This window comes from Vibrio nereis NBRC 15637, assembly GCF_001591105.1.
Classification (GTDB): Bacteria; Pseudomonadota; Gammaproteobacteria; order Enterobacterales; family Vibrionaceae; genus Vibrio; species Vibrio nereis.
Window position 1 is genome coordinate 230,687 of sequence record NZ_BCUD01000001.1, and the last position, 115,343, is coordinate 346,029.

General features: G+C 44.9%; 92 protein-coding genes and 3 pseudogenes (1 of these 95 cut by a window edge). 50 read left to right on the forward strand and 45 right to left on the reverse strand.

Annotated features, from left to right (window positions below; all coding sequences use genetic code 11):
* The 4 genes from VNE01S_RS01065 to dgcA all read left to right on the forward strand — a co-directional run.
* Nucleotides 1-257: the 3' end of an ABC transporter permease gene (locus tag VNE01S_RS01065; protein WP_053395695.1), read on the forward strand. It extends 460 nt beyond the left edge of the window; only the last 257 of its 717 coding nucleotides appear in the window; its start codon lies beyond the left edge, outside the window; the stop codon is at nt 255-257.
* Between the two features lie 11 nt (nt 258-268).
* A complete protein-coding gene (locus VNE01S_RS01070; protein ID WP_053395694.1) occupies nt 269-988 on the forward strand; it encodes an ABC transporter permease in 720 nt (239 codons plus the stop codon).
* Nucleotides 989-1,070: 82 nt separating this feature from the next.
* The gene (gene dgcN, locus VNE01S_RS01075; RefSeq protein ID WP_053395693.1) at nt 1,071-2,093 is read left to right on the forward strand and encodes an N-acetyltransferase DgcN; all 1,023 of its coding nucleotides are present in this window, start codon (nt 1,071-1,073) and stop codon (nt 2,091-2,093) included.
* Nucleotides 2,086-3,072 (forward strand): N-acetyl-D-Glu racemase DgcA, encoded by a 987-nt coding sequence (gene dgcA / locus VNE01S_RS01080; RefSeq protein WP_053395692.1) that lies wholly within the window; start codon nt 2,086-2,088, stop codon nt 3,070-3,072. The genes dgcN and dgcA overlap by 8 nt, the downstream gene beginning before the upstream one ends.
* 64 nt (nt 3,073-3,136) lie before the next feature.
* Here dgcA and VNE01S_RS01085 read toward each other — a convergent pair whose 3' ends face one another.
* A complete protein-coding gene (locus VNE01S_RS01085; protein ID WP_053395691.1) occupies nt 3,137-4,030 on the reverse strand; it encodes a LysR family transcriptional regulator in 894 nt (297 codons plus the stop codon).
* Between the two features lie 154 nt (nt 4,031-4,184).
* On the opposite strand from VNE01S_RS01085, the gene accD reads away from it, so the two are divergent.
* The 11 genes from accD (at nt 4,185) to VNE01S_RS01140 (ending at nt 16,052) form a co-directional block, all read left to right on the forward strand.
* Complete coding sequence (gene accD / locus VNE01S_RS01090; protein WP_053395690.1) at nt 4,185-5,066, forward strand: acetyl-CoA carboxylase, carboxyltransferase subunit beta; 882 nt, start codon at nt 4,185-4,187, stop codon at nt 5,064-5,066.
* Nucleotides 5,067-5,165: 99 nt separating this feature from the next.
* Nucleotides 5,166-5,582, forward strand: a complete 417-nt coding sequence (locus VNE01S_RS01095; RefSeq protein ID WP_053395689.1) for a hypothetical protein — start codon at nt 5,166-5,168, stop codon at nt 5,580-5,582.
* A 318-nt stretch (nt 5,583-5,900) separates the two neighbouring features.
* A complete protein-coding gene (locus VNE01S_RS01100) occupies nt 5,901-6,836 on the forward strand; it encodes a CorA family divalent cation transporter (RefSeq protein WP_053395688.1) in 936 nt (311 codons plus the stop codon).
* Between the two features lie 72 nt (nt 6,837-6,908).
* Nucleotides 6,909-7,304 carry a DUF2391 family protein gene (locus VNE01S_RS01105; protein ID WP_053395687.1) on the forward strand — a complete coding sequence of 132 codons (396 nt, stop codon included), beginning with the start codon at nt 6,909-6,911 and terminating at the stop codon, nt 7,302-7,304.
* Between the two features lie 576 nt (nt 7,305-7,880).
* Complete coding sequence (locus tag VNE01S_RS01110) at nt 7,881-9,557, forward strand: ABC transporter substrate-binding protein (RefSeq protein ID WP_053395799.1); 1,677 nt, start codon at nt 7,881-7,883, stop codon at nt 9,555-9,557.
* A 132-nt stretch (nt 9,558-9,689) separates the two neighbouring features.
* Nucleotides 9,690-10,610, forward strand: a complete 921-nt coding sequence (oppB, locus tag VNE01S_RS01115) for an oligopeptide ABC transporter permease OppB (protein ID WP_053395686.1) — start codon at nt 9,690-9,692, stop codon at nt 10,608-10,610.
* Between the two features lie 15 nt (nt 10,611-10,625).
* The gene (gene oppC / locus VNE01S_RS01120) at nt 10,626-11,528 is read left to right on the forward strand and encodes an oligopeptide ABC transporter permease OppC (RefSeq protein ID WP_053395685.1); all 903 of its coding nucleotides are present in this window, start codon (nt 10,626-10,628) and stop codon (nt 11,526-11,528) included.
* Between the two features lie 26 nt (nt 11,529-11,554).
* Nucleotides 11,555-12,526, forward strand: a complete 972-nt coding sequence (locus VNE01S_RS01125) for an ABC transporter ATP-binding protein (protein ID WP_053395684.1) — start codon at nt 11,555-11,557, stop codon at nt 12,524-12,526.
* The gene (oppF, locus tag VNE01S_RS01130) at nt 12,523-13,518 is read left to right on the forward strand and encodes a murein tripeptide/oligopeptide ABC transporter ATP binding protein OppF (RefSeq protein ID WP_053395683.1); all 996 of its coding nucleotides are present in this window, start codon (nt 12,523-12,525) and stop codon (nt 13,516-13,518) included. The genes VNE01S_RS01125 and oppF overlap by 4 nt, the downstream gene beginning before the upstream one ends.
* 158 nt (nt 13,519-13,676) lie before the next feature.
* Complete coding sequence (locus tag VNE01S_RS01135; protein ID WP_053395682.1) at nt 13,677-14,621, forward strand: glutathione S-transferase family protein; 945 nt, start codon at nt 13,677-13,679, stop codon at nt 14,619-14,621.
* A 156-nt stretch (nt 14,622-14,777) separates the two neighbouring features.
* The gene (locus VNE01S_RS01140) at nt 14,778-16,052 is read left to right on the forward strand and encodes an MgtC/SapB family protein (RefSeq protein ID WP_053395681.1); all 1,275 of its coding nucleotides are present in this window, start codon (nt 14,778-14,780) and stop codon (nt 16,050-16,052) included.
* A 61-nt stretch (nt 16,053-16,113) separates the two neighbouring features.
* Here the strand turns inward: VNE01S_RS01140 and pta are convergent, their stop codons facing one another.
* Both pta and VNE01S_RS01150 read right to left on the reverse strand, forming a co-directional pair.
* The gene (gene pta, locus VNE01S_RS01145) at nt 16,114-18,258 is read right to left on the reverse strand and encodes a phosphate acetyltransferase (protein ID WP_053395680.1); all 2,145 of its coding nucleotides are present in this window, start codon (nt 18,256-18,258) and stop codon (nt 16,114-16,116) included.
* A gap of 125 nt (nt 18,259-18,383) precedes the next feature.
* Entirely contained in the window at nt 18,384-19,580 is a 1,197-nt protein-coding gene (locus VNE01S_RS01150) for an acetate kinase (RefSeq protein WP_053395679.1), read from the reverse strand.
* Between the two features lie 363 nt (nt 19,581-19,943).
* Between VNE01S_RS01150 and yfbV the strand changes: the two genes are divergently transcribed.
* Nucleotides 19,944-20,396 (forward strand): terminus macrodomain insulation protein YfbV, encoded by a 453-nt coding sequence (gene yfbV / locus VNE01S_RS01155; protein ID WP_053395678.1) that lies wholly within the window; start codon nt 19,944-19,946, stop codon nt 20,394-20,396.
* A 73-nt stretch (nt 20,397-20,469) separates the two neighbouring features.
* Here yfbV and ald read toward each other — a convergent pair whose 3' ends face one another.
* Nucleotides 20,470-21,594, reverse strand: coding sequence for an alanine dehydrogenase (ald, locus tag VNE01S_RS01160; protein ID WP_053395677.1), 1,125 nt, complete (start codon nt 21,592-21,594; stop codon nt 20,470-20,472).
* Nucleotides 21,595-21,769: 175 nt separating this feature from the next.
* Between ald and lrp the strand changes: the two genes are divergently transcribed.
* Entirely contained in the window at nt 21,770-22,264 is a 495-nt protein-coding gene (lrp, locus tag VNE01S_RS01165; RefSeq protein WP_004414493.1) for a leucine-responsive transcriptional regulator Lrp, read from the forward strand.
* Nucleotides 22,265-22,402: 138 nt separating this feature from the next.
* A complete protein-coding gene (locus VNE01S_RS01170) occupies nt 22,403-25,339 on the forward strand; it encodes a DNA translocase FtsK (RefSeq protein WP_053395676.1) in 2,937 nt (978 codons plus the stop codon).
* Nucleotides 25,340-25,413: 74 nt separating this feature from the next.
* On the opposite strand, the gene dsbB is transcribed toward VNE01S_RS01170, so the two are convergent.
* Nucleotides 25,414-25,932: a disulfide bond formation protein DsbB gene (dsbB, locus tag VNE01S_RS01175; protein ID WP_053395675.1), complete on the reverse strand. Its 519-nt coding sequence runs from the start codon at nt 25,930-25,932 to the stop codon at nt 25,414-25,416.
* A gap of 93 nt (nt 25,933-26,025) precedes the next feature.
* On the reverse strand, nt 26,026-27,615 hold the full coding sequence (gene nhaB / locus VNE01S_RS01180; RefSeq protein WP_053395674.1) for a Na(+)/H(+) antiporter NhaB: 1,590 nt from the start codon (nt 27,613-27,615) through the stop codon (nt 26,026-26,028).
* 685 nt (nt 27,616-28,300) lie between these two features.
* Here nhaB and fadR point away from each other — a divergent pair.
* The gene (fadR, locus tag VNE01S_RS01185; RefSeq protein ID WP_053395673.1) at nt 28,301-29,140 is read left to right on the forward strand and encodes a fatty acid metabolism transcriptional regulator FadR; all 840 of its coding nucleotides are present in this window, start codon (nt 28,301-28,303) and stop codon (nt 29,138-29,140) included.
* A gap of 80 nt (nt 29,141-29,220) precedes the next feature.
* On the opposite strand, the gene VNE01S_RS01190 is transcribed toward fadR, so the two are convergent.
* The gene (locus VNE01S_RS01190; RefSeq protein WP_053395672.1) at nt 29,221-30,393 is read right to left on the reverse strand and encodes a DUF1887 family protein; all 1,173 of its coding nucleotides are present in this window, start codon (nt 30,391-30,393) and stop codon (nt 29,221-29,223) included.
* 135 nt (nt 30,394-30,528) lie between these two features.
* A pseudogene (locus VNE01S_RS01195) lies at nt 30,529-32,524 on the reverse strand (methyl-accepting chemotaxis protein).
* Nucleotides 32,525-32,748: 224 nt separating this feature from the next.
* Between VNE01S_RS01195 and hinT the strand changes: the two are divergent.
* From hinT to VNE01S_RS01230, 7 genes are all read left to right on the forward strand, one after another.
* Nucleotides 32,749-33,099 carry a purine nucleoside phosphoramidase gene (hinT, locus tag VNE01S_RS01200; RefSeq protein WP_053395670.1) on the forward strand — a complete coding sequence of 117 codons (351 nt, stop codon included), beginning with the start codon at nt 32,749-32,751 and terminating at the stop codon, nt 33,097-33,099.
* A 98-nt stretch (nt 33,100-33,197) separates the two neighbouring features.
* Nucleotides 33,198-34,592, forward strand: coding sequence for a COG3014 family protein (locus VNE01S_RS01205; protein WP_082331688.1), 1,395 nt, complete (start codon nt 33,198-33,200; stop codon nt 34,590-34,592).
* Nucleotides 34,589-34,978 (forward strand): YcfL family putative periplasmic lipoprotein, encoded by a 390-nt coding sequence (locus tag VNE01S_RS01210; RefSeq protein WP_053395669.1) that lies wholly within the window; start codon nt 34,589-34,591, stop codon nt 34,976-34,978. The genes VNE01S_RS01205 and VNE01S_RS01210 overlap by 4 nt, the downstream gene beginning before the upstream one ends.
* A gap of 68 nt (nt 34,979-35,046) precedes the next feature.
* Complete coding sequence (lpoB, locus tag VNE01S_RS01215) at nt 35,047-35,637, forward strand: penicillin-binding protein activator LpoB (protein ID WP_053395668.1); 591 nt, start codon at nt 35,047-35,049, stop codon at nt 35,635-35,637.
* Between the two features lie 17 nt (nt 35,638-35,654).
* Complete coding sequence (locus VNE01S_RS01220; protein ID WP_053395667.1) at nt 35,655-36,509, forward strand: phosphotransferase; 855 nt, start codon at nt 35,655-35,657, stop codon at nt 36,507-36,509.
* Nucleotides 36,510-36,609: 100 nt separating this feature from the next.
* Nucleotides 36,610-37,152, forward strand: a complete 543-nt coding sequence (gene ycfP, locus VNE01S_RS01225; RefSeq protein WP_053395666.1) for an alpha/beta hydrolase YcfP — start codon at nt 36,610-36,612, stop codon at nt 37,150-37,152.
* A 416-nt stretch (nt 37,153-37,568) separates the two neighbouring features.
* The gene (locus VNE01S_RS01230) at nt 37,569-38,858 is read left to right on the forward strand and encodes an NAD(P)/FAD-dependent oxidoreductase (RefSeq protein ID WP_053395797.1); all 1,290 of its coding nucleotides are present in this window, start codon (nt 37,569-37,571) and stop codon (nt 38,856-38,858) included.
* A 78-nt stretch (nt 38,859-38,936) separates the two neighbouring features.
* Here the strand turns inward: VNE01S_RS01230 and VNE01S_RS01235 are convergent, their stop codons facing one another.
* The 4 genes from VNE01S_RS01235 to VNE01S_RS01250 form a co-directional block, all read right to left on the reverse strand.
* The gene (locus VNE01S_RS01235; RefSeq protein WP_053395665.1) at nt 38,937-39,476 is read right to left on the reverse strand and encodes a GNAT family N-acetyltransferase; all 540 of its coding nucleotides are present in this window, start codon (nt 39,474-39,476) and stop codon (nt 38,937-38,939) included.
* Nucleotides 39,477-39,556: 80 nt separating this feature from the next.
* A complete protein-coding gene (locus VNE01S_RS01240; protein WP_053395664.1) occupies nt 39,557-40,315 on the reverse strand; it encodes a peptidoglycan binding protein CsiV in 759 nt (252 codons plus the stop codon).
* Between the two features lie 54 nt (nt 40,316-40,369).
* Nucleotides 40,370-43,831, reverse strand: a complete 3,462-nt coding sequence (gene mfd / locus VNE01S_RS01245) for a transcription-repair coupling factor (RefSeq protein WP_053395796.1) — start codon at nt 43,829-43,831, stop codon at nt 40,370-40,372.
* A gap of 11 nt (nt 43,832-43,842) precedes the next feature.
* Nucleotides 43,843-44,409, reverse strand: a complete 567-nt coding sequence (locus VNE01S_RS01250) for a hypothetical protein (RefSeq protein WP_053395663.1) — start codon at nt 44,407-44,409, stop codon at nt 43,843-43,845.
* 164 nt (nt 44,410-44,573) lie between these two features.
* Here VNE01S_RS01250 and lolC point away from each other — a divergent pair, with 164 nt between their 5' ends.
* From lolC to lolE, 3 genes are read left to right on the forward strand one after another with little or no spacing between them, the layout of a single operon-like run.
* Entirely contained in the window at nt 44,574-45,782 is a 1,209-nt protein-coding gene (gene lolC / locus VNE01S_RS01255; RefSeq protein ID WP_053395662.1) for a lipoprotein-releasing ABC transporter permease subunit LolC, read from the forward strand.
* On the forward strand, nt 45,775-46,461 hold the full coding sequence (gene lolD / locus VNE01S_RS01260; protein ID WP_053395661.1) for a lipoprotein-releasing ABC transporter ATP-binding protein LolD: 687 nt from the start codon (nt 45,775-45,777) through the stop codon (nt 46,459-46,461). The genes lolC and lolD overlap by 8 nt, the downstream gene beginning before the upstream one ends.
* Before the next feature lies 1 nt (nt 46,462).
* The gene (gene lolE, locus VNE01S_RS01265; protein ID WP_053395660.1) at nt 46,463-47,707 is read left to right on the forward strand and encodes a lipoprotein-releasing ABC transporter permease subunit LolE; all 1,245 of its coding nucleotides are present in this window, start codon (nt 46,463-46,465) and stop codon (nt 47,705-47,707) included.
* 110 nt (nt 47,708-47,817) lie between these two features.
* On the opposite strand, the gene VNE01S_RS01270 is transcribed toward lolE, so the two are convergent.
* The gene (locus VNE01S_RS01270; protein WP_053395659.1) at nt 47,818-48,348 is read right to left on the reverse strand and encodes a DUF2062 domain-containing protein; all 531 of its coding nucleotides are present in this window, start codon (nt 48,346-48,348) and stop codon (nt 47,818-47,820) included.
* 83 nt (nt 48,349-48,431) lie between these two features.
* Between VNE01S_RS01270 and VNE01S_RS01275 the strand changes: the two genes are divergently transcribed.
* From VNE01S_RS01275 to kdsB, 5 genes are read left to right on the forward strand one after another with little or no spacing between them, the layout of a single operon-like run.
* A complete protein-coding gene (locus VNE01S_RS01275) occupies nt 48,432-50,597 on the forward strand; it encodes a DNA internalization-related competence protein ComEC/Rec2 (protein WP_373278522.1) in 2,166 nt (721 codons plus the stop codon).
* 31 nt (nt 50,598-50,628) lie between these two features.
* Nucleotides 50,629-52,377, forward strand: a complete 1,749-nt coding sequence (msbA, locus tag VNE01S_RS01280) for a lipid A ABC transporter ATP-binding protein/permease MsbA (RefSeq protein WP_053395658.1) — start codon at nt 50,629-50,631, stop codon at nt 52,375-52,377.
* A gap of 3 nt (nt 52,378-52,380) precedes the next feature.
* Nucleotides 52,381-53,388, forward strand: a complete 1,008-nt coding sequence (gene lpxK / locus VNE01S_RS01285; protein ID WP_053395657.1) for a tetraacyldisaccharide 4'-kinase — start codon at nt 52,381-52,383, stop codon at nt 53,386-53,388.
* Nucleotides 53,369-53,548: a Trm112 family protein gene (locus VNE01S_RS01290; RefSeq protein WP_053395656.1), complete on the forward strand. Its 180-nt coding sequence runs from the start codon at nt 53,369-53,371 to the stop codon at nt 53,546-53,548. Before lpxK ends, VNE01S_RS01290 begins: the two co-directional genes overlap by 20 nt.
* A complete protein-coding gene (gene kdsB, locus VNE01S_RS01295) occupies nt 53,548-54,300 on the forward strand; it encodes a 3-deoxy-manno-octulosonate cytidylyltransferase (RefSeq protein WP_053395655.1) in 753 nt (250 codons plus the stop codon). Before VNE01S_RS01290 ends, kdsB begins: the two co-directional genes overlap by 1 nt.
* A gap of 90 nt (nt 54,301-54,390) precedes the next feature.
* Here the strand turns inward: kdsB and VNE01S_RS01300 are convergent, their stop codons facing one another.
* The 9 genes and pseudogenes from VNE01S_RS01300 to VNE01S_RS01340 all read right to left on the reverse strand — a co-directional run bounded on the left by VNE01S_RS01300 (nt 54,391) and on the right by VNE01S_RS01340 (nt 67,114).
* Entirely contained in the window at nt 54,391-55,929 is a 1,539-nt protein-coding gene (locus tag VNE01S_RS01300; RefSeq protein WP_053395654.1) for a SpoVR family protein, read from the reverse strand.
* A gap of 10 nt (nt 55,930-55,939) precedes the next feature.
* Nucleotides 55,940-57,215: pseudogene (locus VNE01S_RS01305) on the reverse strand (YeaH/YhbH family protein).
* A gap of 151 nt (nt 57,216-57,366) precedes the next feature.
* Nucleotides 57,367-59,301 (reverse strand): PrkA family serine protein kinase, encoded by a 1,935-nt coding sequence (locus VNE01S_RS01310; RefSeq protein WP_053395652.1) that lies wholly within the window; start codon nt 59,299-59,301, stop codon nt 57,367-57,369.
* A gap of 345 nt (nt 59,302-59,646) precedes the next feature.
* Nucleotides 59,647-60,147 (reverse strand): YfbU family protein, encoded by a 501-nt coding sequence (locus tag VNE01S_RS01315; protein ID WP_053395651.1) that lies wholly within the window; start codon nt 60,145-60,147, stop codon nt 59,647-59,649.
* 124 nt (nt 60,148-60,271) lie between these two features.
* The gene (locus tag VNE01S_RS01320; protein ID WP_053395650.1) at nt 60,272-60,937 is read right to left on the reverse strand and encodes an energy-coupling factor ABC transporter permease; all 666 of its coding nucleotides are present in this window, start codon (nt 60,935-60,937) and stop codon (nt 60,272-60,274) included.
* A gap of 68 nt (nt 60,938-61,005) precedes the next feature.
* Nucleotides 61,006-61,746 carry a pyruvate formate lyase 1-activating protein gene (gene pflA, locus VNE01S_RS01325; RefSeq protein WP_053395649.1) on the reverse strand — a complete coding sequence of 247 codons (741 nt, stop codon included), beginning with the start codon at nt 61,744-61,746 and terminating at the stop codon, nt 61,006-61,008.
* A gap of 92 nt (nt 61,747-61,838) precedes the next feature.
* Nucleotides 61,839-62,840, reverse strand: a complete 1,002-nt coding sequence (locus VNE01S_RS01330; protein ID WP_053395648.1) for a lipid A deacylase LpxR family protein — start codon at nt 62,838-62,840, stop codon at nt 61,839-61,841.
* A gap of 152 nt (nt 62,841-62,992) precedes the next feature.
* Nucleotides 62,993-65,269 carry a formate C-acetyltransferase gene (pflB, locus tag VNE01S_RS01335; RefSeq protein ID WP_053395647.1) on the reverse strand — a complete coding sequence of 759 codons (2,277 nt, stop codon included), beginning with the start codon at nt 65,267-65,269 and terminating at the stop codon, nt 62,993-62,995.
* Between the two features lie 297 nt (nt 65,270-65,566).
* Nucleotides 65,567-67,114 (reverse strand): DUF3360 family protein, encoded by a 1,548-nt coding sequence (locus VNE01S_RS01340; protein ID WP_053395646.1) that lies wholly within the window; start codon nt 67,112-67,114, stop codon nt 65,567-65,569.
* Nucleotides 67,115-67,785: 671 nt separating this feature from the next.
* Between VNE01S_RS01340 and VNE01S_RS01345 the strand changes: the two genes are divergently transcribed.
* From VNE01S_RS01345 to VNE01S_RS01365, 5 genes are all read left to right on the forward strand, one after another.
* Entirely contained in the window at nt 67,786-68,556 is a 771-nt protein-coding gene (locus VNE01S_RS01345; RefSeq protein WP_053395645.1) for an ABC transporter ATP-binding protein, read from the forward strand.
* Between the two features lie 72 nt (nt 68,557-68,628).
* Nucleotides 68,629-69,399 (forward strand): L-arginine-binding protein AotJ, encoded by a 771-nt coding sequence (aotJ, locus tag VNE01S_RS01350; protein ID WP_053395644.1) that lies wholly within the window; start codon nt 68,629-68,631, stop codon nt 69,397-69,399.
* Between the two features lie 81 nt (nt 69,400-69,480).
* Entirely contained in the window at nt 69,481-70,221 is a 741-nt protein-coding gene (locus VNE01S_RS01355) for an ABC transporter permease (RefSeq protein WP_053395643.1), read from the forward strand.
* Nucleotides 70,222-70,224: 3 nt separating this feature from the next.
* Nucleotides 70,225-70,902 carry an ABC transporter permease gene (locus tag VNE01S_RS01360; RefSeq protein WP_053395642.1) on the forward strand — a complete coding sequence of 226 codons (678 nt, stop codon included), beginning with the start codon at nt 70,225-70,227 and terminating at the stop codon, nt 70,900-70,902.
* Between the two features lie 140 nt (nt 70,903-71,042).
* Complete coding sequence (locus tag VNE01S_RS01365; protein ID WP_053395641.1) at nt 71,043-73,760, forward strand: ImpA family metalloprotease; 2,718 nt, start codon at nt 71,043-71,045, stop codon at nt 73,758-73,760.
* 58 nt (nt 73,761-73,818) lie between these two features.
* Here VNE01S_RS01365 and VNE01S_RS01370 read toward each other — a convergent pair whose 3' ends face one another.
* The 7 genes from VNE01S_RS01370 to VNE01S_RS01400 all read right to left on the reverse strand — a co-directional run bounded on the left by VNE01S_RS01370 (nt 73,819) and on the right by VNE01S_RS01400 (nt 81,604).
* Nucleotides 73,819-75,501, reverse strand: coding sequence for an aspartate:alanine antiporter (locus VNE01S_RS01370; RefSeq protein ID WP_053395640.1), 1,683 nt, complete (start codon nt 75,499-75,501; stop codon nt 73,819-73,821).
* 229 nt (nt 75,502-75,730) lie between these two features.
* Nucleotides 75,731-75,997, reverse strand: coding sequence for a GrxA family glutaredoxin (locus VNE01S_RS01375; protein ID WP_053395639.1), 267 nt, complete (start codon nt 75,995-75,997; stop codon nt 75,731-75,733).
* A gap of 210 nt (nt 75,998-76,207) precedes the next feature.
* Nucleotides 76,208-77,062, reverse strand: coding sequence for a MurR/RpiR family transcriptional regulator (locus VNE01S_RS01380; protein WP_053395638.1), 855 nt, complete (start codon nt 77,060-77,062; stop codon nt 76,208-76,210).
* 284 nt (nt 77,063-77,346) lie between these two features.
* On the reverse strand, nt 77,347-78,993 hold the full coding sequence (gene panP / locus VNE01S_RS01385; RefSeq protein WP_053395637.1) for a pyridoxal-dependent aspartate 1-decarboxylase PanP: 1,647 nt from the start codon (nt 78,991-78,993) through the stop codon (nt 77,347-77,349).
* Between the two features lie 143 nt (nt 78,994-79,136).
* On the reverse strand, nt 79,137-79,649 hold the full coding sequence (locus VNE01S_RS01390; protein ID WP_053395636.1) for a hypothetical protein: 513 nt from the start codon (nt 79,647-79,649) through the stop codon (nt 79,137-79,139).
* A gap of 113 nt (nt 79,650-79,762) precedes the next feature.
* Nucleotides 79,763-80,668, reverse strand: a complete 906-nt coding sequence (locus VNE01S_RS01395; RefSeq protein ID WP_053395635.1) for a LysO family transporter — start codon at nt 80,666-80,668, stop codon at nt 79,763-79,765.
* A gap of 15 nt (nt 80,669-80,683) precedes the next feature.
* The gene (locus VNE01S_RS01400) at nt 80,684-81,604 is read right to left on the reverse strand and encodes an HDOD domain-containing protein (RefSeq protein WP_053395634.1); all 921 of its coding nucleotides are present in this window, start codon (nt 81,602-81,604) and stop codon (nt 80,684-80,686) included.
* A gap of 361 nt (nt 81,605-81,965) precedes the next feature.
* Here VNE01S_RS01400 and VNE01S_RS01405 point away from each other — a divergent pair, with 361 nt between their 5' ends.
* Complete coding sequence (locus VNE01S_RS01405; protein ID WP_174522321.1) at nt 81,966-82,547, forward strand: TfoX/Sxy family DNA transformation protein; 582 nt, start codon at nt 81,966-81,968, stop codon at nt 82,545-82,547.
* Nucleotides 82,548-82,693: 146 nt separating this feature from the next.
* On the opposite strand, the gene VNE01S_RS01410 is transcribed toward VNE01S_RS01405, so the two are convergent.
* The 3 genes from VNE01S_RS01410 to VNE01S_RS01420 form a co-directional block, all read right to left on the reverse strand.
* A complete protein-coding gene (locus VNE01S_RS01410; protein WP_053395632.1) occupies nt 82,694-83,245 on the reverse strand; it encodes a hypothetical protein in 552 nt (183 codons plus the stop codon).
* A 162-nt stretch (nt 83,246-83,407) separates the two neighbouring features.
* Nucleotides 83,408-83,905: a response regulator gene (locus VNE01S_RS01415; protein WP_053395631.1), complete on the reverse strand. Its 498-nt coding sequence runs from the start codon at nt 83,903-83,905 to the stop codon at nt 83,408-83,410.
* A gap of 16 nt (nt 83,906-83,921) precedes the next feature.
* Complete coding sequence (locus tag VNE01S_RS01420; RefSeq protein WP_053395630.1) at nt 83,922-85,850, reverse strand: ATP-binding protein; 1,929 nt, start codon at nt 85,848-85,850, stop codon at nt 83,922-83,924.
* Between the two features lie 172 nt (nt 85,851-86,022).
* On the opposite strand from VNE01S_RS01420, the gene VNE01S_RS01425 reads away from it, so the two are divergent.
* On the forward strand, nt 86,023-87,279 hold the full coding sequence (locus tag VNE01S_RS01425) for a DUF945 family protein (protein ID WP_053395629.1): 1,257 nt from the start codon (nt 86,023-86,025) through the stop codon (nt 87,277-87,279).
* A gap of 126 nt (nt 87,280-87,405) precedes the next feature.
* Nucleotides 87,406-88,488 (forward strand): 3-phosphoserine/phosphohydroxythreonine transaminase, encoded by a 1,083-nt coding sequence (serC, locus tag VNE01S_RS01430; protein ID WP_053395628.1) that lies wholly within the window; start codon nt 87,406-87,408, stop codon nt 88,486-88,488.
* A gap of 104 nt (nt 88,489-88,592) precedes the next feature.
* Here serC and VNE01S_RS01435 read toward each other — a convergent pair whose 3' ends face one another.
* Entirely contained in the window at nt 88,593-90,899 is a 2,307-nt protein-coding gene (locus VNE01S_RS01435) for a YgiQ family radical SAM protein (RefSeq protein WP_053395627.1), read from the reverse strand.
* Nucleotides 90,900-91,140: 241 nt separating this feature from the next.
* On the opposite strand from VNE01S_RS01435, the gene VNE01S_RS01440 reads away from it, so the two are divergent.
* The 3 genes from VNE01S_RS01440 to VNE01S_RS01450 all read left to right on the forward strand — a co-directional run bounded on the left by VNE01S_RS01440 (nt 91,141) and on the right by VNE01S_RS01450 (nt 94,749).
* Nucleotides 91,141-93,606: an EAL domain-containing protein gene (locus VNE01S_RS01440; protein ID WP_053395626.1), complete on the forward strand. Its 2,466-nt coding sequence runs from the start codon at nt 91,141-91,143 to the stop codon at nt 93,604-93,606.
* 190 nt (nt 93,607-93,796) lie between these two features.
* Complete coding sequence (locus VNE01S_RS01445) at nt 93,797-94,477, forward strand: HI_1241 family integral membrane domain (protein ID WP_053395625.1); 681 nt, start codon at nt 93,797-93,799, stop codon at nt 94,475-94,477.
* A 71-nt stretch (nt 94,478-94,548) separates the two neighbouring features.
* On the forward strand, nt 94,549-94,749 hold the full coding sequence (locus VNE01S_RS01450) for a DUF4250 domain-containing protein (protein WP_053395624.1): 201 nt from the start codon (nt 94,549-94,551) through the stop codon (nt 94,747-94,749).
* Nucleotides 94,750-94,774: 25 nt separating this feature from the next.
* Here the strand turns inward: VNE01S_RS01450 and metR are convergent, their stop codons facing one another.
* On the reverse strand, nt 94,775-95,686 hold the full coding sequence (gene metR / locus VNE01S_RS01455) for an HTH-type transcriptional regulator MetR (protein ID WP_053395623.1): 912 nt from the start codon (nt 95,684-95,686) through the stop codon (nt 94,775-94,777).
* Between the two features lie 288 nt (nt 95,687-95,974).
* Between metR and metE the strand changes: the two genes are divergently transcribed.
* A complete protein-coding gene (gene metE, locus VNE01S_RS01460) occupies nt 95,975-98,269 on the forward strand; it encodes a 5-methyltetrahydropteroyltriglutamate--homocysteine S-methyltransferase (RefSeq protein WP_053395622.1) in 2,295 nt (764 codons plus the stop codon).
* 78 nt (nt 98,270-98,347) lie between these two features.
* On the opposite strand, the gene VNE01S_RS01465 is transcribed toward metE, so the two are convergent.
* Nucleotides 98,348-99,043, reverse strand: coding sequence for a DNA-3-methyladenine glycosylase I (locus VNE01S_RS01465; RefSeq protein WP_053395794.1), 696 nt, complete (start codon nt 99,041-99,043; stop codon nt 98,348-98,350).
* Nucleotides 99,044-99,157: 114 nt separating this feature from the next.
* Between VNE01S_RS01465 and VNE01S_RS01470 the strand changes: the two genes are divergently transcribed.
* Nucleotides 99,158-99,349, forward strand: a complete 192-nt coding sequence (locus VNE01S_RS01470; protein WP_174522325.1) for a hypothetical protein — start codon at nt 99,158-99,160, stop codon at nt 99,347-99,349.
* A gap of 58 nt (nt 99,350-99,407) precedes the next feature.
* On the opposite strand, the gene VNE01S_RS19405 is transcribed toward VNE01S_RS01470, so the two are convergent.
* From VNE01S_RS19405 to VNE01S_RS01490, 6 genes and pseudogenes are all read right to left on the reverse strand, one after another.
* Nucleotides 99,408-99,551, reverse strand: coding sequence for a hypothetical protein (locus tag VNE01S_RS19405; RefSeq protein WP_169773945.1), 144 nt, complete (start codon nt 99,549-99,551; stop codon nt 99,408-99,410).
* Nucleotides 99,552-99,880: 329 nt separating this feature from the next.
* Nucleotides 99,881-100,309: a methyl-accepting chemotaxis protein gene (locus VNE01S_RS19755; RefSeq protein WP_373278523.1), complete on the reverse strand. Its 429-nt coding sequence runs from the start codon at nt 100,307-100,309 to the stop codon at nt 99,881-99,883.
* Nucleotides 100,310-100,417: 108 nt separating this feature from the next.
* A pseudogene (locus tag VNE01S_RS19760) lies at nt 100,418-101,206 on the reverse strand (PAS domain-containing protein); the annotation flags it as partial.
* Between the two features lie 258 nt (nt 101,207-101,464).
* Nucleotides 101,465-104,272, reverse strand: a complete 2,808-nt coding sequence (locus VNE01S_RS01480) for an Hsp70 family protein (RefSeq protein WP_053395619.1) — start codon at nt 104,270-104,272, stop codon at nt 101,465-101,467.
* A gap of 51 nt (nt 104,273-104,323) precedes the next feature.
* Nucleotides 104,324-106,246, reverse strand: coding sequence for an Hsp70 family protein (locus VNE01S_RS01485; protein WP_053395618.1), 1,923 nt, complete (start codon nt 106,244-106,246; stop codon nt 104,324-104,326).
* Entirely contained in the window at nt 106,246-106,878 is a 633-nt protein-coding gene (locus VNE01S_RS01490; RefSeq protein ID WP_053395617.1) for a DUF2760 domain-containing protein, read from the reverse strand. Before VNE01S_RS01490 ends, VNE01S_RS01485 begins: the two co-directional genes overlap by 1 nt.
* A 317-nt stretch (nt 106,879-107,195) precedes the next feature.
* On the opposite strand from VNE01S_RS01490, the gene VNE01S_RS01495 reads away from it, so the two are divergent.
* The 3 genes from VNE01S_RS01495 (at nt 107,196) to VNE01S_RS19680 (ending at nt 109,546) form a co-directional block, all read left to right on the forward strand.
* Nucleotides 107,196-108,725: a sensor domain-containing diguanylate cyclase gene (locus VNE01S_RS01495; protein WP_053395616.1), complete on the forward strand. Its 1,530-nt coding sequence runs from the start codon at nt 107,196-107,198 to the stop codon at nt 108,723-108,725.
* An 87-nt stretch (nt 108,726-108,812) separates the two neighbouring features.
* Entirely contained in the window at nt 108,813-109,343 is a 531-nt protein-coding gene (locus VNE01S_RS01500) for a 3'-5' exonuclease (RefSeq protein ID WP_053395615.1), read from the forward strand.
* A gap of 80 nt (nt 109,344-109,423) precedes the next feature.
* Nucleotides 109,424-109,546, forward strand: a complete 123-nt coding sequence (locus VNE01S_RS19680) for a hypothetical protein (protein WP_281178076.1) — start codon at nt 109,424-109,426, stop codon at nt 109,544-109,546.
* On the opposite strand, the gene VNE01S_RS01505 is transcribed toward VNE01S_RS19680, so the two are convergent.
* The 4 genes from VNE01S_RS01505 to VNE01S_RS01520 all read right to left on the reverse strand — a co-directional run bounded on the left by VNE01S_RS01505 (nt 109,529) and on the right by VNE01S_RS01520 (nt 115,323).
* Nucleotides 109,529-111,391 (reverse strand): MFS transporter, encoded by a 1,863-nt coding sequence (locus tag VNE01S_RS01505; protein WP_053395614.1) that lies wholly within the window; start codon nt 111,389-111,391, stop codon nt 109,529-109,531. The genes VNE01S_RS19680 and VNE01S_RS01505 overlap by 18 nt on opposite strands.
* A gap of 242 nt (nt 111,392-111,633) precedes the next feature.
* Nucleotides 111,634-113,775, reverse strand: coding sequence for a VIT and vWA domain-containing protein (locus VNE01S_RS01510; protein WP_082331685.1), 2,142 nt, complete (start codon nt 113,773-113,775; stop codon nt 111,634-111,636).
* Between the two features lie 123 nt (nt 113,776-113,898).
* Nucleotides 113,899-114,648, reverse strand: coding sequence for a helix-turn-helix domain-containing protein (locus VNE01S_RS01515; protein WP_053395613.1), 750 nt, complete (start codon nt 114,646-114,648; stop codon nt 113,899-113,901).
* 219 nt (nt 114,649-114,867) lie between these two features.
* Nucleotides 114,868-115,323 (reverse strand): tellurite resistance TerB family protein, encoded by a 456-nt coding sequence (locus VNE01S_RS01520; protein ID WP_053395612.1) that lies wholly within the window; start codon nt 115,321-115,323, stop codon nt 114,868-114,870.
* Between the last annotated feature and the right edge of the window lie 20 nt (nt 115,324-115,343).

Below are 115,343 nucleotides of genomic sequence, written 5' to 3' on the forward strand. Positions count from 1 at the left end.
GTCCACAATTACTGCGCTTGGCATTGCCAGGCTTGGGTAACCTTTGGATCAACTTACTTAAGGATACGGCGTTGGTGTCAGTCATTGCACTTGATGATCTGATGCGTGCGGCCAATATTGCGGTTGGCGCGACTAAAAAGCCGTTTTTATTTTACCTTACGGTTTGTCTTGCCTATTGGGCTGTGTGCGTATGCTGCGAAAGGTTGTTAGCTGTAATGGAAGAGCATTCTAAACGCGGCGTTCGCGTGAGTCGATAAGGGGGAAGGTTATGATGGATTTTATTGCTAAAGTGGCTCCGATGTTACTGGATGGAGCGTGGATAACACTCAAAATTACCTTCATATCGGTGTCTTTGGCGGCACTACTGGCGTTGCCTATGTCGATATTGCGTATCCAGTCCTCGCGCGTTTATCGCTGGCCTGTGAAGCTATTTATCTCTTTCTTTCGTGGCACGCCGCTCATCGCTCAATTGTTTTTGTTGTATTACGGCTCAGGACAGTTCCGTCCTTGGTTGATGGATATGGGGCTATGGACATTCTTCAGAGATCCCGTTAACTGCGCGATGCTGGTGTTTACCCTCAATTCACTAGCCTATCAGACTGAGATTTTGCGCGGTGCTATTCAATCTGTAGACGCTGGCGAGATTGAAGCGGCTAAATCTATGGGTATGCATAACAGCCTGCTTTATAAACATATTGTCTTACCACTGGCTTATCGAATTGCTTTTCCAGCTTTGGGTAACGAGTGCATTTTAATGCTCAAAGGCGGAGCCGTTGCGAGTGTGATCACCGTGATGGATCTGATGGGACAGACCCGACGCGCATTTTCTCAGACGTTTGATATTTCGACTTACTTTCTGGCGGCAGCAATGTACTTAATTATTGCAACTCTGTTTGTAATGGCATGGCGTCAGGCAGAACGTTACTTATACCGTCATCAAATTCAGCGAACGCCGGGCGCGAAATCTGTGACCGCCGCCGCGACCTAATTTTTAAACCTTACTACAACCAGTTGGCAACGGGAGTTAAGGCTCTTGTGGGCTCGTTTTGACTATAAAAAGGATCGACACAATGAACAAGATTGAATTGAAAACGCCGTACTTGGTATTTTTGGGCGATGCAAATGATCTTCTAATGGCGAAAGTCGCGAAAGGCGTAGCACACTGGCGCCCAGAGAAATGTTTGGCGCAGTATCGATTGCCGGGCGCCAAGGCTGATCTTGGCATCGCGGAAATGTCTCCGCGAGAAGCAGCGGCATGCGGTGCTAAAACGTTTATTCTTGGTTTAGCTCCTGTGGGCGGTACTTTGCCAGAAGAGTGGGTTGATATCCTGATCGAGGCGATGGAAGCGGGAATGGACGTCGCGAGCGGACTGCACATGCACTTAAATGACGTACCAGAACTGGTTGCTGCGGCAGAGCGTACCGGGCAAAAACTACTGGACGTACGTGTGCCTCAAGGCCCAATGGTATGTGGTACCGGATTGCCTCGTAGCGGTAAGCGTCTACTCAGTGTTGGTACAGATTGTTGTGTTGGCAAAATGTTCACCACGTTGGCGATTCATCGAGAAATGGAAAAACGCGGCATTCCAGCTACCTTCCGATCGACTGGCCAAACTGGCATTTTAATCGAAGGCAGCGGCGTGCCAGTGGACGCTGTCGTGTCTGACTTTATCTCCGGTATGGTTGAAAGCCTATCACCAGATAACGCGCCCGATCATTGGGATATTATCGAAGGTCAAGGATCGCTGCTGCACCCTGCTTATGCTGGTGTGAGCTTGGGTCTACTGCACGGCGCTCAGGCGGATGTGATCATTGTGTGTCACGAAGCTGGTCGTACTCAGATGGATGAAATGGAAGGTTTCAGCGTACCTGATCTGCAAACCACCATCGACATTAACCTCACTATGGGCCGTGTGACGAACCCGAATATTCGCTTAGGTGGTATCGCTCTGAATACGGCGAGCATGACAGAGGAAGCGGCACTGGACGAAATCGCACGAATTGAGAAGCAGTTTGGGGTCCCTGTTGTTGATCCGGTGCGAACAGGCGTGGCGAAAATCATCGATAGTATTGAAGAGGTGTGCTATGCGTAAGATGAATGTACGTGTGGAAAAATGGCCACTGCACGAGCCGTTTATTATCTCTCGTATGGATCCCATGTTGCACGGTGAAGTTGTTGTGGTTGAAATTGAGCAAGATGGCTGTGTTGGGCGCGGAGAGTGTGAGCGCATGAACATCTTTGAGCCGGATTATCCATACGATGTGTTGGCAGATGTGCAATCCGTGATCGAAGCCGTAGAGGCGGGTATCAGCCGTGAAGAACTGCGTGAGCGATTACCGTCTGCTGCGCCGCGTAATGCCATAGATTGCGCGTTATTCGAGCTGGAAGCTAAGCTTAAGCAACAACCCGCTTGGCAAATGGCGGGATTTGCCGAGGCTCCTCAGCCAGTGACAACGGTATTTACTTTATCGCTCAATAGTGCTGAACATATGGCCAAAGCTGCTGCTGCGCAAAAGCATCGTCCGATCCTTAAGCTCAAGCTTGGACGTGAAGGAGACTTGGAGCGTGTTCGCGCGGTACGAGAAGCCGCACCAAATACGCGTTTAGTGATTGATGCGAATACGGGGTGGAGTTTTGCTCAGCTGTGTGACTACTTACCAGAGTTGGCAAAGTTAGGCGTTGAAATGGTTGAGCAGCCATTGTCTTCTGAGGAAGAGCACTTGCTGGAAACGATTACACCAGCGTTGCCTATCACTGCTGATGAGTCCTGTATTGACCGCACCTCGCTCGAATCATTGAAAGGGCGCTACCAAGCCGTCAATATCAAGTTAGATAAAACTGGCGGTATGACAGAAGCCCTGGCATTACTTAAAGAAGCACAGGATATGGGCTTTGAAGTGATGGTTGGTTGCATGATTGGTACGTCACTCGCGATGGCGCCTGCTTTATTGCTCGCACAGCAAGCTCGCTGGGTGGATATCGATGGACCACTACTGCTATCGGAAGATAGATCGCCATCTCTTAACTACCGAGAGAGTGTCGTGGAGCCGACGGACGGTGTATGGGGTTAGCGACTGTTGAGTCAGAATGAAAAGCCATGGTTTGCCACCATGGCTTTTTTATTATGTGTGCCTACTAGGGTTTCGACTGGTGTTGTAAGTGCTCAATAAGCGTTAATATTTTTTTTGCCGTGTGTTTTCTAGAGGCATAGAAAGCGTACAGAACCAAGTCAGCGGGTTGGTACTCTAGTTGAACCACTTCAAGTGCGCCCGAATTTACTTCATCAGTGCAAGAGTCGATAGGCAGAATTGCCAAACCAAGCCCTGCGATGGCCCCTGACTTAGCAAGATAACCGCTATTGACCTTAAATGTGGATTGCACTTTTTGAGTGACAGTGTGTCCATCTGGCGTTTTAAAAATCCAAGGTGCGCCGTTCATGGCAGTTAACGTACTAATACAAGGTACGTAGCTTAAGTCGGTAAGCTTGTAGGGAGTCGAGTGATTTTGCAGAAGCTCAGGCGCAGCAAATACTGAACTCGGCCAGCGTTTAATTTCTCTGGCGATCCAACTGCTATCTGGGAGTTGTCCGCGATGGAAGCTAAGAACAACATCAAACCCATCAAGCAGATCTTCTTTGGGGCTTAAACTGGTCTCACAGCTTAGGGAAATGGATGGATGTTTCTGGCAGAACGCCACCATAGCTTGAGCAAGTGCAGGGGAATCCGGCATTAGAACCTTCAATTGCCCCATGACTTGATGAGAGTGTTGGGTCACTTCTTCCAGTGCACTGTTTAGCTTTTCTAGCAGTGGTTGTGTTGACAGGTACAGCTGCTCTCCAGCCTCTGTGGCCATTATGCGCCGCGTTGTTCTTTCAAATAGTCTTATACTCAGTCTTTCTTCCAACAAGGCTATATGTCGACTGACATTTGAGGTCGGTAAATTCAGAAATTCTGCAGCTCTCTTAAAACTCTGGTTTTCATAAACGCAGTGAAAACTTTTAAGCCACTTTTGCTCGATCTGTTCGATCATATTGTCCCAATATGTTGGATTATAAAGCCCATTTTCAACACTTTATTATTAGGTGTTGCTTTATACAATGTTGTTTTTATTAATTTTGAAATTAGTTGATTATCCCATTAATTGACAAGTGGGAGTGGCTAATAACTACATTAAAAGGCTTCCGATGAGTTGGTTAGAAAAGCTGTTAGAGAAAAAGAACATAATAGGGGTTAGCAAATCTTCTATCCCTGAAGGTGTCTGGAGTAAATGCCCGGCATGCGAGCAAGTTTTATATAGCAGAGTTGTGGAAGAGAATTTAAATGTATGTCCTAAGTGTGATCACCATATGGCGATGGCCGCGAGGCGCAGATTAACCGCGTTTTTAGACCAAGAGAGTGGTGTTGAGCTGGCCAGTGAATCGGAACCGAAAGATATTTTGACCTTCAGAGACTTAAAGCGTTACAAGGATCGTTTGGTTACGGCACAGAAAGACACGAACGAAAAAGACGCGTTGATCGTCATGAAAGGTGAGTTAGGCGGCATCCCTGTTGTGGCTTGTGCGTTTGAATTTGGTTTTATGGCTGGGTCAATGGGCTCGGTGGTTGGCGCTCGATTTGTTCAAGCAGTTGAGGCAGCAATAGAGTCAAACTGTGGTTTAGTGTGTTTTACTGCAAGTGGTGGCGCCCGCATGCAGGAGTCGTTAATGTCACTGATGCAAATGTCTAAAACCAGCGCGGCGTTAAATCGTTTATCGGATCTGGGTTTGCCTTATATCTCGGTGTTTACTAATCCAACATTGGGTGGGGTGTCGGCTAGTTTGGGCATGCTGGGGGACATCAATATTGGTGAGCCCAATGCCATTATTGGCTTTGCGGGGCGGCGAGTTATAGAGCAAACAGTCCGCGAAAATTTACCTGAAGGCTTTCAACGCAGTGAGTTCCTTTTGGAGCATGGGGCGCTAGATATGATTGTTGATAGGCGAGAGATACGCAGTCGTATAGCAAGTCTAATCGGTAAATTAACCAATACGGTGCCATGTGATCTTCGCTGTATTTCGTTGGGATAGCTTGAGCGAATCAGGAAATTTGCACTGATTGGCCTTTATTCAGGTGTTCCTTGTACTACTCTATAACGCAACAAATTGCCAAGGGGCTTAAGAGAGAGCATGAGAGCGTTATTATTATTGGTAGCGGTTTGTTTACAAGGATGCGCAGGGTTTGGTATTTTTGCCACGCAAACCGCCAAAGATACCGAGCACCCAATCGGTCAGTCCAAGTCCGCAGTATTGGAAAAAGGTCACCAGTATTGGGGAGACAATGGGTACGAAAAGATTCCTCCAACTTTTGAAACAATAAAAGGCCTAGAAACCGTAAAGTACACTCGGCCGAAAGAGTGGTGTGGTGCATTAGTCGTCGTTGTTCCGCTTATGCTGCCAGTTTGTACGGAAGAAGATGTTTACTACTTTAAAGACGAAAAGTTAGTCAGTCACACCCAGCAAAGAGTGACCTTCAATGGTGTTCTTTGTAGCATTTTCCCTGCGTGTTCAGGAGGAAGTGACTGTACGCTTTGCATTGTCGAATAAATGGGAAACACAACCCATTAGGACTGTTTACATTTGGTTTTCTCTTGGTGTTTAAATGCCAATCAGCCTTGAGCCTATATCTCTAATTCGTCACAAATTATCTTTATCCTCACCATTATAATATTTTTCTTTCTAAAGCCTTTAAGCTCATCGATTATCACGATGGGCTTGGAGTGCTATTAGCAATGATCGACTTCTAGGCACTGAGCTAATCGATTTGACGTAAGCCACTGATAAATTAAGCTAATAGAAACGTATGCATAAAGAGGATGATATAAAGCAAATTCGCTTTATGCGTAGAAAGGTATAAGGCCGCGTATGAAAGAGTTTTTGATTACAAGTTGGTTGTTCAAAGAGGGGCAAGCTGAAAGCCATGATCCAAGTACGGATTCTATTGAGCCTTCGGTATGGTATCACTGCCAACGTGATGCTGAGGGTTTGAAAGAGTGGTTGGCTGGGAATCGCGTATCGAATGCTGTGATTGATTCGCTACTTGCGGATGATACACGCCCTCGATTTGAGCAGTACTCAGAAGATTGCTTTTTGATCATTCTTAGAGGGATTAACTTCAACCAAGGAGCAGAGCCTGATGATATGCTCAGCCTAAGGATTCTTTGGTACAAAGGGGCAATAATTTCAACAAGAAAGGTCCCATCACGAGCTGTTACGTCTCTTATTTCTCAACTAGAGGCTGGCCAAGGGCCACAAACGCTTCAAGAACTTTTGCTCGGGATGATTAACCGAATCAATGGCAATATTTCAGATTTTCTCGTGCCTGTTGAAGAGGTGCTTGATGAGTTGAGTTTGGATTCTGAGATAGAACTTAAAAGCTTAAACTCAGTGCACACGCGTCTATTAAGGCTACGACGTTATCTGAAACCTCAAAAATATGTGTTGCAAGATTTGCTTGAAAGTCACCCTAGTTGTTTGTCTAAACAGCAAAATGACTTAAAAAACTGCTTAGATATGTTGATGAGAATCAACGAGTCGGTAGAGTTCTATATAGAGCAGATAGCGGTCTACCTTATGAACCTCAATCAGCAACAAGCAGAAAAGATGAATAGAAATACCTATCTCTTTTCGGTGATTGCTGGCGTTTTCTTACCCGCTGGTTTTTTTACGGGTTTATTGGGGGTCAATATTGCTGGTATGCCAGGCACCGACAACCCCATTGCATTCACGTTGTTTTGTGTTGCACTGGCGGCCATTGTCGCTGTGGAAATAGTGGTACTTAAGAAGTTGAGATTTATCTAGCGTAATATGCTACTAAGGTAGGCAAAATTGGCTTCTTAGATTTATAGCAAAAAGACAATATTAGGTGCAATCATGAAGTTAAGTTTTAATATAGAAGATGCCAGCCAAATATTTGTGGGAGCCTTCGCGCTGGCCGTGCCTATCTCTTTTTCAGAAGAAGCATGGAAACTGGGTGAAACGCTACCTAGTCAAAATTTAGCTTTGCTGTTTACGCTATCAATGATCTTTTTGGGGTTGTACACGTATGAGAGCGTATTCCAAAAGAACATTCGCTCTCGTCATTTTGTGTTCATATTCAGAATTGCTGTTGCCTATCTTATGACAGCGCTGGTGGTGTCGTTAGTCTTATTTTGCCTTGATAAGCTGCCCGTGTTGTCTGAGCCTTTAGTTGCGTTTAAACGTGTTGTGGTGATATCGATGCCGGCCTCGATGGGGGCTATCGTTGTCGACAGTTTTGACAAAGAATGATGGGCCGTTAAGTTGAAGTGACTCGCAATTTTTTCATTTGTGAGGGATGGGCCGAAAAAGCCAAAAAACCTACATTCTTAGGGGTTAAATTAGGTTCAAAATGTAACATTCATCTCAAATTTCGTTCGAATTTAGTGATATGAACTCGTGGTGATAATGCTCACAGTTTGTGAGGTCTAATCAGATCGATGTGGCTAAATGTTAGCTTGTTTACATATTTAATGTTAATTTTTTTGCACAATATCTAGATCTAGCATAAGATGCTAAATTGTCGTGTCTTTATAGATTAAGTGGCATTTCGCACTGCTTGGCTGTAGGTTATTATTCAATCATTCTGATTAAATATAGGCTAAGTAGTATTATCCCCTAAAATATTGACCTAATCGGGGAATTATACGATTTTTCACTACATTTTTATGGCAAATTACTTTGATGATTGGTAATATGTGCCGCAATCTTTGTATGTCTTTAGATTTTTTTGCTGACTTATTGCTCTAAAAATATCTAAATTACTGGCCGTTCTAGTGGGCGTACAAAGAAGTCATGGATGCAAATGAAAAACTTGGAGTTTTACGCATGTACAAGAACAAAATCACACGCGCTCTTTTTGTAGGCGCGGGCCTTTCTCTTGCTCTAACTGGTTGTGGTGACAAACCAGAAGAAAAACAAGCGACTCAACCAGCACCTGCCCCTGAAGCTAAATCTGAATCCCAATCTCAAGAGCCAACCCTTGCAGAAGTTCAAGAACTGGTTCGTGGTAACGGTACAGAAGTAGCAACTATCGACCCGCACAAATCTCAGGGCGTGCCAGAATCACACGTAATTCGCGATCTTCTTGAAGGTCTAGTGAACCAAGACGAAAACGGCAAAACAATTCCAGGTGTTGCTGAATCTTGGGAAACGACAGACAACAAAACATTTACTTTCCACCTACGCAAAGATGCTAAGTGGTCAAACGGCGATCCTGTAACTGCTGGCGACTTCGTTTACAGCTTCCAGCGCGCTGTGGATCCTGCAACTGCTTCTCCATACGCTTGGTACATGGAATACACCAAGATGAAGAATGCAAAAGGCATCGTTGCTGGCGAAAAAGACAAGAGCGAGCTAGGTGTTAAAGCAGTTGACGATCATACTCTAGTTGTTGAGCTTGACGCTGCGGTACCTTATTTCGTGATGATGATGGGCCACACAACGGTTAAGCCAGTACACCAAGCGACTGTTGAGAAGTTCGGTGATCAGTGGACTAAGCCAGAAAACTTCGTTGGTAACGGTGCTTACGTTGTTGATCAATGGGTTGTAAACGAGCGTTTGACTCTTAAACGTAACGAGCAATACTGGGACAACGAAAATACAACGCTAAACAAGGTGACTTTCCTACCTATTGAAAACCAGGTAGCAGAGATGAACCGTTTCCTAGCGGGTGAGATCGACTTCACTAACGAACTGCCAATAGAACACTTCAAGCGTCTTAAGAAAGAGCATCCAGAATCTGTTTCTGTAACAGGTAGCTTGTGTACTTACTACTACTCGTTTAATACGAAGAAGAAGCCATTTGATGATGTGCGTGTTCGTAAAGCAATCTCTTACGCGATTGATCGTAATATCGTAACAGATGCGATCTTAGCGCAAGGCCAAAAACCTGCTTACTTCCTAACGCCTGAAATCACAGCAGATTTCAACCCAGAGATGCCTGCTTATGGTCAAATGACGCAGGAAGAGCGTAACAAAGAAGCGGCTAGACTACTGGCTGAAGCGGGTTACGGCAAAGATAATCCACTTAAATTTAACCTTCTTTACAACACTTCTGAAAACCACAAGAAGATTGCTGTAGCATTAGGTTCAATGTGGAAGAAAACTCTAGGTCTAGACGTAACGCTAGAAAACCAAGAATGGAAGACTTACCTGTCGTCTAAAGACGCGGGTGATTTCGAAGTAGCGCGCGCAGGTTGGTGTGGTGACTACAACGAAGCATCTGCTTTCCTATCTCTAATGAAGAGTAACAACACGACTGGTGGTATTCACTACGGCAGCAAAGCTTACGATGAAATCATCGATAAAGCGCTTAACTCAACGTCTGAAGAAGAGCGTGCAGCGCTTTACGCAGAAGCTGAGAAGCTGCTAGCGAAAGACATGCCAATCGCGCCTATCTACCAGTACGTGATATCACGTCTACTGTCTCCGAAAGTTGGTGGTTTCCCACACAACAACGCGGAAGAGAAAATCTACTCGAAAGATCTCTACATCAACGAGTAATTTTACCCCGATAGAACTATAAAAATTTAGGCTCTACATGTGAGAAATTGCATGTAGCGCCTATGTACAATCTAAAATTGAATTTGGATTGATTCCTTTAATTACTTTGTCACAGACTGAAAGAGTGAGTTTATGCTTAAATTCATAGCGAAAAGGATATTTGAGGCGATCCCAACAATGTTGGTTTTGATCACTGTATCTTTCTTTCTTATGCGCTTCGCGCCAGGTAACCCATTTTCTACCGAGCGCCCATTACCGCCAGAAGTAATGGCAAATATCGAAGCAAAATACGGTTTAGATAAGCCTGTTTTTGAACAGTACACCACTTATCTGACTAACGTTATTCAAGGTGATTTTGGTCCTTCATTTAAGTACCTAGATTACTCAGTAAATGAACTGATTTCTGTTGCACTGCCAGTGTCAGCAAAAGTCGGTTTAATTGCGTTCATCTTTACCGTCATAATGGGTGTTACGGTCGGGACGATCGCCGCCTTGAAGCAAAATACCTGGGTCGACTACACCATCATGTCGACGGCAATGCTGGGTGTGGTAATGCCATCCTTCGTGCTTGCACCAGCACTTATCTACCTTTTCTCGTTGCATTGGCACATATTCCCGGCGGGTGGTTGGCAAGACGGCAGTGCGAAATTCTTAGTCCTACCAGTCATCGGTATGTCTCTGCTGTACGTTGCAACATTCGCGCGTATTACACGTGGCTCAATGATTGAAACACTGAACAGTAACTTTATCCGTACTGCTCGTGCTAAAGGTCTAAGCTACCGCTACATCATCGTAAAGCATGCACTTAAGCCTGCGCTTCTTCCTGTTGTTTCATACATGGGGCCAGCGTTCGTAGGTATCATCACGGGTTCGGTTGTTATCGAAACTATCTTTGGTTTGCCAGGTATCGGTAAGCTGTTCGTTAACGCTGCATTTAACCGTGACTACTCGCTAGTAATGGGTGTAACCATCTTGATTGGTTTCCTATTTATCCTATTCAATGCGATCGTAGATATTCTACTTGCACTGATTGACCCGAAAATTCGCTACTAACAGGGAAGTTTGGTTATGTTGACGAAAAAAGAAAACCTTGAAGCGATTGAAAAGTTCTCAGAAAACCTAGAGATCGAAGGTCGCAGTTTATGGCAAGACGCTCGTATCCGTTTTATGCGTAACAAAGCGGCAATGGTGAGCTTATTCATTCTTGTTTTAATGACATTGGCGGTTATTGTTCTGCCAATGATCGCACCATACGCATATGATGATACAGATTGGTATGCGATGCATGTGGCACCGAGTGCGGAGCATTGGTTTGGTACCGACAGCCTTGGACGTGACTTGTATGTACGTACCTTAATTGGTGGCCGAATCTCGTTGATGGTTGGTGTCATGGGCGCATTTGTCGCGGTACTTATCGGTACGCTTTATGGTGCGGCATCGGGCTTCATCGGCGGTAAAGTTGACCGTGTTATGATGCGTATTCTAGAAATTCTATACGCGGTACCGTTTATGTTCCTAGTAATCGTACTAGTAACCTTCTTCGGTCGTAACATTATGCTTATCTTCGTTGCGATTGGTGCAATCGCATGGCTCGATATGGCGCGTATTGTACGTGGTCAAACGCTTAGCTTACGCAGTAAAGAATTTATCGAAGCGGCACACGTTTGTGGTGTGAGTAACTGGAAGATCATTACTCGTCATATCGTGCCGAACGTGCTGGGTATCGTAGCGGTTTACTCTACGCTACTTATCCCGAGCATGATTCTGACCGAATCATTCCTATCATTCCTTGGTCTTGGTGTTCAAGAGCCGATGACAAGTTGGGGCGCGCTTCTACAAGAAGGTGCACAGACAATGGAAGTGGCAATCTGGCAGCTGGCATTCCCGGCGGTATTCATGGTTGTGACTCTGTTCTGCTTCAACTACGTTGGTGACGGTCTGCGCGATGCGCTGGATCCAAAAGACAGATAATTAAAAATAAGATTAAGGAAGCAATGATGAGCTTATTAGATGTCAAAGATCTGCGCGTCGAATTTACCACGCAAGATGGTATCGTAACCGCAGTAAACGATTTAAATTTCTCTCTGAAGCAAGGCGAAACCCTAGGTATCGTAGGTGAGTCGGGCTCAGGTAAATCTCAGACAGTATTCGCAATCATGGGTCTACTGGCTAAGAACGGTATTATTTCTGGTAGCGCAAAGTTTGAAGGCAAAGAAATCTTAAACTTGCCTGAAAAAGAGCTAAACAAAGTTCGCGCTGAACAGATCGCGATGATCTTCCAAGATCCAATGACGTCACTAAACCCTTACATGAAAGTTAGTGACCAGTTGATGGAAGTGCTAATGCTTCACAAAGGCATGGGTAAAGCGGAAGCATTTGAAGAGTCTGTCCGCATGCTTGAAGCGGTTAAAATCCCAGAAGCGCGTAAGCGTATTACCATGTATCCGCACGAGTTCTCTGGCGGTATGCGTCAGCGTGTAATGATCGCAATGGCGCTCTTGTGTCGTCCTAAACTTCTGATCGCGGATGAACCGACAACGGCATTAGACGTAACGGTTCAAGCGCAGATTATGGACCTGCTTAACGAGCTTAAAGATGAGTTCAACACCGCTATCATCATGATCACGCACGACTTAGGTGTTGTTGCGGGCTCGTGTGACAAAGTGTTAGTGATGTACGCTGGTCGTACCATGGAATACGGCACAGTTGATGAAATCTTCTACAACCCAAGTCACCCGTATGCGGAAGGTTTGCTGAAAGCTATTCCGCGTCTTGATACTGAAGGTGAGATCCTGCCAACTATTCCTGGCAACCCACCAAACTTACTTCGTCTGCCACCTGGCTGTCCTTATCAGGAGCGCTGCCACCGTGTGATGGACCGTTGTAAACGAGAAGCGCCAATTCTGACACCATTTAGTGATGGTCGTCAGCGCGCATGTTTTTCTGAATGGGAGGCTTGGAAGAAATGAGTGCAGATAAATCATTACTATTAGATGTTAAAGATCTTAAAGTTCACTTTAGCATTGCATCAAAATCGGCGTGGCCTTGGTCTAAGCCTTCAAACCTAAAAGCGGTAGACGGTGTGAATGTTCGCCTTTACGAAGGTGAAACACTTGGCGTAGTAGGTGAGTCGGGCTGTGGTAAGTCGACGTTTGCCCGCGCCATTATCGGTCTGGTTGAAGCAACCGATGGTGAGGTAGTTTGGTTAGGTCAAGACCTGACGAAAATGCAAAGCGTACAACGTCGTGAAACGCGCAAAGAAATCCAGATGATTTTCCAGGATCCATTGGCATCGCTTAACCCGCGTATGACGGTCGGTGACATCATCGCTGAACCGTTAGAAACCTTTTACCCAGAGCTTTCTAAGCAAGAAGTAAAAGATCGTGTGAAAGAGATGATGGCGAAAGTTGGCCTATTACCAAACGTGATCAACCGTTACCCACACGAATTCTCTGGTGGTCAGTGTCAGCGTATCGGTATCGCACGTGCGCTGATTCTAAAGCCTAAGATGATCATCTGTGACGAACCTGTATCGGCACTCGATGTATCGATTCAGGCACAGGTCGTCAACCTGCTTAAAGAAATCCAAAAAGAACTGGGTCTTTCTCTAGTCTTTATCGCGCATGACCTGTCAGTGGTAAAACACATTTCTGATCGTGTACTGGTTATGTACCTTGGTAATGCCGTAGAGCTAGGTGAGGCGGACGCGTTGTTTGCTGACCCTAAACACCCTTACACTCGCGCGTTGATGTCAGCGGTTCCGATTCCGGATCCAGCCATTGAGCGTAGTAAGAAGATCCAAATGCTGGAAGGCGATCTACCTTCGCCAATCAGCCCGCCGTCGGGTTGTGTATTCCGTACTCGTTGCCCACAAGCAACAGAGGAGTGTGCGAAAACTAAGCCGAATATTAAGGGTAATGACGTACACGCAGTATCTTGCTTGCACGTTGAAATTCAATAGATTCAGCCTGTGACGGGCTTAAGCGCGGCATCTTTCGGGAGCCGCGCTTTTTTTATGCATCTTCAAATTATTCGAACAACTAAGCCAAATGACTTGGGTTATAGGAGAGCTTGCTTTTTTTATACTAGAGCAATAACACAACATATTTGGAGAATAAGATGGGTAAGCTAGTCGAAGGGGTTTGGCATGATGTGTGGTACGACACGAAATCCAACGGCGGGAAATTTATCCGTGAAGATGCGGGTTTTCGTGATTGGATAAGCTCAGATCCAAACGCAAAGTTTCAACCTGAATCGGGTCGCTATCACCTATACGTATCACTCGCTTGCCCTTGGGCGCATAGAACGCTAATTTTCCGTACGCTTAAGAACCTAGAAGCGCATATTGATGTGACGGTGGTTTGCCCAGATATGTTAAGTGAAGGATGGCAAATGGGCCTGCCAGATCCGCTGTTTGGCTACAAGCGATTGCACCAAATCTATACTCACGCGAAACCAGACTACACGGGCAGAGTAACGGTCCCTGTTTTATGGGATAAGAAGTACAACACTATCGTGAGTAATGAATCGTCCGAAATTATTCGTATGTTTAATTCGGAGTTTAACCATATCACAGGCAATACAGACGATTATTACCCTCAAGAGTTGCATGGTCTGATTGAAGAATGGAACCATTTTGTCTACCCAAATATTAATAATGGGGTATACCGATGTGGTTTCGCCACGTCTCAAGAGGCGTACGAAGAAGCGTTTGAAGACCTATTTTCTGCGCTTGATAAACTCGATAACCATTTATCGACCAATCGTTACCTGGCAGGAAACAGACTCACAGAAGCGGACTGGCGATTGTTCACAACCTTGATCCGATTTGATGCCGTTTACGTTGGTCACTTCAAGTGTAATAAAAAGCGTATTGCAGATTACCCAAACTTGCAGGGCTACCTGAAAGAGTTGTACCAAGTCGAAGGGATCAAACAAACCACCGACTTTTATCACATAAAAAGGCACTACTATTTCAGTCACGTAGGCATCAATCCAACGCAAATTGTACCTGCGGGGCCAGATCTTGACCTGGATTCAGCGCACGGTAGAGAGCGCCTTTAATCCCAACCCCTTATGCTTGCATGCTCGAAGTAACACTTTACTTCGGGCTTCCCCTCAATTTTTTTGATTCGAACGATTGTTCAATCTCACTCACAGATTAATAACAGAAAGCGCCTAAACTTATGATTAGAAGCTGTTTATCGTCTAAGGAGTGGGATGGATATCAACGGATTTATAGTTGGCGACAACCATATTTGGAACCTTTTTATTTCTCTGTTGCTTGGAGCAATAATCGGTACTCAGCGTGGGTGGGTATTGCGCCATAACCTCGAAGGTAGCCGGATGGCAGGGATCAGGACTTTTTCTCTTGTTGGCTTGTTGGGAGGATTAACGGCGATCCTTGCCAACCTTTACACCCCTTTGCTTATTGGCTTTGCACTTATCGCATTAATCATGCTAGCAGGTATTGCCTACATCATTCAGCAAAGAAGAAGCAGCAGTGTCAGTATCACTGGTGTGGTTAGCTTGCTGATTACCTTTGTTATTGGTTGCTTAGCATTGTCTGGCCAAGCAGTGTTGGCGGCTTCAGCCGCGGTGATAACGGCTTTGGTTTTAGACAACAAGCGAGAGCTGCATAATGCGCTGCAGAAGCTTCAAGAGTACGAGTTAGACGCGGCCTTGAGCTTACTATTGATCTCTATCGTGCTACTGCCATTGTTACCGAATAAATCTTATGGCCCATGGAATGCGTTGAACCCTTATGAGATTTGGTGGATGGTCGTTCTTATCGCCAGTATTTCTTTTGTCGGTTATTTTGCGATTAAGATTGGTGGGGCAAAGCGCGGAATACTATTCACATCCGTCTTTGCTGGCCTCAGCTCCTCGACGGCTCTTACGCTTCAGTTTTCTCAGCTATCGCGAGAACAGCCCAATATAAGCTCGTTACTCGCTAGTGGTATTTTGCTCAGTTGCGGGACGATGTTTCCGCGGTTAGTGATTATTTTAGCTGTATTAAACCCACCTTTAGTCAAACTGCTTTGGCCTGTTGTGATGTCTATGATGCTGACGATGTATCTGTTCGCATGGTGGATTTGGCGCAAAAGTGATGCTGAAAAAATAGAGCAGTCAAATAACCAAAAGAACCCACTTGCTTTGCGTGCAGCGGTGTTTTTTGGCGTTGTTCTAGCTGTAATTATGCTGCTTTCGCACGCGTTATCGGATTGGTTTGGCAGTGCAGGTACGCTGATGCTGGCAGCGGTTTCAGGGATCACGGATGTCGATGCAATTTCTTTGGCACTGGGCCGGCAAAGCACTTTAACGCTTTCGATTTCGACTGCTGTGCTCGGGATTTTAATAGCGGCTTCGGTGAATACGTTAGTAAAAATGGGGATGGTTATCGTGATAGGGGATAAGGCTTTAGCTCGCCAAGTGTCTCCCGCGATGTTAATGACTGTTCTGACTGGCGCTGCCGTTTTTGTATTGATGCGATGAAGCATAAAAAAGCCCTCGAAGAATCGAGGGCTTTGAATATTCAATCAAGCAGAGAAAAGAATTAATTTTGCTCTTGCGTTGCTTGGATTGCTGTTAGAGCGATTGTGTATACGATATCGTCTACTAGAGCACCACGAGACAGGTCGTTTACTGGCTTGCGCATACCTTGCAGCATTGGACCGATAGATACTAGGTCTGCTGAACGCTGTACCGCTTTGTAAGTCGTGTTACCCGTGTTTAGATCTGGGAATACGAATACTGTCGCTTTACCTGCTACTGGAGAGTTTGGCGCTTTAGAAGCTGCAACGTTTTCCATGATAGCTGCGTCGTACTGTAGAGGACCGTCGATGATCAGGTCAGGACGTTTCTCTTGAGCAAGTTTTGTTGCTTCACGTACTTTATCAACGTCTGCACCCTTACCAGATTCACCAGTAGAGTAAGAGATCATTGCTACGCGTGGGTCGATACCGAATGCCGCTGCAGAATCAGCAGATTGGATTGCGATTTCAGCAAGCTGCTCAGCCGTTGGATCTGGGTTGATAGCACAGTCACCGTAAACCAGCACTTGATCAGGCAGAAGCATGAAGAAGACTGAAGATACGATAGACGCGTTAGGTGCCGTCTTGATGATCTGGAACGGAGGTACGATCGTGTTTGCCGTCGTATGAACCGCACCAGAAACTAGACCGTCAACTTCATCATTCTCAAGCATCATTGTGCCAAGGAATACTGAATCTTGTAGCTTCTCGCGAGCGACCACTTCAGTCATACCTTTCGCACCACGTAGTTCAACTAGACGAGCTACGTAGTTTTCACGGATTGCATCAGAGTCAATGATTTGAACGCCAGCGCCCAGCTCAACACCTTGTTGCGATGCGACACGTTTGATCTCTTCTGGGTTACCTAGAAGTACACATTCTGCGATGCCGCGCTCAGCACAGATAGCGGCTGCTTTTACTGTACGTGGCTCATCACCTTCAGGCAGTACGATACGTTTACCCGCTTTACGAGCGAACTCAGTCAACTGGTAACGGAATGCTGGTGGGCTTAGACGACGAGACTTTTGAGTGCCTTCTGTCATTGACTCAATCCAGTTACCGTCGATGTGGCTAGCTACGTGTTCATTAATGAACTCGATACGTTGCTTATCATCCGCAGGAACTTCTAAGCTGAAGCTCTGTAGGTTTAGAGATGTTTGCCAAGTATTACCGTTAGCTTTGAAGATAGGTAGACCTGTCTCAAAAGCTGGCTTACATAGGTCAACGATCTCTTCTGGCATGTCGTAACCGCCAGTAAGAAGGACAGCACCGATATCAACACCGTTCATTGCAGCAAGAGAAGCCGCAACAATAACGTCTGGGCGGTCTGCTGAAGTAACTAGCAGTGAACCTGGACGGAAGTGCTCAATCATGTGCGGCAGTGAACGCGCACAGAACGTGATGCTCTTAATGCGACGAGTGTTAATATCGCCTTCGTTGATTACTTCAGCTTGTAGGTGCTTCGCCATATCGACTGCACGAGTCGCAATTAGGTCGATGCTCCATGGTACGCAACCAAGAACACGGATTGGAGAAGTGTTGAAGATCTCCATCACTTTCATTTCGTTTTGCTTGGCGCTATCTGCGTCGTCAAAGATCTCAGATAGGTCAGGGCGGGTACGGCCTGCTTCATCTACTGGAGCGTTAAGTTTGTTGATGATAACGCCAGAGATGTTTTTGTTTTTAGTGCCACCAAAGTTAGAACATGCTACTTCGATGCGCTCTTTTAGCTGTGCAGGGTTGTCTGTACCAGGCGTTGCAACAAGAACGATTTCCGCACCTAGAGTCGCTGCAATTTCAGCGTTTACTTGGTTTGCGAATGGGTGTTTACGAGTAGGTACAAGACCTTCGATTAGCGTTACTTCCGCATCTTTGTTGATTTGGTTGTAGCGCTCTACTACTGTTTCCAGTAGCTCGTCCATGTTGTCGTTACCGATCAATGAGTCAGCAACAGACATTGGCATAGGTTCGCCAATCTTAATATCGCTGTTAACACCAACGATGGTAGAAGTCAGATCTGGTTGATCGTTGCCAGTGCGTGGCTGAGAGATAGGCTTGTAGAAAGAAACCTTAACGCCTTTGCGCTCCATTGCGCGAAGAACACCCATGCTTACGCTTGTAAGACCAACACCAGCGCTTGCAGGGATAAGCATAATAGTACGAGACATTCGTAGAGTACCTTTAGCTATTGGGATAAAAGCTCAACTGCGTATTCCTTGGAGTGGAATAGGAGTTGAGCCCCTGTAAAAAAACTGGCTGGCGCTTATCGCTAAGGCCAACCAGTTTAAGTCAATTAAAGACCTGCTAGGCGTGCAGTGTCTTCAGCGATGACTAGCTCTTCGTTAGTAGAGATAACCATTGCAGGGATACGGCTGTCAGCAGTAGTGATTGTACCTTCGCCGCCGAAACGAGCTTTAAGGTTAGCTTCACCATCCACTTCGATACCGAAGATACCTAGACGGTTTAGAACCATTTCACGGATAGGGCCAGAGTTTTCACCGATACCGCCAGTGAATACGATAGCGTCTAGACGACCTTCTAGAGTCGCAGTGTAACCCGCAACGTACTTAGCTAGGCGGTGACAGAACACGTCCATCGCGCGAGTTGCTTCTTCTTTTTCACCGTAGTTGTCTTCAACAAAACGACAGTCAGAAGTCACTTCTGTTAGACCTTGTAGGCCAGACTCTTTAGTTAGCATCGTGTTGATTTGCTCAACAGAGTAACCAAGTGTGTCGTGTAGGTGGAAAATGATCGCAGGATCAATATCACCACAACGAGTACCCATTACTAGGCCTTCTAGTGGAGTAAGACCCATAGAAGTATCTACAGACTTACCGTCTTTGATTGCACATACAGATGCACCGTTACCTAGGTGACAGTTGATGATGTTTAGTTCGTCAGCTGGTTTACCTAGACGCTCAGCTGCTTCGCGAGCGATAAATAGGTGAGAAGTACCGTGCATACCGTAACGACGGATACCGTGCTCTTTGTATAGGTTGTATGGAAGAGCGTATAGGTACGCTTCTTCAGGCATTGTTTGGTGGAAAGCAGTATCAAACACAGCAACGTTTTTAAGTGCTGGGAAAGATTTTTGTGCTGCTTTGATACCGATGATGTGTGCTGGGTTGTGAAGAGGTGCAAGAGTTGCACAGTCTTCGATACCTTTAAGAACTTCATCAGTGATTAGTGCAGATTGAGTAAACTGCTCACCGCCGTGTACTACACGGTGACCGATAGCAGCTAGGTTCTCAGAAAGCTCTGGCTTAGAAGCAAGAATAGTTTCTACCATGAACGCTAGCGCTTCTTCGTGTGCTGCACCGTTACCTAGTTGAGCTTCGTGTTTACCGTCAAGTTTCCACTTGATACGTGCTTCAGGAAGATGAAGACATTCAGCAAGACCTGATAGATGCTCGTCGCCGTTCTCGGCATCAACAACAGCAAATTTAAGAGAAGAACTACCGCAGTTTAAAACTAAAACTAGCTTAGACATGAGTGACTACCTGTTATTCGTCTGATTTAAATAAATCAGTGAGGATGAAAATTAATCACAAGAATAGACGATGCTGAAAATGCCGCGTACTAATCTTGGTCAAAAAAACTTCTAATTCCATATAATAATGACAGTGGTGACTCCAGATCACCACGTTTGCATCCTTGCAGATAGGTCTCAGGAGTTGCGTATCTGCTAAATAACAGCAACAATGAGATAGTGGGTCTGCAAAGGATAACGATAAGCGCCAATGATAACAAAAAAAATTTGAAAGAATATTAACTTTTATCATTTTTTTGCGCTTTCAGTTTAATCTTTCAATTAATTTTTAGTTTATGCCCCAAGCTAAAGTGAGAGAGTCGTATGAGTAACAAAGTCGGATTAGTTCATAGCCTAAGAAATGGGCAGAAGTACATGGATATTTGGCCGATGCGAAAGGAACTTAATTTGTTGTTTCCTGAGCAACGTATCATTAAAGCGACTCGTTTCGGCATCAAAGTTATGCCTGCTATTGCGGCAATCAGTGTCTTAACGCAAATGGTATTCAACAATTATCAATCCATGCCACAGGCTGTCATTATTGCTCTATTCGCGATCAGTATGCCTATTCAGGGAATTTGGTGGTTGGGAAACCGAGCCAATACTCAATTGCCGCCATCACTCGCTAGTTGGTATCGAGAAATTCATCACAAGATAGTTGAAAGTGGTTTCGCGTTGGAGCCGGTAAAATCACGCCCTAGATATAAAGAGTTGGCGCAGGTGTTAAACCGAGCGTTTCGACAGTTAGACAAAACGTCATTAGAACGTTGGTTCTAAGAGGCGCGGTAGTAAATTAAGAACAACGAATTATTGCTTGAAGCGCTCCTGCCAAGAGCGCTTCTTATTATTGTTAGCCAGCCATACTGATTGCTTGAGCAGGCTCAACGTATTCCAACCCAAAACTCTCGGCGACTTCTTTGCACGTCACTTTGCCGTCAATAACATTTAAACCGCTCAGAAAACCGTTGTCAGAAAGGAGTGCTTCTTTATAGCCTTTATTGGCCAGTTTCACGATATAAGGTAGTGTCGCGTTGTTTAACGCAAAAGTGGAAGTTCGTGCAACTGCTCCTGGCATATTGGCAACACAATAGTGGACAACGTCGTCAACGATATAAGTTGGATCTGCGTGTGTTGTCGCGTGAGAGGTTTCGAAACAACCACCTTGGTCGATGGCTACATCAACCACCGCGGAACCGGACTTCATCTTGGCAATATGGTCTTTTGTTACCAGTTTAGGCGCGGCTGCGCCGGGAATAAGAACGGCACCAATAACCAAATCTGCTTCGAGAACGTGTTTTTCGATCGCATCTTCAGTTGAATAAACTACTTTTGCGCGCCCCTGGAATTCTTCATCTAAACGACGTAATGTGTCTACGTTGCGGTCGAGGATGGTGACATCAGCACGAAGGCCCACAGCCATGCGAGCTGCGTTGGCACCAACAACACCTCCGCCAATGACAACGATTCGAGCTGGTTCGACGCCTGGAACGCCTCCAAGTAGAAGACCGCGGCCACCGTGAGACTTCTCTAAAGTTTGTGCACCAGCTTGAATAGACATGCGACCCGCAACCTCAGACATTGGTGCTAACAGTGGTAAGCGACCCATATTATCTGTTACAGTTTCATATGCTATACAGATAGCTTTGCTCTTGATTAGCTCATCAGTTTGTGGAAAATCTGGTGCTAGGTGCAAATAGGTAAACAAAATTTGCCCCTCACGGAGCATGGCTCGCTCAACAGACTGAGGTTCTTTAACCTTAACTATCATTTCTGCTGTGGTGAATACCTCAGCGGCAGTAGGCAGAATGGATGCACCTACAGCGATGTAATCATCGTCTGAAAAACCGATACCCGCACCGGCATTGGTTTCTATAAAAATTTGGTGGCCTTGAGATACAAGCTCGCGAACGCTTGCAGGGATCAAGCCTACGCGGTACTCATGGTTTTTGATTTCCTTTGGTACGCCAATGATCATCCTGACTCCTTATTTTATGTTAGTTTAAAAATCAGTTCATAGTTGTAAAAGCTACTGTGTAGGGTATTTGTTGGATGTATATCTAGTGTAGGTGTGATGTAATAAAATTTGATACTAAATATTAAAAAGTTGTAGTATATTTTTTTGCAAGGAAGTAATAAGGTGGAATAAAAAAATGGCAGACAACAATAAGAAGCCGTCCAAGGATTTAGACCGTATCGATCGCAACATTCTTAATGAATTACAGAAAGATGGTCGTATTTCAAATGTAGAGCTATCTAAGCGAGTAGGGCTTTCTCCTACACCGTGTTTAGAGCGTGTGCGTCGTCTAGAGCGTCAAGGGTACATTACGGGGTATACCGCGTTATTAAATCCTCAATATCTTGATGCCTCTCTACTTGTTTTCGTAGAAATTACCTTAAATCGTGGTGCGCCAGACGTGTTTGAGCAATTTAACACTGCGGTTCAAAAACTCGATGATATTCAAGAGTGTCACCTAGTTTCTGGTGATTTTGATTACTTGCTGAAAACACGCGTATCAGACATGAGTGCTTACCGTAAATTGTTAGGTGATACCTTGCTGCGTCTTCCTGGGGTTAATGACACCCGTACTTACGTTGTAATGGAAGAAGTCAAGCAAACCAACCAATTGGTAATCAAGACACGTTAATTAAACTCAGTTGCGAATACCTTTCGATATTCTGACTTTATGTAATTGGGTTTTAAGTTCTGATATGGTTAAATCGATAGTCCGAGCGGCAATGCTGCTCGGACTATTTTTTTCATATATATCTAAGATAAGTTGGTCATGTTCAAAGAGAACAGAAGTAAAGTTGAAACAATAATTAAAACTGGAGAAGAGCCTCAGTCTTCCCGTTTGTCTGGCCCACAGCGAATCAAAGAGTGCATGCTGATTGTCGTTGTGTTGCTCTCTATTTTGTTATCCGTCGCTCTGATGACATTTAGCCCTGCCGATCCTTCGTGGTCTCAAACTGCGTGGGGGGCAGATGTAGAAAATGCTGGTGGATTGCTAGGAGCTTGGCTGGCTGACACGCTTTTCTTTACATTCGGTTCTCTCGCTTACCCGATCCCTTTTATTATCACCGCAGCGGCGTGGGTTGTCCTTCGTAAGAGAGATGAAGATGACCCCCTTGATTTAATGTTGTGGGGTACGCGATTACTGGGTTTAACCGTTTTAATCCTGACGAGCTGCGGTTTAGCGGATATTAATTTTGATGACATCTGGTACTTTTCATCAGGTGGTGTCATTGGGGATGTTTTGACCACGCTTGCGCTTCCGACGTTAAATGTACTCGGTACGACCCTTGTTTTACTCTTCCTTTGGGGAGCGGGGTTTACGCTATTAACGGGCATATCTTGGTTGACGATAGTTGATTGGCTGGGCAGTACGGCAATTTCACTCTTCACTGGTTTGGTCAATAAGATCCGTGGTGAACATGAAGAAGTCCTAGAGCCACAGCTAGCAACCATTGCGGAAAATAGCGGAGAGCAGCTTGCGTTTGCAGAGCCTAAGCATGCCCGTGATGAAGAACTCGAGTACGCGAATGAGCCGCAACGTCGTTTTAATATACACATGCCGGATACCCGTAAAGAGCCAGTCTTTAGTCAAGAACCGATTGCGGAAGATAGAACACCTGTAACACCAGCTCAAGACGTTGCGCCAGTTAAGCAGGAGCCCGTGTACGTTGAGCCTCAACCAGAGCCACAACCTGACCCGGTTCCTTCTTATGACGTGCAGGAGAGCGTTGAGCGTTCAGCCTTATTAGGTGCAACGATCGAAGAGCTTGAAGCCGCTGCACAGTATGAAGATTCGATGGCCCAGCAAGCAGAAGGACCGTCAAATCCAAGCCCGAATGTTTACCAAGATACAGAAATAGATGAGGCGGAAACAGCCACTCATCATGACACAGAACAACCGTTACCTTGGTCTAGCGCTCAGCCGGATGTAGAAGAGGATCTGACTCAGCCTGTGATCGAAAAGCAAGGTTTAGAGGATATCGCGTCCCATATTGAACCTGATCCTATTCATCAAGAGCCGGTCATTTCGACTTTTGATGTTGCTGAGGAAGAGTCCGTCCAACCTGCAGTGGCAGAAGTAGAAGAAGTTTCGCAACAAGATGAAGACGTGGCAGCATTCCAAAATATTGTCTCTGATGCTCAGGCGAAAGTTGCTGCGCAACAAAACCCGTTTTTAGTTCAGCAAGAGCCGAACTTGCCTAAACCAACAGAGCCAATGCCAACACTTGAGCTACTCTACCATCCAGAAAAACGTGAAAACTTCATCGATCGCGATGCATTGGAAGAGATCGCTCGTCTCGTTGAAGCTAAGCTTGCAGACTACAAGATTAAAGCGGAAGTGGTGGATATTTTCCCTGGCCCCGTGATTACGCGCTTTGAGCTGGATCTGGCTCCGGGTGTGAAAGTGAGTCGAATTTCTGGTTTATCGATGGACTTAGCGCGTTCGCTGTCAGCAATGGCTGTCCGCGTGGTGGAGGTTATTCCTGGTAAGCCCTATGTTGGCCTAGAGTTGCCAAATATGAGTCGTCAGACGGTTTATTTTTCTGATGTAGTTGGTAGCCAGCAGTTTATCGAAGCAAAATCACCGACAACGGTAGTGCTTGGTCAAGATATTGCGGGTGAAGCGGTTGTCGCTGATTTATCTAAAATGCCTCATGTGCTGGTCGCTGGTACCACAGGTTCGGGTAAATCTGTTGGCGTTAACGTGATGATTTTGAGCATGCTCTATAAATCGACACCAGAAGACGTTCGCTTCATCATGATTGACCCGAAAATGCTGGAGCTATCCATCTACGAGGGCATTCCACACCTATTATCGGAAGTGGTTACCGATATGAAAGATGCGTCAAACGCATTGCGTTGGTGTGTTGGGGAGATGGAACGCCGCTATAAGCTGATGTCAGCACTGGGCGTGCGTAATATCAAAGGTTTCAACGATAAACTCAAAATGGCGGCAGAAGCGGGGCATCCAATCCATGATCCTTTATGGCAGCCAGGAGACAGTATGGACGAGCATCCACCACTGTTAGAGAAACTGCCATATATCGTGGTGGTGGTTGACGAGTTCGCTGATCTGATGATGGTCGTGGGTAAGAAAGTTGAAGAGCTTATTGCGCGCCTTGCACAAAAAGCACGAGCTGCTGGTATTCACCTCATATTGGCGACTCAACGTCCTTCAGTCGATGTGATCACAGGTCTGATTAAAGCAAACATTCCAACGCGCGTTGCCTTTACAGTATCAACCAAGACGGACTCTCGAACCATTCTAGACCAAGGCGGTGCCGAATCACTGCTTGGTATGGGTGATATGTTGTACCTTCCACCTGGCTCGAGCCATACCATTCGTGTCCATGGCGCATTTGCATCCGATGACGATGTTCATGCGGTGGTTAATAACTGGAAAGCTCGTGGTAAGCCAAATTACATCGAAGAGATTACTAATGGCGATCAGGGGCCAGAAGCTCTTCTACCAGGTGAAAAACCGGAAGGTGATGAAGATGTGGATCCGTTGTTCGACCAAGTTGTTGAACACGTAGTCCAGTCCCGTCGAGGCTCCGTGTCGGGTGTTCAACGTCGCTTTAAGATTGGTTATAACCGTGCGGCACGTATCGTTGAGCAACTGGAAGCTCAAGGTATTGTCAGTGCACCGGGCCACAATGGTAATCGCGAGGTGTTAGCGCCAGCACCTGGAAGGGATATGAACTGATACCAGCAATAATAGGTAAATAAAAAACGCAGGTAAGAACCTGCGTTTTTTTATATTTAGATAAAGAGCTAGTGTCATTTGCTCTTAGCAAATTGAGAAAGAACAATGATGGCAAGTGCCGCAAGGTTCGCCGCAAAAATCACTACTAGCCATTGTGGCATTGATAGAGTCAGGAATTGCCAAACAATCTCGCTGCAGTCTCCGTATGCTTCAAACATCCATGGTGCCCACTGGTTTATCGGTGCCCAGTCTGGGAAGGTCACAAACAGGTCACATGTTGCAAAAGGCGATGGATTAAACTGGTAATCGACGTGCTGCATCGATAGCTCCAATCCTTTGTAGGCACTTGCGCCCCAAGCGGCTAAACCTAACCAGCGGAATACAGGGTTATTTGGTGCAATCAGCCCAATGATTGCGGCTCCCCCAATTCCTAGCATTGCCACTCTTTCATAGATACACATGACGCAAGGAGATAGCATCATTACATGCTGGAAGAACAGAGCACATGCTTCAAAAAATAGGACGAAGATAAGTAATAAAAGCCAAGATAGTCGGCCTTGAGAAAATGCTTTGATTGCAGAAAAAATATTCACAGAGGTACCTTGATTATAAAAAAAGCTCTGACATATCAGAGCTTTTTATCTCGTAAAAGTTTCAGTATCAACAAAAACTTTTCAAATTATGGATTAGTGACCACTTGATACTGCTTGAATCACTTCGCCGGTGTGGTGTGAAATCCAACCTGCATCGTAAAACCACTGAGTCATTGGCTCAACAAAGAACATGATACCTGCAAGACCAACGATAGCTAATACGATGGTGTATGGCAGGGCCATGATAACCATTCGACCGTATGACAGGCGAATTAGCGGAGCAAGTGTCGAGGTCAACAAGAATAGGAACGCTGCTTGGCCGTTTGGAGTCGCAACAGAAGGTAGGTTAGTACCTGTATTGATGGCAACAGCAAGTAAGTCGAACTGATCGCGGTTGATAACGCCTTCAACAAGTGCCGTTTTCACTTCATTAATGTAAACCGTACCAACGAACACGTTATCGGAAACCATCGAAAGCAAACCGTTCGCAATGTAGAACATCGCGAGCTGGGTGCCTTTATCTTCAACGTGCAATACCGCATCGATGACGGGTTTGAATAGCTGCTGGTCGATGATCACGGCAACAATAGAGAAGAAAACAGCCAATAACGCGGTAAATGGCAGTGCTTCTTCAAACGCTTTACCAAGAGAGTGCTCTTCGATAACGCCCGTGAATGCCGTCGCAAGGATAATAACAGACAGACCAATCAGACCCACTGCCGCCAAGTGAAGGGCGAGGCCAACGATCAGCCAAACAGCGATGATACCTTGTACCCACAGTTTGGCGACGTCTTGATTGGTACGGGTTTGACGTTCTTCGGTGTCGAAATCTACCAGGATCTTACGAACATTGTCTGGAAGGCGGGCGCCGTAACCAAACACTTTAAACTTCTCTACCAAGACACAGGTCGCAAGACCACAAACAAATACTGGCGCAGTTACTGGTAGCATACGGATGATGAATTCACCAAACTGCCAACTTGCTTGATCTGCGATGATTAAGTTTTGCGGTTCACCTACCATTGTCATTACGCCGCCAAGCGCTGTACCTACACCCGCGTGCATAAGCAATGAGCGTAAAAATGCGCGGTAGTTTTCAAGGTCATCACGCGTCAGTTCTGACAGATGGTCATCGCGTGTATGGTCATGCACAGCACTAGAACCTTTGCCTGATGCAACCTTGTGGTAAATCGCGTAGAAGCCAACAGCCACGCTGATTACAACAGCGATAACGGTCAGTGCATCAAGGAAGGCTGAAAGAAACGCCGCTGCAAAGCAGAAGGCGACAGACAGCATCGACTTAGAGCGAATACCTAGGAGAATTTTGGTAAAAATGAACAGCAGAAGCTGTTTCATAAAGTAGATACCCGCAACCATGAAGATCAAAAGTAGTAACACTTCAATGTTAGCGACAAGCTCATGTTTAACTTGTTCTGCGCTGGTCATGCCAATCGCGATCGCTTCGATTGCGAGCAAGCCACCTGGTTGAAGAGGGTAGCATTTTAGCGCCATCGCGAGAGTGAAAATAAACTCTGCAACTAGCAACCAACCTGCAACAAAAGGATCAACTAGGAAGAAGACAATAGGGTTAACAATTAGAAATGAGATGATGGCAACTTTGTACCAATCTGGGGCTTTACCAAGAAAGTTCTTAATAAACGCATTTCCGAGTGAAATCGGCATGATCGTAATACTCTTGTATGTTGTTATGAATCGACACTACAGATGCTTGCGTTCATAAATCGGAGCAATAACAACTTAAACCACGCCTGAAGAGTACGTGGAGATGGCTGATACTTAGGGTAGGCACCCGATCCAACAGCGACTTAGAAAAACAACATGGGTATTTACAATGTGGCCTTGCCAAGTCACTCCCTGAGAAGACAAGCACTCCTTACTTCGGTCGTCACTCTACTCTTCAGTATGATTTAGTCAATAATTAAGTCGAACTAAGCAATTGGATTCAGAGTTTTTTGTCAAAAAACGCGATCTGAGTGGCGTAAACTTCCCAGGAGAGTTGTTAAAACCTTCTACTACTGGCAAGACTGGCTTGAAGCTTGAAAATAACAGTGAAATCACGCGTATTTTTGCTGGAATGATACGGGTAATTTTGCAAATTTGGAATCTAAGTATTAACCAATAAATCTAGCATTTACAGTTAGTTGTATGTGTTAATTTTTTATTAAACTTGGAAATAAATGCCTTATTCATTGATGTGAATATGCAAAATACTCGTTGCACAATTAGAGTTAATGCTCAAAGCGTGTTTGACACCAAGTTTACTTGGGAGTGGTTTCCGATATCTAATAACTAGTGGTATGATGAGTTCTATTAGACCCATATAAATAAAATATTGGATACAACATAGATGGTCATAAAGGCAAAGAGCCCAGCTGGATTTGCAGAAAAATACATTATTGAAAGTATTTGGAAAGGACGCTTCCCTCCTGGCTCTATTTTACCTGCAGAACGAGAGCTCTCCGAACTTATTGGTGTAACCCGAACAACTTTACGTGAAGTACTTCAGCGTTTGGCTCGTGATGGTTGGTTAACTATTCAGCATGGTAAACCCACTCGAGTTAACCAGTTTATGGAAACATCGGGTTTGCATATCTTAGATACGCTAATGACATTAGACGCAGGGAATGCAACGTCTATTGTTGAAGATTTGCTTGCAGCACGTACGAACATCAGCCCGATTTTCATGCGCTACGCTTTCAAAGCGAACAAAGAAAGCTCAGAGAAAACCATCTCAAACGTTATTGAGTCATGTGAAGCACTTATGGCAGCTGACTCATGGGATGCGTTTATGGAGTCTTCCGCTTACGCTGACAAGATTTTGCAACACGTAAAAGACGATGGCGAGAAAGATGAAGCAAAACGCCAGTCGATTCTTGTAGCTAAAACGTTTAACTTTTACGATTACATGCTATTTCAACGTTTGGCATTCCATTCAGGCAACCAGATTTATGGTTTGATCTTCAATGGGTTGAAAAAACTGTATGACCGCGTTGGTAGCTACTATTTCTCAAACCCAGATGCTCGTAATCTAGCTTTGAACTTTTATCGTGACTTGCTAGATGTTTGTGAATCAGGTGATCGTGATAGGATCCTGATAGTTGTACGTAACTATGGAATGGAAAGTGCGCAAATCTGGAATAAGATGAAGATGACACTTCCGACTAATTTTACGGAAGATGACAGCTAACTAAAGCATGTTCAACGAATAATAAAAAAACCGCCTCGGCGGTTTTTTTATTAACTGAGTGGCGTGCGGCTACATTACTATTAGCAGTCTGCACACTCTTCATCGCTACCGCCAGCCTCTTGAAACCAACGAGTTAGATGCGCTCTTAAATCTTTGAGTTCGTCCGGGCCAATTAGAGCGAGCCCTAGATCTTCAGCGCGCGTAATATCGTTATGGCGTAGGGGGCGGAAACTCACTAACATTGCGCGGGCTTGTAAGCCTCCGAGCAAGTCTCTCAATGATTCTAGCTTGTATAGCGTATCATCGCCGTCGTCTCGCATGCCTTTTGTCTTACACTCGATTATATGCAGCTTGTTATTTACCACTGTCGCGACATCGAGTTCGTTTCGTACTTCTCTTTCACCAAGCTGGCGATAAACTTGAACGTTCAGCGAACGATCTTGGATAGTTGGCATGTCTTTTTGAATCTGACGCACGGTACTGTGAACAAGAGTTTCAAGCCATTCACCATTAGAAAAACGACGTGCGTCTTCGTTGGCAAATGTCAGAATACCATTCTCATAAGTTGCGATTTCCGCTTCGACTAGGTCGTTTAGCAACATATTGAGTTCGCGATATCCTTGCTGCTTTTCTGACAGCTCCACGTCAAGTTTTTGTTCTTTGCGACAGGTTGTTGCCAAGTAATTGAGAGTCGCAAGGCCCGGACCGAGCTCTAGGGCATTACTTGCCCAACGTTCGCCTAATTCGTAGAGTTTTTGATCAAGCTGTGGTGGTAATTCGTTCTGATTAAATTCCCCTCGCGCACCAAAAATCGTTAAGTAATCGTCAATCGTAATGCGGTCTTGGACTTGAGTGTCTTCCTTACCGTCAGGGTATAACCAGCATAGTCGGTCGGTACTTGGCTCAACGACAAAAATAGGCCAGTGGTATGAGCGTGATATCTCATATACCGATAACAGGCGATGACGAAGGCCACAGCTTGCGTTCAGCTTGATGTCTTTAGAGCGTTGCTGTAAATCTTTGGCAAGAACGGCAAGAGCCTGTTTAATTTTAGAAGGATTGGCAACGTTTGGAATTTCGAAGAATTCAGACGTGATTTGACGTTTTGTTAGTACTTTATGAAGGCGAGTAAATATCTCTTCTTGGGCTTTTACGCCGATAAAAACGATATGGTTACTGATAGTACGATTGTCTAGCAACGGGGTTACCAAGCGAATTGGATCTTGGTCGATGATGCCAACATGAATTGCCATAACTGTTCCTCAAGTATGGCTTGCAAAAAAGTGTGACAGAAAACTGGCAAGCCTATTACCCATATAGTGTCATAGGTTATAAAAAACAAGGGCAACGAGAAAAATTAGTTGCCCTTGTTTTTCTATTAAGTGTTGTTATAGCTTGAATTTATGGACCAACTCTCCCTGTTGATTGGCCATTGTTGTTAGGTTTGTGCTTGTGCGGGCAATCTGGGCCATGGCTTGATAGTTTTGTTCAGCGATTAGGTTTATCTCCTCAATATTGCGAGCTATATCACTTGATGTTGTACTTTGCTCTGCCGCTGCTTGAGATATCTGTGAGCTCATCCGGCTGAACTCAGTAACCAAGGATTGAATTTCTTGCATAGTGTGATTCGCACTTGAGGCCTGTTCGACAGATTCCGTCATGTCAGTCATACAGCTTTGTATCTCTCTACTCGCAGAGGTAGAACTCGATTGGAGGCTGGTAATCATTGTTTCTATCTCGGAGGTCGAATCTGTGGTTCTTTGTGCCAAAACGCGGACCTCGTCGGCAACAACCGCAAAACCACGCCCTTGCTCACCCGCACGCGCTGCTTCTATGGCTGCATTGAGTGCCAATAAGTTGGTTTGTTCCGCTATATTTCGAATCACATCTAAGATAGTGCCTATCTGGCTACTTAAAGCTTGCAGTTCGCTGACGGTGCTGGCCGATTGAGTTAACCGAGACTCAAGCTGTGTTATTGTGTTGATATTGCTAAGCATGACCTTTCGGCCTGATTCAGAGGCACTTTCAACGCTTTCGATCATCCTTTGCGAATCTTGCGCATTTTGTGCGACTTCTTGCACTGATTGAGACATCTCGGTCATCGCTGTGGCGACATTAGCGGTTTGTTGGCGTTGCTGATTAAGCTGTATTTGTGCTTGAGATGAAGTGGTTTGGTTGGTATTCGCCGTTGTCGTGAGATCATCCGAAGCGTCGCTAATCTTCACTAAGATATCGTGCAGACTGTCTGTGAGAGTATTAATGTGCTCGCTTACGCGGCTAAATTCATTGTTATAGCGAATATCAATACGCTGAGTCATATCGCCGTTCGTCAAATGCTCTAATGTGGCCAGAATACGGCTTAGAGGCTTGCGAACGCTTTGCGCGATATGGTAACTGATCCCTAGAGCCAGAATGATTGCAATAGATCCAACTGTGATAGAGCCAATAACGCCTTGATCATAAACCTTGGCAGCATCGAATAACGAGTCATGTAGCTCGGATTGGGCTGCATCGCTAAAGGTGTTTAACGTTGCCATGATTTGGTCAACTTCTGACGTCAAACTTTCAACATTGCTGTAAAGCGCACTTTTAGCGACCAGGTATGAGTTATGTTGGTCAAGTACGCCACCTTTTTTACCTATATCTGTACTGAATTGTTCAACTGATGCGTCAAATGCATTCTTTATTTCAGGGAGTTGAGCAGCCAGCCCTCGGTACGCGTAATTTAAGTGAGTGACGGCTTTCTTGCTTTTTGGCCACTGCTTTAGCAACCAACTCGGTATCGCTGCTTGCCAGTGCATCAGAGGTGATCACTTCTGCGTCTTTGAGTTTAATGAAGTAGCTTTTCGCCATGATTTTCAGAGAAATGCTACTTTGCTCGTCAATGTACTCCTTCATTCCTGCGCTTAGCTCAGAATGAAGTCTCTGGAACCTACGGCTTGATTTCTGCACCTGCGCTTGAGCTTCAAACATAGCTCGATAGTTAGACATGGCTTCTTTTGCTTGGGCAAAGTAGCGTTCTTTCTGCGTGTTTAGCAGCGCCATGCTGCTTTCTAATCCGCTTTGATTAAGGCTAGCCGCTTGGTCAAGTTCTGCTAGGGCATTTTCATATTGCTCTTGGGCGAGGTCGAACTGATGTGAAATCTCATCCATACGCTCAAAGCTTTGAGTCGTCAGATAATCTTTGAAAAGTTTATCCGTCGATAATAGAGTCACACTAGTGAGGTTGGCCTGCGATACCAGTGGTAATGCCGCATTGGCGACGTTGTCAAAATCGGTATGTATTTTTTGCATTCCCCTCATTGTTAGCAGTGTTGTGGCAGCAAACATAAAGATGATCAATGCGAAACCAGCGTACATGCGCCGAATCACCGAGCCTTTCATGGACTTCTCCTAACTCTTATTTTGTCTTAGAAAATTAACAAATATTCCTCTGTTTCATTGATAGCGAGATGTGTATTTTAGGAGTGAGGCGACAAAATTCATTTGCAGGCTGTTTGTTCGTCATGTTTATTGACGGTAATCGTTGTTTTTCATTGGTTATTTTGCCTAGCTTGACGCATACTCGACAACTGCAGACAGAGACAAGATTAAATACGGAGCACTTCATGGCTGAAGAAACCATTTTTAGTAAGATTATTCGTAAAGAAATCCCAGCAGATGTTGTTTATCAAGACGACCTGGTGACCGCTTTTCGTGATATTAATCCTCGTGCACCAAGCCATATTCTGATCATTCCAAATAAGCTTATTCCGACTGTGAATGATGTGACGGATGAAGATGAAGCGTTAATGGGGCGTATGTTTGTTGTTGCACGTAAACTTGCCAAAGAAGAGGGGATTGATGAAGACGGGTACCGTTTAATCGTCAACTGTAACTCTCACGGTGGGCAGGAAGTTTACCATATTCACATGCATCTTCTGGGCGGCAGACCACTTGGCCCAATGCTAATGAGTTAATCAGCACATCCTTTATTGAGTGTCGGTGAAACTTTTTGCCGACACTGCCATCATATATTCTTATCTATAATCATTATTTAAGTTCATTGGAGTACGAGGTGCGTAATTACGTTCAACTCGCATTCATTATTGCCTGTTCTACTCTTCTTTCTGCGTGCGCGAGCTTTTCGGCAGGTAATTTGTTTAGTCATTACAGTGCGCAAAATGAGTTGATGCATCAGGCAGTTAAGTCGGGAAATTACCAGGAAGCGGAAGCCTTGTTACCTGATTATATTGCCGGTGATGTATTGGATAACTTGGAAAAAGGGCGCGTGTATTTGCTGAATGAGCACTTCGAAGAGAGTAAAACCTCGTTTGAACGAAGTGACTTTTCGGTCAGAGAGCTTCAGGAACAGGCCACGATTTCCGTATCCGAGTCTGCTGCTAGTTTAAGCTCGTTGGCTGTCAACGATAACCTTACAACATACTACCCCGCAGATTACGAATTAGGTTTCCTTCACCTGTACTTAGCCCTTAATTATCTTCAAGAAAATGACTTAGAAGGGGCTTTGGTAGAGGTGCGTCGAGCGAATACTGTGCAAGAACGTGCCAAGAGAGAAAGAGAGCAAGAACTAGAATCGGCACAAAATCAGCTGAAAAATCAGGGGTTATCGCCGAATTTAGGCAGCATTCTTTCTCAGTACCCTGATGCAGGAGATACCTTAAAAGCCGTTCAGAACAGCTATTTGCTCCTGCTTTCTGCGCTACTGTATGAAGCGGATGGAGATTTAAATAGTGCCTATGTTGACTATCGACGAGCATTGGCTGTAGAGCCAAACAACCCACAAATTGTTGAAGGAGCAAAGCGGGTTGCAAGACGTCTTGGCATGGACTCTGACCTAAAGAAGCTTGAAAAGCGATACGGTGTAACCCGCCCTTTGAGCAGAAATGAGGCTCGAGTCATTATCCTCGAAGAGCAAGGTGTGGTGTCTTCACTGGCGGAGTGGAAGCAAAGTTTACCCCTGTTTGACAGACACGGTCGGGGAGTGCTGTACAGTATCGCGTTGCCTTATTATCCATCTCAAAGTAAGCAGGGCTACTCGCCGTTAGCTCTCAATGATGTTCCCTTAATCAGTGCCCCCTTAACAGACGTAAATCTGATGGCACAAAAGAATCTTACTGAGCGAATGCCTGCGATAGTGATCCGGCAAGTGCTGCGAGTTTGGGCTAAAGACCAGATTCGTCGGCAGGCTGCAAAAGATAATGATGTCGGCAACATATTGTTTAATGTATGGAATGTTCTGACGGAGCAAGCCGATACCCGAAGTTGGTTGACGTTACCTGGCCAGGTTCGCAGCAGTAGCGCAGTGATACAAGCGGGTGAGCAGGTGATGGAAGTCGCGGGTAAGCGTTATGAATTCAATGTTTCAGGAGGGGGGACTGTGTTGGTTTGGGTATCACGCCAAGGGAACAGTGCTACAATTTGGCATAAACAGTTAGGAAATATCCGATGAAGAAATGGTTTATTGCAGCGTTTATCGCATTGGTCATGGTCGGCTGCGCAGACAATACAGCAGGCTTGCGTGTTGATGGCGCTTCACAACGGGTGTTATTCGGTGACAATGTCCTTGCCGGACGGTTGCTGGTTGAAGATATTTACACCACAGAGGAAGCGGGGCATGCGCGTGGTATTGTGCGGCTGGAAAGTCGCTACAACGGTGATCAGTCAATTTTGTATCGCTTCTATTGGTATGATGAGAATGGACTCGAGGTGAATACCAAGCTCGGCCCTTGGCGTCAGGCCATTGTTCGCGGTTTGGAAACCATCATCATTTCTGAAGTGTCTTTGAATCCGGAAGGACGCCAGTTTCGCGTCCAGATTCGCGAAAACAACAATTAGTTCAAACTAAAGGGTGTACTCTTTAGGCTGTGAAAAGAAATTACAACGATAATCTTGAGGATCCAAGAATGAATAAAAGTGTTATCGCACTGCTTGGCTTAGCCGTCATCTTAGGTGGTTGTTCTAATCGCGTATCTTATGGCGATGCTCAGGCAGTGGAAACCACAACGATTGATTTCGGTTCGACCGATTTACAAACCATCGCGGGTGAGATGGTTGATAGCATGATGATGTCGGGCTCGGTAGCGGCGATTACTCGTAACTCACGTCCAATCGTGTTTGTTGAACGTATCAAGAACAAAACAAGCGAACACATCGATACGGAATCCATCACAGACACCATGAGTACTAAGTTACTTAATTCTGGCAAGTTCCGCTTTGTAGATATGGACCGCGTTGAGCAAGTACGTGAGCAGCTGAATTTCCAAAATAATGATCAGCTTGTGAACCAAAGTGCGGCGATCCAGTTTGGTAAAATGGTTGGTGCGCAATATATGTTGTATGGAAACCTTTCTAGTATCGTTAAGAATGCTGGTAGCGACAAAGACGTCTACTATAAAATGACCATGCGTTTGATGGATTTGGAGTCTGGCTTGATTGAATGGGCAGATGAAACGGAAATCCGTAAACAAGAATCAAAAAGCCTACTTGGTTTTTAACAGGTAAGAGGTGATTTATGGCAAGGATGTCTTGGTCTGAAGCATGCCAGCTTGATCGTTCGTTAATGTCATTGGATCACTTCTTTCAAACTCCTCCGGAATACGCGGCAACGCTAACCGGAGGGTTAACCAATCGTTGCTGGAAAATTGTCTCAATGCAAGGCGACGCATTTGTGTGGCGGCCAAGTACAGACATCACCAAAGCGTTCTCTATCTCCAGATTTCAGGAATATCAGATTCTTTCTTCTATTAGTGATTCTGGTATTTCCCCTCAGCCAATACATATCAATGATCAGGGGTTGCTCGTAGAGTGGATTGAAGGCGAATCTTTATCTCATAGCCTTAGTTTTGACGCTTTGCTTGATACCATGATTCGTATTCACGAATTAAACACCACTCGGATTCCTGTCGCCCCCTTTAATTACACTGCCAGAGTTGATCATTATTGGATGATGTTGCGTGAAGAGTTTAAGCAACCACCTTATGCCGAGCTATATAAGGCTTGGCGAAAAGCGCCAAATATTGCCGATGTTGGCTCAACGTTGTGTCATTTTGATCTGGCAGGTTACAACATGGTGGCGACTACTGAAGGCAACCAAGTCATTGATTGGGAATACGCGGTTATCGGGGATCCCAGGCTCGATCTGACACTGAGTATTGATGTGATGGACCAGCCACCTATTGATGCCGTATACAGATATTGTCAGCAGAGAGGTATTGAAGGTGTTGATGATTGGGTAGAAGGCGTTATGGCGTGGAGACCACGTGCAACTATGATGGCGATGCTGTGGTATTTGTTGGCGTATCAACTTTGGGGAGATGAACAATACTTAACCCAAGCACAAAAAACGGCAGATACATTTTGTTGCTAAGATCACTGTTTGAAATCTCAATAAGGCTTATCTCATCCAGTACGCTTTAAAACCCTGCATTTAGTGGTAGATTTAAGCGGTAAGGAGTGGGGGAAATACAATGATTATCTATTTACACGGTTTCGATTCGACAAGCCCAGGCAATCACGAAAAAGTGCTTCAGCTGCAGTTTATCGACGATGATGTACGTTTTATCAACTATAGTACGTTACATCCTAAACACGACATGCAGCATCTTCTTAAAGAAGTGAATAAAGTCATTGAGCAATCCGATGATCCTGCGCCAGTCATCTGCGGTGTGGGCCTAGGAGGTTACTGGTCTGAACGTGTTGGTTTCTTATGTGGTATTAAGCAGGTGATTTTTAATCCGAATCTTCATCCTGAAATTAATATGCAAGGCCGAATTGATAGGCCTGAAGAGTATGAAGATATCGCAACCAAATGCATTGAGAAGTTCCGAATGAAGAACAATGGCCGCTGTTTGGTTATTTTGTCGAAAGAAGACGAAATTCACGACAACAGCAAAACGGCAGAGGAGCTGGAAGATTACTACGACATTGTTTGGGATGAGACTCAGAGCCACAAATTTAAGAAAATCTCGCAGCATCTTCAAACAATAAAGGCGTTTAAAGAGGCAAAATAGCGTTTGAATACAAGAGTGAAAACACCAAAGCGACATGGGTTTACTGTGTCGCTTTTTTCTTGCCCACTCAGGTATAAAATACAGAGTATTTTACAATTAGCGTACGATTCTATGGTTGCTATGAGTATTTTGCTCTTTATAATGGATGGCCATAAAAATTTGATAGTAATCAAAAAATGAGAGCAAGTCACAAACTTGCCCATTGCCCCGAAATCACATATCTGTGGTTAATTTTGAGCCAAAGAGCTCCCTTTATCCAATAACTGTGTCAAAGAACAATAGAAGCCTCCCATGGCAGAAAAGACGTAAGATTGAACCAAGTGGGTTCAGCAGTCAGCCATAAGAAAGAACAGAATTTTATCGGATTGATCACTCAGTCCGATGCATGTTTATTTACTTTTTTGAGGGATATTGCTGTGACACGAATTATCGTAGTAGGCGGCGGAGCAGGCGGACTAGAGCTTGTAACGAAACTTGGTCGTACAATTGGTCGTAAAGGGCGCGCAAAAGTGACGCTTGTTGACCGCAAAGCCAGCCATTTATGGAAACCACTTTTGCATGAAGTAGCGACAGGCTCATTGGACGAAGGTGTTGATGCACTAAGCTACCGCGCACACGCTAAAAACCACCATTTCGACTTCCAAATGGGCAGCCTGGAAGACATTGATCGCGAGCGAAAAGTGATCAAACTTCATGAGCTAAAAGATGAAAACGGCGAGCTGCTTATCCCTAGCCGTGAACTGGAATACGATATTCTGGTTATGGCGATTGGCTCCACTTCCAATGATTTCAACACACCAGGTGTGCGTGAGCATTGTATTTTCCTCGATAGCCCAGAGCAGGCGCATCGTTTCCGCACTGAAATGAACAATGAGTTCCTTAAGCTTCACGCTAAGAACGGCCAAGGTAGCGTTGATATCGCGATTGTTGGTGCGGGCGCAACCGGTGTTGAACTGTCTGCTGAATTGCACAACGCAATTAAAGAGCTTCGTGCATATGGCTTCGGTGATCTGGATTCAAGCAAACTGAACGTCAACCTGATTGAAGCGGGTGAGCGTATTTTGCCTGCGCTACCACCACGCATTTCTTCGGCTGCTCATCAAGAGTTAACTAAGCTTGGTGTTAATGTTCGAACTGCAACCATGGTCACCAAAGCGGAAGAAGATGGCTTAACGACAAAGGACGGCGAGAAAATCCCAGCGCGTATTATGGTATGGGCTGCGGGTATTAAAGCGCCTGACTTTATGAAAGATATCGCCGGTCTCGAAACAAACCGAATTAATCAGTTAGTGGTGAAAGATACCCTGCAAACAACGCGTGATGACAATATTTTTGTTATTGGTGATCTTGCACAGTGCACGCAGGCTGATGGTTCGTTTGTCCCACCTCGCGCTCAGGCTGCGCACCAGATGTCAAGTCGAGCATTCTCCAACATTGTGGCGATGATTAATGGTCGTGATCTCAAACCTTATGTCTACAAAGACAAAGGTTCACTCGTCTCTTTGAGCCGTTTCTCTACGGTTGGCAGCTTGATGGGTAACTTGACCAAAGGCTCTATGATGGTAGAAGGCTGTATAGCACGTGTGGTTTACATCTCGTTGTATCGATTACACCAAATGGCACTTCATGGTATGTTTAAGACGGGTCTTATCATCTTGATGGGACGCATTAACCGAGTGCTACGTCCGAATCTGAAACTGCATTAAATCCAATCGCGAGTTTGATATTAGAAATAAAAGAGCGCTGTGAAAGCGCTCTTTTTTGTATCGTTCGTCTAGACATTTCTACTCAGGAACGACGGAATACACTAAGCCCGTTCTAGGCTGACCCTTGTAGATAAATCGGTTTCGGGCTGTTGCTTCAAACACCGCCCCGCATTGTTCTGCCAGTCTTTGACTAGGTTTGTTATCTGGGTCACACACAATTTCTACTCGTGTGATTTTTAACTGCTCGAAGCAAAAGTTCACCAAGCCATCAACGGCTTCCTTGGCGTAACCATTATGCTGTTCACTGTCTCGTATCCAATAGCCAACACTCACCATGTTGAAGGTATGGTAAATCTCATTAATCGCGACCATACCAATCAGTTCTTCGTTGTATCGGCGATAGACCCCAAACCCGTAGGCTTCTGATTTGACCCAATTTAGGCGTGTAGAGAGCAAAAACCGTTCGGCTTGCTGGAGTGTGAAGTCAGGCTCGCACCAATCTATCCAGCGGTGTAGGCTAGGGGAGTGAGATACGCAGTCTCTTAATTTGTTTGCATCTTCATTAGGTATTAGCTTGAGCGCAAGTCTGGGAGTGATAATGCAATATTCCGGGCTCATTACTCTTCCTGTGAAAGAAAAGCAGCTCGATGAGCTGCTTTATTATTGTTGTTCTTAACTCCGCCTAATTATAGCGGCGATTACCAAGCTCTTCTTACTTGGATAATCATCCCCATCAAAGGATGGTCAAAATAGTGGGTTTCACTACTCTTCATACGGCGTTTTTGATCAAAACGGTAGCTTTTCAAAAACTCTTGCTTCTGAATGGTCGGCGCAACCTGTTCCATGAAGCCAGACTGAACAGCATCTCCCTCAGTAGCCTTACCCTCAAATTTTAGTGGGACTTGCAGTACTGACTCACGTACGCTTGGCTGTTTGAGATCCATCTGGACATCGGCATACAAATAGTGGTCAACATACACCTGAATCTTGCCATCAAGTTCGTACAAAGCCGTTGGGATGGTTTCTTCCGTTACACCTTCAATTACTTCTGTGCCTTGAACGGACCCTTTTAAGGTGCCGTCTTGGTTAAATTTGGACGAGAAGTCTTTACCTGACTGGATATGGAAGATTGGCGCAGATAATCGTCCGCGATCGCCTTGTCTCCAAGCCGTATGCATAAGCACTTCAAAACCAGCGTGCTGTTTGAGCTTTGCAGCGCTGCCCTTGAGCCTGTAAGAAGAATAAGGGAGGATTCTTACCCCTTTTTGAGAACGGTAATTGGCGTCAGAAAAGCTACCCGCATTTTCAAGATTGATTTCAGGTAGCGAGTTTGGCCATGACTCAGCCGTTTGCTCTGGGTTTACTGTGCGTTTAAAAACGATCACTTCTACGTCAAATTGTCGTCCCCATGAAGGTAGGGCGACAAAAAAGAGTAATAGTGGGATCAGCTTTTTCATTACAACTCCATAATCAGGTAGTTTCACCTTGGAAAATTATTCAGCCTGATAAGATCAGGCTTTAGGTAAAAGGTTCTGTTGAAAATCATTCAAAATGTCACCAACAAATTGAATTCTCTTACGTCTATCGACTAATGGTACCGCAAACTTGAACTTAGTTGGGCCATCCATTGCGAATTTTTGTGGTTGAGACTGCAATAGTTTAACCAAATACATCGGGTTTATCTCTGCATCCGGGGAGAACTCGATGAATCCACCCTTATCGTGAGCTTCTATCTTACGGGCTTTCAGCTTAGCCGCTTGGAGTTTTAGCTCAGAGACGGAGAGTAAGTTTTTCGTTGCATCGGGCAGTAAGCCAAAGCGGTCAATCAATTCGACTTTAAGATCATCCAGCTCTTGTTTATCGCTAACACTGGCTATTTGCTTGTACATCGAAAGGCGAGTGTTAATATCCGGAATATAGTCTTCCGGTAACAATGCAGGAAGGCGCATCTCAACTTCTGTTTGATCTCTAAGCAGTTCATCCAAAGACGGTTCCTTGCCTTCTTTCAGAGCTTCGACGGCTTGTTCTAACATTTCCATATAAAGCGTGAAACCGACGGATTGAATCTGGCCGCTTTGTTCGTCGCCCAGTAATTCACCAGCGCCACGAATTTCAAGGTCATGGGTGGCCAGCGTGAAACCAGCTCCTAGGTCTTCAAGTGAGGCAATAGCATCCAAGCGCTTAATCGCATCTTTGGTCATTGCTTTTGGGTGTGGCGTGAGTAGGTATGCGTAGGCTTGGTGATGCGAGCGACCCACACGACCACGTAGTTGATGCAACTGCGCAAGGCCAAGGTTGTCCGCTCTGTCCATGATGATGGTATTTGCTGTAGGAACATCGATACCTGTTTCAATGATGGTGGTACACACCAGTAAATTAAATCGCTGGTGGTAGAAATCATTCATGATTCGCTCAAGTTCGCGCTCTCGCATTTGTCCGTGCGCGACAGTAATTCGAGCCTCTGGGATCAGTTTTTCAAGGTCAGCCGCCACTTTATCAATAGTTTCGACTTGGTTGTGTAGGAAGTACACCTGGCCACCGCGCATAATTTCACGCAGAACGGCTTCACGTACCACGGCATCTTCATGCTGACGAACAAACGTCTTGATCGCTAAACGTCGTGCTGGTGGTGTAGCAATAATAGATAGATCTCTCATGCCACTCATCGCCATGTTGAGTGTACGAGGGATAGGCGTCGCGGTTAAAGTCAGAATATCGACGTCGGCGCGCATTGCTTTCATCTTTTCTTTCTGACGAACGCCAAAACGGTGTTCCTCATCGACAATCAACAAGCCTAGGTCTTGAAACTTAATGTCGTTAGAAAGCAGTTTGTGCGTACCTACAATGATGTCGACTTTTCCCTCTTCGATATCTTGTAGAACTTGTTTTTGCTCTTTGGCGGTTTTGAATCGCGACAGTACTTCGACGCGGATGGGTAAGTTAGCAAAACGATCACGGAAGTTCTCAAAATGCTGCTGTGCCAACAGTGTTGTTGGTACCAAAACTGCCACTTGTTTCGCGTTGTCTGTGGCCAAGAAGGCGGCGCGCATTGCCACTTCTGTTTTACCAAAACCCACATCACCACAGACTAGGCGATCCATCGCTTTTGCCTGGCACATGTCTGACATGACGGCGTTAATGGCGGTTGACTGGTCGTCGGTTTCTTCGAATGGGAAGCCTGCTTTAAAGGTGGCGTATTGGCCTCTGTCGAGTGCAAATTTGTAGCCAGGCTTCAGTTCCCGTTTAGCGTAAACATCAAGCAGTTCAGCCGCCACATCACGAACTTTCTCGGCCGCTTTTCGTCTCGCTTTCGCCCATGCTTCTCCGCCAAGCTTATGCAGTGGTGCACCTTCTTCTGCTCCACCAGAATAGCGGCTAATCAGGTTCAAAGAGGCAACAGGAACGTAAAGCTTCGCTTCGTTTTGGTACTCTAGCGTGACGTATTCGGTCGTCATGCCACCGGCTTCTAAGGTCTGTAAGCCGATGTAGCGTCCAATACCGTGGTCAATATGCACAACAGGTTGGCCAGGCTTTAGCTCCGCTAGGTTGCGAATAACCGCATCACTGTTGGTGGTTTTTCGGTCTTTTCTGCGGCGCTGAATAACTCGATCGCCCAGTAAGTCACTTTCACAGATCAAGGCGACGTGTTCGCTGCCGAATAGGAAACCATGTTCGGCGGCGCCTAAAATTAAGCTGAACTTGTCCGTGCTATTGAGTGCGTCAGTGAAGCTGTTGTGGGATACAGGGCGAAGTTTTATCGGCTGGAGTAATTCCAACAGAGCTTCGCGTCGGCCTTCTGATTCAACAGAAAAAACGATTTTACCCGTATAGATTTCACTAAACTGCCTTAGCGCAGCCATTGGCTCTTTGTTTTGGTGTTGAACTGCTAGTTCAGGCAGTGGCTGAACATCCGGGTTGGTGCGGCCGGCCTTTTCAACAATCGGCTCTACGGATAACTGAGCTTGTGGCAGTGTTTTGAAGTGGCTAAACAGTTCATCTTTGCGTAACCATAATTCTTCCGGTGGCAGCAGTGGTCGCAGTGGATCGACTTTACGCTGATCATAGCGATAGTCGACATCTTGTAAGAAGGTATCAATCGCAGCTTCAATGTCACCTACACTGAGCAGTTGAGTGCCATCCGAGATATAGTCGAATAAGGTTTCTGTTTCGTCAAAGAAGAGTGGTTGCCAGTATTCAATCCCAGCTGGCCATGTGCCTTTAGAGACTTGCATGTAAACCGACTCAGGCTCACGTCTTGCTTCGAAACGTTGACGCCAACGAATACGGAAGTCTTCAATCGCAGACTCTGTGGTCGGGAACTCGTGCGCTGGCAGCAGTCTTATTTCTTCGACATCTTCAATAGAACGCTGATTTTCAGGGTCGAAAGTGCGAATGGTGTCGATTTCATCGTCAAAGAAATCAATGCGAAACGGGTCGCTCGACCCCATAGGGAAGAGGTCTAAGATTGAACCGCGACTGGCGTACTCACCTGGACCAAATACTTGATCGGCGTGACGGTAGCCTGACTTTTCCAACTGGATTCTCAGTTTATCCAACGAATAGCGATCACCGACTTTGACCATCAGCGTATGTTGCATTAAAAACTCACGCGGTGATTGGCGCTGTAGCAAGGTGCTAACCGGCACAATGGTAATGCCATCAGTTAGGCTAGGAAGTTGGTAAAGCCTTGCTATGCGGTCAGAAATGATCTCTTGATGTGGAGAAAAGTTATCGTACGGCAGGGTTTCCCAATCTGGGAACAAAGCAACCTCTTGATCGGTAAACTGTTCAATTTCTTGTAACAGCTTAAGGGCGGTTTGTGGATCAGGTACCGCGAGCAGAGTATGGTTATTGTGTTGCTGAGCAAGCTCTGCAATTGCGATCGCCAAGCTTGCCCCTGTTAGGTTGCCAATGTGTTTTTTGTCACCGGAACCGCTAGGATTAGAGAGGCGAAAAAGGTTCTTATCAGACATAGAAATAGGTTTCATTTATCTCGATTCAGAGTACGTTGACGCAGTATTTTCTGCTGCTGGTAAAGGGCAGCTTTAATCAGTAGATCTTCGTCTAAATCACGTAACAGATCGTATTTGATGGTAATTAAAAATTGCTCATCTTGAGGTTCACACTGAACCACATGGCCGTAGCTATAAATGGCAGCGGCAGGGTGGTCCAAAAATAGCCTAACGCGTACTTTGTCTTCCAGTTGAAGTGGTGACGAAGCTGTGTAGCTGAACTGGCTTGCACCAAAAGAATTCGTATAGTGACGATACTCTTCTGCGTTTTGCTGCTCAAGCATAAAGGTGAGCAATAAGTTTAATTTGGCGTTTTGAGTATCCAATAGCGCAATGACGTGTTTGAAGTCATTGTTTTTAAGTTCGTTTCTTGCGTTGTCATTCAGTAAATCCAGATTGCTGAATTCACTTGCAACAAGAAAAGGAGCAGGGATTTCGCTAATAAACTGATCAAAAGACGGGATAGGCTCTTCGGGTAGAAGCGGCTCGACATTGACAGTCATTTTATGATGGACGGTAAAGTATTCTTGATCAGGCATTCGGAACTTCCTTTTCTAATCCTATGATTATCGCTATAAGACGCAACTAATCAAGGTATGTCATTGTTTATCACACATTTTGACGTGCAATTAGCAATTAAGGGCTACACCCCACCGCCATAAATAGGTACATTAGCGACTATCAAACGTTATTGGTTTATTTTATGTTTCATCCGGTCTCGGCTTTTATCGGTTTGCGCTATTTACGTGGTCGCTCCGGTGATAAATTCAGTCGATTTGTTTCCTATATGTCTACCGCTGGGATCACGATTGGCGTGATGTCTTTGGTGACAGTCCTTTCCGTCATGAATGGTTTTGAAGCCCAGTTAAAAGGGCGCATTCTTGGTGTGTTACCCCAAGCTATTGTTTCTCAGCATGATGGCAAAACGCCACGTACTGAAGAGGCACCTTCGTTTATCCAGCAACTTTCGACGGCTTCATCACCGGAACCGATTGTACAAAGTGAGGCTGTCATTCAAAGCTCTGCGCAGTTAAGCGCTGGATTGATGATGGGTATTGAACCCAGTGCTAATGATCCTATTGGTCAGTACTTGATCGCGGGTCGTCTTTCTTCTCTAGAAGCGGGTAAGTATCAGCTATTTCTTGGTCATACTTTAGCACGTTCTATGGGGGTCAATGTTGGTGAAAAAGTGCGCCTAATGGTGACCAGTGCCAGCCAGTTTACACCGATTGGTCGTATCCCTAGCCAACGAATGTTTACCGTGGCAGGCATTTACAATACGGGCTCAGATGTCGATGGCCAACTAATGCTAACGCATATCGATGATGCCGCGCGCTTACTGCGAATGAAAAGTGATTCAATGACAGGGTGGCGTCTATTCTTCGAAGACCCTTTTGTCGTCTCAGAACTCAGCACACAACCATTACCTGAAGGCTGGAAATGGCAAGATTGGCGTGACCAAAGAGGCGAACTTTTCCAAGCAGTGAGAATGGAAAAGAACATGATGGGCTTGATGCTTGGGCTAATTATTGGTGTTGCAGCTTTCAACATTATTTCTGCACTGATTATGGTTGTGATGGAAAAACAAGCTGAAGTCGCGATTTTAAAAACCCAAGGCATGTCAGACAGACAAGTGCTCGCCATCTTTATGGTTCAAGGCGCCAGCAGTGGTGTGTTAGGGGCGTTAATCGGTGGCGTACTGGGTGTGCTGCTGGCGAATAACTTGAACGCATTATTACAAAGTGCTGGCATTGCACTGTTTTCTGTCGGTGGTTCGTTACCTGTTTTAATTAACCCTGTCCAAATCGTTGTGGTAGTCGTATTGGCGATTGCACTAAGCTTAGTTGCCACACTGTTCCCATCTTACCGTGCATCTTCTGTAAAACCTGCTGAGGCATTGAGATATGAGTAACCTTCTAGAGTGTCATAATATTTGTAAAACCTACCGCGAAGGGAGTCTTGATACACAGGTTTTGAAGGGCGTTAGCTTTGAGCTGAAAAAAGGTGAGTTGGCGTCTATCATCGGATCGTCAGGCTCGGGTAAAAGTACCTTGTTACACATTCTGGGTGCGCTTGATGATGCGACCGAAGGTCATGTTTCCTTTTTAGAACAAGATCTTTCTAAACTCAGCTCAAACAAACAAGCCAAGTTACGTAATCAGCATTTGGGGTTTGTATATCAGTTTCACCATCTACTATCGGACTTTAGCGCATTAGAAAACGTTGCAATGCCACTGCTTATCGGTGGGCAAAAAACGAGTGAGGCAAAAGAAAAAGCGAAAGCCTTGCTGGATAAAGTTGGGTTAAGCCATCGAATTGACCATAGACCCTCTGAGTTATCTGGTGGTGAGAGACAGCGAGTCGCTATTGCTCGTGCACTAGTGAATAACCCTTCATTGGTGTTAGCGGATGAACCAACTGGTAATTTGGATCACAAAACCGCGCTGTCGATTTACGATTTAATGCGTGAACTGAATAGCGAATCAGGGACGGCGTTTTTAGTGGTGACTCATGATGGAGAATTAGCGGCCAAGATGGACAGACAGCTTCATATGCAGGATGGACTGCTACTGAATGTTGAGGAGGCGTAATTTGTTTTCTTCTCTTTCTCTGTTTATTGGCGGTCGTTTTAGCCGAGCTAAACAACGCAACAAGATGGTTTCGTTTATTTCTCTTTCGTCAACGATTGGTATCACAGTAGGGGTTGCCGTGATCATCATTGGCTTGTCTGCAATGAATGGTTTCGAACGTGAATTAAAAGATCGCGTGCTTTCGGTTGTTTCACATGGTGAATTTGAAGGTGTAAGAGGCCCCATTGAAGAATGGCAATCGGTGATTGAACAAGCCAAGATGCACCCTGATGTTGAAGCCGCCGCTCCTTATGTAAAGCTAACCGCTTTAGCTGAGAAAGGACGGCAATTAAAGGCGATAGAGGTCCGGGGGGTAGATCCTAGCCAAGAACAGCAGGTGTCTAATTTAAGTCAATATATTGAGGCTGAGGTTTGGCAACAATTCGCACCAGGCAGCAAACAGGTGATCTTGGGTCAAGGCATCGCAAAATTGCTCGGTGTGGATGTTGGCGATTATCTAACGTTAATGATCCCGAGTACGGGAAATGCGACAAAAGTTCAGGCACCTAAGCGTGTCAGAGTAAAGGTCGCAGGACTTCTGACCTTGAATGGACAAATTGACCACAGTTTGGCGCTTGTACCGCTTCAGGATGCGCAGCAGTACGCGAAGCTTGGCGATGGCGTGACCGGTGTTGCGTTGAAGGTGAGTGACGTGTTAAACGCGACTCAGATTGTCCGCGAAGCGGGTAATACGCTCAATGTTTACGTGTATTTGCGTAGCTGGCAGCAGAAATATGGTTTTTTATACCGAGATATCCAGCTTGTACGCACCATTATGTATCTCGTGATGGTTTTGGTGATTGGCGTTGCGAGCTTCAACATTGTTTCAACGTTAATGATGGCGGTGAAAGATCGTGCATCAGAGATCGCAATCCTCCGGACTATGGGCGCAACAGATGGCTTAGTGAAACGCATCTTCATATGGCAAGGCGTGTTCTCTGGTGTATTAGGTAGCGTTGTCGGAAGCGTTGTGGGTGTCTTGATCGCCTTTAACTTAACGGAGCTTATCAAAGGGCTCGAAAGCTTAGTCGGCCACAAGTTTTTATCCGGCGATATCTATTTTGTCGATTTCTTGCCTTCACAAGTGAATTGGTCTGATGTTGTGCTTGTATCGTCTACAGCCATTATCTTGAGCCTTCTTGCGACATGGTACCCAGCCTCACGAGCGAGCAAACTCAATCCGGCGAGCGTGCTCAGCTCAAAGTAGTTGATGGCTAAACGAAAAAGGACCCGCGATAAGGGTCCTTTTTTAATACTTTTCTTTCATTGAGTTTGCTGATTTGTGTCTAGCAGGCTCAATTCAATGACCACTGAACTTTACTTGTTCAGTAACCCGCCTAATCTGATTTGACGTTTTTGCCAACTGCGTACGACAGAGTATCGCCACAGCGCTTTTATTCCAAAGTAACCAAACATAGCAGAAGCAATACCGCATATCATGCAACCCAGTAGAAATGGAGGGCCAATGGTACTCATCTGTTCAAGGATAAAGTCCCATGAAAGCTCGAAGTGGAAAGGTTGGGGAGGGACATGCATGGCCCATGCGCCGATTTTATACGCAAAATAAAACAACACAGGCATGGTGATTGGGTTACTCACCCAAACGAGCGCCACTGAAAGCGGGAGATTCACCCCGCATAGAATGGCTAAACCTGCTGACATAATCATTTGGCTTGGTAAAGGTACAAACGCCATAAACAGACCAACTGCAAAGGCACCTGCCGCAGAGCGACGATTAAGGCACCACAGGTTTGGGTTGTATAGCACATTGCCAAAAATCTTTAATGCCTTTTGACGTTTGATCACTTCGTGATCAGGCATAAAGCGTTTTATGAACTTTCTTGGCATAGGGAACGATGACTCTCTATTTAAATTACTGGACGCTTGCTTCGTTCTTAATTGTTGTTTTTACCGCACCCATGTGGCCTGCTATGCCAGATTGGATTTGGCTAGTTCCTTGTTTTGGTGTTCTGTTTCTTGCAACTAAACTAAGTATTTTAAGAGTGTTTATAGGCTCTTGTGTTGCGTGTGCAGTGATATTAGTACACGGAAATATACTTGTTCACCAAACCAACGAGCTGTTCAAAGCAGAACCGGATATTATCATAAATGCGGAGGTTGACAGCTTTTTTAAGCAAATAAGTCACGGCTTTCAGGGCAGAGTTGTAGTTAGATCAATTAATGGACGGAGATTAAGCAGGTTTGAGCAACCAATTGTATGGTTAGTCTCTCCAGTCCGACTGGGTATTGGTGATCAGGTGACAAGCCAGGTCGCTATTAAACCTATTGCTGGTTTCATGAATGAAGTCGGGTTCGATGCGGAAAGGTACGCTCTGGCGAAAGGTGTCGTTGCAAAGGCCACCATTCGCAGCTCTTCAAGCTTTTACGTTATAAGCTCGGGTTCGTGGCGGCAGCACCTATACGAGCAAGTGTCAGAGAAAATCGCATCGTTCAAGCACAAAGGGTTGATTGAGGCACTGTTGTTTGGAGTTCGGCATAGCATTTCAAACACAGTTTGGTCAGACTTACAAAGCGCAGGCTTGAGCCACCTCATTGCCATTTCCGGTCTTCACATCGGTATTGTGTTTGGTGTGGGTTGGGGGCTTGGTCGCGTGTTGCTTCGGTTGAGCCCGTGTTTTTACTACGCGCCAGTTGTTATCGCTGTCTCTTTCGCTCTGACGTACGCGTGGTTGGCTGGGTTTTCTATCCCAACACGCAGGGCGCTAATGATGTGCATTTTGTTTTGTGCTCTCCAGTTTGGCGCTCGCTACCTTCCTTTATTGTTCAAGTGGTTAGTGATACTAGCAATATTAGTACTGCTCAACCCTTTTTCTACACTTGATATGGGGTTATGGATGTCAATGGGAGCGGTTGGCATTATTTTTATTTATCTCAGTTTGAAGAGTCGTTCCTTAAGCGGGCTCCGATCTGCGATAGAAATCCAATGTTTCATTGTTGTCATTATGTCTCCCATCGTCGCCATGCTTTTCAAGGGCGTCAGCTTAAGTGCGATGCTATACAACCTACTCTTTGTACCTTGGTTCAGTTTTATAGTTATCCCCATGAGCTTTGTATGTTTGCTGCTTTCGCTTGTATTTGCGGAACTTGACATGCTTTGGCAGGGGGTGGATTTGGCTCTTGAGCCTGTCGTTTTTCTTATCTCGTTTGCTGATGTTTCATGGATACAACTCTCCGCTTTTCAGATCAATGTAATGCTTGTTTTAGTGTTATTACTGGCAAGTGCGCTTTGGCTCAACCGCTTGGCGTTGCTGTTAGTTGTGGCACTTGCCGCTATTGTATTATCTGACTGGCGGTCTAAGCCGCTCTGGGAGTTGATAGTACTGGATGTCGGTCATGGGTTAGCCGTTGTGGCTATTCAAGATAACCGTGCACTGGTCTACGATACGGGGGCGTCGTGGCAAGGGTCGGGGTTCGCGCAACAGGTGATTATCCCATACCTAAAATTGAGAGGAGTAGAGTCATTAGACATCCTCATCGTCAGCCACTTCGATAACGATCACGCTGGTGGTTGGAAGACTATAAACAGTGCATTGAAGCCAAAAGTATTTCTCTCTAGTCAGGGGGGTTATGGCAATGAGCAGTGTGTGAAAGGCAGGACTCTGGACTGGGGGAGTATGCAATTAGAGGTACTTTGGCCACCTAAAGTTGTACCTCGAGCCTATAATCCGCAATCTTGTGTTATTAAGTTAAGTCGCCTGGATTCACCTTATTCTGTCCTTTTGCCAGGTGATGTAGATGCAATAGCCGAATGGCTTCTACTGCGTGACAAAAAGAGTTTAAACGCCGATATTCTTTTGGTACCTCACCATGGTAGTAAGACGTCCTCACGGCCCCAATTTATTGATGCGGTTTCTCCCGAGTATGCGATTGCTTCAACAGCTAAGGTAGGGCGATGGGCATTGCCAAACCAGTCAGTCGTTGAACGCTATATAGCAAGGCAAGCGCAATGGAGAGATACGGGCACTTCTGGCCAAGTTTCGGTTGAGTTTTATTCGAATCACTATGAGGTTAAGTCACTCAGGCAAAGCAAAGGACGTGCTTGGTATAGGCAGATGCTGCGTAAGGGAGTAGAATAGGCAGATTATTGTAATAAAAATAAGCAGTTTTATGTCTCTCAATAACGACGAAACCACGTGGCATACTTTTAAGCGCCTTTGGGTTTATATTCGCCTTTATAAAGCAGGCTTGGCAGTTGCTGTTGTTGCACTCATTATTAATGCTGCCGCAGACACATACATGCTCTCCTTACTTAAACCTCTTTTAGACGAAGGTTTTGGCAGTGCAGAGTCTAACTTCTTCAGAATTTTACCTATCATCATTATGGGAATGATGGTGGTTCGCGGCCTTAGTGGCTTTGTTTCATCTTATTGCTTGAGTTGGGTCTCAGGGAATGTGGTTATGCTTATGCGTAGACGGCTCTTTAAGCAGTTTATGCATATGCCAGTTGCTTTCTTCGATAAGGAATCGACTGGCGGGCTTTTATCTCGCATCACTTATGATTCGGAACAAGTTGCAGGTGCAACGAGCCGTGCTCTAGTCAGCATCGTGCGTGAAGGCGCAAGTATTATTGGCTTACTGATCTTGATGTTTTGGAATAGCTGGCAGCTTTCCCTAGTACTGTTTGTGGTAGCTCCGCTTGTTGCATGGGCGATTGGCATCGTTTCTAAACGTTTCCGTAAAATATCTAAAAACATGCAAGATACCATGGGAATAGTGACTTCATCAGCAGAGCAAATGCTAAAAGGCCATAAAGTGGTACTGAGCTACGGTGGTCAAGATATTGAGAGCCAACGCTTTGATGAAGTAAGTAATCACATGCGTCAACAATCAATGAAGTTGGTTGCGGCCAAGGCGATTGCAAACCCAGTCATTCAGCTGATTGCTTCTATCGCGTTAGTGGTTGTCCTGTTTTTGGCAAGTGTTGAAGAAATTCGCACCGATTTAACTCCTGGTACATTCACTGTTGTGTTTACCGCAATGTTTGGCCTTATGCGACCTCTAAAAGCACTCACCAACGTTACCGATGAGTTCCAGCGTGGTATGGCTGCAAGCCAAACGTTGTTTGCTCTTATGGATCTGGAAACAGAGAAAGACGACGGTAAATACGACGCGGAACGAGTGCACGGTGATGTCGAAGTAAAAGACGTTACGTTTACTTATGCAGGAAAAGAGAAGCCAGCGCTCAAAGACGTGAGTTTTAACATTCCAAGTGGGAAAACAGTCGCTTTGGTTGGCCGTTCAGGTTCTGGTAAGAGTACCATCGCCAACTTGTTTACGCGTTTCTATGATGTTGATTCGGGTAGTATCTTGCTAGATGGACACGACATTCGAGATTACAAGTTGAGTAACCTACGAACCCACTTTGCGCTGGTTTCGCAAAATGTTCATCTTTTCAATGACACAATTGCGAACAATATCGCTTACGCTGCGACAGAAAAATACAGTCGCGAGCAAATCGAAAAAGCGGCAAAACTAGCATACGCCATGGACTTTATTGAACCTATGGAAAAGGGGCTTGATACGGTTATTGGTGAAAATGGTGCTAATTTGTCGGGTGGTCAGCGTCAGCGTATCGCTATCGCTCGTGCCTTGTTGCGAGATGCGCCAGTATTGATCCTTGATGAGGCAACCTCAGCACTGGATACTGAATCCGAGCGCGCGATTCAGTCTGCACTAGATGAATTACAAAAAGATAAAACCGTTCTGGTTATTGCTCACCGTTTATCTACGATCGAAAACGCAGATGAAATCTTGGTCGTTGATGAGGGCGAGATTGTTGAACGCGGTAACCACCAAACGCTTATTGAGCAAAATGGTGCGTATGCGCAGCTTCACCGTATTCAATTTGGTCAGTAACACGTGATTGAACGAATTTGGTTTGAGAACCACCCCATAAAATACTTACTGTGGCCCTTGCTGTGGCCACTAAGTTTAGTGTTTGGCGTGATTAGTCGTTCAAGACGTGAGCAGTACCGTAAGGGTAAAAAAGCAAGCTATCGTGCGCCTGTTCCTGTGGTTGTGGTTGGTAATATTACGGCTGGTGGGAACGGTAAAACGCCAGTGGTTATCTGGTTGGTAGAGCACCTGCAACAGTTAGGCTTTAACCCAGGGGTTGTATCGCGAGGCTACGGAGCTAAAGCGCCACATTATCCGTTAATCGTTGCTAGAGAAACCTCCACCAAACATTGCGGGGATGAACCCAAACTCATTCACAAGCGGACTTCTGCGCCTGTTGCTGTTTCTCCAGTAAGAAGTGATGCTGTAAAAGCGTTATTACCACTTGGTGTTGATGTCATTATTACTGACGACGGCTTACAGCACTATGCACTTGAACGTGACGTGGAAATTGTGGTTGTAGATGGCGCAAGACGTTTTGGTAACGAATCACTTATCCCGCTAGGGCCACTGAGAGAAACAACAGAGCGCCTATCTGAGGTGGACTTTATTATCACCAACGGTGGAAAGGCTCAGCCTAATGAAATAGGCATGGCTTTGAGCCCGAGTTTAGCGGTGAACTTGAAAAACCGTCAAAAAATGCCAGTAAGTCAACTCGATGGGTTAGTGGCAATGGCGGGAATAGGGCACCCCCCTAGGTTTTTTGATACTTTAGAGAAACTCGGAGCAAAGCCAAGTGTTACTCAAGGTTTTGCCGATCACAAAGATTTCGAACAGTCAGAATTAGAAGCGTTAGCACAGCGCGGCAAGCACCTAATTATGACAGAAAAAGATGCAGTAAAATGCGCGGATTACGCTCAGGAAAACTGGTGGTATTTACCAGTAACAGCCAGTTTTTCTTCAGAAGATGAGCAGCGTATTTTGAATAAAATAAAAGAGGTTAAGGAAAAATATGGATCACCGTCTGCTTGAAATTGTCGCATGCCCAGTGTGTAAAGGTAAGCTAACTTTTGATAAAGATAAGCAAGAGCTGATCTGCAAGTTTGATCGCTTAGCGTATCCAATCAAAGAGGGTATTCCTGTTTTGCTAGAGCCTGAAGCTCGTCAAATGAGCATGGATGAGGGGCGATAATGTCATTTACCGTCGTAATACCAGCGCGTTATCAATCGACTCGCCTTCCGGGTAAACCGCTTGCGGATATCGGTGGTAAGCCAATGATTCAGTGGGTTTACGAACAAGCGATTCAAGCTGGTGCAGAAAAAGTAATCATTGCTACTGATGACGCGCGAGTAGAAACCGCTGTGCGTGCTTTTGGTGGTGAAGTGTGTATGACATCACCGAATCACGAATCGGGTACTGAGCGTTTGGCTGAAGTGGTTGATGTTATGGGTATCCCAGATGACCACATTATCGTCAATGTACAAGGTGATGAGCCACTAGTACCACCTTCCATTATTTCTCAAGTGGCGGGTAATTTGGCGAATAGTCAGGCTCCAATGGCAACCTTGGCGGTAGAAATTACCGATGAAGCCGAAGTTTTCAACCCAAATGCGGTCAAGGTGCTGACTGATAAAGACGGTTATGCGATGTATTTTAGTCGCGCGACTATCCCATGGGATAGAGATAACTTTTCCAACGGCGCACAAAAAGTGGTTCATCCATTGATGAGACACATCGGCATTTACGCTTATCGAGCTGGTTTCATTAACACTTACATCAACTGGGAGCCAACCGCACTGGAAAAAATTGAGTGTCTGGAGCAACTGAGAGTGCTTTGGTACGGTGAAAAAATCCATGTTGAAGTGGCGAAAGAAGCGCCTGCCGCGGGTGTCGACACTCCAGAAGACCTGGAAGTGGTTCGAAAGATCGTCGCATCGAAATGATATCCGCCCAGCGAAGCTATTTGTAGCAAAGCGATAATAAAAAGGCCCGATTGGGCCTTTTTGTCTATAAGTTAACTCTATATTTATGGGTTAGATTTTTCCGTCGTATTCATTTCTTTTGGGACAGGTTGCCAATATTTCTCTTCTCCCGGTGTCTTTGACTTCCTCTAGGACGACGCTGAACCCCCACAATCTATAAAGGTGCTTAAGTACCTCTTCGTAGCTCTCATCAAGAGGAATACGGTCGTGAGGCACGTATTGCAGGGTCATCGAGCGGTCACCTCTAACATCAACATTAAACACTTGAATGTTAGGTTCTAAATTACTCAGATTGTACTGAGCGGCTAACTTCTCTCGGATGGCTTTATACCCAGATTCATCGTGAATCGCGCTCACTTCGATGTAGTTTTTCCTATCATCGTCTGTAATGGCAAACAGTTTAAAGTCTCGGATCAGCTTTGGTGATAAGTATTGGCTGATAAAACTTTCATCTTTGAAGTTATGCATGGCAAAGTGTACGGCGTCTAACCAATCGGTACCTGCAAGTTCAGGGAACCATTCGCGGTCTTCGTCTGTTGGTTCTTCACAGATTCGGCGAATGTCTCTAAACATTGCAAAGCCAAGAGCGTAAGGGTTGATGCCGCTAAAGTAAGGGCTGTTATAGGCGGGTTGCGCCACCACACTGGTATGACTATGAAGAAATTCAAGGATGAATCTTTCCGTGACTAAACCTTCATCATACAGGTGGTTAAGTATGGTGTAGTGCCAGAATGTTGCCCAGCCCTCATTCATAACCTGCGTTTGTTTTTGCGGGTAAAAATACTGGCTGATCTTGCGGACAATTCTGACAATTTCTCGCTGCCATGACTCCAAAAGCGGTGCGTGTTTTTCAATGAAATAGAGAATGTTTTCTTGTGGCTCAGAAGGGAAGCGTTGTTTCGATTCTTCTTCTAGCACCTTCGATTTTGGAACTGTGCGCCACAGATCATTGACTTGAGATTGCAGGTAAGCCTCGCGTTCTTCCTGACGCAGTTTCTCCTCAGCAATGGATATTTTTTCCGGGCGTTTGTATCTGTCGACACCAAAATTCATTAAAGCGTGGCAGGAGTCTAGTAACTCTTCCACTTCTTTAACGCCATACTTTTCTTCACACTCAGCGATGTACTTTTTAGCAAACAGTAGATAGTCGATTATAGAATTCGCATCTGTCCATGTTTGGAATAAGTAATTGCCTTTAAAAAAGGAATTGTGTCCGTAACACGCGTGCGCCATAACCAGCGCTTGCATCGTCACCGTGTTTTCTTCCATTAAGTAGGCGATACACGGGTCTGAATTGATCACGATTTCGTATGCAAGCCCCATCTGGCCATGTTTATAGCCTTGCTCAGTTTGGATGAATTTTTTACCGAATGACCAGTGGTTATAGTTAATTGGCATACCGATACTTGAATAGGCATCCATCATCTGTTCAGAGGTGATAACCTCAATCTGATTCGGATAAGTATCAAGTCGGTAGTGATCCGCTACACGCTTAATTTCAGTGTGATAGCGCTCCAGCAGTTCGAACGTCCAGTCAGGGCCGTCAGGTAATACTTTGTCCTTGGTTGACGTTGTTGTTCTTGTTGTCATAGCGGCCTCCCTACGCGGTTTCCTTTTTGAAAAGCTCCCTAAATACAGGGTAAATATCCTCAACGTTGCGTATGTTTTTCATCGCGAAGTTGTCATAGCTGCCTTGGAGCTTTTCATATTCATGCCACAGAGTTTGGTGAGAGCGACGTGTAATCTCTATGTAAGAATAATACTGGCAGTTTGGTAACAGGTGCTTAGTCAACAATTCTCGACAGCGTGGGGAGTCATCTGCCCAGTTATCACCATCGGATGCTTGTGCCGCGTAGATATTCCATTCTCCTGTTGGGTAGCGGTCTGCGACAATTTCGTTCATCAATTTGAGTGCACTTGAGACAATGGTGCCCCCAGTTTCCTGAGAGTAGAAAAATTCGTGTTCGTCGACTTCTTTCGCTTGTGTGTGGTGGCGAATAAAAACGACTTCAACATTTTCGTAGGTGCGCGTTAAGAACAAGTACAGTAGTACGTAAAAACGTTTAGCGATGTCTTTTGTTGCCTGGTCCATTGAGCCAGAAACGTCCATTAGACAAAACATCACGGCTTGGCTTGATGGAATAGGGCGACGTTCGTAGTTTTTAAAGCGCAAGTCAAAGGTATCAATGAAAGGAACGGAAGAGATCTTTTCTCGCAACTCTTGTATTTCAGCCTGAAGGCGCTTTTCTTCGAGCAATTGAGCGGGTTCGCTATTTTTGATGCGTTCTAGCTCTTCTTCTAGTTCATGCAAAAAGCGTTTTTTGCTCGCGGTCATCGCAGTTCGACGAGCAAGGGATTGTTGAAGTGATTTAACAATAGCGATGTTAGCTGGCACCCCCGCGGTTTGATAGCCTGCTCGGTGTGTCTTCCATTCGGTCACTTTGTTAATTTGGTTTTTTTCAAGGTTTGGCAATTCGAGGTCTTCGAACAGAATGTCTAAGTACTCATCTTTGGAGATTTGGAATACAAAATCGTCTTGACCTTCACCATCAGGACTTGCATCGCCTTCGCCTGAACCACCACCTTGGCCACCTCCTTTAGGGCGTTCGATTTTATCCCCAGTGATGAACTGATCATTACCTGGGTGAACGCGCTCTTTTAGCCCTCCGGAGCCTTGGTGAAAGGTTGGCTCTTTGATGTCTTTGTGAGGGATAGAAACATCCTCGCCAGTCTCGGTATTCGTGATTGATCGGCGATTAACAGCGTCTGCAACAGACTCTTTGATTTGTTCTTTATGACGACGTAAGAAACGCTGGCGATTTACCGCACTCTTGTTCTTACCGTTTAGTTAGTCGTCGGTCAATAAATTGCGCCATGAGTCACCCCTTATCCGTACATGCATCTGAGGCGCATGTCTTAATCATGCAATCGACCTTCTATCAGAGCGACAAGGCTCTGATAGAGGTTTCATGGGCTCTCCACTACTCTCTATTTAGAGTAGCTGAGTTAAGCTGCCACTACCTATAATTATGATGATTTACGTACGCGTAGATACCACTCAGATAGTAGGCGAACTTGCTTCTCGGTATAGCCTTTTTCCATCATACGAGCGACAAAGTCGTCGTGTTTCTTCTGATCTTCAGAAGAGGTTTTGGCGTTAAAAGAGATAACCGGTAGCAACTCTTCCGTATTGGAGAACATTTTTTTCTCGATAACAGTGCGTAGCTTCTCATAGCTTGTCCAAACTGGGTTCATGCCATTGTTGTTGGCTCGAGCACGAAGCACAAAGTTAACGATTTCATTACGGAAATCTTTAGGGTTACTGATGCCTGCTGTTTTTTCTATTTTCTCCAACTCATTATTCAGTGCAGAACGGTCAAATAGCTGGCCAGTTTCAGGATCGCGGTATTCTTGATCTTGGATCCAGAAGTCAGCATAGGTGACATATCTATCGAAGATGTTTTGTCCGTATTCTGAGTATGATTCTAAGTAAGCGGTTTGAATCTCTTTACCGATGAACTCGACATATCGAGGGATGAGGTATCCTTTAAGAAACTCAAGATATCTTTCTGCTGTTTCTTGCGGGAACTGTTCGCGCTCAATTTGTTGTTCGATCACATAGAAGAGATGAACTGGGTTTGCCGCCACTTCGGTTTGGTCAAAGTTAAATACACGCGACAAGATTTTGAAGGCGAAACGAGTGGACAACCCTGACATCCCTTCGTCTACACCAGCAAAGTCACGGTATTCTTGGTAGCTTTTTGCTTTCGGATCGGTGTCTTTTAATGTTTCACCATCATACACGCGCATTTTTGAAAAAATGGACGAGTTTTCCGGCTCTTTAAGTCGAGACAGAATACTGAACTGTGAAAGCAACTCTAGCGTGCTTGGTGAGCAAGGGGCTTTCGATAGTTCTGAATGATCAAGAAGTTTTTGATAAATCTTAACTTCTTCGGAAATACGCAAGCAGTAAGGCACTTTAACGATGTAAACCCGGTCAAGGAATGCTTCGTTGTTTTTGTTGTTACGGAATGTTTGCCACTCGGATTCGTTGGAGTGGGCGAGGATCATGCCGTCGAATGGCAGCGCTGATAACCCTTCGGTACCGTTGTAGTTACCTTCTTGTGTCGCGGTTAACAGTGGGTGCAGCACTTTGATCGGTGCTTTAAACATCTCCACGAATTCCATCAAACCTTGGTTTGCGCGGCACAATGCACCTGAGTAGCTATAGGCGTCAGGGTCATCTTGAGAGTAATGCTCTAGTTGACGAATATCGACTTTACCAACGAGTGATGAAATATCTTGGTTGTTTTCATCACCGGGTTCGGTTTTCGCAACCGCAATCTGGTCAAGAATGGAAGGACGTACTTTTACAACCTTGAACTTAGTAATATCGCCACCAAATTCATGAAGTCTTTTGGCTGCCCATGGCGACATGATGGAGCGTAAGTAGCGAGAATCGATACCATACTCACGTTTAAGAAGTTCACCATCCTCACTTGTATCAAATAGACAGAATGGATGGTCATTGACAGGGCTACGTACACCGTTGGCAGAAAGTACATAAATAGGTACTTGTTGCATCAAGGCTTTCAGTTTCTCTGCCAGGGAAGACTTACCACCACCCACAGGGCCGAGTAAGTACAAAATTTGTTTACGTTCTTCTAACCCTTGAGCAGAGTGTTTTAGGTAAGACACGATTTGTTCAATAGCTTCTTCCATGCCATAAAAATCTTTGAACGTTTCGTATCTTGAAATAACGCGATTCGAGAAAATACGACTCAAGCGTGGATCTTGCGCAGTATCAATAATCTCTGGCTCTCCAATAGCCATCAACAGACGCTCGGCAGCATTTGCATATGCGCTCTTATCATCTTTACACAGCGCCAAGAATTCTTGTAAAGACAACTCTTCATCCTTGGCTGCTTCATAGCGTGCTTGGTAGTGGTCGAAAATACTCATAATGAATTCCCCTCTGAACTTGTCTTAACGACAATCAACCCGCATAGAAAGCTAATCCTTTCTTATTTAAGACTAGTTGGTTTTTAGAATTCTGCTTAAAAAATATGTGTTTATTTGCAATTTGTGATGTGAAGTCGAATGTTATAAAGAAGTAAATAAGACGGTTATGGATAAAGTATTACTGCATCAATTTACCGAAGATGAGGCACTGATAATGTCAGGATATGAGCCAAATCGAAGTGATTTTAACTGGTAAATAACGGTATTTAAGGCTGGGTTGGGAGAGTGATTAGGAATGAGGCAAAGAAAGTAGGCCGCCTTAAAGACAGCCTACAGCTATGGCAGTTATGCGCTTAGGATTTGTCTTAATTCATTTGAGCACAAGTGGTATTGACGTGGGCAGTTACGCCAAACTGCTAGCATTCGTTGGTATTTATCTAGCATTGGCATTTGCGCATTGAAATGGTGGTCTGCTTTATCAAATTGAGGGTATAGCCCTTCTGATTCAGTTAGGAATCGTACGTAGTTTACAAGTTGCGATTCTGTCGCGATATCAAAACCAAGGAAGTTTAAGCGTCTTTGGTCGACGTCTTTACGCTCAGAGTCTTCTAGCAAGTTGTTAGACTCTTGCATCGCATGGTACATCTCCATGATATCGATGATTTGGCGGCATTGTTCTTCACTTAAGTGCCCGAAGTCTTTATCCAATTCACTCATTTGGAGCTCGTAGCCGCGCTCGACTATCAACTGTTGGCGTTTGTATTTCGCAGCGTTTTCCGGATCCATCTGAGACATTAGGTAGTATTGGTTAGATAGGATCAGGCGTTGAGCGTTGGTCATTTCCATAGTGGCCTCACTAAAATAATCTAATACATTTTTAATGTGCTTAGGTTATCTTTTGCTGCGTTACTGAAACATGATCTCAACACATATTTAATATGAAAAGTGCTAAGAAATCGCAGAAATTGCATCATTTCTTATGGTAGTGATTGTAAATGTAATCCCTATCTGAGAACACGCGTAGCCACTCTGGTTTGAAGACGGAAAACATGGCTAAAGACATACCGTTAAGTAACCCTTCAGGAAAAGCGAGTAGAGGGACAAAAACCAAGTAGTTATCGACTATGGTTGTCCAATCGTAGTTACCCAAGACGACGTGATAGAGCGAGTTAGTAATAAGGTGGAAACTGCCCGTAACGGCTCCGTTAAAGAAACCTGCGACAAAAATGAAGACAAAAATATTGCGCGGTAAGAATCGGTAACTTAAGAGGAAAATAAGATAACTTACACCAATCGGAAGTAAGCATGAGAAAATCAGGTATTCAGGGACCTGGGAAAGTTCGATGGTACCGATTACGCCAAGAATCACAGAGACGACAATCGAAATGGCGTAAGCGCTTCTCCACCCGTACATAAGCGTGAGTGTGGTCAAAGCAAGAAAGTGAATAGAGAGCCCTTCTTTTATACCTGCTTGGGCGGACCACAATACAGTTAATGCAAAAATGACGGCAAAAGTAAGGTGCTGAAACGTTCGCTCAGCGTGCATTTTTGGGAAAAATACCTGTTTGACATCACGCCAGATAAATCCGAGTGAGCATAAAACAATAACCAAAGCGAACAATTCGTTGAGTAGCACAATAACCCCGCAAAAAAATACTAGCCTGAAGAGGCTAGTATTTTGTCTGACAAGGAAATCAGATGATATTAGTATTTTACATTTGAGTGATACTGCTCAAGGATTGAAACGACTTTATCCATAGTTTCTTTTGTCGGTGGGTTAACACCTTCTAAAGGGTAGTCGAGACCAAGTGCTTCCCACTTGTGTGCGCCTAGCTTGTGGTACGGCAGTAATTCTATTTTTTCTACGTTGTCCATATCTTTGATGAATTCACCCAACATATGTGCGGCCTCTTCATCGTCGGTATAGCCTGGTACAACAACATAGCGAATCCATGTCTTTTGGCCGATTTTTTGTAGGTATCTTGCAAAGTCTAATGTACGACGATTTGATACGCCGATGAAATCATGGTGAACTTCATCTTTCATGTGCTTGATATCAAGCATTACCAAGTCGGTTGCATCGAGCACTTCATCAATAACCTCAGTGTGTTTTCGGATGTAACCGTTGGTATCTAAACACGTATGGATACCTTCCTCATGCGCTGCTCGGAAAAAATCACGCACAAACTCAGGTTGAAGCATAGCCTCACCTCCAGAGCAGGTGACACCACCACCAGACGCGTTCATAAAATGACGATAGCTTTTGGCTTCTTTGATAATTTCTTCTACTGTCACTTCTTTCCCGCCGTGCGTGTCCCAGGTATCGCGATTATGACAATACATACAACGCATCAGACAGCCTTGCAAAAAGACAATAAAGCGAATTCCAGGGCCATCGACTGTTCCACAAGATTCGAAAGAATGGATACGACCAGTTGTTGCCATGAGTAGTTCTCTCAGAAAGGGTTTTCCGTTATTTTATTACAAATAGTGTGGTTAAAATAGTCATACACGACTAATCAGGGAGATTGTTTTAGCTAAAAGAAAGTATATAGAGAAAGGCTGCCTGTTCTGTATACCTCCCGGGGTGAGTTTTTGAAATCGGGTGTTTTGATCGTCGTACTTAGTGCTATACCAAACTGTTTATCATACAGTGCAATACCTGCGACGCCAGTCGCTTGTACGTTATCAATGCTGACGTCGTAACGGCTTGGTTCGTGAACTTCTGAGTTTTCAAAAATTCCAGGTCTGTATCCATCGATAGTGACGTCATTAAATCGATAACGACCTTCAAAGCCAGTAAAAAGAAACCACCCGGAACTAGAGTTGCCAATCATCCCTGGGCGAAATGGCGCTTCGCTATCTATATTGGCTGCCCCTAAATTTCCATCTAACCTTGAGCCCCAGCGGAGCATAAACCCTGTTGCTATGTCAGAACGAAAGTTGCCTGCATTGACTTCTGAAACGTTTGAAATGTCCCATTCAGTATTAGAAAACGACTGCATGCGGCCAAGGCGAAAATGAGATAGATAACCAATACTACCAACGATGGAGTCTTCTATTTGGTATTGCCAACCATTGGGTTGTTTAGAATTTGTGATGCCATGAACGAAATCTTGGGCGTCATCTGCTAACGAGTGCTCTCCCGTTGTTCCTATCGTCAAGTTGAAACGATGTGCATGTTCAGGGGTTAAGCTGATGAAGTTTAACTCAGAATGTAGATACCCAGAGTATGGGCGGTCGTTCACTAAAGGGTAGTCCGCTTTAAGTTCGGATGGGGTGTATATTTTATGCCCGAGAGTGAACTCTAATTTATCGAGTGAAGTATCGTGCCACGCAGATAAGCTTAGCGCCTTGAGTAAGCCATCTGGTTGAAACCTGCCAGTTGCATAAGAAAGAAACAAGCCGTTAGTGTAATCTTGATCCACGCCATACAGGCCATCATTATCAAAGGTAAAAGATAATGTTGAGCGATCGGATGCGTGGCTGGTAAGAGGAATTAAGGGTAAAACCAACAGCAAAGCTAATTTAGTTTTCATTCAAATGCGGTAGCTCTATGGATAAGTCTATGTCCTTCAAATTTAGCAACATTTATATCCTTAAGCCAGATTATATAGTTTTCTCCTTTAAATTTATGATGATAAAGAAAAAGCCCCGCGTTTGCGGGGCTTTGGGGTTTAGCCAGCTGAGATTATAGAGACTCAGTGAAAGTACGTGCGATTACGTCTTGTTGCTGCTCTGTAGTCAGAGAGTTGAAGCGTACGGCGTAGCCAGATACACGGATTGTTAGCTGAGGGTATTTCTCAGGGTGCTTAACAGCGTCTTCAAGAGTTTCACGGTTAAGAACGTTCACGTTTAGGTGCTGACCACCTTCAACGCCAGCTTCGTGATGGAAGTAGCCATCCATTAGACCAGCAAGGTTAGAACGTTGTGAACCTTCGTCTTTACCTAGTGCATTCGGTACGATAGAGAACGTGTAAGAGATACCATCTTGTGCGTCAGCAAACGGCAGTTTCGCAACTGAAGTTAGCGATGCAACAGCACCTTTCTCGTCACGGCCGTGCATTGGGTTAGCACCTGGTGCGAAAGGAGCACCTGCGCGGCGACCATCTGGAGTGTTACCCGTTTTCTTACCGTATACCACGTTTGAAGTGATAGTAAGAATTGACTGAGTAGGAACTGCGTCGCGGTAAGTCTTAAGCTTACGGATTTTACCCATAAATACAGAAACAAGTTCACATGCGATGTCATCAACGCGTGGGTCGTTGTTACCAAATTTAGGGTAGTCGCCTTCGATTTCGAAATCGATCGCTAGGCCATCTTCATCACGAACAGGTTTTACTGTTGCGTATTTGATTGCAGACAGAGAGTCAGCCGCAACAGAAAGACCAGCAATACCACAAGCCATAGTACGTTTAACGTCGCGGTCATGTAGAGCCATTAGCGCTGCTTCATAGCTGTACTTGTCGTGCATGAAGTGGATGCTGTTTAGCGCAGTCACGTATTGCTTCGCTAGCCAATCCATGAAGTGGTCCATTTTTTCCCACAGTTCATCGTAGCTCAATACATCGCCTTCGATCTTAGGCATGTTTGGACCAACTTGGATTTTTAGCTTCTCATCTACACCACCGTTGATAGTGTAAAGCATGGTTTTCGCAAGGTTCGCACGAGCACCGAAGAACTGCATTTGCTTACCAACAACCATTGGAGATACACAACATGCGATTGCGTAGTCATCAGACTCCATATCTGGACGCATTAGATCGTCGTTTTCGTACTGGATTGAAGAAGTATCGATTGATACTTTCGCACAGAACTTCTTGAAGCCTTCAGGTAGTTGCTCAGACCAAAGAACAGTGATGTTTGGCTCTGGAGAAGGACCCATGGTGTATAGTGAGTTTAGGAAACGGAAGTTCGTACGAGTAACCAGTGTACGACCGTCAAGACCCATACCACCCATAGACTCAGTTGCCCAGATTGGGTCACCAGAGAACAGATCATCGTACTCAGGAGTACGTAGGAAACGAACCATACGCAGTTTCATTACGAAGTGGTCGATCATCTCCTGAGCTTGTTCTTCAGTGATGCGGCCAGCAGCGATATCACGCTCCATGAAGATATCTAGGAATGTAGAAGTACGACCTAGAGACATTGCAGCGCCGTTTTGAGACTTAACTGCAGCTAGGTAGCCGAAGTAAGTCCACTGGATAGCTTCTTGTGCAGTTTCAGCAGGACGAGAAATGTCGAAACCGTATTTCGCTGCCATTTCTTTGATTTGACCTAGTGCGCGGTGCTGCTCTGCGATCTCTTCGCGAAGCTGCATTGTCATTTGTAGGTCTTCGCCATTCTCAAAACGCTCTTGTAGAGAAGAGAATTGAGCGAATTTATCCTTCATTAGGAAGTCAACACCGTATAGAGCAATACGACGGTAGTCACCGATGATACGGCCACGGCCGTAAGCATCTGGAAGACCAGTCAACACGCCAGACTTACGACACTTCATGATCTCTGGAGTGTAGATGTCGAAAACGCCTTGGTTGTGAGTTTTACGGTACTCTGTAAAGATTTTTTTAACTTGTGGGTCTAGCTCGCGGTCGTAGGCTTTGCATGAGCCTTCAACCATGCGGATACCACCGTTAGGGATGATTGCGCGTTTAAGAGGCGCTTCTGTTTGAAGACCTACGATAGTTTCTAGATCTTTTTCGATGTAGCCTGCATCGTGAGCAGTGATGGTAGAAATAACAGAAGTATCGAAATCAACAGGTGCGTGAGTCGCGTTTTCCTGTTTGATACCTTCCATTACTTTAGCCCAAAGCTTGTTAGTTGCTTCAGTACCTTCCGAAACTAGGAAAGATTCGTCGCCTTCGTACGGGGTGTAGTTCTTTTGAATGAAATCACGAACGTTTACTTCGTTTTGCCAATCACCTTCAGCAAAACCTTCCCAAGCTTTAGCAAATTGCTCTGCCATGACATACCTACCTTTTTAGTAGAAAAAACACGTACCTGTCGGACCGTTGAGCCAGCCAGACTCCCATTTCTGGTTTGGTACACTCTAAATGAATAACAATATGTATAGCCTTAAATTCTCATATCTGAAAGTGGTCATAAAACTATATATATTGTCACTTCTTTTTATGCTATCCCTTAACTTGTTAACAAGGATAAGTTAAAAAAAATCTGCAAACCTTAAACTAAATCAATAAATCATCAAAATTTACGATAAAAATAGGGTGGCTATTGTAGCCACCCTCGTTATTTTCTTAGCTTATAGCCAAGCTTGAATACCATATTGACCTTCTAGCATACCAACTGCAAGCATAGCAATTAAGCAAACGACTAGAACACCACCTGGAATAACGATTTTGTCGACAAAAGATAGTTTAGTAGCACGCTCTTTGTCGCCAATTAGACCGTTATTGTCCAGAAGCATTGTTAATGCCCAAGCAAGAACAGGGTTTACAACCGCTGAGCCAAAGATACAGATACCTGCAGCTTGTGAATCTTTCGTGTCACGTACCATTTGCATACCAGCTTCTAATAAAGGAAGGAAGACACCAACGAGTAGAGCAACGCGCATTACAGGTGGCCATACCGCCACATCCATAGGGAAGCCAAGAATCGCAATAGCCATCACAAGTAGGCCCAAGATAATTGCACCACCTGGGATTGGACGTTTAGCGATAGCCGCTGGAATCATGTATGTTCCCCATGATGAGGTGATGTTACCGCCACCTAGTGCTGTACCAACCATCTGGCGTACCGAACACATAGTCATAGTGTCGTCGACATCCATGAGAACTTTGTCCGTTTTCTTAGGGTAGTTCAGTTCTTGGAAGATGCGATGGCCAAGGAAATCAGGAGACCACATCGCTACAGCAAGGATCGCGAAAGGCAGTGATGCAATAAAGTGCTGCAGAGTAGGTAGGCCAAGTTGCCAGCCGCTTTCAGTGCTTCCCCACCAGTAAACTGGATTTAAGTTAGGTAAGCCCATTTCTGTTTCAAAACGTAGGTCAAAACCTGCGCCAAGCACTAACGCAATGATCAGACCAGTGAAAGCACACACGGGAATAGCCAACCAGCGCATGTTGATTTTTGCTAGGTACGCGTAAAGAACAATATTAATACCGAGTACAACAAGACCCACATAGCCCATGCTACCAGCCGCTATGTCTGCGGACTGCAAACCTGTTGCCCAAGTTTGAATCGACGTGATTTGGCTCATTGTTCCTGTGAAACCTAAGAAGATAAGCAAGCCACCGGCAGTACCTTCTGAGGTTAAATTGACGAGCTTGGAACCACCTTTAAAGTAACTAAGTAGTAAGCCGAAAACGCCTAGAAGAATAGCCAAAGCCAAAGGGTGAGCACCGGCAAGAGCAATTGCGCCGATAAGAGGGATCATTGGGCCATGGTTACCCGCTAGGTTGGCTCTTGGGTTAATAAAGCCTGAAGCGAAAACACAGAAAAATAAAGCAGGGAAAAGCATTTCAACTCGGGCAACTTCAATTGCAAATTCTTTACCCAGGTTTACGTGGTCCCAAGCAGCGGTTAAGCCATCTGCCCAAGACATCATTACCGCTGAATACATCGCGATAATACCAATCGTACCTGCTAGTGCGGGTACTAAGTCTTCTAACTCGAATCGGAAGTCACGACCAGGAAGGTTCAGACCAAAGCGGCGAGGCTTCATGATCTGCAGTTCATGGTCTAAGTAATCGCTGCGACTGGCAAATTCAGAAGCCGGGCGGTGCAGCTCTTGATAACTCTTATTCTCGATATCCGAATCAGAGTGCGGTTTGTTGACTGCGTCTGACATAGATTCCTCATATATTGAAAAAGTTAATAAATCGTTAATGAGTTGCCATTAATTTTTGTCGGCTGGCAATCTCGTAAAACTCTGCTTAGCATCCTGCGTTTTAATCCGTATATCTCACCTAAACAGTACGTATCATGGGATTAGGTGAAGTGATGGAAAACACTAAAATTTCGCATAATTTAGGTTTTTATCTTTGGGCTGAGTGTAACGTGCAGATCCCAGAGCGTGATTGATTTAGATCACCTTATGAAGGAATGTGAAAGAAAACTACATAACAAACGGGGTTCACTTAACAGGTACCCTAATTATGTGAAATAAACTTACACAATTTGTTTAATAAGCAATCAGATTAATATGCATTGGTAAGGGATTGAAAGTAGATAAATTGAATATTGAGACAGATCTTGTTTTTATAAAAATGTTAATTTCATTCGTGGGTTGATAATGTGTTAATTAATGTGGAATATGCGTTCCAAGAAGTAAATATGACTAAATAACGAATCATTAGTCACATAAAATGGTTAAATATCCCCGCAATCCAGGTTAATAATTTGTTGCATGTTCTGATTTGTAGTGCTAGTTTGTTCGCAATGTAGGTGGAGACCTACAACTAACCCACCTTTAATAGTCACATATCAAGTGGGACAAAATAATAACAGGGAGTTAGGCGCATGAATGATGTACCAGCGCTAGATATAAAAGAGCTACATAAAACCTTCGGACAGAACGAAGTTCTAAAGGGCATTTCACTGGAAGCCCACAAAGGGGACGTTATTTCTATTATCGGATCATCCGGTTCCGGTAAAAGTACCTTTCTTAGATGCATCAATCTTTTAGAAACGCCAACTGCGGGTGAGATTTGGGTTAATGGTGAGTTAATTCAAATGAAGAACAACCGCCAAGGTGAATCGGTTCCAGCAAATGAAAAGCAGGTTCAACGAATCCGTTCTCGTTTAGCGATGGTTTTCCAAGGATTTAATTTGTGGTCCCACATGACTGTATTGGAAAACGTGATTGAAGCACCTGTGCATGTCTTAGGTGTACCGAAAGCGGAAGCGATTGAAACGGCAGAAGAATTGCTGAAGAAAGTCGGATTATACGAGCGCAAAGATTACTACCCAGGACATTTATCGGGTGGCCAACAGCAACGTGCAGCGATCGCCCGTGCTTTAGCCGTGGACCCTGAAGTTATGTTGTTTGACGAGCCAACTTCGGCACTCGACCCTGAGTTGGTTGGTGAGGTACTTGGGGTTATGCGAGATTTGGCAGAAGAAGGGCGCACAATGCTGGTGGTAACACATGAAATGGCGTTTGCCCGTGATGTGTCGAATCATGTGATGTTCTTGCACCAAGGTTTGGTTGAAGAGCAGGGACATCCTTCTAAACTGTTTACTAACCCTGAATCGGAGCGCTTAAAGCAGTTCGTGTCTTCGATCTACTAATTTGCGCTTCATTCAAGCGATAAACACAACACAAATAATAGTTATACAATAAAAAATCACAGGAGTATGGAAATGAAAAAGTGGTTATTAGCAGCAACTTTAGCTGCAACAGCTGTATCTGGAGTAGCCCAAGCCAAGGATTGGAAAGAGGTTCGTTTTGGCATTGAAGGTGCTTATCCTCCATTTAGCTGGACTGAAGGCGATGGCTCGCTGAAAGGTTTTGATGTCGACATGGCAAATGCTCTGTGTCAGGAAATGCAAGTTAAATGTAAGATTGTTGCACAAGACTGGGATGGCATTATCCCATCGCTGTTAGCTCGCAAGTACGACGCGATCATTGCAGCCATGTCCATTACTGAAGAGCGTAAAAAGAAAGTTGACTTTACTGGCAAATACGCACTTATTCCGAACAAATTTATTGCCAAGAAAGGCGCTAACTTAGATTTTGATAATCTAGATGGACAAAAAATTGCAGTTCAGCGTGCAACGACTCACGATAAATACCTAACCGACAACTACGGCGATAAAGTGGAAATCGTTCGTTATGGTTCTTTTGATGAAGCTTATCTAGATCTTGCTAATGGTCGAGTAGTAGCAGTGCTTGGTGATGCTTCAGCGCTTGAAGAAGGCGTATTGAACAAAGAAGGTGGTGAAAACTACGAGTTTGTGGGTCCATCTTTGACTAACCCGAAATGGTTTGGTGAAGGTTTTGGTATCGCTGTACGCAAACAAGACAAAGACCTAACGAAAAAGCTAGACGCTGCAATTCTGTCACTACGTGAGAAAGGCGTTTACCAAGAGATAGCAGCGCGCTACTTCAAGTACGACGTATACGGCGAGTAAGTCGCCATTAAGCGACCGTTGGCTTGTTCCTAGAGGTAGCCAGCGGTCGATTTTATGAGTTTAGGGATCAGGAACTCACCTATGCTAGATTTGAAAGGATACGAAGCCTCTATATTAAAAGGGGCCATGGTTACTATCGAGGTGGCACTATTATCATTAGTGCTGGCGGTAGTATTAGGTATGCTTGGTGCGCTCGCAAAAATGGCACCATATAAGTGGGCACGTGCGATTGCAACAATATACACGACAGTGATTCGTGGCATACCAGACTTAGTACTCATGATGCTGATTTTCTTCGGCGGACAAATTTTACTTAACAACACATTATATTCTATCAATGAGACACTTAATGAATGGTTTGCGTCAAGCGATCCTAACCATGAGTGGACGTCGTACCTACCAGACTATATTGATGTCAGCCCATTTATCGCAGGTGTACTTACCATAGGCTTCATTTTTGGTGCCTACATGACAGAGACATTCCGCGGCGCAATTATGGCAGTAGATAAAGGCGAGCTCGAAGCTGCAAAAGCGTATGGCATGAGTTCAGTGAAGACCTTCTACCGTATTTTATTGCCTCAGATGATTCGTCACGCTCTACCAGGCTTTGGTAATAACTGGTTAGTCCTGCTTAAAACAACCGCGTTAGTATCAATTATCGGGCTAGAAGACATGGTTCGAACCAGCTCTCTTGCCGCTGGTTCAACTAAAATGCCATTCACGTTTTATATGGTTGTTGCAATTATCTTCCTATTCTTCACGAGTGTATCGACAGGCTTGTTGAAGGTCGTTGAACGCAAATTCAGTATTCATGCGAGGTAGAATATGGACTTTTCATTGATTGTAGAAAGTTTTCCTATCTATCTTAGCGGTCTATGGACCACAGCATGGATGGTAGGAGTCGCGCTCGTGATTGGGTTAGCCGTTGCTATTCCTTTGGCAGTCGCGAGAAACAGCCATAATTATCTTTTTATGGCGCCAAGTTGGGCATATATTTACTTTTTTAGAGGTACGCCTTTACTCGTCCAGCTATACCTAATCTATTACGGTATGGATCAGTTTTTCCCTGTAAAAGACACGCCTTGGGAGAACGCTTGGTTCTGCGCGCTGGTCGCATTTGTTTTGAATACCTCTGCGTACACAGCAGAAATTATCCGTGGAGCAATCAACGGGTTACCGAAAGGTGAGATAGAAGCGGCAAAAGCTTACGGGATGAGCACGTTTATGACTTATCGCCGTATAACATTGCCGAGTGCTCTTCGTCGTGCGCTTCCTGTATACAGTAACGAAGTGATATTTATGCTTCATGGTAGTGCTGTAGCGGGTATCGTCACAATTGTTGACTTAACAGGAGCTGCGCGTTTAGTTAACTCACGTTACTACGCACCATTTGAGTCATTCTTAACAGCCGGAATGTTCTATATGGCACTCACTTTCATGATTTTGTGGTGCTTTAAACTGGCAGAAAAGAGGTTCCTTGCATACACAAGGCCTTTAAGTTGATAAAACGGCACCTTTCGGTGCCGTTTTCTTTTGTGAATTGTTAATACGCTTCAAAATCTTGCATCAGTTGCCTTGGTACAATTGCTCTAACACGCCGTTCTATTAGACTTTATTATTCTATTTGTTATTAAAATAAACGCATGAAAACTAAACTTCTCCTGGCGTGTTTATCGTCACTCCTGTCTGCTTGTGGCGGAGGGGGCGATTCAAGTGAAAATACATCCACCTCCAGTGTTGTGACAACAGACGTGCAAAAAGCGGTAATGTCTGGAAACGCATCACTAGTCAAAGATTCCAACCAGTTTGTTGAAGAAATTGAACGTCTTAATAGTCGTCATGTGGCGGCTTCAAATGCCATAAAAAAAGCTATTAATGGCGGAGCTCAATCATTGCATTGGGATCCAACACACGATGCCGCTTTGTTTTCTCCAACCTATGGGTTCAATGATAGCATTCTTAACACTAGTCGCGCAGTGGAATCTGGCTATAGTGATCAGTCGCTGTCTTTGGGTATTGCTGGAGAGTATGGAACCAATGGCCGCTATGTCTTACTAGGTAGCAACCCGTTTAGGACCAGTTTACGTTTTCCAAATAGCGTAAACGATCAGATGAACGATTGGCTGAGCAATATGGTGACGTGGTTGACAGCAAAAAGTGCCGATGAAAGTAAGCAGATTGTCATTGCACAGATGGATCAGTCCTATTATTTCCCTGATGAGAAAGCCACCAGGAAGTGGTTAGATGAGAAGTTCCCTGAGCGTGTAAGTTACAACTTAGCCAATACGTGCGATGGAACTGCAATGAATCGTTGTATTGATGCCCAGCCTGACTTATTGATTGTGTCGCAACACTTACGTGACAGTGACACACTTGATGAGGTAACGGCTGCGATACAAAGAGCGGAACAACTTGAAATCCCCATTTTGTATCTGCAGTGGGACGGAACCATGACGCAACTTGGAGACTGGATTTTATCTCGCTTCCATGTCGATTATGTCGGGGACAACTATTGGAGAAAGCTAGCTGTGGATGGCTGGAATCCGAATCAAATTTTGGATTTTACGCCTGAAGAGATAAGTACCCAACTTGCATTCTTGGCCAAGTTTAGATATCGAAACTTCAATGTTGATCTATCCAACTGTGATAACAGGTCCTGTCCAGAAGATGCCAATATGGATAGTGAGTTCTACTCACCTGTGAATAGCATCAGCCTCCGGGTGACTGAGCTTGATAAGCAGAAAATAGATTTGTTCAAGCAAGCTGATTATGAATATGAGAAGTTGATGATATTGCTGGCAGATCACTACCGTCAGAGTGTTACTTTCCCAATGGATAAAAATGCAACGGATATCAACGTATTTTTACGCTCTTACTTTTCTGATTACATACAGTACAACAGTCGTCACAGCAATCCTGCTCAGCGTGATATGGGGAACTTTAGCCGTAGTGAATTCGGTGAGGAGATCCGTCGGGTTGATAAATTGGTGACGATGGAATCGAAGAGAAACTTTCGCTCTGCTGGTGTCTACGCGCTGCCAGGTGAGACATTCACCGTCACAAGAAAAGACACAAATAGTGTGACGACTAAAATTGTAGTGAACAGTTTGCGCAGTGGAGCGACACACGAATTCTACGAATATGGATACAATCGTCCCAAATTTGTCACTTCTAGCGCATATGAAGTGGAGTCAGGTGAAACCATCACTCTAACTTCAGCATATGGTGGCCCGATACACGTTTATTTCGATCAAAATGATGTAGAAGTTCAGCTTCAGTTTGGTCATATCGCGCAACACCCAGTCTGGAGAAATGAAGCGAATAATCAAGTCTTTACTGAACAGCTGGAGGCGAATCAGTTTGACTGGGCAGAGTTAATGACACCAGGTTTTGAGGTTCACTCCAAGCGAGACAAAATGATTGAAAGTGTTTCAGCCTGGGATTCTCCCGCAGCTATGGCAGAGGCTACTGAGCGCTATATGCACAATTTTCCACATGCTCTGGCTGGTTTTAAGGGGCCAGGGATAGATGTCATCAGCGATATACAATCACTGGCGACGGAAAAAGGATGGGAAGTCGAAAACATCGATATTGTTAAGCATATGAATGCTGATCAAGCAACCTGTGGTTACGGGTGTTCGGGTAATCCTTATGATGCTTACTGGAGTTTCAATCCAATTGGGCATGGAGATCTGCACGAGTTAGGCCATGGGCTCGAAAAATCGAGGTTTAGATTTTCTGGCTGGGTAGGGCATTCTACAACGAACTATTACTCCTACTATAGTAAGTCTCGCTATTATCAGGAGACTGGCATCGATCCTAGCTGCCAATCTCTGGACTTTAAACAGCAGTTTGATTTGTTGCAGCAAAGTCGAGAACAAGCTAACCCTAGTGCTTACATGGCTGAAAAATCAGAAACGGGGTGGAGTTGGGGAGCTAGAATTTATATCCAAATGATGATGCAAGCACAGCATCAAGGTGTGGTCGACAGTGGCTGGCATTTATTAGGTCGACTCCATTTGATTGAGAGAGAGTTTAAGCGATTAAAAGCATCAGAAGAATTATGGTTAGAGAGAAGAGGGAGCGTTGGTTTTAGTGGTTATTCATTGGCTGAAGCAAACTCAATTTCTAACAATGATTGGTTGCTCATTGCGTTAAGTGTGGTGACGAACTTTGATATGCGAGACTATTTAAGCATGTGGGGCTTTAGTTTTTCTGATAAAGCACAAAATGAGGTTCTGTCGATGAATCTAGAAGCGATGCCGTTACTCTATTTTGCGTCAAGCAACAGAGGCTACTGCAAGGCTGAGTTTGCCCAACTTCCAGTACCTATAGATGGTACGACTCCTTGGCCGTTGTAGATACAGATTTAAAAACTAATAAGGGAGACATTGATGTCTCCCTTTTACCATCGGAAAATTAACTCAGAATGATTAGTATTGTACCCGCTAACGTCATTAAAATATTGGCTATGGCGTATGTGCCAGCGTATCCCAGTGCTGGAATGGTTGACTTGGCATAGTCATTAACAATGTCCATTGCGGGCGCACAGGTTCTTGCCCCGATGATTGCGCCAAATAGCAGTGCCCGGTTCATTTTTAGCATATATGCACCGACGAGATACGCAATCGCGACAGGGACAACACTCACTATGAACGCTAGGCCTAGAACTTGAATGCCGACTTGAGACAGGTGTTCAAACATCTTCCCGCCAGCACTTAGTCCAATTCCAACCATAAAAAACATTAAGCCGAGATCTTTGACCATATTTAATGCGCCTTGCGGCACGTAACCAAAAGTCGGGTGATTGGCTCTTAAGAAACCTAGCGTAATTCCCGATAACAGCAGGCCAACTGCATTACCTAGGCCAAATGACACTTGGCCAAAGGTCATTGTAATCAGGCCAAAAACGATCCCTAGAATAAAAAAGCTACAGAATGCTAGCAAATCCGCCATTTGGCTGTGGATAGAGATAAAACCGATTCTTTCTGCTAAACCATGAACACGACTTTTCTCGCCACTGACTTGTAGAACGTCACCTTTGGCGAGCACAATATCTAAGTCCATCGGCATTTCAATTTGTGCACGAACCACTCTGTTCAAGAAACAGCCATATTCAGAGAGGTTTAGATCAGAAAGGCGTTTGCCAGCGATAGCATCGCTTTTTACTACGATCTCTTCTTCAACTACCCGTAAATCGAGCAGGTTTCTATCAAATACTTCTTTGCCGTTTCTAAAGCTTGGATCAAGTCTAGCGTGGCTATCTGGGAAGCCTACCAGCGCGATTTCATCGCCTTCTTGTAAAATTGCATCACCATCAGGGTGTGCAAGAATACCGTGGCGACGCACTCGTTCAATGTAGCAACCCGTTTGGCGATAAATACCCAGTTCACGCAGGTTTTTGCCGTCAATCCAATCGATAAGCTCTTTGCCGACGCGGTAGGCTCGTATGATGGGTAAGTAAACTTTACGTTGCCCTGAGTTGCCTAGTCCACGCTCTTGGGCAATCTGTTCTGCTGAGTCAGACAAGTTCTGCTTCTGCAATTTTGGCATGAGCTTAGCGAACATAATCATACTGATAAGTCCAACTAAGTAAGCCATTGCATACCCCACCGACAAATTCTCTATAACCAGAGCAAAATCCATATTCCGTGGGATAGTTGTCAGACCGGAGCTAATAGCGTCTTGAGCGCCAACAAGGACTGGTGTTGATGTCAGTGCACCAGCCATCATACCGGCAGATAAACCAAAGCCTAAATCTAGGTAATGGCTTGATAAATAAGTAATGGTCAGTGCTGTTGATAAAACAACCATACTCAAGATGAAATAGTGCTTACCGTCTCTGAAAAAGATACCAAAGAAGTTAGGTCCAGCCTCGATGCCAACACAATATATAAACAGCATAAAGCCAATTGTTAACGCATCAGCATTAAAGGTAAATCCAAGGTGGCCCATGATTAGCGATGTAACAAGTACGCCAATAGAATTGCCGAGTTGCATATTGCCAAATCGGATTTTCCCGATGGCTAAGCCGATGGCGAGGACTACAAAAATGAGAAGAATAGGGTTTTGTTCAAGTAAAAGTACGACGTCGATGTTCACAGGTGGTTTTTTCTGTGCCGGAGAGAAAGTTAAGTGGAGCGAATTGTATCTGAATGAGACAAAATGAATAGTGAAAATTTTTAGAATTTACCATTACTTTACGTATCGCATTGCGAGATGACGGGGAGCTCACTCGTTGCATAGATTGCTTTGAAGAGTAAATATCAATGATGGGGTTACGAAAAGTAAAAAAGCCGCTAAAAGCGGCTTTCTATAGGATTACATGATATTACTCAGCGAAAAGGCCTAGGTGCTCTTTGGCGTAAGCTTCGAATTCATCACAACCGCCGATATGTTCTTGATCGATAAAGATTTGAGGAACAGTTTCTACTGGTTTACCTACAGTTTTCTCTAGATCTGCTTTTGAAATACCTTCAGCGTGAATATCAACGTAGCGGTAGTTAAAGTCATCACGTTTCTCTTTTAGTGTTTCAGCGTGCTCTTTTGCACGGACACAGAAAGGACAAGCAGGGCGACCAAAGATAACTACGAACATAAATGTTTCTCCTTTAATTTGTTAATTGCCACTATGCCCGAATCAGTGTCGGAAATAAAGAAGCAATTACCTGTTGCTTTGATAGGTGAAATCTATTGGTGGGAAATTGATCGGCGGAGGTCGGTGGGTGAGCTAAAAATGCCCAAGTAGAGTGGAGTGAAGAACAAAAAAGGAGCACTGCTTGCTCCTTTTTTGTTTATATCGGAATGTTTAAAACTGTGAAAGCTTATCGTAACGAGAATCTTTCAATGCGTCTTTTACACGCTTGAGATTCTCACGGAAACCTGTGCCTCGGCGTAGAGTAAAGCCAGTAGCGAGAACATCGATAACTGTCATTTGAACAACACGACTAGCCATAGGCATATATACGTCAGTGTCTTCCGGTACATCCAGCGAGATAGAAAGTGAACTTGCCTTATCTAGTGGAGAATCCTTGGCAGTAATCGCAATGACCGTCGCCCCGTTTTCACGAGCAAGGTTTGCAATTTCCACTTGGCTTTTAGTGCGGCCCGTATGAGAAATCAATACGATCACGTCATTATCCGTACAATTGATACAACTCATGCGTTGCATAACAATGTCTTCAAAACAAGTAATCGGAATATTGAAACGAATGAACTTGTTTTGTGCATCCTTAGCGACAGCAGAAGATGCCCCCAAACCGAAGAAGGAGATCCTTTTCGCTTGCGTCAATAGATCAACTGCGCGGTTGACTTGCATTGCGTCTAAGCTATTTTTCGCCACATCTAAGCACGCCATTGTAGATTCGAAAATCTTATGGGTATATGCATCTGGGCCATCGTCCTCTTCAACGTTACGGTTTACGTAAGGTGTTCCGTTAGCCAAACTTTGCGCAAGGTGTAGTTTGAAGTCTGGGAAACCTTTGGTATCCAAGCGGCGACAAAAGCGATTAACTGTTGGCTCACTCACATCAGCCATTTTTGCGAGTGTAGCAATACTAGAATGAATGGCCGTTTGTGGGGAGGCCATAATAACTTCAGCGACCTTACGCTCTGATTTACTGAAGTTCTCTAGATTTTTCTGAATTTTTTCTAATGTGTTCATAGTGTTCACGAAGGTATAGAGAACAACTTGCTGGATATACCAAATGATTGAAATCTTGGGGAAACAAGCTGTTTCCTAAAAGGCAATAACTATCCAGCGCCATAAGGCCAGTATAAACCTAAGCCAAGGCTTTACTGTAACTTTTCCGTTCTTCAATTGGTGATAATATGACAGGCCTCAACTAAATTTTATAAAAACTACACAAATCTTTTAATTTGGGTCGCAGTAATCGAGGTTGAGGTGCCTGTTTTTTGGTCTACTTACATTTCTTAAGAAAGAAACTTTCACGCAGGTGTGACTTGCTTCACAAGGTAATCTATTCTTGCCATTAAGTTTGGCGCTTGGGCTGCAATGTGTCGCTGCTCTTCTAAAACGGAATTCAATATGTCTTGACCGGTCAGAGGGTTGGCTAAAACCACTCGGAAAACGATAGTGTTGAGCCTATCCCATTGACTAGGATTAAGGCGAGTTCGAGACACAAAAGACTTGCCCGTTTCACGCTGCCGCTTTTGGATGAACTTAGTCCACTCATTAAGTAATTCATTAAGTTCTGCTCGTTGCTGTTTGTTTGCAGCCGCGAGTGCTCGCTTGATGTGAGGTGGAAGATAACGGTACGTGAGCAAGCACAGCTCTGGCTCAGAAACGAGTTCGAAATCTGGTTGTGTTTTGATTAACTCGGCAAAGTATTTAGCTTTTTCAATACTTTGATCTATCAGCAATTCGTATCCTGGGCGGCTGATGATATGCATTGCAGCATAAACGAGCATGGCCATACCGGAGCGAGAGCCTTCTAGAGTATGACTTCCTAGATCTTTCGAGCCTTTACGCAAAATGTATTGCGCGTGGTGCTCAATCGATTTCATCGCTTCAGGATTTTTAAACAGCACCATCCCTGCGCCCATTGGAATATATAGCTGCTTATGAGCATCAATGGTAACGGAGTCTGCAAGTTCAGTGCCCGCTAATAAATGACGATAGTTGTTCGACATTAGCGTTGCACCACCCCAAGCGGCATCGACATGAAAATGGCAATCTTCTTGCTGACAAATAGCAGCAATCTCTTCTAGAGGGTCGATAGTGCCTGTTTCTGTTGTGCCAGCGACACCAATCACTGCGAAAGGCTTAATGTTTTGCTGTTTAAGTTCTTTGATGCGGGCTTTTAGAGACTCGGGACAAATACGGTTATAGGTATCCGTTTTTATGGCGACTAAGCCTTCTTGACCAATGCCTAGTACATCGGCTGCTTTTTTAAGGGAGTAGTGCCCACGCTCGGAGACTAATACGGCTAATCCTTCGTAGCCATAGTGATTCATCGCCTTAAATAAGCCCTCTTTTTCAACACCCTTAAAAGCCCCGTTTGCTTTTAAGGCGTTGTTACGAGCAACCCAAAGTGCAGTGATGTTAGCAATAGTCCCGCCAGAACAAAACGCGCCTAATGAATGGTTGGCACTGTGCATCCATTTTGAGTAAAAGGCATCATCTTGACGATAAATTAGCCTGTGTAGCATGCCCAAAACTTGTCTTTCTAGCGGAGTAAACGCTTTAGATGTTTCTATTTTTACCAAGTTTTGGTTTAGGGCGATCATTATCTTTGACAATGGCATCAAAAAGTAAGGGAGTGCCGACGTCATATGACCGATAAAGCTTGGTGCAGAAGTATGTACAGAGTGGGAAACTAATGTATCGAGCAGGTGCTGGGTATGGTCTGAAACAAACTCAGGTTGCTCGGGGATCGAAGCATTGGAGAAGTCTTTCTCAATGTCGACTAATGGCTTTTCTTCCGCGACGATATGTTCTCGCAAAAACTGGTTTAAGTTACGCGAGAGTTTTTCTTCAATTTGGGTTAGCGTTGAGTCTGGCCCTTCAGGTACTGTGAAGATACGAAGAAGACTCTCGAAACTCACATCAGCCGTTCTATGTTCAGATACCATACAGCTATTTTGCTCTAATCATTTTTGTTGCAAGCGGAATAATCTAAACGAAAACGGGAACAAAGTCCCGTCTTAAATGATCGATTACTAGTTTGAACTATCGATATTTGCCCACTAACTGGTTAAAGTTAGTGCAACATACCTTAATCACAACTGATCGCTTCTAGTTTGCTAATAGCTTGGTTATAACGTTTGAGGGCGCTATCAATTTTTGTCGGGTGACTGAGTAGATCCGCAAAAGCTGAGCGTAGGTCGTAGTTGTTCTCGTGTGGTTTCGCTTGGCGATCATTAAAGGTAACTTTAGCAAGTTGGCCAAGTTCATCACTTCGTGAAGCAAGTGTCTTGATGTCTTTTTGTTCCAACTGAAGCCACGCTTCAACAGGCTGCTGCGTTGCTACTTTAGTTAAGTCATGCTCCAGGTAATAGTGAACAGCAGCACGGTTAAGCTCAAAGTGATTTTTCCGGCCTTCTAGGAACCATTCACTCACTTCTGTGAGATCTGGGTATTGCTCTGACGTTAGTTTAGTAAGGTCTTCATACCAGTGTACTGAAGCATCGATATATGCGTCGTATTTCTTGGACAGGCAGGTATTGTCTGCAGCCGTAGCCACAGTAGAAGAAGCACCGAGCAAAAGTGCAACAATCAGGCGTTTCATAATGAATCCTTTTGAAAAATATAATTATAATTTGGCAGTTATATTAGCACTCGCTAAAGTGTAATAAATTGCTGTTGCTTAATATAGTGAATTTAGACACAAAATCATGCGATCTAGCCAGCAAGAGAGACAAAGAAAAGCATCATGACCGGCACAAGTAGGCTCAAAATGAAGCCGCTGACGATTGCTATAGGCACACAGCGTACGCCACCTGTGGTTTGAATGACAGGTAGAGTGAAGTCCATTGCGGTCGCGCCGGCGTAACCAATCGCTGTACAAGGGCGAGTACGAATAAAGAGGGGGATGAGTACAAGGGCGATCAACTCACGCAATAATTCGATCATAAATGAAGCGCCTCCGTACACTGGCCCGAATGCATCACCCATTAAAATACCAGCTAAAGAATACCAACCAAAACCGGACGCCATTGCTAGCCCGCGGTAGATGTCTATATTCAGGATCAGTGCCGCGATCGAACCTCCGACCATTGAGCTGCAAATAACCAGTAACGCGATCACCATACCATGTTTGTTGAGCAAGATTTGCTTGAGTGTAAGGCCACTATTACGCAGCTGAATACCAATGAAGAAGAGCAGCAGGAATAGTATCCACTCACTCGCTGTATCTACCCAACTGAGATCTAGCGGTAACGCCAATCCGATAAGGAGCCCACCGCCGACTACTAAAATGAGCTTGGCTGATTCTAAAGCCATGCTCGACAAAGGTAGTTTGCTGTGCGCATTGTCTGTTTTTATGGGTAATAGTTTGTCGATCAGAGGAAGAACGGCGAGGTTGGCCAGCCCAAGGCAGAAGAAAAAGACCGCCGTGAACTTGAGAATAAGTTGGAGGTTTTCGCCGAGATTATCGAGCGCAGCCAAACTTAACCCCATCAACGCAAGAATGACGTAGATGAGATTCGAAGTGGTGGTGTTGATTGTTTCGAGTAAAGATTTTTTAGATATAGAGATTAGATACCCCACGACGAGTGGGGCAAAAATAAATAACATCCCTGAAAACATGGTACATCCTGTGAGTTATAAACCGCTTGCGCTAATTAGTTCATCCAGTTGCGCATTAAACTCAATATCACTTAAATTGCTAAGTTTGTACAGTACATCTGCACCGGTTACGTCAAACTTTACAACATGGTCATCGATATTTTCGTCCTGACGGCGGAACATGAGGATATGGTGCGCCATTCTTGCCACATCAAGATAGCTAACCTCGTCTAGAGATTGTTGCAGAGCCTGGTTGGAAGACACTTCAAGAAAGTCGTTATCGAATCCCCAAGTATCTAATACGAGATAGCTGGTATCTGAGCAGAGGCGTTCAAAAACCATAAACGCGATGTCTTCTGCTAAGTAGTTGCCATTTTCGAGATAATGATGGTACTCACTGACCAGGCAGAATAGACCGATATCCGCCAATAAACCAGTAAGCAGTGCTTTTTCAGGCTCAAGGTTATTGTATATAGGAGAGCCACTCTCTTTAAAACCACGTACCACCATAATCATGGTTGCAGCGAGCTCGCGGGAGTTAAGTGCACTGTCTGCAAGTATTCGATTGCAAGTGTGGCTGAGGTTGACGGAATGCTTGAGTTGCTCGATTGCTTGTGCGGTGACGATATCTCGCACACGTAAAATGCCCAGACGAGATACAGCCGTCATCACATCAGTGCAGGTAATGTTTCGACGATTAAAAATCACGGAATTGGCGACTCGGATGATTGTAGCAACCAAGCTCGGGTCTTCTAATAGAGTATCTGCTACATCTGAAACTGAAGTGGTTTCTTCAGTACAAAGCTTCTGTATTTTAAGAACCACTTCAGGAATAGGTGGTAATGCAATTTTCCTATTAGAAACCGCGTGTTCGATAAATTGAGAAAACTCAGATTCAATACCTTTTAGGAGTAAATCTTTATTCTCGGGCAGCCAGTAAAAAGATAAGTGGTTCATAGATACTAAATAGTTGAAAAGACAGTGTCAGTTTACCGTTTCTTTAATGTCAGAGGCAATGATTTGATTCCATAATATCGATGCATTTAAAGGGATTTTATGTAATTGAGTTTATTGTCAAATCTAGTTTGTCTAATGGGCTTAGATGAACTATTTCTCCACTAGTATCTATTTTGTTTGTTGCAGTGTGATCTATGCACAGACTTATTTCGTTCGGTAAACTATTATCTAGCCAATATTTGATTGGCCAATCATTTTTAACACATATTTTAATAGTTTAACTTATACATTTTCGCTTAAAACTGCTGCTATCTGGTGATCATACATAATCGGGGTTTGATGATTTGAAGGATCAATAGATATGACAGAGCAATTATTTATACAATATGTAAGTAAATTTGGTTCATTCCAAAAACGTTCTATGTTTGGCGGAACAGGACTGTTCCAAGATGAAGCTATGTTTGCTTTACTTAGTGCGAATAAAATCTTTATCAGAGGTGGGGACCAACTAGATAAAGAACTGACGCAGTTAGGTTGTGAGAAATACCGTCACGTAAAAAAACAAACCACAGCGACGGTTAATTATTACGACATCACTGAAATGTTTGAAGCACGCAATTCTCGCCTTGATGAGTTATTGCAGCAGTCTATCGACTTTTCAGTCTCTGAAAGAAATTTTAAACGTTCAGCAGCAAACCGTAGGCTTCGCGATTTACCCAATATGCAACTCACTTTAGAACGTATGGTGAAAAAAGCTGGCATAGACGATGTAGAAACATTTCTTGAGCTAGGCGCACCAGCCGTTTTTAGTAAAGTAAAACAGGCTTATGGTAATGATGTTGACGTAAAACTTCTGTGGAAATTTGCTGGTGCAGTGGACGGTGTGCATTGGAAACTGATCCAGGAACCTCGTAAACGTGAGTTACTAGACAGCTGCCAATAAAGCTTAGCTATCAGCTCATTGGTGAATAGTAGTTGGCGAATGCGAGTGATTCAGCAAGTTACAAGTGCGTGAGATAGATTAGATAAAAAACCGAGGTGCTTTTCGAAGCTACCTCGGTTTTTTTATTGTTTACTGTACAGTGCTGATTAGAACTTGAAGCGAGTAGTGAACATCAATTGATCATCGTAGAAGTCGTTGATTCGCGCTTCAACACCGATTGAGAAAAGCTCTGTTGAGTGGAATCGTGCGTACACTGAGCCCAACCAATCATCGTTATCTTCGATAGAAACGTAGCCTGCTTTACCACCAACTTCTAGCTGAGGACCAAGCCATTGGCGAACGCCAAGGTTTAGCTCTAAACCAGTATCTGAGCCACTGGTGTATGATGTGTCAACCATGCGGAATAGCATTTCACCAGTAAAGTCTGCCCAGTTGTTCACTGGAGCATGGAAACCAAAACCTGCCGCTGCGTCGTAATCGCCTTCAAATTCAGAATCAATACGGCCGATAAAGTGTGCATTTGGGTGTACAGACATACTCAGTGCCGTACCAAACGTTACTGGACTCACACCAATACGAGCTTCTACGTAGTCGTAGCTAAAATTGCTCATTACTGCTGGGCTATTTTGGTCGTACTGTTGTGCAAAAGAAGAACCAGAGGCTAGTACTAGCGCTGTAGCTAAGATTGTTTTACGCATGAGGACAATAAACCTATTTCTTGTTAATTTTTGGTCTTTAGCGGAGATACGCTATGACGAAAGTGACAACATGATAATTCATCATAGCGATGGCCTCTATAGAAATGTCATTGTTTTGTCTTGTTTTACAGAAAAAAAGAATCAATTGATTAATATATTGGCTTATTCACCAAAATCCATTCGGTGTTTGGCTAACGCTTCAAGTATTTTTTCGGTATTTAGCACAGAAGCCCAAGGCATAAGGTTAGGTTCGTTTTCAATCATGTACTCAGTCAATTGGGACTTTACAACGGCTCGCAGCTCTTCACCTACCCATGGTTTTGCAATGTAAAAGTCTAGACTTGAATGATTGACGGCTTCGACAGTGTCTTCTAAGCCAGCTTGCCCAGTTAACAAGAGCTTTCTGGTCGGCTTGGTTGAGGAGGCTTCGTTCAGTTCGATTAGAAAACTAATCCCGGTTTGGTCAGGCATAATATGATCGCAGAGAATGAGTGCGAGTTTCACTTCATCTCGTTCTGCGTCAGCAATGATTTCTTTGGCTTCTTGTACCGACTCCGCGGCTTCCAATAAAAAATCTTCTTCAAAACAGTCGAGGTCCTGAATGACGCTATCAAGAACCTCACGTTCATCATCGACACATAAGATAAGGTATTTACTCATTTCAGTTTCCTCGTCGTTATTGTGATTGGCTTAAAGGAAGCCAAACTGACATTCTTGTGAATTGACCCACTTCAGAATTCACCGTTATACGTCCGCCATGTTGGTGAATAATTTGCTGGCAAACAGAAAGCCCTATACCTAGCCCAAAGTTTCCTTCTTTCTTGGTGGAAAAGTTGAGTTCGAATATTTTTTCCTGCAGTTCTTTCGCAATGCCCAGTCCGTTGTCTTCGAATGCAACAACTACCCAGCCCTTGCCATCTTGGTGCTTTTCTTCTGTTTCAATGAGTAAGCGGCCTTTTTCTGGGAAGGCATCAATCGCGTTAGAAACGAGATTTGTCCAAACTTGCTGTAGAGCAATCGGCAGGCAACGAATGGGTGGGAGAGGGGAATATCGTTTATCTACTTGATGAAATTTTAGTTTGTTTTCGAAAATGACTAGGGTGTCTTCGATGCCTTCGTGGATATCGACGGTTCTGAATCGCTCATCGTCAGGGCGAGCGTATCCTTTTAAGCTTTTTACCATATCTGCAATTCGCTGAGCGCACACATTGATAGAGCGCAGTGTGGCACCTGCGACATGGTAATCTGCTAACCGCTCCAATTGATTGGCGATGTCCGGGTCTTGGTTAAGCACTTTTTCCAACCAAACTGAGTTGTCCTCTAAACCCAGTTTGACGAGCTTCTTGGCAATGCGCCGGTCACCAATTTTCTGCGCAGCTGATTTCACTAGTTCCCTTTCAAATGCGGTAGAGCGCGGCTTAGATATGAGTGCGTTGTTTAATACGTCCACCGCTTCACTCCCTGCTTTTATGTCTGGGAGTTGTACTAAGGTTTGGATTTTGTTCGTTAGTGTTTCTGTGCCACGTAAAATCGCTGCTATTGGATTGTTAAGTTCATGGGCGACGCCAGCTACAAGTTGGCCTAGCATGGCCATTTTTTCTCTTTCAATCAGTTGCTGTTGTGCCGATTCAAGGGATTCTAGCGTCTTTTGCAGTTCCAGCTTGGTGGTAATACTGCGTTGCAAACGGCGGTTAAAGTGGCGCAACAGTAAATTGGTAAACAAAGGCAATAGGGAAGTGTTCGAGTGCATAACTTTGGCAAAAACTTCTCTATCTAATTTAATCACTTCCGTTTCTGAAAGGGTGAGGGCGGTTGAAAATGATGGCTCACCAGTCACAAAAGACATTCCGCCGACAATATTACCTTGCGTGTAACGTACGACTTCTCGCTGGGTGCCAGTTTCATCTTTCTTATAGAGCGCAACGTCCCCTTTAGTAATAAACCACAAAAATCGGTTTTCCGCGCCTTCTTCAGTGAGCAAATGCTCGGGTGAGTATCGCCTACAGGCGCGAGTTTCATCTTTATCAGCGAAAAACGCGAGGAGCGAATCGGTCACTTGCTGAGCCAGTTCGCGATCAGAAAGTTTGTGGTGGTCGGTAATGAAGCCTTCACGGTAGCTACGCATTTTCTGGTCTATGTGAGCGCGCAGAAGTCGTTGTTGATCCAGTGTTCTGCTGTAGCTGATTAGATGATCTTTATCGTTATCTAAGATAAAGGTGGTTAGCTCTTTCTGAACCGTTTTGTGAACTAAATTATCTTGAAGCGGTTTCGTTAAGCAGTGATCAAGTCGACCATCATTCACCGCGGACAATATCGCCTGAATGTCTTGTCCGCAACTGATCAGGATCTTTCTGGCTTGCTGCGTGTGTTCCATTTTGTCGAGCTGGATAAGAAAGTCCGCACCGTTAAAATTTTCATGGTGACTGGCGATGACAAGTGCGACGGATTGCCTTTTCTCCGAACAATACTCCAGAACCGAGTTGGCCTCTTCAATAGAGTCGGTCGCGTATAGGTCGAAACGGCTAGAAAAAGATCTTAGTTCGTTTCGCAATTGTTCTATGCTTACTGGATTATTATCTACACATAATATGGCGAATTGATTCACAGTGGCGTCGCTTTCAATGTAAACACTTGAAAGTACTCTAGCAGGTAAGTCATTACGTTATTGAGAGCTAAGTATAAGAATCTTGGTGGATTCGAGGAATGAAGACAATACTCTGATATATCTCAATGTTTTTTGATGTAAACTGGCTAAAACACTCAAAGAAGAAAGCAATATGCACCAGCTAAAAAAAATCGGCGCTATTGGCGGCGCTGTATCTCTTGCTCTATGTTGGCCACTTGCCGTAGGGCAAATTGGTCACAACGTGATCAGAGATGGCATTTCACACTTAAATACTCAGTCAGTTCAGGCCGAAATTATTCAATATGATCGTGGTTACCTCTCATCAGAAGTTAAAACACGCTATACAGTGACAGATCCAGATTTGGCACAGCAGCTAGCCTTAGACGGCCTCCCTAGTGAGTACGTAGTGAGTAGTCATGTACAACACGGGCTGATCACATTAAAGGCTACGTCCGTATTAGAAAATATGGATGACCTTCCGCTAACGTTAAGCACCGTAACTCAACTGAATGGCAACACAGATTACACCTTAAAACTGGATAACTGGCACCAAGCAAATGATGGCGCCATGATGTCTATGACTCCGTCAGAGTTAAAAGGCCATGTTACTGTGCTTGGTGAAATAACTTATGACTTAACGATCCCTTCTGTTGAAGTTGACTTCAACTCGGGTGAAAAGTTCTTGCTCGCTGGGATTGAAGGGACTGGCGATGGTCGAATTCAAAATGGTTTCTGGCTTGGTAGTCAAGATGCGACGATCGCTGATATGTCATTGCTAGACACGTCACAAAGCCCTATCGTCGCGATGAAAAATGCTCAGTATCAGTTTTCATCGTCCCTAACAGAAACAACAGAACGAGTAAGTAGCCAGCACGTTATTGGCATTGAGGCTCTAGAGACGTCACAAGGTAATGTTGATAATTTCGCAATGGATGTGGAGTTCGGTGACCTTGACCAAAAATCGTTCGAGTATCTAGTGAACTTGTACAAAGACAACCCGCAGTTGACGCCAGAACACATCGAGAGTGCAATTCCGTATGTTGACACTTTATTTGCCAAAGGTTTTCACCTAACGATGAATAATTTGTCGATGACCTTAGCTGAGAAGGGGCAATTTGAGAGTCAGTTACGTGTTGCTGTACCCGAAGGGACAAAAAACATTACTCAGAACCCAGATGCCATCATCCCAGCATTGACGGGTAATGTGGATACTTATGTCTCTGATGAACTATTACTGCAATTTCCTATGATTAGCGAAGCGGTAGAAGAAGCGACAACCAATGAATTCATAGAGAAAACAGAACAAGGTTATCAAGTGAAAGCCGAGATAAAAGGTGGAAACCTAATCTTTGAAAATGGTCAGAAAATTCCTCTGATGGCATTACTGTTACCTGTCATGATGCAGTAATAGTTACTGTTTTTCGTATTTAACAAGAAATGAGGTTCTAAGACCTCATTTCTTGCTTTTTATACATATCAAAACATGGTATTAATCCACAAGTTCTCAATTAAAGCATGAGCAAGGAAAGTCGGAATGGATAATATATATAACTTTAGCGCTGGACCAGCAGGGTTACCGAAAGCGGTTATGGAAAAAGCGCAGGCTGAGTTTGTTGACTGGAATGAACTTGGCACGTCGGTGATGGAGATCAGCCACCGCAGCAAGGAATTTATTAAGGTTGCAGAAGAAGCAGAGCAAGACTTGCGTGACCTTCTCAATATTCCTGATAACTATAAAGTACTATTTTGCCAAGGTGGTGCTCGTGCTCAGTTTGCTGCCGTTCCTTTAAATCTTCTTGGCGGCGCTAAAAAAGCAACGTATATCGATGCGGGATATTGGGCTGAAAGTGCCATTGATGAAGCGAAGAAGTATTGCGAAGTTGATGTCTTTAACGCAAAAACTGAAAAAGAAGGCAAGAGTGCTGTTTTGGACGCGTCTGAGTGGAAAATCGATCCAGATTCAGCTTATGTACACTTCTGCCCAAATGAAACCATTGATGGTGTCGAAATTTCTGAGTTGCCGGTTACTGATAAGCCTATCGTAGCCGACATGTCTTCTAATATCCTGTCTCGTCAGATTGATGTTTCAAAGTACGGCGTAATTTACGCGGGTGCACAGAAAAACATCGGCCCAGCAGGCATTTGTATCGCTATTGTTCGTGATGACTTGTTAGGCCTTGCTCACGAGTTATTGCCTAGCTTCATTAGCTACAAGATCCTGGCTGACAAAGACTCGATGTTCAATACACCGCCTACGTTTGCATGGTACTTATCTGGTCTGGTTTTCAAATGGCTAAAAGAGCAGGGCGGTGTGGCAGCTATGGAGCAAATTAACCGTGAAAAAGCGGAAATTTTGTATGGCCACATCGACAATTCAAACTTCTATAAGAATGACATTCACCCGCAAAACCGTTCTCGTATGAATGTGCCTTTCCAACTGGCAAAACCAGAGTTAGATGCGTTGTTCCTTGAACAGGCTGCAGCTCGTGGTTTAGTGGCTCTTAAAGGGCACCGTGCTGTGGGTGGTATGCGCGCGTCAATCTACAATGCAATGTCGGTAGAGGGTGTAAAAGCACTGGTTGAGTTTATGAAAGAATTCGAAGCAAATAACGCTTAAATTTCATACTCGATCTAAACACTAAAAAAGCTTAGTCCATTAGGGCTAAGCTTTTTTGTTGTATAAAGAAAAATCGCAGCGTTTGCTGCGATTCAATCTAGAAGTTAACGGCGTTTTGGCTTGCGTCCTGCCGCTGGCTTGTTGCTTGGTGCTGTTGGACGTCCACCTTGGCTCTTACCACCTTGTTTATGTGCTGGCTTGCCTGAACCATTAGCGTTTTGACCAGCATTGCCGCCATTCGGTTTACGGTTGCCCGGTTTGTTACCAGGTTTGCGTCCAGAACCATTCATTTTTTCAAAACCAGGTTGGCTCTTCGTATGTTTGGTCGCAAAACGGTGTGAACCGTGACGGCCTGACTTACGGCGCTGTGCTGGGGTCAGTGCATCATTATCTTCTGCAGGAACCAAGCAGCTCGGCTTATCGCCGATCAGGTGCTTTTTACCCATGCTGATCAACGCTTCACGAATAATTGGCCAGTTGGCAGGATCGTGGTAGCGAAGAAGCGCTTTGTGTAAACGACGTTGACGATCGCCTTTAGCGACAGGTACCTCTTCACGTTTCTTGTATTTGACACGTTTTAGAGGGTTTGTTTCCGAGTAGTACATCGACGTGGCATTACACATTGGCGACGGGTAGAAGTTCTGAACTTGGTCACACTCGAAGTCGTTTTTCTTCAACCACAGTGCCAAATTGAGCATGTCTTCGTCTTCTGTGCCTGGGTGTGCAGAGATAAAGTACGGGATCAGGTACTGCTTTTTGCCCGCTTCTGCGCTGTACTGTTCGAACATTTCCTTAAAGCGATCATAAGTACCCATTCCTGGTTTCATCATCAGATCCAGTGGGCCTTTTTCAGTATGCTCCGGAGCAATTTTCAAATAACCGCCAACGTGGTGAGTTACGAGTTCTTTTACATACTCTGGTGACTGAATTGCCAAGTCATAACGTACACCCGACGCGATCATTACCTTTTTAATACCTTTCACTTTTCGTGCGGCGCGGTAAAGATCGATCGTGTGCTTGTGATCCGTATTGAGCTTGTTACAGATTCCAGGGAACACACAAGATGGGCGACGACAGTTAATTTCGGCTTTAGGATCACTACAGCCTAGACGATACATGTTGGCTGTAGGACCGCCCAAATCTGAAATTGTGCCAGTAAAGCCAGGGACCTTATCGCGGATCTCTTCAAGCTCGTTAAGAATCGACTCTTGAGAACGGTTTTGAATGATTCGACCTTCGTGCTCCGTGATAGAACAGAAAGAGCAACCACCAAAACAGCCACGCATGATGTTGACCGAGGTTTTAATCATGTCGTATGCCGGGATCTTCGCTTTTCCATACATCGGGTGCGGAACACGTGCGTAAGGAAGGCCAAACACGTAGTCCATTTCTTCCGTTGTGAGTGGAATAGGAGCTTGGTTTACCCAAAGCTCTCTATCGCCGTGGCGCTGGATAAGAGCGCGACCCGAGTATGGGTTTGTCTCCAGATGCATAATGCGGCTTGCATGAGCATACAGAATGCGGTCGTTGTTTAGTTTTTCAAACGGCGGCAAGCGAACGGCGGTCGTTTTAGCGTCATGGCGAGAAGGACGAATGGTGATCGGCTTTGCATCAGTTTCTTCTGCTTTCGCTTTGGTATCGCATTGCTCTTCCACCACGTATGGGTTAGGCGGAATGAAAGCTTCTTTACGTGGCTTTTCGATACGCGAAGAATCAACAATCTTATAGTGTTCCGGTTCTGCCGGAAGGTTTACCGCAGTACCACGAATGTTAGTCATTGTGGAAATAACTTCGCCATTTGCCAGGCGGTGTGCCACTTCAACAAGGGCGCGTTCTGCGTTACCGAATAATAGAATGTCTGCTTTTGCGTCAAACAATACAGAGCGGCGAACTTTATCAGACCAATAATCATAGTGAGCCAGGCGGCGCAAACTTGCTTCGATGCCACCCAAGACGATAGGTATACCTTTGTATGCTTCACGACAACGCTGAGAGTACACCAGTGTCGCGCGATCTGGTCGTTTACCACCTTCATTATTGGGTGTGTAAGCGTCGTCATGACGAAGTTTTCTGTCTGCGGTGTAACGGTTGATCATTGAGTCCATATTGCCAGCGGTAATACCAAAAAACAGGTTTGGTTTACCTAGCTCCATGAAAGCATCTTTTGTATTCCACTCTGGCTGAGCGATGATACCGACTCGAAAACCTTGTGCTTCAAGTAATCTACCGATGATGGCCATACCGAAGCTTGGGTGATCCACGTAAGCATCGCCCGTTACGATAATAATGTCACAGCTATCCCATCCGAGGGCATCCATTTCCTTGCGGTTGGTTGGAAGAAAAGGTGCAGTGCCAAAGCACTCTGCCCAGTATTTCTTATGCTCATGAATAGGAGTAATTTCGCTGTACATATTTTGTTCTCTGTTTCAAGGAGCGCGAATTATAGCGGCTTGTAGCCTAGGTATCTACCTCAACATATCCCTAGTTTGTTTAGGTTATTTCTTCTTTGCAAAGCCACTCGATGAGAACGGTGAAGGTTATTGAGTCGAAATGCATATCAGGCAATAGTTTTTGTAGGCCGTATAACGTATTGGCTTCCCCAAATGTTGTACATTGGCACTAGTCATAAGGGAACGTGATTAGGTGTGCGTGATGGAAGAGATGAATGAGGCTCTGGTTGGCGTTGAAAATAACCAAGAACGAAAGGTGCCGAAGTATCTAGTTTACGATTGGTCTCTAAATGTAAAAACACAAGAGTTTCGCTGTGATCCTGCGGCGCAAAATCTGTTTTTTGGTGAGACATTTTCCGTAATTCCAAGTTCTAAACTTATTGATTTAATCCCAAAAAAGCAGAGACTTAGAGTAAAAAGCATCTTTCACGAAGTACTGATTGCCGGTGAAGAGCGTTATTTTCATTGCTGTTTTTTGTCGCCTAAATGTGTATTCATTTATGTGGAAGTGAATGTCTATCGCACAGGAGAACATGAGCTAAAAGGTACCTTGTCACCTTGTTTAAGCGTTAGCTCAGCACATGAAGCCGCAGAGATATTTTACTCTGTGTTTGAAAACCCCCACCACGGCATTTTAATTACAGACTCCAGCACAAGAATTCTGGCTTGTAATCAACATTTTGAAGCCATGAGTGGGTATTTAAGAAATGAGATGTTTGGGCTGAAAACGAATATCTTTAATTCAGCCACCCATGATGAAGACTACTATAAAGATTTATGGGGCAACCTGAAACGGAATGGGTTCTGGAGTGGTGTGGTCCTGTCTCGAGATGCGAAAGGCAGTATCTTTCCACAAAACCTAACCATTCAGTCAATATCACCAAATGAAGAGGACGAGTACTACATAGGGTTTGGTACCGATTTATCCTCTAATCTTGGTTTACTCGAAGATGTTGAGTCCGGCGGTGTGGATCTGCTGACACAGCTCCCAACTGCTGAAAGTTTTCTATTCGAGTTAAAGCAGAAATGTACTCAAGTGAATAGACACAGCACAGTTCTTGTTGCTGCAATTAAACCTAAGTTCTCCTTTTCTAACCTGTTAGAGCAAAAAAGGCAGTTCGCCCGTTATTTGAAAGAACACACCAATGTGCTGTGTTGTGGCTATATGCCAAACGAACAGTTTCTGGTGTGTTTTCCTGTATCGTTTGAGCATCCAAAGCAGCGTGTTCGGGATGTTGCGAAAACACTGACGATGTTATTTCAGAGTTTTAAGGCGGTCCCTTCAGACATTTACGAGGCATTGAAAGCCAGTTTTATCGGTATATCAATTTATGGTGTGGATGCGGAATCGCCAAATAGCCTGATCTCTCATGCGTGTCAGGCGATGTTAGAGCTCCATTCGAGCGAGCAGCGAAGAATTTCATTTTATGACCGAAGTATCCATCGACAGATTGAACGCAAAAAGAGGTTAGAAGCTCACTTTAGAGAATGCTTGAAGCAGGGGAATGTGTCCGTGTATTTCCAACCGTTGCTGTCAGCGACAACTCAACAAGTTGAAAAGTTTGAAGCGCTTTGTCGTCTTCCTGAGCTTGAAGGGGAAGACGTATCATCTGAGGAGTACATCAGCATAGCGGAAGATTTAAACTTGATTGTACAGCTGGATGATTTGGTATGTCGCCTAGCATTTCGTCAATTTAATCGCCTTAAAAACGTGTTTGGTGATCATATTGGTCTTTGTGTGAATCGCTCTTTTCATACCGACTTAGCTGTTTACGATGTCATTCAGCAGGTCGCGATAATCATCGATGATGAGGGCATGGATGCGGAGAAACTGACGTTAGAATTTACTGAGATCGCACATCTTGAAAGTGATCAAGAGAGCATGCGCATTATCCAATTTCTAAGAGATTCAGGTGTTACGATTGCGGTTGATGAATTTGGTACGGGTAGCTCGTCCTTTCAGCATTTAAAAGAAAAGTTTTTTGATGAGCTTAAAATCGATCGTGTATTTATCTCGGGTGTCGAAATGGGCACTAGGGAATACTCTATTGTTAAGGCCCTGATTCGATTAGCGAAAAAACTAGACCTATCTGTGATTGCAGAAGGAGTAGAAACGATATCAGAGTTCAATATGGTCATGTCTTTGGGGGTTGATTACATACAGGGGCATCTATTAGCAAAACCGGAGAACCTTGAAAGCATCTTAACGAATGAACAGTACTGCCAATGGCCAGAAAATACGGCACAGCCAACAAGCCAATCGGTAGCAATGCTAGCCAATAAACATAGCTCTCACCTAGACCCTAGTGATCCCTTGTCATTGGTATATCAGTATTTTCAAGATGGCACTGCTGACTATATTCCTGTGGTTGATGGAAAAAAATGTGTCGGTGTTATTGATAGAGAGCATCTCAATCTACACATGACGCCGAATATGGGGACAGATTTAGAGAGCAGTAAAGAGCGAGGTATGTGGAACAAAACAGCTAACAGAATGTTGAGCCCTATTCACACCACTCTAGATTGGAGCACGGATATTTCTGAGATTGAACAACTCCTATCCGAAGAAGCCGCATTCCCATGGGTGCTGGTGGATGACCACGGCCATTACAAAGGGTTAATCGAAATGAAATCTGTCTTGAACTACCTTGTTTCCGGTGACAGGTAAGAGAAATAAGCTCAAAAGGCCGTGATGTTGTGAACAGTAGGGTGTTGACAGCTTAGGTGGGGTGATGGCTGGCTACTGTAGTTCTGGGTGACTCTAAAAACGATGAATAAGATATTACGGTGCTCAACTTACGCTAACATAGCAAGTTTGGTATCATCCGCACCATTCAAAACTAAACTGATAAAACTTCATGGTTCAGCAATTGTTAGCAGTATTAGCGCCAATGCTTTTAGGGGCGCAATTAGTTCTGACGCTTATTCTCGTTAAAGGGGATATTTGTCCGGGTCAGCGTGGCCGTATTCACAAAATCCTTCCTGCCATTGCCATTTTATGGCTGTCGGTTGCGTCACTGAAAATTCAGGCAATGATGATCGTGTTTGCTCTTGCGTATTTTTACTCTCAGGTTCAAACCAAAAAGACGCGCGATCAGGGCCCAATGTGGGTGATGTATCTAGCTAATGGTCTTGCTTTGGCCTATGTGGCGATATTAGTTTTTGAACAGCCGAGTGTGGCGGCAGGTCTAAACGTATTTGTGCAAATTTTGCTGCTTGGAAGCTTGTTTGCTCACCTGTTATTGACGATTGCTCGAACCAGATTACAAGCATTCCATCGACTATTGCCAGTCTCTGGTGTGCTTTCGACGATGCTGATGTGCTTGACGGTTTTATTGGCCGCAGCCGGTCTTGATGAACAAGCATTGGCCCAAGCTACTCAGCCGTTACTAATTGGTTTTGCTTTGTTGCTTTCTTCAGTGCTTATCTGGTGTTGGCATATGCTCATGTCAAAAGAAATCCAGAAAGTACAATTGGCGATTGCGTTAGTCGGTATGCTGACGGCGGTGACCTTTAACCAAGGATTGTTCGTTCTTTAGATCTTACTCACTTTCTATTTGCTGATTTGTGGCTACGCTTTTAGGTAATGGAAAAGCAGAGGAGCGTCGCTATGGATCTGAGTAATGTCGGAAGTTTAGATAGCATCATTTTGCTCGGTATCGTCAACGAGAAGCTCAGACTAGAATGCAATAGCTTTGACGAGTTGGTGAGCATGTACGAGATGAATGTGGAAGATGTGGTAGGTAAACTGGATATGCTTGGCTATCAATACGACCCACTGACCAACCAATTTAAGTCTTACGATAGATAGAAAAAGGAGGCATCAGCCTCCTTTTTTATACCGTCTTGATCCCCTCTAAATGACTTTTCGACTGCTGACGTGCAGTGTTAAAGAAAGCCTGCAAGTAACGCTTACTTTTGTCTGAATGACGCGTAGCCGCGAAGAGTCGGCGCCACAAGCCGTTCCCTAATGGGATACTGGTAATCAGCCCTTGCCTCGAAAATTCACTGATCGCCCAGTTTGGCAGCGCCGCGACGCCAAGCCCTGCCGAAACCATCTGAACTAACATTAATGTATTGTCCGCTTGTTTCCATTTGGCTGGCTCTACACCTGCAGGTTGCAAAAAATGCTTAACGACATCGAGTCGGTTTTTCTGCACTGGGTATGAAAGCATCGTTTGATCTTTAAGATCGTCAGGTTCGATAGAAGGTTTATTGGCAAGGGGGTGGTTAGTGGCAGTGACCAAACGCATTTCAAAATCAAACAGAGGCTCGTAATGAACCTCTGAACGGGGTTGAATATCGGAGGTAATCACTAGATCCAATTCACCATTCATTAAGGCGGGCAGGGGTTCAAATCCAAAACCAGAAGAGAAATCGAGCGTAACGCTAGGCCATGCGACTTGATACTCACGCAGAGCAGGCATTAACCACTGAAAGCAAGAATGGCATTCTATCGCCATATGCAAACGTCCATTCACATCCTCTTTCAGGCTGGCGAGTTCATTTTCTGCTTTGGCTAGCCTAGGTAAGATGTCATCCGCAAGTTTTAACAATATCTCGCCTTCAGAGGTAAACCTAACCGGACGAGTCTTACGCAAAAAGAGTTGCCCGCCAATACGCGCTTCCAAATCTTTGATCTGATGAGATAGAGCTGATTGAGTCAGATGCAATGCGGTCGCGGTTGCGGTCAGCGAGCCAGTATCACGCAGTGAGTTGAGTGTTTTAAGATGCTTAAGCTCTATCATGAAGTCCCTTCAATATTGTCCATCTAGCATGAATATCTTTAACTTACCTGTATTTTTGGGCGGTGTAAACATCTAGACGTCTATAGGTGATGGGCTTTTGCTAGGAATTATTAATGTATAGATTAACCAACATGAAATTTTTTAATAAACAAGTTGAATAATTGGATGTTGTTAAGACCGGTGTTTAGAGAGATAGTTTAGCCATCCAGACATCTTTGATAATAAGCGAGTCGTTTCAAAGTATGCTCTGAACAGATTAAGCGGTTTCAAAATAAAAGGACAACGGACATGGCTATAACAACACACATTCTAGGCTACCCACGTATTGGTGAAAAACGAGAACTCAAATTTGCACTAGAGAAATACTGGCGTGGCGAGATTGATCAGGCTGAACTTAAAGCGGTTGGTACCGACCTTCGTACAAAAAACTGGAATACGCAGAAAGAAGCGGGTTTAGATTTTGTAACGGCAGGTGATTTTGCATGGTACGACCATGTGCTTACTACCACATTGTTACTTGGTCACGTGCCTAAGCGTCATCGCAGTGGTTTTCCGGATCTCGACACACTATTTAAAGTGGGTCGTGGCCAGTCTCAAGCAAGCTGTGGTTGTGCATCGGGCAGTGCAGCATCTGATATGACTAAGTGGTTTAACACCAACTACCACTATATTGTGCCAGAATTCAGTAAAGACGATACATTTGAAGTCAGCTGGCCTCAACTCTTTGAAGAGGTAAACGAAGCGACTCAAGCTGGTCACAACGTTAAGCCTGTGCTTCTAGGCCCTTTGAGCTACCTTTACCTAGGTAAAGAAGTCGAAGAAGGCTTTGACAGACTGACTTTGCTACCGCGCTTGTTGACTGCGTATCAGGCGATTCTTGCGAAGCTGGCAAAGCAAGGTGTTGAGTGGGTGCAAATTGATGAGCCGATTCTAGCGCTTGAGTTAGAAAAGCCTTGGTTAGACTCATTTAAACTGGCCTATCAAGTGATTCGCAGTGACGTGAAAGTACTGCTGACCACATACTTTGACGCGGTGACAGATTCACTGGACAAAATTGTTGAGCTGGAAGTGGATGGTTTACACGTTGACCTATCAGCTTCGCCAGAGCAGCTGCAACCGATAGTCGATAAGCTTCCAGAAGGCTGGGTATTTTCTGCTGGTGTGGTAAACGGTCGTAATGTATGGCGCGCGGATCTCAGTGCGCAGCGTGAACTACTGCAACCAGTGAAAGATAAATTGGGCGATAAATTGTGGGTTGCAAGCTCGTGTTCATTGCTGCATAGCCCAGTTGACCTAGAGCTAGAGCCAGCCCTGTCTGACGATGTTCAAAGCTGGTTTGCTTTTGCGAAACAGAAAGTGACTGAGGTTGCATTACTTGGTAAAGCGTTGGAAGGTGACCAAGAGGCGATTCTTGCTTGTGATACGTACAGTGCGCCAATTCAAGCACGTAAGACGTCAACGCAAGTGAATAAGCCGCAAGTACAAGCGCGTTTAAGCAAAATCACGAAAGCGTTAGCAGAGCGTAGTGCGCCTTACGCTGAGCGTGCCGCTCACCAAAGTGAAGTACTCGGTTTACCTTTGTTCCCGACCACGACAATTGGTTCGTTCCCTCAAACCAGTGAAATTCGTGTACAGCGCAGTGCATTCCGTACAGGCCAGCTTTCTGAAGCAGAGTATGTAGAAGCACTCAAAGGCCACATCGCTGATGCAGTAAAACGCCAGGAAGCGTTAGACCTAGATGTATTAGTTCACGGTGAAGCTGAACGTAACGACATGGTCGAGTACTTTGCGGAAAACCTAGCGGGTTTCCAAACTACGAAATTTGGTTGGGTACAAAGTTACGGTTCGCGCTGCGTAAAACCTGCGATTGTTGTTGCTGACATCGAGCGTGAAAAACCAATGACGGTTGAGTGGTCAACGTATGCACAATCACTGACATCTAAACAGATGAAAGGCATGTTGACAGGTCCTGTGACGATTCTTTGCTGGACGTTCCCACGAGAAGACATCACGCGTAAAGAAATCGCGGATCAGCTAGCACTGGCATTGCGTGACGAAGTATCTGACCTACAAGATGCGGGCATCAACATCATCCAGATTGATGAACCAGCGATTCGTGAAGGTCTACCGCTGAAAAAACGTGACCATGCAGAATACCTAAACTGGGCGGTGAACGCATTTAAGATTTCAGCGGCAAGCGCGAAGCCAGAAACACAGATCCACACTCATATGTGTTACTCAGAGTTCAACGAAATTATCGATTCGGTTGCAGCACTGGATGCCGATGTCATCACAATCGAAACATCGCGTTCAAACATGGAGCTCTTGAAAGCGTTTGAAGAGTTCAACTACCCGAATGAAATTGGTCCAGGTGTTTATGATATTCACTCACCAAACATTCCAAGTGAAGAGTGGATTGAAGGACTCCTCAATAAAGCAGCTGAAAAGATTCCTGCTCAGCGCCTGTGGGTTAACCCAGATTGTGGTCTTAAGACTCGTAACTGGGCAGAAACCGAAGCGTCACTCGCTAACATGGTGACTGCTGCGAAGAAACTACGTAAAGAGTTCGCAGAAAAAGTATAAGCCTACTAAACCGCAAAATGCCGACCTCAATAGGTCGGCATTTTTTTATCCAGAAGACAAAGTTGTGTGGTTTTAGGTTTATTCAGCAACGACTCGGTTGTCACCAGTACTGAAAGCGATCGTTTGGCTTATCTCTGTCAAGCTACGTCCGCTTTCATTCTGCCAATGAGCAAAAGCCGCGCTTGCCGCTTCAAGTGAGCGCTTGGTGTCTTTGCCCCCCTCGATAATATTGTAACTTCTCAAATACGATTCCACATCGCCGGATAAGATAAAGGTATCAACACCAAGCTGGCGTAATGTGTATGGCCCAGTGTTTCCCCCTAATCGGTTACCATGCTTTTTCAGGTAGGTCCAAAGTCCGGTAATGTCGTTACTTGGCCAGTTGGCGACCATTTTTCCAAAAGAACCATATTCAATAGAAGCTTCGTGGATCATCTGTGCGTTGGCGAGAATGGATTTCACCTTAGCGTGGTGGCGGATAATGCGTGTATCTGTCGATTTTATGTCCCACTGCTCGTCAGAGAGCATCAAGAGTGGCTCAATTTTAAAGCCGAAGAAAACTTCCTCAAAGTTTGACCACTTATTGCGAACGACACGCCATGAAATCCCGCTTTGAAACACTTTCATACTGAACGCGGATAGCCAACGGTCATTAGGGATAGCCGCGATTGCGTTTTTATCTAATGGTTTTGAAAGCAAAGCTTCCAAATTTTCTGCGCTTCCTTTTCTCTCCGCTGCTCGATGATAAATATCTTGGTATTTTTCTAGTGCCAATGTGCTGTTCTCCATTTTAAAAACTTCACACACCTTAAACATAAAGTGACGCTTTGCTGACATTCTAGAAGTTATAGCGATTAAAGTCTGCGATAAAAGCGGAGAGAAAGAATGATGAAGAACCTCTTTATTGCACTTATGACTTGTTCTCTTCTTGCGGGCTGTCAGCTTACCCGAGTAGAAGGGGAGTATCAGGACGTTGAAGTGAAAGTAAATACCAAAGGCGACAAGTACGATAGGTACTATGACAATCATCGTACAGGTAGGTTCTGCCCGCCAGGGCAAGCCAAAAAAGGCAGGTGCTAAACCGAATAAGGCCAGAGAATTTCTCTGGCCTTATTTGTTTTCAATACAATCAAATTTACTAGCGTGGAGAGCGAGTTAGGATTGAGTCTGTTTCAACAAGATCGTATTTGATTCCTGCTGAGTCAAATGACTTCATCAGTGCTTGAACATTGCTGTGGTATGTGACGGTTTTTCCCGTCGAAAAGTACACTTTCAATTTCATTCTGTGAGCTGGCCTTATAATTATTGAATATTAAAAAAGTTGATATGCAAATGGTTTGCTTGTTTATTCTGTATTATTGCATGTGTATTCTCAAGTGAATTTTTAATTATTATTAGTGAATTTAAATTTATCACTGATCGAGAAAGGCTATCTGACAGAATGTGTCACCTCACTTGGCTCGTGATTGAAGATTGGTGGATGGCTGTGAGAGAGGGACTAGAGAGATGTATTTAAAGTGATTGAGGAAGGAGTAGCTGATTAATGGCTTTTAATCAGCTACTTTTCAATTGCTTTAGGTTGAAAAGCAAAGTTCACAATGAGAGGAGGGTTTACTCTAAATTTTGGTTAAATTCGTTAACCGCATCAACTACTTGTTGCGCGCCAGATTGAATGTCTTCCATTGTTTTTCCTGCTTCCGTTGAAAGCTCTAGTGCCTCACCAGCTTTGGTTTGGCACTGAGCAATCAAAGCAACCGCTGAGGACATCTTCCTGACATTTTCTGAGACAACCGCACCAATTTCTTCCGTTGTGGCGTTGGTTCTTGAGGCAAGGTTTCTCACCTCATCCGCCACCACAGCAAAGCCGCGGCCTTGTTCCCCTGCACGGGCGGCTTCGATGGCTGCGTTCAATGCCAACAAGTTAGTTTGATCGGCAATGTCACTAATGCTGCTGACAAGTTCACTGATCTGCTGTGAATGCTCATTGAGCGCTTCAATACTGCTTGTCACCGCATTCATTTCATCCGCGAGCTCTTTCATTCTCTGAATTGTCGTATTGATAACGCGATGCCCTTGCTCTGTTTGTTGGCCTGTTTCTTGTGAAATGCCATGGGCAATATTCGCGGCTTGTACGACCGCTTGCTCTCGGTTGACTTGCTCAGTGATAACCGTGGCAAATTTAACCACTTTGTATAACTCACCTCGGTCATTGTGAATTGGGTTGTAGGAGGCTTCTAGCCAAACGACTTGCCCAGCACTGTCTACACGTTTAAATCGCTCAGACACATATTGGCCACGTGCCAAACGTTTCCAGAAATCTTGGTACTCAATAGAATTAGCTTCAGCAGGCTCACAGAACATTCGATGATGTTTGCCAACGATTTGCTGACTGGTGTAACCCATTGTTGCGAGGAAGTTGTCGTTGGCACGTAGAATTTCACCCGAGAGAGTGAATTCAATGACCGCAGTAGAGCGATGCAGTGCATTAAGCATATCTTCTTGTTCACGAGAGGTTTGAATGGTGCGCGTCAACTCAGAAGCAAAGACACTGAATGAAATCAGATGATTGTTGATGTCTCGGATAGGTTGAACGATGGCTCGCAGCCAAGCTTCTTGCCCGTTGTTTTTAGCAATTTGCAGTGCGCCATTCCAGTGCTTTCCTTGCGAGACAGCAGTGCTCATACGCTTGAAATGCTCTGTGTTTCTAGCGACTTCTGGAACAAGGTGAGTGAGGTGCTTTCCTATCACATCGTTGTCATGCAAATTAAGCTCAGCCCGAAGTCGATCGTTGATTGAAGTAATCACCCCGCTTTCATCTAGAGAGAGCCTGATCATATCTTCGTCGAGGCTTTCTTTTACTTGTGTAAGCGCGTGAAGCTCCTCTCGCAGCTTTTGGTTCTGTGACTTTAACGAATTATTGAAAAACAAAGGTGGCATCCTATTTTTTATTTTATGGATAGCGAAAGTGGGCCGTACACGTCATAAAAAATACGGCAGCATTGCGACATTGAACTTTTTAGCACCAATTTACGTGCTACGCAATTTTCATCGGTGAGCTGGATGTTAGCCTGTGGTGAGAAGGATCAAATGTGTCGTCGGAAGCAATATGAATGATTAGGAAAAATAAGAGGTTAACATCAGAGTGGGGTAGTACACGATTTGCCAGGTGTTACACTGACAAATCGTAACATGAGATTAGTGACTCACAAGTGAGAGGCCACTTGGCAGAGCATCACCAAACACGCGCTTAGACTCGCTTTCTGAAAGCTCTTTGATTTCTTCGACCAGCGACACCCAAGATTCCGGCACTTTGCTTTGTTTGAGCTTGGCTAGGACTTGAGCGCGAAAATCATCTGAAATATCAAACAAGCGATCCCCTGTTTTCCGACAAATCATGACTGCAGCAAACGCGATCATAGGCTCTTTTTGCCAGTTTCGGTCAAGCAGTTTTGGTAGCCATTGTTCGGCTTGTTCACGCGGTATGACATTATGCTGGCTGCCATAAAGTGGGGTGCGAGCGGCTAAACGTCCCATTGCCCACCAGTGTGCTTGCTCGAACTGATTATGATTGAGCGCCTTATTTAAGAACCAATTGGCGAGCAGTATTTTATCTTCCACTTCCAAATGCTCTAGAGAGGCAGCAAGGCGAACCATGGATTCATAACCCATTTCTTGAGCCGCTTTGGCTGATTGTGGGTTTTTCATCGCACCTGGATGAAGATACTTAGCAATGTCAGCCAAAATCGTTTCTTGCTGCTCTTGGTTCAAGCCACCAGCAATACGACGCCAGAATACCCACCAGTCTGTCCAACCTTGATGGTTCTTAAACTGAATGCCTTGTTGGTACAGTCCCCAAACTTGCTCAACGCGCCAAGAGTCAGTTGGATCACCAAAGCCAGGGCGCAGAGAGAAGCCGGCTAAGCGCAGCCAGTTTTTCTCGTGTGGCTCTGAGCGACGACGACGTTTTCGACCTTGCGCAAAGGAGTCAAACAGGTGACGAAGGGTGGTGAAATCCCATTCATCACGCTTACCTAGTTTTTTCTCCAGATCTTTTGCCAGTGTTTTTATCTCTTTTGAATCGGCGCTCTTCTTATTGCCGCTGTAGATCCGAGTGATGAGCTCTTTACACTCGACTAGGCGAGGGTGAAGTTGCTCTTGCTCTGCATCGTCTGCTTTCTGGTTGCGCACTTCAAACTCCAGCGCCCAGCGTTTGTTTTCATCTTCAACGCTCACGCACTCCATCTTGAGTGTGCCCACTTCAGTCAGTTGGCAGGCCAATTGAACTTCAACGCGCTCTTTTTGGTTAGCTTGCAGTTCGATGCCTTCGCCTTCCAATGTCGAAATATACGGCGGGAGAGGAGCAAAAATATCCGGATCCACATCCACCATGACGCCGTTTTGAATCGCGGTATTTTGGGTAAGTGTATCGTGAGTGGATGTCAGGAGGTTAAAGCGCACGGGTTCACCTAAAGTGAGCGAGAAGCGGCGACCACTCAAGCGAATTTCATGACCTTCTTCTGTGCCTTTGGCGAGCAAGCAAAGCGCTTTACCCATTTTGTTTTTTTCTTGCAGATGCAAAAAGTAAGAACGTGCAGCACCACCACCAATCTTAAGCTGAGCACCACGACGAGCTTTACCAAAGGCAACGGCACCTAAAGCAACCGACCAATCTGGGTGAGGGTTGTCTAACACGGTAACGGGTGCACCGCGCCAATTGCCTAGCAAGCTGGTAATGCGAGAAGTGACAAGGTCACTATTAAACACACCACCATTAAGCAGCAAACCGACTGGAATGGCTGGCTTTGAGGTATCTTCTTGGTTGAGTGCGGAGTAAGACACTTGCTGGTGCAGGTTTAAGAACTCGGCAACATGCTTACTCACCGCTGGATCTGCTACATAAGGTAGGCCAAATTCAACTACAGCGCTACGGCGTTTATCTGGTGTATCGCTGAAGTCAGAGAGCGGGAAGAAGCCATCCAATGCGATTTGGTGCACTTCTTCTTTACTTAAGCCGATGCTTTTTGTTCCGCCTAACAATTTAGAACCACTGCCCAGCATGGTAATTTTCACTTCTTCAGGTGCGTCTGAAGAAAGCAAACTTTCTTTTGCTTTGCGGGTTTGTTGGATCAGTTTGGTTAAGCTAGCGGCATTCAGTTTTTTGCTTTGGTTGAAGCGACTTTCTGCCAGATGTGCGAGCGCTAAGTCAAGATTGTCACCACCAAGCATTAAGTGTTCACCCACGCCGATACGATCAAGTGCGAGATCATCGTCGTTAAATTTGGCTTCAATCAAGCTTAAGTCGGTGGTACCACCGCCCACATCACATACAAGGATCAATGGTAGCTGTTGCAATTCTTCTGTTGCGGTTTGCTGGTGGCGAGCATACCAGTCGTAACACACCGCTTGTGGCTCTTCGAGTAGCACAATTTTCTTTAGTCCCGCCAGCTCGGCGGCTTCTAAAGTAAGCTTTCGTGCTGTTTCATCGAAAGAGGCAGGCACAGTAACCACTACATCTTGATCTTCTAGCTTATTGCTTGGGTTACGGTAATTCCACGCTTGGCGAATGTGGTTCAGGTAGCTTGCACTTGCCACAACAGGGGAAACTTTATCGACGTCTGCCGCGCCAGCCCAAGGAAGAATATCAGAACTGCGATCAACCGCTTGGTGTGATAGCCAGCTCTTTGCACTGGACACTTGGCGGCCTTCGACTTTTGCGCCAAGTTCTCGTGCCCATTCACCCACAATCACGTGATGAATATCACCACTAACGGGTTGATGTTCCCAAGGCAGCGTCAGATCAGAGGGAGAAATCTGCCCAGCTGCAGGGTGGTAGCGAAAAGAGGGGAGGAGAGGCTTACGAACCACTTCGCCCGGACCGATAAGCTGGTCAATTTCAAATAGGGATACGTTGGATTGTTGTAGGTCGTCGGTGATTTCACAGTACGCAACAACCGTGTTGGTTGTGCCTAAGTCGATACCGACAAGAAAACGAGGGGATGCCATGACAAAACCTTATCAAAAAACGGCACCCGATTAGGATGCCGTTTGTTTTCATTATTCTTGTTCGTTTAAGTCGTTTTTACTGTCTTCGCGCACATCAAACTCAACGTGCCATTTCTGACCGTTGTCTGCTGCGATTGCTTCTAGGTACAGTGTACCGAGTTCAGTAACGCGAGAAGCGAGTGTTACAGGAACAACTTCACCTTCACGACGGCCTTCAGAGACAGGCAGTGTTACCTGAATTTCTGGTAGTTCTTCTAGCTCGTCTTGGCCCCAGTGATCGAGGTGCGTACCAGCCGCATCTTCGCGGCGAACGGTGGAGCCAAAGAATTGGAAGTTCACAGGTTGACCGATGATCAAACCAAACTCTTGACTTGGTACTTCGACGCTAGAGCCTTCTTCCATACCAAACGGAGCCACACAAAGCGCTTCCATAGGAGGAGCCATACCAGGAATGGCTGGCATCGCACTTTCAATACCCACATAGTAGCTTGATGCAATACCACCGCGGATACGAACACCTTGACCACGACGAACAGAGCCGTAGTAAGACGCACCGCTTGCAACCGCTAGGTCTAGGTCAACACCTGTCAGGCGCGTCGCCATTTCTGTGTCAGCGTCGATCAACCATTCGTTGATGGTTTCTTCTAAACGCTCTGCCAGTAGTGACGATTTCAGAACACCACCGTTAAACAAGATAGCAGTAGGTTTGATGAAGTCAGCCGCAGGAGCTGACTCGCCACCCGGCATACCAGGCATGTTGGCGAATGGATTGAAATCCTGTGCTTGTGCCGCGTCGCCGCCCTGAGCGTTTGCTTGTTTAGACAGGAAAGCCGCAATATGACGAGTGATGCCCGCATCTTGCGCGTAAGGTAGGCCCATTTGGGTCAATGCACCACGGTTACGTTGCACAGGGTGCTCGCTCACCGCCACTTTCGGGAAGAAACCATCAACCAGAGTTTGCTGCACTTCTTCTTGTGTGAGTTCTGTTTTTAGTGTCGCACCTAGTAGCTTTGAGCCACGGCTTGGTACCACGATTGGCACAGATTGCAGTTCACTGTCGTTCAGAAGCGCTTCTTTCGCATCACGGCACGCATGAGTCATCGCTTGAACTTGCCACGGCGCCAGCTCTTTACCGTCTTGCGCGAGTTTCATTTTCAAGCGGTAAGCCAGCGCTAAATCCATGTTATCGCCGCCAAGTAGGATATGTTCACCTACTGCAATACGGTTAAGCGTCAGGTTACCGTCGTCTTCGGTTACTTCAACCAAAGAAAGGTCAGTTGTACCGCCACCAATATCGACAACCAATACAATGTCGCCCACCGATACTTCGTCGCGCCATTTGTCGTCGCTGTTATCAATCCAGTTGTAAAGTGCGGCTTGCGGCTCTTCTAACAGTGTTAGATGGACAAAACCAACATTTCGGGCTGCTTCTGCGGTAAGATCACGCGCTGCTGGATCAAAGGATGCAGGTACCGTGATCGTCACATCTTGCTCGGCAAGAGGGTGATGCGGGTGTGTATGATTCCAAGCGTCTTTTAGGTGCTCTAGGTACAGCTCAGTTGCGCGCAGTGGTGATACTTTTTCTACTTCTTCTGGGCTACCCGCTGGTAGGAATGCATCGCGGCGGTTAACACCACCGTGGCAAAGCCAAGATTTCGCACTTGCTACTAAGCGAATCGGTGTTTTTGAACCAAGGTTACGCGCAATCGCACCAACCAACGCTCTTGGCTCTGAAGACCAAGGTAAAACGCGAGAAGAAGGATCCATCTCATGTTCGTGTGGCTGGTATAGGAATGAGCCAAGTTGGCTGCGCGTTTCTACCGTGCCTGGCGCGGTAAGTTGCGGGATTGGCATCACTTCAACACGCGCATCTTCATTAGCTGTGTCTACGTAAGACAACACACAATGCGTAGTACCTAAATCGATACCGACGCTAAATTTAGGTGCTTGGTTTTCGGTTTGTGCATGTTCCATTACAGTTCTACCTCTGCTGGAGCAATCACAGATGCATCGTAGTTTTCTGCTAGTTTAGGCAGGTTCATCGCGCTTGCTTTCCAGCCTTTGTGAACCAGAGTGCCGTTAAATGGTGCGCTGCCAGTTACGTTACCTGTTAGGCGAACTTCTTGAGGATTAAAGCCTTCTGCTACAGTGATACGAGTTTCTTCATCTTCGTTGCGGATGTGCTCTAGCGTCACGTAGTCTTTAAGTACTTTTTGGCCGCCAGTGTGAATAACACGAGCCGCTGCGCCTACTTCTTCGTCAGAGAATGAAGTTAGGTCTTCTTGTAGGAAATCAATTAGGCGCGCTTCTTGCTGCATAATAGAAAGTAGCTGCATTGCAGAATCGGTCGAAGCAGTTGCAAGTTTCGATTCAACTTCCACCACTTTTTCAACTACTTTTTCAACTTCGACAACTTTCTCAACTTCAACGATTTTTTCGACAGGCTTTTCTACTTCAACGATCTTCTCGACTGGTTTTTCTACCACTTTCTCAACAACTTTAGATTTGCGAGAAACCGCAATCAGCAGTAAAAGAACGCTAGATGCGGTCAGGCCAGCATGTAGCATATCGAACGTTTGAGGGATCATTTGTAAATCGAACGTCATGACATTTCTCTTATAGTTACAATTCAGGAGAGATTGGCTCATCTCTGCATTGGCTTTCAAGGGCATTTGAAGCCAAATTATTATGATAAATTGGGGCGAATAGTAACACATTCAATGGTTCACGCTGCTAGAAATCGTATTTAATCAGTCAGCTGAACGCTTGATTGATGTGTTTTTATCCGTATTTAGTACGTAAAGTGTACGTTAACGAGATGTTTGTAAGGTTTTGGTCAAGGAACACATGCAAACCCTTATGTTATTGATAATATGCAGATAAGATAACCGCGCAGCGATCTAAAAGGGCTGAAGTAATAAGTATGCAATTATCCGCCAATAAGAAGTTTGTTTATCCCATCGTAGCTTTCCTCTCCGTATTGATGGTCACGGTGGTATTACTTTACTCAGCTTATCTCTCTCAACTTAAATATACGGTCGACTTGTTTGATAATCATGCCGAACAACGGGCGGAAAACCTTCGGCAGATACTGGCTAGTGACCTTCATTCCATTGGCGCTGGGGCGAATTATTTCCATTCGACTAAACCGGAAAATTGGGGCACATTTCCTGTCTTTGCGAAAAAGCTAATTGCCTCGTCTGAAACCTTGATTGGCCTCCAATGGCTGCCAAAAATTGAAAAAGATAACTTGGCGGCGCACGTTGCCAAAATGAAACAAACCTTTCCTAGCTTTACCCTTTACACCGTTCCCAAAGATGGCCCGAAAACGCTGGGCTATATCATGCCAAATAATGAACCCATTTATGTTGCTTCGGATATTTATCCCAGAACCGAAACCAATATGAATTTGTTAGGCTTCTATTCAGCTCGTTTACGATTTCAACTGGTTGTGGATGGAATACGGGCGACAGGGGAGCCGAGTGTTTCTGACAAAGTAAGGTTGCTACAGGACGGACTGGATCAGTCGTTAAAGAAAACGGGTTTATTGGTTTACCACCCAGTGTTTGATCTGGAATCGAATCAGGATCTGATTGGTGTGGTGGTCGGGGTCATCAGAACCACGCGTTACTTCGATAATTTGGTTACGCGCACGTCGGCTGAGCAAGAATTACTGATTAAAGTGACGGATTTGGGGTTTGATGCCGAGGACGATCCTACCCTTTATGAGAGCGACGGTTTTGCGCACAGCGACGGAATGCTGATCAGCAAAACGGTGACCTTACCGAATCGAGAATGGGTGATTGAGTTCAAGTTGGTCGAAAGGATGACGAACAATGATTTGTTGGTTTTGAAAAGTGTGGCCATTGGCGGATTAGCCGTGGCTTGTCTGTTTGCTTATGTTGTTTTCTTGCAAGTGCGAGAGAAAGAACATCTCTCTATATTGCTGGACGAACGTACCCAAGAGCTACAGTTCCTCGTCAATCATGACTCTCTGACCGGGCTTTTCAATCGCCGCGCGTTTAGCGAACAGCTTCACCGGAATATTATCGGTAAACAAGAATTTGGCTTAGCCGCTTTTGATGTTGATAACTTCAAGAATATCAATGATAGCTTCGGGCATGTCGTTGGTGATGAAATGTTGATTCACGTCGCTAGAGTGGTGGAGAAGCACCTAGAACCGGGCGATATGTTTATCCGTACTGGCGGCGATGAATTTGCCATCTTATCTAGCCAGTCTGATAGAGGCGCCTTTTATGACTATTTACGTCGTATCGGTGAGGCGGTAGAAAGCTCGCAATTGGAGTGTGGTGAACATACGGTAAAATGCACCTTGAGTATCGGCGGCATCATTCGCACGACAGAAAACGAAGAAGATGCGTTGCAAAAAGTGGATGTTCAATTGTACAGAAGTAAAAATGCAGGGCGTAATCAAGTGTCGGTTGCAGAATAACTAGTCAGTCAGCGGCGCAAAATTCGAATTGTATTTTGTTCTAAGGTAGAATTCCGCTCTTTCGAATAATCCAATTAAAGGCGAGTGATGAACCATAACCGTGTAGTTTGTTTTGATCTAGAGATGTGTTGCTGGAATGAAAACGGCGTAGGGACAACTGGTGAAATCATTGAAATAGGTTTAGCTGAGATTGACCTTGTAAAAGGTGAAATCGTTAAACGTGCCCAGTACTACGTTAAACCAGAGAAAGATGAAGTCTCGTTATTTTGTTCACAATTGACGGGCATCACTCCGCGCAAAATTGAAAAGCAAGGTCGCCCACTGCAAGACGTATTGAAGTCGATGATCAAAAACTTTGGTGGTGCGAATAAGATCTATGCATCTTGGGGACGAGATGACGTCGTGCTGGCCAAAGAGTGCGAAGACAAAGGCATCGAAATGCCATTTAAAGAGTTCATCAACTTAGCGACGTTATACCGCATACAGCATCGCCTGAAAGACAAGCGAATTGGCCACCGAGCGGCTCAAGAAAACGAAAATATAGAATGGGAAGGGCGACAGCATTCAGGTTATGTGGATGCGTACAATTTGGCTAAGTTAGCCCTCGCCATACTTTAGTCTTCTATCTATAGCAAGTCCAATTGGAACCATTGAAAAGGGAGCGAGTGCTCCCTTTTTGCTTTTTAACTGTCTCTCTAATGCTTGAATTGATCATGCTGGATGAAGTGGTCTATTTGCTCAGCGACCTGTTGGTTGTAGATGAGGCTGGTATGACGGTGCCTGCGATGCTGCCAGTCGTCGTTTTAATTTTGCGTAAGTAATTCCACCCGTTGCTGAAGATCCGCTCGATTGGTTTCTGCACCATCGACTTGTTCGCCTACCTTAATGTGAATACGTGACCAAAAGCGTTTAGGGCGTTTGGTGAATGCATGGCCGTCCTGATGACTGAAAAACGATCCCCAAAGTCCATTAATTCCGATAGGAATGACAGGCACTGGGCGGTTGGCGAGGATTTTTTCAACCCCAGGACGAAAGGTATTCACTTCACCATGTCGAGTGATGCTCCCTTCAGGAAAGATACACACTACCTCTCCGTTATCTAACGCATCGTTAATCGATTCAAACGCTTGCTTATAAGTCTCTTGGCATTGTTTAGGTGAGCAGATAGGGATCACATTGGCATGGCGAAAGCCATATTTTAGTACAGGTATCTCACTGATCCCTTTATGCATGACAAAGCGAACGGGCCTTGGAGACACCCCCATGAGTATCAGTGCATCCACATAACTGACGTGGTTTGCGACTAATAGCACGCCACCAGCGTCAGGGATCTGATCTCTGCCACTGATTCGAACGCGATACAGGCAGTAGCTCAATAAATAACTGATAAAGCGCAGCGTAAACTCAGGCACTTGAAGATAAACAAACACTGCAACAACCAAGTTTATGATGGAAATCGCCAAGAAGAGATCGACAACACTCCACTCTAGATAAGTGAACCCAGCAATAGCAAATCCAGCGGAAATCACCATAAACAAGGCATTCATTATATTGTTGGCAGCAATGGTGCGTGCACGTTGCTCAGCTTTTGCTCTGGATTGAATGTAAGCATAAAGTGGAACAATGAAGATGCCGCCACTCACGCCCACCATGAACAGATCGAACATTAAACGCCAATGTGGTTGATGTTGGATGAAGTCTAACGCTTGCCATTGCTCACCAGCACTGACTTGCGGCAGTGAAGGGAGAGCGTGAAGCATATCTAAACCAAAGAGCGTTAAACCTAAAATCCCAAAAGGTAAGATACCCAACTCAACTTGTTTGAAAGAGAGCTTTTCACAGACCCAAGAACCAAAAGCGATACCAATCGAGAAAAGCGCCAAGAGTATCGATACCACAGTGCCATCGGCCATTAGGTGCTGTTTAGCAAAGTTTGGAAATTGGGTGAGATAGGTTGCCCCTAAGAACCAAAACCAACTGATAGCCAAAATCGCCATCCATACCCCACGGTTTTGTTGACCAATACGGATGGTCTCTTGAGTGCCGCGATGCCATTTAAACGCGGTTGTTTTCTCGCCATTCAGGCTGGGTAGCGAGGGGATCGCTAAACTACTTAACCAGCCCAAAAGAGATAAAGTAAAAATGAGCAGTCCTGCAAGAAGCTGACCGTGTGCCAGAGACAATAATACCCCCGCACTGATCGTGCCCAGTAAAATCGAGATAAAGGTCCCCATCTCCACCCAAGCATTCCCCGAGACCAACTCTTTGCTTTTTAGCGCTTGAGGTAATAGTGCATATTTAACAGGGCCAAAGTAAGCGGATTGCGTTCCAGTAAGTAGCAGTAAAGCCAGCATTGCCCAATAATTTTGCGTAAAAATGGCCAGTGCAGCGCATGTCATCACGATTACCTCAATCGACTTCAATAGGCGGATCAATTTGGCCTTATCCATATTATCTGCGACGTGACCAGCATGAGCTGAAAACAGCACAAAGGGTAAGATAAACAGCCCTGCTGCTAAATTCACAAAAATCGGCGCGGGCAGTGGTAGCATTTCGACACTTTGATAAGTCACCATCAGCAGCAAGATGTTTTTGTAAACATTGTCGTTCAGTGCCCCAAGACATTGGGTGATGAAATAAGGCAAAAATCGTCGAGAAGTAAACATAATGATCTCTTTAACTTATTGAATGATTAAGGGGCCAGTCTTAAGGGGCATAGTCTTAAAGGGCATGGCTCTGAATCGGTTTGTTAACCTGCGGGATAACGATGTGAGGGCTGCGATTTAGGTAGAAATTTCATGATAACCTCCAAGTTGTCCGGTTTCACTCATGGGGCAGGGAATCCTATCTTTGCCCCATGAGTGGTTGCTGTCTCGTCAAAGTGTTTGGCGAATGTGTTTCAGTGAATTTACTGGGTCTTATTTTTCTTCGGCGTACGTCTTACCCACGCCAAACCGATAAAGCCAAGTAGTGATAACCATCCAATACTGCCGCCGCCACTACCTCCACCTGAATGAGAAGGTGCAGGGTCATTGAACATTGGCTGGCCTTTGTCGGCACGACGCGATTCCGTTGGGGCTGACTCACGTTGTTGGCGTGCTTGTTGTTCCTTTTCAACGCGTTGTTGATTACGGCGCTCAATCCCCAGCTCTTCAAACACTTGCTCTTCAACCACAAGCAATGAAGTGTAATCGGTGAGCAAACCGTACTCTAAGGCTATGTCTTCGATGGCTTGTTGTGAGTCTGAATCTTTATGTTCAAAGTAATTCATAGTCTCTTCAAGGTCGCGAATCGCGGAGAATGCCCAAATACGTTCCAGTTCTGGGTGCTCTGTCGCTTTTTCAGGTAACGTGACTTCGGTTGTGTACTGTTTCTCTTGTCCAGCGATTTTCATCGAGAGCGTTAACTCCGCTTGGCCCGGTTTGAAGTAATGGCCGAGTACGGTCAGTTGTTCACCACGGTATAGAGAGCGAATATCTTGAGGCGTTAAATCTTTAATCTTTGCTCCGTTCACCTTGAGCTCAATATCTCGGTAAGCATGATGATTAAGCTTGCTGGTGGCATTCATCAAGTGACCCATGATGTCGTCGGAGTTTGAAACACTGGCAGCAAAACCGTCACTGATCTTAGTCATAGGTTCAAGCAGTGGGCGATTGGCGCTGTTACCCATGATGAAGGTAAATAGACGCACATCGGCTTGTTCGACTAACTTCAAGAAGGCACTTTTCTCTGTTGTCCCCACATTGGCAACGCCATCGGTGACCAGAACCACACCGGTAACTCGGTCGTCGTCTAAGTTTCTTAGTCCTTTCTTCAGGCCCGCATATAGGTTGGTTCCTCCACCGACACCGAGTGTGTTAATTTTTTCAATAGCTTGGTTAACTCGCTCAGGAGTGACCGCTTGATAGCCGTTGGTAATGTCAACCACGCTGTCATCAAACATAATGATTTGGAACCTGTCTTGCGTTGGCAGTTTATGTAGGGCTTTTTTTACGCCTTCGGCCAACGTTGCGTACTTGCCTTGCATTGAGCCAGAACGGTCGAGAATAAATACCCAGTCTCTTGGTTGCGTGATGGCACTGAGATCATCGCCTGGAGTGAATGTGATTTTAACGGTACCTCGGTCACTTTCTTGAGGATCGCGGTAAGCCAGCATGTCTACTCGGCCTGGTACGCCCTCAGCAAGTCGCCAGTAAGCTACGATGTCTTGATTTAAGTTGAAAGCAGGTGCGTTGCTTACGTTAGAGGGTTGTGCGATGCCACTTTTATCACTTCCTTCAATTCCCGCGTTACCGTCAACGTTTGTGCTGAGATTGCCAAGTTGCGCACTCCAAATGGTATGTTCACCATCAGGGCTATGAGACAGCAGGGCCTTAGGGTGAGAAGGTAGTCGCACGCCATCCACTGGGTAGCCAGACTTTAAGGTCATGGTGAAACTGAAATCTTGTTCAACGCGGTCATTACGAGTCCAAAACGAGTCTGCCGCTGCATCGGTGCCGCCTTCTTCCATTGGGTAAACATAACGTCCGACGCCGTGATCAAGGATCGCGTCTTGCAAGTAGACCAGTCGAACTTTGACACTTTGATTTGGCAATACTGGGAAAACACGCATAGAGAATGCTTTATAGCCGTCTTTCTCCGTGAGTGCAGTAGAGCGACCTTGAGCCTTCTGATCATTATAAATTTGGCGGGCTTGCTGTTTTTTTACCGCTTCGGCAATGACAGGTTGGCCATTAATCCAATAAATGAACTCGCCAACGACAGCTTTCTCAGGAACAGGGAAGGTGTATAGCGCTTCCAACTGATGATCGTTAGGGTTTGCAAAGGTTTGTTCAATAGTCGTGGTTGCTATGCCGTCTTGAATGACGACATCGACGTGGTGAGTCTCAATAGTCAGTGATTGATATTGAGCATCGCTTGGCTTGAGTAAGCCCGCTGCAAAAAGGTTAGGGCTGATCAGAACGGCAAATATGATCAGGACAAAGCTGCATGCAAGGTCGATAACGCGACGCACATTGCTTTTTAATTGGCTTAGTGGGTTATGGTCCATGTTGCCTCCGTTCCTAAGTGGTTAGACCTCATTCTAGAGAGGGCTAGGATGCAACACACGGAGCGGGAGGCGTAGGGTTATTGTCTAAGTAACATAATGAGCGACTAGAAGTGATTTCTTATGTTACTCAGTGCTGGTTGTGTTATTAATTTGGTCAAATAAGTCGAAATGCCAACGTCGCAATGCCACCACAAGGGACGTGCCGTTCCGCTCATCAATACCCAGCTGTTTGTCATCATGACAAGCGGAGTAAAATTCATCGACCAGCCTTTGTAATCTTTGTTGGAACTTTTGGTTAGTGAGTGGCGTCATTAAACCCGTTGCCAAAACTAACTTCTCATCTTGGCGATTAAAGTAACTACGGAAAAATTCGGAAAGCACGTCGTTGAGGAAAAAGGTTTGAATGGGGCCGCCAGCAATCCAGTTAAAATCTGGTGAGAGCATCAGCTTTACTCGGTTCCCAGGTTGCAATTCAATGATGCCTAAGCGATCAAGTTCTGCCAGCTTTTGAATAAGGGTGGTTTGACCGAGTGGGTATCGGGCAAGAATTTCATCAAACAAGAAGCCATTCATAACGCAAACCGCCACCATCAGCAGCACTTTATCATCAACGATTTGCTTTTCTTGGTCGAATGTTAATCCTTGCAGTGTTTTGCTGTCTTGCGCCACTAACGCAAATAGCTCCGACATTTCCATCCCAATAAGGTCGCAGATTTTGCTTAATCTCTCGAGACTGATTTGAGTGCCCGACGCCAAAAGACGTTTTACGGAACCTTCGCTTAGCTCTAAGTGGTTGGCAATGTCGACATATTGTATATCACGCAGTTTTAACTGCTTTTTCAGTTGCTTAATGAGTTGTTGGCTTTCTGACATGGTAAATTGGATTTCTATAGGCTTTTTTGCAGTCTATATGAAATCGATTTCCAAGTTGAGATTTAGTGGGGAGTTTTATCTCTGAATCATTCTGTTGTGATGGGGTGCAAGACTTGGGTATGTGCAAACCGCATAGGTGCGTTGGAAGAGGGAAAAGGAAGCTTGAAGGCTCCCTTTGGGCTTTTGGGGTGTGGTATTTGGGTCCGTAAAATCCGTCAACTAAGGCTTTGTTTTGTCGATGACCGCCAGTTTGGCTCGAATAAATTCACTGTGATCCACATACAACAGCTCTGCCGTTTTACGAATCACGGCATCTTCAAGCGGGTCTATTTCCCCGTCAGCATGGGCAACCTGCCACATGGCCTGAATCACTGAAAATCGTGTTTCTTGGCTCAATTCCCTTAGCTGTGACGTAAAGTCATACAGCGAAGCGGACTCTTTATTTATGTGATGAGCTCGTGATAATAGAGTTTGCGCTGCTGCTTCATCAATATTGAGTAACTTACACAGCAGGTAGTTTTTGGCCTTTGTTTCAGAGTCATCTATTTGGTAATCCGCGCCTGCGACTTCTGACAGTAGGCAAGCAATAGCCAGATTCGGATCTGTGGTTGAGTGATTGCTTAAATCCTTTCCATCTAGTAACTGTTTAAATAATTTAGTGATGGTGTTGACCATATGATTGCCCTCAGAAAAAC

Coding starts and splice junctions, on each gene's coding strand:
- VNE01S_RS01110 (WP_053395799.1), top strand. CDS start 7,881: ATGTACAAGAACAAAATCACACGCGCTCTTTTTGTAGGCGCGGGCCTT.
- hinT (WP_053395670.1), top strand. CDS start 32,749: ATGGCTGAAGAAACCATTTTTAGTAAGATTATTCGTAAAGAAATCCCA.
- VNE01S_RS01355 (WP_053395643.1), top strand. CDS start 69,481: ATGCTAGATTTGAAAGGATACGAAGCCTCTATATTAAAAGGGGCCATG.
- VNE01S_RS01100 (WP_053395688.1), top strand. CDS start 5,901: ATGAAAGAGTTTTTGATTACAAGTTGGTTGTTCAAAGAGGGGCAAGCT.
- pta (WP_053395680.1), bottom strand. CDS start 18,258: ATGTCTCGTACTATTATGCTTATCCCTGCAAGCGCTGGTGTTGGTCTT.
- VNE01S_RS01220 (WP_053395667.1), top strand. CDS start 35,655: ATGGCAAGGATGTCTTGGTCTGAAGCATGCCAGCTTGATCGTTCGTTA.
- yfbV (WP_053395678.1), top strand. CDS start 19,944: ATGAGTAACAAAGTCGGATTAGTTCATAGCCTAAGAAATGGGCAGAAG.
- aotJ (WP_053395644.1), top strand. CDS start 68,629: ATGAAAAAGTGGTTATTAGCAGCAACTTTAGCTGCAACAGCTGTATCT.
- dgcN (WP_053395693.1), top strand. CDS start 1,071: ATGAACAAGATTGAATTGAAAACGCCGTACTTGGTATTTTTGGGCGAT.
- VNE01S_RS01210 (WP_053395669.1), top strand. CDS start 34,589: ATGAAGAAATGGTTTATTGCAGCGTTTATCGCATTGGTCATGGTCGGC.
- VNE01S_RS01520 (WP_053395612.1), bottom strand. CDS start 115,323: ATGGTCAACACCATCACTAAATTATTTAAACAGTTACTAGATGGAAAG.
- pflA (WP_053395649.1), bottom strand. CDS start 61,746: ATGGCAACAACTGGTCGTATCCATTCTTTCGAATCTTGTGGAACAGTC.
- msbA (WP_053395658.1), top strand. CDS start 50,629: ATGTCTCTCAATAACGACGAAACCACGTGGCATACTTTTAAGCGCCTT.
- VNE01S_RS01380 (WP_053395638.1), bottom strand. CDS start 77,062: ATGAACACATTAGAAAAAATTCAGAAAAATCTAGAGAACTTCAGTAAA.
- VNE01S_RS01095 (WP_053395689.1), top strand. CDS start 5,166: ATGAGAGCGTTATTATTATTGGTAGCGGTTTGTTTACAAGGATGCGCA.
- VNE01S_RS01235 (WP_053395665.1), bottom strand. CDS start 39,476: ATGAGCCCGGAATATTGCATTATCACTCCCAGACTTGCGCTCAAGCTA.
- VNE01S_RS01365 (WP_053395641.1), top strand. CDS start 71,043: ATGAAAACTAAACTTCTCCTGGCGTGTTTATCGTCACTCCTGTCTGCT.
- lrp (WP_004414493.1), top strand. CDS start 21,770: ATGGCAGACAACAATAAGAAGCCGTCCAAGGATTTAGACCGTATCGAT.
- VNE01S_RS01400 (WP_053395634.1), bottom strand. CDS start 81,604: ATGAACCACTTATCTTTTTACTGGCTGCCCGAGAATAAAGATTTACTC.
- oppC (WP_053395685.1), top strand. CDS start 10,626: ATGTTGACGAAAAAAGAAAACCTTGAAGCGATTGAAAAGTTCTCAGAA.
- VNE01S_RS01410 (WP_053395632.1), bottom strand. CDS start 83,245: ATGCGTAAAACAATCTTAGCTACAGCGCTAGTACTAGCCTCTGGTTCT.
- VNE01S_RS01150 (WP_053395679.1), bottom strand. CDS start 19,580: ATGTCTAAGCTAGTTTTAGTTTTAAACTGCGGTAGTTCTTCTCTTAAA.
- VNE01S_RS01125 (WP_053395684.1), top strand. CDS start 11,555: ATGAGCTTATTAGATGTCAAAGATCTGCGCGTCGAATTTACCACGCAA.
- metR (WP_053395623.1), bottom strand. CDS start 95,686: ATGATAGAGCTTAAGCATCTTAAAACACTCAACTCACTGCGTGATACT.
- lpoB (WP_053395668.1), top strand. CDS start 35,047: ATGAATAAAAGTGTTATCGCACTGCTTGGCTTAGCCGTCATCTTAGGT.
- VNE01S_RS01375 (WP_053395639.1), bottom strand. CDS start 75,997: ATGTTCGTAGTTATCTTTGGTCGCCCTGCTTGTCCTTTCTGTGTCCGT.
- VNE01S_RS01515 (WP_053395613.1), bottom strand. CDS start 114,648: ATGTCAGAAAGCCAACAACTCATTAAGCAACTGAAAAAGCAGTTAAAA.
- VNE01S_RS01505 (WP_053395614.1), bottom strand. CDS start 111,391: ATGTTTACTTCTCGACGATTTTTGCCTTATTTCATCACCCAATGTCTT.
- VNE01S_RS01480 (WP_053395619.1), bottom strand. CDS start 104,272: ATGGCATCCCCTCGTTTTCTTGTCGGTATCGACTTAGGCACAACCAAC.
- VNE01S_RS01425 (WP_053395629.1), top strand. CDS start 86,023: ATGCACCAGCTAAAAAAAATCGGCGCTATTGGCGGCGCTGTATCTCTT.
- VNE01S_RS01190 (WP_053395672.1), bottom strand. CDS start 30,393: ATGGCAATTCATGTTGGCATCATCGACCAAGATCCAATTCGCTTGGTA.
- VNE01S_RS01345 (WP_053395645.1), top strand. CDS start 67,786: ATGAATGATGTACCAGCGCTAGATATAAAAGAGCTACATAAAACCTTC.
- oppB (WP_053395686.1), top strand. CDS start 9,690: ATGCTTAAATTCATAGCGAAAAGGATATTTGAGGCGATCCCAACAATG.
- VNE01S_RS01395 (WP_053395635.1), bottom strand. CDS start 80,668: ATGTTTTCAGGGATGTTATTTATTTTTGCCCCACTCGTCGTGGGGTAT.
- oppF (WP_053395683.1), top strand. CDS start 12,523: ATGAGTGCAGATAAATCATTACTATTAGATGTTAAAGATCTTAAAGTT.
- VNE01S_RS01315 (WP_053395651.1), bottom strand. CDS start 60,147: ATGGAAATGACCAACGCTCAACGCCTGATCCTATCTAACCAATACTAC.
- VNE01S_RS01440 (WP_053395626.1), top strand. CDS start 91,141: ATGGAAGAGATGAATGAGGCTCTGGTTGGCGTTGAAAATAACCAAGAA.
- ycfP (WP_053395666.1), top strand. CDS start 36,610: ATGATTATCTATTTACACGGTTTCGATTCGACAAGCCCAGGCAATCAC.
- VNE01S_RS01250 (WP_053395663.1), bottom strand. CDS start 44,409: ATGCCTGATCAAGAATACTTTACCGTCCATCATAAAATGACTGTCAAT.
- VNE01S_RS01510 (WP_082331685.1), bottom strand. CDS start 113,775: ATGGACCATAACCCACTAAGCCAATTAAAAAGCAATGTGCGTCGCGTT.
- pflB (WP_053395647.1), bottom strand. CDS start 65,269: ATGGCAGAGCAATTTGCTAAAGCTTGGGAAGGTTTTGCTGAAGGTGAT.
- kdsB (WP_053395655.1), top strand. CDS start 53,548: ATGTCATTTACCGTCGTAATACCAGCGCGTTATCAATCGACTCGCCTT.
- VNE01S_RS01470 (WP_174522325.1), top strand. CDS start 99,158: ATGAAGAACCTCTTTATTGCACTTATGACTTGTTCTCTTCTTGCGGGC.
- VNE01S_RS01105 (WP_053395687.1), top strand. CDS start 6,909: ATGAAGTTAAGTTTTAATATAGAAGATGCCAGCCAAATATTTGTGGGA.
- VNE01S_RS19755 (WP_373278523.1), bottom strand. CDS start 100,309: ATGAAAGAGCTCGCGGATGAAATGAATGCGGTGACAAGCAGTATTGAA.
- serC (WP_053395628.1), top strand. CDS start 87,406: ATGGATAATATATATAACTTTAGCGCTGGACCAGCAGGGTTACCGAAA.
- VNE01S_RS01495 (WP_053395616.1), top strand. CDS start 107,196: ATGCAATTATCCGCCAATAAGAAGTTTGTTTATCCCATCGTAGCTTTC.
- dgcA (WP_053395692.1), top strand. CDS start 2,086: ATGCGTAAGATGAATGTACGTGTGGAAAAATGGCCACTGCACGAGCCG.
- panP (WP_053395637.1), bottom strand. CDS start 78,993: ATGGTATCTGAACATAGAACGGCTGATGTGAGTTTCGAGAGTCTTCTT.
- VNE01S_RS01135 (WP_053395682.1), top strand. CDS start 13,677: ATGGGTAAGCTAGTCGAAGGGGTTTGGCATGATGTGTGGTACGACACG.
- VNE01S_RS01340 (WP_053395646.1), bottom strand. CDS start 67,114: ATGTCAGACGCAGTCAACAAACCGCACTCTGATTCGGATATCGAGAAT.
- VNE01S_RS01275 (WP_373278522.1), top strand. CDS start 48,432: ATGCCAGATTGGATTTGGCTAGTTCCTTGTTTTGGTGTTCTGTTTCTT.
- VNE01S_RS01170 (WP_053395676.1), top strand. CDS start 22,403: ATGTTCAAAGAGAACAGAAGTAAAGTTGAAACAATAATTAAAACTGGA.
- VNE01S_RS01450 (WP_053395624.1), top strand. CDS start 94,549: ATGGATCTGAGTAATGTCGGAAGTTTAGATAGCATCATTTTGCTCGGT.
- VNE01S_RS01500 (WP_053395615.1), top strand. CDS start 108,813: ATGAACCATAACCGTGTAGTTTGTTTTGATCTAGAGATGTGTTGCTGG.
- VNE01S_RS01390 (WP_053395636.1), bottom strand. CDS start 79,649: ATGAAACGCCTGATTGTTGCACTTTTGCTCGGTGCTTCTTCTACTGTG.
- VNE01S_RS01360 (WP_053395642.1), top strand. CDS start 70,225: ATGGACTTTTCATTGATTGTAGAAAGTTTTCCTATCTATCTTAGCGGT.
- VNE01S_RS01085 (WP_053395691.1), bottom strand. CDS start 4,030: ATGATCGAACAGATCGAGCAAAAGTGGCTTAAAAGTTTTCACTGCGTT.
- VNE01S_RS01330 (WP_053395648.1), bottom strand. CDS start 62,840: ATGAAAACTAAATTAGCTTTGCTGTTGGTTTTACCCTTAATTCCTCTT.
- VNE01S_RS01445 (WP_053395625.1), top strand. CDS start 93,797: ATGGTTCAGCAATTGTTAGCAGTATTAGCGCCAATGCTTTTAGGGGCG.
- VNE01S_RS01290 (WP_053395656.1), top strand. CDS start 53,369: ATGGATCACCGTCTGCTTGAAATTGTCGCATGCCCAGTGTGTAAAGGT.
- nhaB (WP_053395674.1), bottom strand. CDS start 27,615: ATGCCGATTTCACTCGGAAATGCGTTTATTAAGAACTTTCTTGGTAAA.
- lolC (WP_053395662.1), top strand. CDS start 44,574: ATGTTTCATCCGGTCTCGGCTTTTATCGGTTTGCGCTATTTACGTGGT.
- VNE01S_RS01405 (WP_174522321.1), top strand. CDS start 81,966: ATGACAGAGCAATTATTTATACAATATGTAAGTAAATTTGGTTCATTC.
- VNE01S_RS01070 (WP_053395694.1), top strand. CDS start 269: ATGATGGATTTTATTGCTAAAGTGGCTCCGATGTTACTGGATGGAGCG.
- VNE01S_RS01490 (WP_053395617.1), bottom strand. CDS start 106,878: ATGACGTTCGATTTACAAATGATCCCTCAAACGTTCGATATGCTACAT.
- VNE01S_RS01140 (WP_053395681.1), top strand. CDS start 14,778: ATGGATATCAACGGATTTATAGTTGGCGACAACCATATTTGGAACCTT.
- VNE01S_RS01300 (WP_053395654.1), bottom strand. CDS start 55,929: ATGACAACAAGAACAACAACGTCAACCAAGGACAAAGTATTACCTGAC.
- lolD (WP_053395661.1), top strand. CDS start 45,775: ATGAGTAACCTTCTAGAGTGTCATAATATTTGTAAAACCTACCGCGAA.
- VNE01S_RS01310 (WP_053395652.1), bottom strand. CDS start 59,301: ATGAGTATTTTCGACCACTACCAAGCACGCTATGAAGCAGCCAAGGAT.
- VNE01S_RS01485 (WP_053395618.1), bottom strand. CDS start 106,246: ATGGAACATGCACAAACCGAAAACCAAGCACCTAAATTTAGCGTCGGT.
- VNE01S_RS19405 (WP_169773945.1), bottom strand. CDS start 99,551: ATGAAATTGAAAGTGTACTTTTCGACGGGAAAAACCGTCACATACCAC.
- VNE01S_RS01270 (WP_053395659.1), bottom strand. CDS start 48,348: ATGCCAAGAAAGTTCATAAAACGCTTTATGCCTGATCACGAAGTGATC.
- metE (WP_053395622.1), top strand. CDS start 95,975: ATGGCTATAACAACACACATTCTAGGCTACCCACGTATTGGTGAAAAA.
- VNE01S_RS19680 (WP_281178076.1), top strand. CDS start 109,424: ATGCTTGAATTGATCATGCTGGATGAAGTGGTCTATTTGCTCAGCGAC.
- fadR (WP_053395673.1), top strand. CDS start 28,301: ATGGTCATAAAGGCAAAGAGCCCAGCTGGATTTGCAGAAAAATACATT.
- VNE01S_RS01415 (WP_053395631.1), bottom strand. CDS start 83,905: ATGAGTAAATACCTTATCTTATGTGTCGATGATGAACGTGAGGTTCTT.
- VNE01S_RS01435 (WP_053395627.1), bottom strand. CDS start 90,899: ATGTACAGCGAAATTACTCCTATTCATGAGCATAAGAAATACTGGGCA.
- accD (WP_053395690.1), top strand. CDS start 4,185: ATGAGTTGGTTAGAAAAGCTGTTAGAGAAAAAGAACATAATAGGGGTT.
- ald (WP_053395677.1), bottom strand. CDS start 21,594: ATGATCATTGGCGTACCAAAGGAAATCAAAAACCATGAGTACCGCGTA.
- VNE01S_RS01240 (WP_053395664.1), bottom strand. CDS start 40,315: ATGAAAAAGCTGATCCCACTATTACTCTTTTTTGTCGCCCTACCTTCA.
- mfd (WP_053395796.1), bottom strand. CDS start 43,831: ATGTCTGATAAGAACCTTTTTCGCCTCTCTAATCCTAGCGGTTCCGGT.